Here is a 114,429-nt window from a genome sequence, read left to right on the forward strand (position 1 = left end):
GATCTCGGCGGGCGCATGCTCGAACTGCGGGCATGGAAGGCTGCGCACACCGACAACGACCTGACCGTCTTCGACCCCGAGACCAGCACTCTCTTTGCCGGCGATCTCGTGTTCATGGGCTCCTTGCCGACGCTCGACGGATCGCTGCTTGGCTGGCTCCGCCAGATGGATGCGCTCGCCGCGATCAGCGCCGCGCGCGTCGTTCCGGGTCATGGTCCGGTACCGGCCGACTGGCCGCAGGCGTTGGCAGGAGAACGGCGCTATTTCGAGATTCTGGCGCGCGATATCCGCAAGGCGATCGCCGACGGGACGCCGCTCCGAGAGGCCGTCAAAACCGCCGCCGGAAGCGAACGGGGCAAATGGCACCTGTTCGACGACTACAATGAGCGCAACGCAACGGCTGCTTTTGCTGAACTCGAATGGGAATAGACCACACCGACATGCGCCAGAGATCATGAAGTGGGGCGATTTGCCAACGCGTCGTCAAAGGCATATTCTAAACGCCAGCCTGGGCACCATCTCTGTTGCATTGGTGGAGGCATCGAAATGCAAAATCACGCTTACGCGAGCAGGCAGTTCGCCTTGTCGCTTGCATCATTCTTGGCCGCAATCATCTTGACCATCGGTACGCTGTTCGGCGTCTCCTCAGCCGCCAACGCACAGCAAACAACGGCTTCTTCGGAGAAGATCTGGGAAGACTTGAAAGGCGACGTGTTCGGCGACCGAGCTATTCTGGTCGATACCGGCGTGGTCAGGATCGAAGCGCCAAAGCGGGCGCAAGATGCCGCCATCGTGCCTGTCGACATCTATGTCGACCCAGCCAAGGCGCCGGACGGCATCAAATCCGTGACCTTGATCATCGACGCCAATCCTGCGCCGGTGGCGGCAACGTTCCAGATCGGCAAGGACGCCGGGGTGACACATCTGTCGACACGCGTGCGCGTCAACGATTATTCCTATTTGCGTGCCATAGCGGAGACTCAAGGCGGCCAACTCCACATGGCTCAGACCTTCGTCAAGGCGTCAGGCGGCTGCTCCGCCCCTGCGGTCAAGAACCAGGACGAGGCCATGGCGACGATGGGGCAGATGAAGTTGCGCCAGTTCCCACCCCAAGAGACGATGAGCAAGGCAGAGGAGTTGCAGTTGATGATCCGCCACCCGAACAATTCGGGCCTGCAGCGGGATCCACTGACCCAGTATTTCATTCCCGCGCATTTTGTTCAGAAGCTGTCGATCTCGCAGGCCGGCCGGCCGATCCTCTCGATGGAAGGTGGAATATCGATTTCGGAAGACCCCAATTTCCGATTCGATTTCACGGCGCACGGCAATGGTGAAATCCAGGTCGAAGCGATCGACACGGATGGCAAGGTATTCCGTAATCAGTGGCCGCTGGAGAAAACGGGGCTCTGAAGTCTCGAAATACGGTATGCCGCACTGCCACCGCGATGGGCACGCTTGATCTTTAGAAGCAACGCACGTCGGCTTCAGACTGCGCACGCTTCAGCTCTGTACGGGCTGCCTTCGCCGGTGCGCTTTCGCGAAACAGCCCCGCGTTTTCCCCCGTCGTCAAAGACATGCTCTTGAAGGTCTCAGCCGTCTCATAGTGGTCGTAGGGAAGGATCGAGGCGATGACGTCGATCGAGCAGGAACAGCTTTCCAGCGCCTGACGCGTCTGGCCGTTCGTTCGCATGCAGCCGAGCACGTAGTCGACAACCGTTACCGTGGGATAATCTCCCGTAGCACCCGCCGGGTTTGCGATGGCCAGCGTCGCGGTGAAGAGCAGCGGCAAGGTCGAAAATCCAACATATCTGATCATGAGGAACCTCCGGTTGGTCCGGGTTCGATGCGCCCGGACGGGATCGGCGTGCCAGTTGGCAACGCGCCGTAAAGCCAGTCAAGCACCCATGAGTTCCGTATACGACCAAAGGAGGAAAGGGCTGTCCACGAGCGATAGCTGCGGATGATGACTTGATCACCGGCTCCGCGCCCAGGCTCCCGCGACCGCTTCGTATCTCGCTCAATATCGGAGAACGACGAGACTTTTTACATGCCATCCAAGATGGGCAGCGATAAACATTAGCAAATAACCTCGGTGTATATTAAAATCAAAAGACCGACAGTAAGACTATTTTAGTACGGTTCTCGGTCACCGCGGGAGCGTAAAACACTTCATATTAATCTTGTAGTTCTGTTCATTTCTGTATATTGCAGTGCACCATTTAGAATATTGCGGTGCAACAATGCACTAGGCCTTTTTTGCTTGCCTAGCCTTTTGGGATGACATAGCCTTTCCCTGTTTCCGGCTTCAAGGGCGTCACCGTCATTAGGGAGCGGCGACAGTCTTTCGTAGGCCAAAGTGAGGTGGGCAGTAACGGTGCCCTCTGCACATCTGGCTTAGGTCGTGACACGCTGCCGGAAATATTTCCCCCCCGTGAATCGCTTGGGCGAGCCCTTGTGGGCCTGACAGTCGATTCATCACTGTGAACCCCGGGAGGAATTCGGATGCGTGTACTTACGAAAGCTACGTATATTCTAACCACTGCGGCGTTTCTGTCGCTCGGCGCGGCCTATACGGCGTCGGCCAACGAGGATCTTGCAAAGCTCGCTTCGGATGCGAAGAACTGGGCGATGCAGACGGGTGACTACGCCAACACCCGCTATTCCAAACTCAACCAGATTACTGCGGATAATGTGAAGAACCTGCAGGTCAAATGGACCTTTTCCACCGGCGTGCTGCGCGGGCATGAGGGTGGACCGCTGATCATCGGCGATGTGATGTATGTCCATACGCCCTTCCCAAACAATGTCTTTGCGCTCGACCTCAAGAATGACGGGAAGATCCTCTGGAAATACGAGCCCAAGCAGGATCCGAATGTCATTCCGATCATGTGTTGCGATACGGTCAATCGCGGTGTTGCCTATGGTGACGGCAAGATCATTCTCAATCAGGCCGACACCACGGTCGTCGCCCTCGATGCAAAGACCGGCAAGGTCGTCTGGTCGGTCAAGAATGGCGACATGACCGACGGCGGCAAAGGCGAATCCGGCACGGCTGCCCCCGTCGTGGTCAAGGATAAGGTACTCATCGGCGTGTCCGGCGCCGAATTCGGCGTTCGCGGCTGGCTGGCCGCCTACAATCTGAAAGACGGCAAACTTGCCTGGAAAGCCTATTCGGAAGGTCCAGACGCCGACACCCTGATCGATCCCGAGAAAACCACCCAGCTGGGCAAGCCGGTAGGCAAGGATTCCGGCACCAACACCTGGGAAGGCGAGCAATGGAAGACAGGCGGTGGCACGACATGGGGATGGTATTCCTATGATCCCAAGCTGAACCTGGTCTACTACGGCACCGGCAATCCCTCGACATGGAACCCGGTCCAACGGCCTGGCGACAACCGCTGGTCAATGACGATCATGGCCCGCGATGCCGATACCGGTGTTGCCAAATGGCTCTACCAGATGACCCCGCATGACGAATGGGACTATGACGGCATCAACGAGATGATCCTCGTCGACGGCATGGAGGTCAATGGCGCCAAACACGACGTGCTGGTGCATTTCGATCGTAATGGTTTCGCCTACACCATGGATCGCGCCACCGGCGAGCTTCTCGTCGCCAAGAAATACGATCCAGCGGTGAACTGGGCGACGGAAGTCGTCATGGACCCAAAGAGCGAACAGTATGGTCGCCCGCAGGTCGTGGCGAAATATTCGACCCAGCAGAACGGCGAAGACACCAACTCGACGGGTATTTGCCCGGCGGCGCTTGGAACGAAGGATCAACAGCCGGCTGCCTATTCGCCGAAAACCGGCCTGTTCTATGTTCCGACCAACCATGTCTGCATGGACTATGAGCCGTACAAGGTAAGCTACACCGCCGGTCAGCCTTATGTTGGCGCCACAGTGTCGATGTACCCGGCACCTGGCGGCGACGGCAGCATGGGCAACTTCATTGCCTGGGATGCGGCCAAGGGCGAGATCGTCTGGTCGAAGCCTGAGAAGTTCTCCGTGTGGTCGGGCGCGTTGGCGACAGATGGCGACGTCGTCTTCTACGGCACGCTCGAAGGCTACATCAAGGCGGTCGATAAGGACGGCAAGGAACTTTACAAGTTCAAGACCCCGTCCGGCATCATCGGCAACATCACCACGTACGAGCATGACGGCAAGCAGTACATCGCCGTTCTGTCCGGAGTCGGTGGGTGGGCAGGTATCGGTCTGGCAGGCGGTCTGCTTTCGCCTGACAACGCTGCTGCCTGGCATGGCGCCGTCGATCAGGGCCGTGCGCAAGGCGATCAGTCCGCGGTCGTTGGTACCGCTGGCCTGGGTGCCGTCGGCGGCTACGCGGCACTTGCGGACTATACGACGCTGGGCGGTCAGCTCACCGTCTTCGGTCTCCCGGACTGACGGGCGGGGAACCTTAAGCACGCCTCAGGTCTTGTTGGACCGGAGGTTTGAAACACGAGAGCCCGGATCATCCGAAACCATGGCCGGGCTCTCGATGCGGTTGCACCCCCGACACACCGATCAATGCCGGCCACGGCAGCAAAACCGTGTCCACGGCAAATGAAGGAAGCGTTTGAATGTCCGTTCGCATTGTAATTTCGGCTTTCGTCCTGGCTCTGCTGCCTCTGGCAAGCTCAGGCGTGGCGTGGGCCGAGGACAGCATGGAAAAAGCCAAGGCGGTGAAGCAAGAAGGCGGCAAGTATTTGGATGCGGATGGAAATCCGACCTACAAGATCGAGAACGGAACCGTCGACTGGTACACGTTCAGCGGCTACCGCCGGTATCACTCCGATTGCCATGTCTGTCACGGACAGGATGCGACAGGTTCGAGCTACGCGCCGGCCCTGGTCAACAGCTTGAAAACCATGGACTACGCCACGTTCCTCTCGATCGTCGCCGAGGGCCGCAAGAATGTCGGCGGCGGCAAGGAAAACGTCATGCCTGCCTTTGGCGACAACAAGAACGTCTATTGCTACCTGGACGATCTCTATGTCTACCTGCGCGCGCGCGCCGATGGTGCGGCGCCACGCGGCAGGCCGCCCAAGCACGAAGACAAGCCGCAGGCGGCGAAGGATGCCGAAGCATCCTGCATGGGCGGATGACATGAACGGCTGCGGTGCATTGAAGCTGCGCGTCGTTCTGCCGATTCTCGGCGCACTGGCCTTGTTGCCATCGAACGCGCAGGCGCAAGGCGCCGGCCTCGGCGCGGCGGGAGAACTGGTCGATCCCGACATTCTGCGCGTCTGCGCCGATCCTTCGAATATGCCCTTCACCGACAAGAGCGGCGAAGGCTTCGAAAACAAACTCGCCGAACTGGTAGCCGCGAAAACCGGACGGAAGTCCGTCGCCTATACCTGGTTTCCACTTGTCACCGGCTTCGTTCGCAACACGCTGGGAGCGAACCGATGCGACATCATCATGGGCTATGCCCAAGGCGATGAACTGGTGCAGAACACCAACGCCTATTATCGCTCCACATATGTGCTGGTCTACCCGAAGGGCAACGATATGGAGGGCGTCGAAACGATCGAGGATCCCAAACTCACGGGCAAGACGATCGGGGTTGTCGAGCGCACGCCGCCAACCGCCAACATGGCCGCCAACAAGCTTCTGCGGACCGCCAAGATCTATCCGCTTGCGGTGGATACGCGTGTCACCCCCTCCATGGGGGAGGTCATGATCAAGGACATGCTGGCCCACAAGATCGACGCGGCGGTCCTGTGGGGACCGATGGCAGGCTACTATGCCAAGCAACTTGGAGCCGATGTGGCGATTGTTCCGCTGGTAAAGGAAAAAACCGGCTCGCGCATGTCCTACCGCATCACCATGGGCGTACGTCCGTCCGACCAGGAATGGAAGCGGACGCTCAACCGGGTGATCAGGGAAAACCAGGCGGAGATCAACAGGCTCCTGCTGAGTTACAACGTGCCGCTGATCGACGAACACGACAATCCGATCACCCAATGAAGGGAAAGGAGGCTGTTTTTTTGCTGGTCGCTGCGAGCCTTATGGGTCTGGCCGAACCGACGCGGGCTGGCGAGATCGCCGAACCCAGGGGGTACCGGATGGACGACTATCGGGCGCCGGTGCCGCCGACGCTGCAAGGCGCCAGGGTGGTGACGACGGCGGAAGCTGAAGCGCTGTGGCGAGCGAAGAAAGCAGTCTTCTTCGACGTGATGCCGAACACGCCCAAGCCGACCAATTTGCCGGCAGGAACGATATGGAGAGACAAGGTTAGAAAGGACATTCCAGGCAGTACATGGCTGGCCAACGTGGGATACGGCGCTATTTCGCAAGAGACCACCAGCTATTTTCGCCAAGGCCTCGAAGCCAAGGCCGGCACGGACAAATCGCGAGCGATTCTGTTCTATTGCATGACGAATTGCTGGATGTCCTGGAATGCCGCCAAACGGGCGATCGAGTGGGGCTACAGTTCGGTAATCTGGTATCCACTCGGGGCCGATGGGTGGGAAGGTGCAAATCTTCCGCTGGAGGTGAAAAGACCATATGAAACGAACAATTGAAGGAAGGTTGTGCAATTATTCCCGGTAGTTTTGCTTTTCGATTTTTCAAAACCTACTTTTTCGTTTGTCCATTTTGAGACGTGATGGACGAGCCATTGCTTCGGTGCCCTGCAATGGTTGGCTAACAACAGGGATCGGTCCCTTCGGACTGGTATAAGAGGAGAAATGTCATGAAGAAGAACTGGAAAAAACCGACCATGTGCCAGGTTGCTGCGGGCATGGAAATTTCTCGGTATCTGCCTGCCGAAATTACTCCCAAGAGGTAGGCCGCAGAGGTGCGTGTCCCTGGCAACAGGGGCACGCATCCCCGCAAGGGTTTTGGCGAAAGGTTTTGACGCGTGTAGGGCGCGCGCGGCACTTTTCAGGGCTGCAAATTGCCTGCTGGTCAGAGAAGCCGCGGGGCGGGCATTTTCATGCATTTGAGGATCATCGGATCGGCGGCAGGCGGCGGCTTTCCGCAATGGAATTGCAATTATCGTCTCAGTCGTGCGGCCCGCTCCGGGATGGCTGGCGTGCATTCACGAACCCAATCAAGTGTCATCGCTTCGACGGATGGCGTCGGCTGGGTTCTTTTCAATGCCTCACCCGACATTCGCCAGCAGATCGCGGCAACGCCAGAGTTGCAACCTGCGCGCGACGCGCCGCTGCGTTCGACGCCTATCCGCGCGGTGGTGCTGACCAATGCCGATGTCGATCATATCGCCGGACTGCTCAGCCTGCGCGAGCGGCAGCCTTTCGCCATCTATGCAACGGCGCAGGTTCTGGCGACGCTGGAGGCGAATTCGATTTTCAACGTTCTCGATCCGGCGGTCGTGCCGCGGCGCATCCTGCCGACAGCGAAAGAATTGGTCATCTGCGATGCCGAAGGCAGCGAGACCGGCGTGATGATCGAGAGCTTTCCGGTGCCTGGAAAGATAGCACTCTATCTGGAGGACAAAGACCATCCGGATGCCAATTTCAGCTCCGACGCCGGTGACACGATTGGAGTCCGAATTGCGGGTATCGGCAGCCGCGATTCTGTCTTCTACATCCCAGGCTGCGCGCGCATCGATGCGACGCTGCGCGCGCGTCTTTGCGATGCAGCCTGTCTTCTGTTCGACGGCACTGTCTACACCGACGACGAGATGATCGTCGCCGGCGTCGGTCAGAAAACCGGCGCGCGCATGGGGCATCTGGCGATTTCGGGAGACGCGGGTTCGATCGCCAGCCTGGCCGATGTGAGGCTGGGCCGCCGCGTCTTCGTCCATATCAACAACACCAATCCGATCCTTGACGAGAATTCGGCCGAACACGCGGCCGTCAAGGCGGCAGGATGGGAAGTCGCAGGCGACGGCATGGAGATGGAATTTTGAACGATTTCCGCGATGCGGCCAAAGGCGGCCTGTCCACGAGCGATCTCGAAGCCGTGCTGAGGCAGGTCGGCGCCGAGCGCTACCACAATCATCATCCCTTCCATCACAGGATGACCAGCGGCGCGCTGTCGAAGGCCGAGATGAAGGCCTGGGCGCTGAACCGTTATTGCTACCAGGCTGTCATCCCGCGCAAGGATGCCATGATCCTCGCACATGCCGAGGATCCGGCGTTTCGCGCCGCCTGGCGCAAACGTATCGAAGACCATGATGGCGAGGACGGCTGGAGCGGCGGTATCGCGCGCTGGCTGCATCTGGCAACCTCGCTCGGCTTGAACGCCGAGGCCGTGAAAAGCGAAAGGCTGGCACTGCCGGCGACACGGTTCGCCGTGGGGGCCTATCTCTCCTTTTGCTCCAACCGGACGCTGTTGGAGGCGGTCGCGTCGTCGCTGACCGAGATGTTCTCACCGCTCATCATCGGCGAGCGCGTACCGGCGATGCTGGCCAAATACGATTATATCACCGAGGATACGCTGGCCTATTTCAAGCAACGGCCCGAACAAGCCTCGCGCGACGCCGACTTCGCCCTCACCTACGTGCTCAGCCATGCTGATACGGCGGAACGCCAGCAGCAGGCAATAGATGCGCTGGTGTTCAAATGCGATATACTCTGGGCCATGCTTGATGCGCTTCAACACGCCTATGGCGAGCCGGGAAACATACCGCCCGGCGCCTTCCGCCCCGAGGCAGCCCCATGATGCTGCGCGAAAGAGCCTTGGTGTCGCTGCGATCGATACCCTTCCTGCCGAAGCACGTGCGCATACAGTACGATTCCGTGCGGCAGGCGTTCGCCGTGCTTTCACCGGAGAGAATATTCTGGCCGAACGATATCAGCCTCGATATATTGCGGCGCTGCGACGGACGGTCCACGGTCGGCGAAATCATCGCCGGCCTTGCCACGGATTATGAGGCCGAGGAGGAGGCCGTGGCGGCCGACGTCATCGCCTTCCTGCAAGAGTGGTCGGACAAGCTGCTGGTGAAGCTATGAACACGCCCCTCCTCCCTCCTATCGGCATGCTGGCGGAACTGACACATCGCTGCCCGCTGCAATGTCCTTATTGCTCCAACCCGCTCGAATTGCAGAAGGCCAATCGCGAACTCGACACACAGACCTGGCTCAGCCTGTTCTCGGAGGCCGCCGATCTCGGTGTTCTGCAGGTGCATCTGTCAGGCGGTGAGCCGACGCTGCGCCGCGACCTCGAGCAATTGATCGCCGGACTTTCAGCGCGCGGCGTCTATACAAATCTGATTACCGCGGGCGTCGGCATCGCCGAAGGCCGCATCGAAGCATTTGCCGAAGCCGGGCTCGACCATCTGCAATTGAGCTTTCAGGGCGCACGGCCTGAGACCACCGAACGCATCGGCAACCACAAAGGCAGCCACGACAAGAAGCTGGAGACGGCACGCCGCGCGCGAGCTGCCGGCTTGCCTCTCACCATCAACGCGCCGATCCATCGCCGTAACATCGAGGAGGTACCGGAGTTCATCGATCTTGCCCTTTCGCTGGACGCGGAGAGGCTCGAGATCGCCAACGTCCAGTACGCTGGCTGGGCTTTGATCAATCGCGATCAGCTGATGCCCGAGCGTGCAGCAGTCGACCGGCAGGCGGAAATCGTTGCGGAAGCACGCGAGCGGCTGGCCGGCATTATCAACATCGATTTCGTGACACCAGACTATTTCGCCATCTACCCCAAATCGTGCATGGGTGGCTGGGCGCGTGACGCGTTCATGGTGGCGCCTGACGGCACCGTGCTGCCGTGCCATGCCGCGCAGACGATCCCGTCGCTCAGCTTCGAGCGTTTCAAACCACACACCCTCTCCTCGATCTGGGCCGATTCGCCGGCGTTCAATGCCTTCCGCGGCACGGACTGGATGCAGGAACCCTGTCGCGGCTGTGAACGACGCGAGATCGACTGGGGCGGTTGCCGCTGCCAGGCGATGGTGATCGCCGGCGATGCCGCCGCAACGGATCCGGCTTGCGCGAAGTCGCCGATCCACGCGCGCATGGCGATGCTGATCGACGAAGCCAAGCGTACCGCGACAGTTCCTTCGGAGGACGAACCATTCACCTACCGGCGTATCGGCGTCGTGACCGAGCCCGCCTGACAGGTTCTTTCATTCCGCCGTATTCTCGCGCTCGCGCACTGCGTCGGCGAAAGCCAGGGCATCGCGATTGATCCCGACATTGTGCACACGAAAAATCGAAGCACCCTTCAACCGCAGGATGACGCTGGTTGCAGCTGTGCCAACGTCCCGCCCTTCGTCGCTGTCGCCGACCAGGTGATGGGCAAGCCGCTTGCGCGAGGTGCCGACGAGCCATGGAAAACCAAGAGCGCGCAGTTCGCCGAAGCGAGCCATGAGTTCAAGGTTCTCCTCTCCGCTCTTGGCGAAAGCGAAGCCTGGGTCCAGCACGATGCAGTCGTCCGGAATGCCGGCGTTGCGAGCGATCTCCAGCGATCTGTTCAGGAACAGGAACTGGTCGGCGATTACATCGGCCAATTTTTCCCGGTCGCGCCCGGTGTGCATGATGACGAGGCCAGCGCCGGCTTCCGCTGCGACGTGCGCAATGTCGGGTTCGCGCTGCAGGCCGTGTACGTCGTTGACGATATGTGCACCCGCCGCGACCGCGAGACGCGCCGTCTCGGCCCGATACGTGTCAACCGAAACGATGCAGTCGCCGTCCGACGACAGCGCCTCGATGATCGGGAGGATACGCGATTGTTCCTCAAGCGCCGAAACGCTGCCGGCGCCGGGCCTGGTGGACTCGCCCCCGACATCAATGATCGCCGCGCCCTCGCCGATCATATGCCGTGCCCGTTCGAGTGCCCGCTCCGGCCTATCGCATTCTCCACCGTCGGAAAAGCTGTCCGGCGTAACGTTCAAGATCCCCATCAGTAACGATCTCGCACCAAGATCGAGATACCGTCCATGAGCAAGTTGCCAACGGTTCATCGGGCGAGCGCGGCGAGCATCGACGCCATGCCTCCCTGGTGATCGCTCGGACATAGTCTGCCGGGTGCATTCTCGCGAGGGATGCGGACCTCCGTGCCACGCAATACCGCAGTTGGTGTCGTGGTCATCGTCATTGTGGAATTCGCGTCGTATTCGATCTTTCGGTCGCCCAGGCTATCATAACCCCACAGTGCGAGAAGCGAATGTTCGGGCGCCGCAGGGTGTGCGAAAGTCGCCGAGGCAGGAACCCACGGAGACGGCAATGGCAATTTCGATTTTCGGCTGGTGTCGTCAGTTCGGGCCAGAGATTAACGGAGCCATCGCCGCATAGGCGTCTGCCTCAATGAGTATGGACGGATTCACTCATGCGCAATATGTATGAGGATTAAGCCTGCCGTGGCGCTCACATTTTTGCCCGCATCGCTAAGGCAAGTAATGCTCGTTCAATGACGCTGCTAACGCCGCCCGCCTAAGTGTCGATATCAGGGGATCTGGTCAATGACCGACAACAAGTCAGACGTTACCAAGGATTGGCAAGCGACGCAGGGCCAGAAGTCCTCCGCCACGCGTCTTCGTCTTTTCGCCGCACTCTCGTGGATCGTCGCCATTGGCGGCGAAATCTACGGGATTATGCTGCTTCGCCAGAACAAATTCGATCAGGCACACCTGCCGCTGATCATCGGCCTTCTGGTCGGCATCGCGATTTTCGCAATCGCCGGCAACTTGCTGTGGAAGGCGGCGAACAGGCATGATCCGGCCCGTGCATCCGACACGGCCAGGTTCTTCTTCCAAAACCAGCTCGGCGCAATCATCACGCTGATTGCCTTTCTCCCGCTGGTTTTCCTCATCCTCACCGACAAAAACATGGACCCGCGGACCAAGAAGGTTGCCGGCGGCGTCGGCGCCGCGCTGGCCGTGCTCGCGACGGTCATGGGAATCAGCTTCAAACCCCCGTCGGTCGAACAATACACCCAGGATATGAACGCATGCGCAGCCCAGATCAAGTCGGGGCAGCCCACCACTGCCTGTTCGCCCGACGTCGCCGCTCAGGCGCAGGCGATCGCCACGGACACCGCCGCGGTGGCGGCGGCGACGCGAGACGCGAGCCATCCCGCAGGTCAGGACGTCGTCTACTGGATCGCGCCCGAAAACGGAGCCGCGAAGTCCACCGAGCCGCATGTTTTCCACCTCTGCGCAGGCGTGAGTCCGCTAAAGGACAAGACCGTGAATAGTGGCTCCGTGACGGAAGCCTACGCACAGAACGCCGTCCGCATCACGAAGCAGATCGATATGGAACAGAAGCAGTGCGGGTTCACAGCCACAACCAGCACCAACTGAACCTGGCTGCGCTCGATCGCGTCCAGCCGTCGGTCTTGTCGAGAGAATGGCGCGCAAGCGCAGATTCAGTATCGACTCGCCGGAGCAACGCTATTGGGCATGGCTCAGAGCCCTAGCAGTCCGGCATCGCGTTGCTTGCCAACAGTGACGGCCCGATGTCTCGGTCGAGCGTAAAGCGCTCGCAACGCTCGCCGTCGGACTCATCGATGAAGCTCTCGACAGGTTTGAATCCAAGCTTCGCAAATATCCGCACCGAGGCAAAATTGCGCGCCGCCGCTTCGCCCGTCACTCGTTCAAGCGCCAGAGTTTCGAAAGCGTAGCGGAGAACTTCGCGCGCCGCCTCGCTGCCCAGTCCGTGCCCCCAATGCGCACGCGCGAGCACAAATCCCAATGCGGCTGCCTTGGCGTCGGTTGCGCCGAAGGACAGGGTTATTGTCCCGATCGCTTCCGAAACTCCTACTTGATCTATGGACCACTGGATCGCCGTACCGTCAGCGAAACGCTGACGCGAACGGGCGAACCATCGCTCGCCCGCGCTTATGTCGTCGGGAACAGGATCGCCGGCAAGAGAGGCGGATTCGACATCCGTCGCGCGCGCAAACCATGCCGGGATATCCCGTTTTCTCGGCGCCCGAAGCACGAGCCTTGGTGTCGTGAGCTTGGGAAATCGGACAGTTTCCATCGAAGCATTTTCCACCTGAGGCGGCGCCAATGATAGCCGGAAAGCGGCAATCATAAGCAGCCGGCAAGCCCCCCGGAAAGCCGTCGGCAAGGCAGGCCGTCAACCCGCCAGGCGTCGGTCGCGCGATATGGACAGTCCCGCGAGAAGCGGAGCGTACGCGGCGAGCCTGCGGGATACGAATTCCGTGAAGAGCCGCACGCGCTTCGTCTTGCGTGTCTCCCCCTGCGTGAGAAGCCAGAGCGTTCCGTACATGTGCAGGTCGGTACCCGGCACCCTCACCAGCAGGGGGTCGGCATCTCCGACGAAGCACGGCAGTGTCGTGATCCCGAGCCCTTGCCGTACCGCAACGATCTGTGCCTCGGCGTCCGTGGTCCTGAATGGAACCCCCGTGGTGCGAACCTCGCCCTCGCGAGCCCAGCCCGGAATTCCATGAATGCTTATGACGATCCACCGGACGGGATCGGGCGCGCCCGCATGCCAGGCGGCGAGTCGATCGCGGGACATATAGACGCCGCCGAACAACTCCGGCCCCTTCAGGCCGTGAAGATTGAGCGGCAGGGTTTTGCGGTCATAGACGACGCGGATCGCCACGTCGGCCTCTCGGTTGGTCAGATTTGCCAGCTCGCCGGACGACAAGACGTCCATCTCGATGTCCGGATGCAGACGCGCGAACTCGGCGAAATCAGGCATGAGCAGGTGTGTCGCAAGGGTCGGAGCCAATGTCACCCGCAGAAGCCCGCGCACGCTCTGGTCGCGCCCGAAGACGCGTGTCTCCAACTGGTGCGACGACGCTTCCATCTGGTTCGCGAGCTCGAGCACCTCCTCGCCCGCAGCCGTCAGGCGGTAGCCCGAAGGCAGCTTTTCGAACATCTGCGCCCCAAGGCGTTCCTCGAGCTGTCCAACGCGTCGCAGCACGGTCGAGTGGTTCACACCGAGGCGCTCGCCGGCGGCCCGCACCGAGCCTCCGCGCGCCACGGCCAGAAAATAGCGAACATCATCCCAGTCGATCATGGCGCGATCCCGCACCGCGCGGTGCGCTTTCCAAAGCCCGTATCCAACGCAGTCGTACAGCAGTGTGGGCAGTTATCATAGCTTATGTCGACGAGCGCGGCCCAATTCCGAACGACGGACACCAATTCGTCGCGGCTGGCGGCAGTCGTCCGACCGGATCGATTTTGCACCACCGATGTGCGCACTTCCGCACTCAAAGCCTGACCCCTGCAGACTTATTTCCAGGCTCTCGGGGTTCTTCCCGAACGATCAAAGGCAGAGCCTGGAAGGAAAAGTCATGGGAAAGCTAAACGGGAAGGTTGCAGTCATCACCGGCGGCGCTACCGGCATCGGCCGCGCCGCGGCAAAGCGCTTCATCGAGGAGGGCGCCTTCGTCTTCATCTTCGGCCGCCGGCAGGAAACGCTCGACGCGGCTCTGGCCGAGCTCGGGCCCAATGCCCGCGCGGTGACGGGCTCGGTCTCGGATGAGGCCGACCTCGACCGACTCTACGCGACGGTGAAGGCCGAGCGCGGAACCCTCGACATTGTCTTCGCCAATGCCGGGGCGGGAAGCCAGCTTGCGCTCGGCGAGATCACCGCCGAGCACATCGACGAAACCTTCGACACCAATGTGAAGGGTACGATCTTCACTGTCCAGAAGGCGCTGCCGCTGATGGGCCAAGGCGGTTCGATAATCCTGACCGGATCGAGCGCCGGCACCACGGGCGCCCCGGCAATGAGCGCCTACAGCGCGAGCAAGGCGGCAGTGCGCAACCTCGCGCGGACCTGGGCGGAGGACCTGAAAGGCACCGGCATCCGGGTCAACGTGCTGTCGCCCGGGGCGACCGCCACCGAACTCGCGAAAGAAGCGCTGGGCGAGGAGGGCCAGAAGGTCTTCGCCGCGATGACACCGCTCCAGCGAATGGCTGATCCGGCGGAGATCGGGGCCGTCGCCGCCTTTCTCGCGTCGTCGGACAGCAGCTTCATGACCGCCAGCGAGGTCGCCGTCGACGGCGGCCTTGCGCAACTCTGAGGCGCCACGCCCGGCCGGCACTCCATTCAATTAACCAGCGCCGTTGAGGGCCGGGAATCGACATCAACACGGATCGGAGAAGTATTATGAGCTATGCGATTGTAGGATTCGGTAAAATAGGCCAGGCCCTCGCGCAGGCCTTCGCCCGTAAGAACATCAAGGTGGCCGTCGCAAGTCGCCGGCCGCCCGAGGCATTGGCGCCGCAGGCTCGGGCAATTGGACCCACGGTCATCGCCAAGTCGCTGCGGGATGCGCTCGAGGCCGACACAATCATCTTGGCGGTCCCGTTCTGGGAGCATCGCGAGGTCGCGAAAGCCCTGCCGAACTGGGAAGGCAAGACGGTCATCGACGCGATGAACACTTTTGGAGTTCTCCCCGAAGAGCTGGACGGTCTGCCGTCCTCGGCCTTCGTCGCGAAGGCGTTCATCGGCGCCAAGCTCGTCAAAGGGTTCAATCACCTGGCTGCGGCCACCCTGGCTGCCGATCCGATCGTCGAGGGCGGCCACCGCGTGGTTTTCCTGTCGAGCGACGACGAGGACACGACCGCTCCCGTGGCGGCCTTGGCCAAACAACTCGGGTTCGCACCCGTCAAGCTGGGAAAACTCGACGAGGGTGGCGCGCTTGTGCACGCACGCGGCCGCACTTGGGGCCATCTCATCTTCCAGGATTTGTTCAAGAAGGAGCAGTAATCGATCTACGACCGCGTGATCGACGCTGGTCGCGCGCTAACTTCTTCGAGCAGCGCGCGACCGAATATTTGAAGACCACAAGGTCGCGAAGGCTGGCGTGGGATTGACGGCGTATGGGCGCCGTTCGAAGAGCGGGGAGCGGCCAAGCGTGCGCCATGCGGCGGCCGCAATTGGTCGTAGAGCTTTGGGCTGCGGACTGACCGATTGCGCCGGCAGCAATGCCATGCGGCGGCGCAAAAAGGCACTTGGTCAGTCTAATGATCCCTGACCAGCTGCATGAAAGCCTCTATCGGACGTAGCGTTTGGCGAACCTTCAGGCACGCCGCGAAAGATTGCGTGAACGGCTTGTGATCCGAGATCGAAAGCGCCGTCAAACGATCGTCCGGAAGGTACTCGGTCCTGGAAACAATACCGGCGCCAAGGCCGGCGATGGCACGGTCGACGGGCGGGCCCATCGGCGCTTCACGGTTCGGCCACAGCACGATGCCATCATATTGCTTGGCGATCACGTATCGATCACCTGGCCCATCTTGTTGTCGTCGAACTCGGCGTCGATGACCTCCAGTTCGATATTCGGATGGCGCTTGGCTTCCCAGGCGGCGGTGTCGGCGAGGCTGATCAGCCAGGGATGGTTGAAGCCATGGAAGACGAGGCCGATGCGATATTTCTTGCTGGCGTCGAGCACCGGACCTTCAGGCAACGGCAGATAATCCGTGAAAGGCGCCTTGATCTGCAGCTTGCTGTAAGGGCCGACGAAGCTGGCGCCCATGCCCGGCTTCCAGACGAATCCGCCGGCGGGGTCCCCGACCGGATAGACGTCGAGATAGTCCCGGAAACCGTCCTTTTCGAACAGCGCACTGACGTCGGCATTCGATATGCCCGCCTTGGCTCCGTCGGAGTATTTCTTGATCAGGCCATTGAGAACGGCGTGGACGGAGTCTTCGGCGAAGGCCGGAACTGTCGTCAGCGGTGCAGCAGCGAGGACGGAAAGCGCCGCGGCTGTCTTCAGCAGATGGCGGCGTGATAATTTCAGCATTTTAGGTCTCCTCCCATATTTTGGTTTCAGCCTGGGATATGTCCCGACAAGTTCAAGTCACTCTCCTTCCACCAGGATGTGGACGTAGCCGTCCGACACCTTGGTTTCGTAGGTCTTCAGCCGCTCGGTGACGGGCGGTGAAAGCGGTGTGCCGGTGGGAATGTGGAACAGTCCCTGATGCAAAGGACACTCCACCGTCTGGCCGTCGATATAGCCTTCCGAAAGGAAGGCGTGGGCGTGCGTGCAAATGCCTGAAGTGGCGTAGAACTTGCCGGCAAGATTGAAGATGGCGATACATACCCCCTGGTGCTCGATGCGCGTCGCATCGTCGACAGGAAGACTGTCGGCACGGACCGCCTGGATCCACTGCCTGCTTTCTGGATTAGTCTGCGCGTCCATGCGCCTCCCCATGTCCGTTTGTTTCGTTTATTTTCGTTCTCTTTCCTTCGCTCGCAAATTCATTGTGGGAATAGAGATATCGATGAACCCCATGCCGAGTGATCGACCACAGGCAAGCAATCGCCGAAAATACGGCTGCATGGCAGCCGGACGCGGCGATATGTCAGGCACGGAGATCTATCGGAGGGTTCGAACCGGTCGTGCCCGAGACAATGCGCGAAGCGCCAATCTGGTGATCAGAAACAATGCCCTCACGTCCATCGCGATGCGAACGGCCGGAGGGGCCTGCAATTCGTGCACGGAACGCTCCAAAGGAGCCGGAAACGCGAACTTGGAAGCGGGCTGCCAAGGCAGCATCAAGCCGGCAATTGGCGACGATAGTGACTTGCTAGCTCGCTTCGAGGATGGAAAAATCGTCTGGGGCAGATGTACCAAAACACTGATCCCGTATGCCGAAGATCGTGGACCGTGAATGGCTCTAGCGGTAACCTTCCTTCTTCGCCCGAACGCTTCCTCGGAGATGGAGTCAGCGGGAAGCGTCATCAGAAACGTCCGTAGTCGATCACGCTGCTCTGGCTGCGCGAGCTTGCGATCGAGATATTCCACCCGCTGTTCTTCGAGCTTGGCCAGCCGCGCCTGCTCGGCACGCCGCTGGCGGGCAATCTCCACGAGCCGTGCCCGCTCGTGGGTGAAGCGGAACACGCTTGTTCGTTCAGATCGCGGCGAGCGCGATCTTTCGCAAATCGTCGGCGTAGAGTTCCGGCGTTTCCCAGGCCGGAAAATGCCCGCCACGCGGAAAGACGGTGTAACTCTGCACATTGTAGAGCCGCTCGGCCCGCTCGCGCGGCGCGAGCGCCAGATCATGTGGCCACATCGCGACGGCGGTGGGGACATGCACGAAGTCATCTGCCCGCAGCGGCGGCCGCAGCCGGGCGGCATCGTAATAGTAGCGGACAGACGACCCGATCGTGTTGGTCATCCAGTAGATCATCAGGGTGTCAATCAAGGCTTCGAGGGGCCAGACAGAGAAGACGTCGCCATCGCAGTCCGTCCAGGCCCGGAATTTCTCGACAATCCACGAGGCTAGGCCAACAGGACTGTCGGCAAGCCCAAAGGCGAGAGTTTGTGGCCTCGAGCTCTGGATCGCCTGATAGCCCCCTTCCTCCCGGCTCCACAGTTGGAGGCGCTCGTCATAGTCGATCTCGGCCTTCGACAGGGGCGATGCATCTTCTGGAATCGGCTTCGGCGCGACCGCCGAGACATGGAGAGCCAGCAAACGCGCCGGATGCCGAAGCGCCATTCGCGTGGCAAGGCCGGAGCCGATGTCAGTCCCAGCCACGACGAACCGCCCATAGCCCAGCATCGTCATTAGCTTCGGATAAAGGTCGCTGGGCTCCGCCTCGTAGGGCCGGGTTGGCCTGTCCGAGTAGCCGAAGCCGGGCATGGTGGGGATCACGACATCGAATGCCGGCGTTCCCTGGGTAAGCAGCGGTGCTATACGCTGAAACTCCACGAAGCTTGACGGCCAGCCGTTCATCAGCAGTAGCGGGATCGATCCCCTTTGGCCGCTGCGAAAATGCAGAAAGTGTATGCCATGGCCGTCGACCGTCGTCCGGAAATGGGGAAGCTGGTTAAGCCGGTCTCGTCGCTGCGCCCAGTCATAGCCGTCACGCCAGAAATCGATGAACTGGTTGAGGACGCCGCGCTCGGTTCCCATGGTCCAGTCGTCAGTTACCGCGTCGGCCCAACGCGTCCGTGCGAGGCGGCTACGAAGGTCAGCGGCCTGGTCCGCATCATAGGGAATCTGGAAGGGAGTGATCATGATCGATTCCTTGGCTGTAGTGCAGCGGAGGGCTGATGTCGGTGGTTCAGCCGATATCGACGTTCATGGCGAAGTCCCAGGTGCCGGCGCCGTTTTTGGCGAGGCCAATCATCATCAAACCGAGCGCCTCCAGCGTCTGGGCCATGTGCAAGCCGCCCACGTCGAGCGGACGCAGCCCGAGACTTTCGAGAAACGTCGAGACGCGCGCTTTCGCCTCCGCATCGTCGGCTGCGATGAACGCGTCGAGGCGTCCGCCCTTCGCAAGCACGTGACCAAAGATCGTGTTGAATGCCTTCACAACATGCGCGCCGGCGGGGAGGCCCTTTGCGGTCTCCTGCGCGCCGGAACTGCCGTGGGGCGTGACGAGGCCCGAGAGGTCGGGGGCAACCGGGTTGGCGATGTCGACGATCACCTTGCCATCGAGCGCTTTCCCAAAGTCGGCTACCGCCGCCGCGGCACCGCTGTACGGCACGGCGAGGATGACGATGTCGCCCGCGGGGGCGGCGCCGTATGTCCCGGTGGTCGCTCCGACTCCAAGTTGGTCGACGAGCACCCGCGCCTTGGCGGGGTCGCGGCTGACAACCTCGACGGTATGTCCGGCCTTGGCGGCACGGCCCGCGATCGCGGCGGCCATGGCTCCTGAGCCGATGATGCTGATAGTGCTCATGTGTTGTCTCCTTGTGAGTTGGGTGGACGGATCACGGGATCGCGATACGATCCGCCGGGAAGTAATGGCCGTTGTCGAGGTCCTCGAGCAGGCCCGGCTGAGCTGGCTCCCAGCCGAGCGTCTGGCGGGTGATGGCGTTGGACGCCGGAAGGTCCAGCGTGACCAAGTTCGCGAGAAAGCCGAAGAAGCCCGGCAACATCAGTACGTCCGCAGGGATGGGCACAGCAGGCATGCCCATACGGCTGCCAATGGCCTCAGCGATCTCGCGGAACCGGATGCCCTCGCCCTCAATCCCGTGCCAATATTTGCCAGCCGGCCCCTTCTCCAGCGCCAGGCGGAACAGGGAGGCCAGGTCGCGGGCATGCACAGCCGGCCAGAGGTTCGCGCCGTCTCCGGGGTAACCGATTACGCCCTTCTCCTTCGCGAGACCGATCAGCAGCTGGAGGAAGCCGGCATCGGTCGTGCTGTGCGCGATGGGAGGAATTCGGACGACCGAAGACCGCACGCCCCGTCCCGCTAAGCCGATCACGGCGAGTTCCACGGCGTTGCGAACCCGCAGGGTGCCCTTGTATGCTTCGCCGCCGGGAAGAGCCGGATCTTCCTCGGTGGCTGGCCGGCCCAGGCCTTCCCACCCCGGCGAGCCGATGCTCCCTGAGACGACGAGCGGCTTTCCGGTCCCCGCCAGCGCCTCGCCGTAGGCGAGCATGATCTGGAGCTCCGCGGCTGCCACGGCGTCGATCCCGCCGGAGGGCAGCAGGTCTTGCCGGTGCGCGACGTGGATGACGCCGTCGGACTCCGCCGCCGCGACCTTGAGCCCATCGAGGTCGGTGATATCCCCGCGACGTACCTTGGCGCCGAGTGCCGATACCGCAGTCGCGGACGTGTCCGACCGGGCCAGGCCAATGACCTCATGTCCGGCCGCGATGAGCTCGGGGATGACATACGAACCGATATGGCCGGTCCCGCCAGTAACGAAAACGCGCATGCTGCTGCTCCTTGGGTAATGTGATGCGAGACGTGGTGCCGCGGGCTCAGCCGAGGAGGCTGACGCGGATTGAGAAGTTGGTGTGTTTGACGGAGTGGGTCATGAGGCCCAGCCACAGCATGCAGGCGTGCTCCAGCGTTCGGGCCATAATCAGCCGCCCGGTATCCATCGGACGTAGTCCGAGGCTGTCGATGAACGCCGAGACGCGCGCCTTCGCTTGAGAGTCGTCCCCGGCGATGAACACGTCCAATGGATGGCCCCCGATTGGACCGGCAGCCAAGACCCGGGCGTTCTGGGTGTTGAACGCCTTGACGATAGTGGCATTGGCAGGAGCAACCTTGGCGATCTCCTGCGCGCCGAAACTGTCTTCAGGAGTCAAGAAACCCGTGAAGTCGGATTTGATGGGGTTGGTGATGTCGACAATGAGCTTGCCTGCCAGCTTTTCGCCGTACTGCTTCACCACGTCGAGAACGGCCGAATAGGGAACCGCCAGGATGACAATGTCCCCGACCGGAGCGGCGCCAAACGTTCCGGTCGTCGCGCCGGCTCCGACCTGCTCGGCCAGCGCCCGCGACTTGGCACTGTCGCGGCTCATCACCTCGACGGTGTGTCCGGCCTTGGCGGCAAGGTCGCCGATCGCTGCGGTCATACCGCCTGACCCGATGATGCTGATAGTGCTCATGTTCATTTTCCTTGCGGGGCGGGCAGCGCCTTTGTTGCCATTTGTGCAGACGCACTCTATTTAGTGGTTCACCGATCCGCTTAGTAACTGGATCATCGATCCACATATGCGGATCACTGATCCGCTTATCAAGGCATCTCATGCGAGCCGACGCAAAAAAAAATTACAGCCATATCCTCGCGGTCGCGCGTGACGTCGTCGCCGAGCACGGTATCAATGCGTCCATGCGCGATATCGCCCGTCGGGCCGAGGTCGGGTTAGCCACGCTGCTTCGTCATTTCCCGACGCGAGAAGCCCTGTTCGAGGCGCTGCTGTGTACGAATCTGGACGCACTGACTCAGAGGGCAGATGAACTCGAAACCTCGGATTCGCCTGACGAAGCGCTCATCTCCTGGTTCCAGGAGTGGTTGGCGTTCGCCCAAAGCTATAGGGGCGTCGTCGCCATGATGGCCGCCGCCCACACGAATCCGAACTCCGCTCTTTACGCTTCATGCGCAGCGGTGCACTCGGCGAGCGCGCGACTGCTGCTCCGCGCACAGGCCGAAGGCGCGGCGCGGCCCGACATGAATGGGGATGACCTGTTCGCCCTGATGACGGCGCTCGGCTGGGCGGTCGACCAACCCTCATTCGCGCCGCGGGCCGATCATCTCTTTCGCATCATTACGGGCGCCATCCTGGCGAACCCGTCGACCGGATCGGCTTCTGCTGCGCTCGACCGTCAAAACTAAGTATTCATCATACTGCTGACGAGAGGCGGAGCACTTCATCGTTTGCTTCCAAGCATCACCTCGGCCGCACGCATCGGATAGTGCTCGATCCGATGCGTGCATCGTGTCCCTGCCGGTGGGGACGTCATGTTCATCAGTCAAACTTGACCAGGTCCTTGAAGACCAGCCGGCCCCAGTTGTTCCTGCGCGCCTGCACGAGCAGTCGCCTTCGGAAAGCCCGCCTAGCTTTATCGGCGCAAAGCCGAGATTTTCCGCGAGCGTACCAATCTGCGCCGCGGCGTCTTCATCATCGCTCGCCAGGAATATGACTCTCCTGCCGCCCTTTACGGCCGGATCCTGGTCAAGGATGGCAGCGATCAAATGATTGAAACCCTTGACCAGTTTGCACCTGAGAAGGCCTGCTCAATGAACTTGGAAGACGGCTGTCAGAGTTGGGCTAGGCCGCCGTCGACCGCTACCTCGCTGTCATGAAGCTGCTGTCCGATGAGGCGAGGAAGGGTGCCGCCGCCCCGAGCTCTGCCGGATCGCCCATGCGCTGAAACGCAGTCATTGAGCCGTAAGCCTTCAAGCCGTCCTCTCCGAGCGCTTCGGTCGCGAGTTCGGTCGCGATGCAAGCGGGAATAGCTGCAAAGTCCAAGCTGAAACGTGAGTGTACCGCTTCTCAGGCCGCATACGGAACGGCCGGTTTCGGAATCGCCGTGCACACTCCTGACCGACGACAATGGGGCTGCCGGCTTGCGAGTTGAGCCGCCTCTCCTTAGGGCCGCCATCTGTCAGGTTACGATCACCAGAAGGCGCAAGCGAACAGAGTGATTGAAAAGGAACTCGATTTGCTGTCGCGAACGAACTCGGTCGCCTCGCGCGCCAATTTGCTGTCCGGGATCTTGATCCTGGAAATCACGTTACCATTCATTATTCTGCTCCATCAATTCTCGAGAACGGCCTGGGGCGTATTCCGAAAGCTGATGGCCATTCGGTTGTAGCTGTTCATCAGGCTGATCGCGATCGTCAGGTCGACGAGCTGCTTTTCATCGAAGACGGCACGCACGGCTTCATAGGCGGCGTCCGGAACCCCGGTCTGTGCAACATTGGTCACGCTCTCGGCCCAGCGAAGCGCGGCGCGCTCTCTCTCGCTGAACAGGCTGCCGCCTTCCTGCCAGGCTTGCACCAGCGCGATCTTCTCGATCTTCACGCCCTTCTTGACGAGGTCACGCGTGTGCATGTCAAGGCAATAGGCGCAGTTGTTGATCTGGGAGACCCGCAGATAGACGAGCTCGACCAGTTCGGCAGGCAAGCCGCTCTGGAGAACATAGCCGTAGACGGTGCCGAGCGCCTTGGCGCCGCTCGGGGCGATCTGGTTGTAGTCGAGCCTCTTGGCCATCGTTCCGATCCGTTCAATTGAGGGGAGTAGTGAGGGCCTTGTCGTCGGAATCGACGACGAAGACCGCAAGCAGCTTCGCTGGCCTGGTCTTGCTGGCGTTGCGGCTGACCGAATGGGTTGCGTTGGGCAGCTCCGACCAACTCTCGCCCGCTTTGTAGATGCGGGTCTCGCCATCGTTCACCTTGGACTCGATCTCGCCCGAGACGACATAGGCGAAGATAAAGGCGGACCTGGCATGCCGGTGCGGCTGCGAAGCGGCGCCCGGCGCATAATCGACCTCGACGACGACCATCGATTTGCCGGGGATGTTGGGGATCACCTGCTCGAACTTCGGCGTGACCGTCTCCGATTGGTCGTCGCGCGCCCAGGCCGGCCCGACGATGGCAATCGCGGCGCAGGCGGCGGTGAAAATGGCACGAATTCGCATTGGCATCTCCTTGCCCGTCTAGATGCCGGCGAATCGGGCCAGGAAAAAGCACCAAGAACGCAAAAAAATCGTGTACTGAGGCTTCATGAGCAAGCCGCTGGACCTGGATTTGGATCGCGCCGCCAAGACTTCCCTTGCGGAGCAAATTCGCAAGGGCGTGGCCGTCGCAATCGAGGAAGGCGCGCTGGAACCAGGCGCACGGTTGCCCTCATGGCAGGACCTGGCAGCACAGCTGGGCGTCGCGCGCGGCACCGTCCGGACCGCCTATGAGAAGCTCGCGGCCGCCCAGTTGATCGAGGCAACGCCAGCTGAGGGAACGCGCGTCGCACAGCGCCCCCGCACCGTCGCGAAATCCGAGCCGGTGCCGGATGAAGGCTCCTTCATGCGGATTTATCAGGAGATGACACAGGGTCCCCGGATCTTCCAGATGGGCATCCCCGCAAGCGATATCTTCCCCGCCACCTTGTTCGCGCGGATACGCGCGCACGCCATCCGCGCCGAAGCCGCTGCCGCCGCCCTCTACCCCGATCCTCGCGGCGAACTCGAGTTGAGGCGGGAAATCGCTGGCTACCTCGCCGTAGCACGGGGCATCATCTGTCTGCCGTCGCAGGTCATTATCACTGGAGGTTTCGGTGCGGGGCTCGGCCTGGCGCTATCCGTTCTGAAGCTGGCGGGGGAGACCGCCTGGATCGAGGAGCCCAGTTTCCCATGGACCCGAAAGGGGCTCGAACTCGCCGGTTTGTCTCTCGCTCCGGTCCCGGTCGATTGCAACGGCATCGATCTCGATGACGCACTGTGCCAGCATCCGACCGCGAAGCTTGCCCTGGTCACACCGGGTCAACATGCGCCGCTCGGCTCGACCTTGTCGCTCGAGCGGCGCCTGCGCCTGCTCGAATGGGCAGCTTCGACCCAGGCCTGGGTGATCGAAGACGATTATCTGAGCGAGCTTCAGCTGACCGGCAGGGCCGCGCCGGCGCTCGCGTCGCTCGACCGCGACGGGCGCGTCATTCACATCGGGTCCTTCAGCAAGACAATCAGCCCGACCCTTCGGCTGGGTTTCGCAATCGTGCCGGCCAGCCTCGTATGCGCTTTCGCTGAAGTCGCGGCGTGCTTAGCGCCCGCCCCGGGGCCGGCAGTGCAGCTCGCGACCGCCGAATTCATGCGGGAGGGCCACTATATTCGCCATCTCCGCCGCACGAAGCGGGCCTATGTCGCAAGGCGCGCGACGTTGCTCGAGCAGCTTTGGGCGAATGTGAATGCTGACCAGATTGCAACGCCGGGCCTGGCCGTGCTGCTGAAGCTGCCGAGGGAAATATCGGACATTGCCGTGGCGCGCGAGGTTTCGGCCTTCGGGATGTCGCCCGCACCGCTCTCCGCGTGGTATGCGTCGCCCGCAACTGCCGAATCCGGCCTCTTGCTCGGGGTCGCCACCACGCCGGGCAAGAACCTGGCAAAATCCTGTGATCGGCTCTTCGAGGCGATTAGGCGGATCGACGGCGGACAGCCGATTTGAGACTGCTCCAAGTAAGACGTTGCTAGGCAGCGACACTCGTTGAAACAAGCGACCACTGAACGAGGCCGTCTATGGTAACGCGAATCTTCGCCGGCAGCGCCTTTGTCTGCGGCCACAGGACGCTGATCGGCAGTTCGCCGCCTGACAGGCCCTCCAGGACAATCTGAAGGGCCCCGTCTTGAAGATCGCCTTCCACCATCCATGACGGAAGTTGCGTCAGACCGTGTCCTGCCTTAGCGGCCATTAGCACCGTCTCGAAATCCTGCAGTTCATGCTTGACGGGGACGGCCTGCCGCGCTGTCGAGCCGTCGGGTTGCTTCATCAGCCAGGCGATGCGGTTGCCTTGCCGTCGTCCGACGATGCAATCGTGTCCGGCAAGATCGCTCCAGGATCGCGGAACGCCCCGCCGTGCGAGATAGCCAGGTGCTCCGACTATCACCGTCTGCTGGACCCCAATCTGTCGCGCGACGAGGTCGGTCGAATCCTCAAGATTGCCGATACGCACGGCGAGGTCGATGTTTTCGCCGATCAGGTCGACCCGCCGGTCGGTGAAGCTGACATTGAGGTTCAGCGCTGGATAGCGTTTCGCAACCCCTAACAGTACGGGCATGACGTGCAGTCGACCGAACGCCGTCGGGAGATCGATGCGGACTTCGCCGCCAGGCGTGTCCCGCGCGAGCGCGAGGGCGCTCTCGCCACGCTCAAGTTCGTCGAGTGCCGCGACGCAGTGCTCCAGCCAGGCCTCTCCGGCAGGCGTCAAGGTCAGGCGGCGGGTCGTCCGGTGGAGCAGCTTGGAGCCCAAGCGCGCCTCCAGACGCGACACCGCCCGGCCGATCGCGGACTTGGCCATGCCCATTTCCGCCGCAACCGCGGTGAAACTACCGAGCCGAATAACGGCTACGAATTCGGCGATGCCATCGAAACGCGAGTTCATCCGCCTATTGTAGCTTCAGACGCAATAGTGAGTCCACCAGGCCGGCACTAATCTGCTGAGGAGTATCCCTTTATATCTTCTGGAGCTTTAATTCTCCACAGGAGCCGCCCCATGCCCTCTCTATTCGATTCCTTCGATCTAGGTCCCGTCCACCTCACGAGCCGCATCGTCATGCCGCCGATGACGCGCACCCGCACCTCCGAGGGTGCTCTTCCGACAGATGGCGACCTCCCGAACGAACTGACCGTCAAATATTACGGTCAGCGAGCTAGCGCCGGCCTGATCATCTCCGAAGTCAACGACGTGGATCAGTCCAGCCACGGCTACGCGCGGATTCCCGGGATTCACTCCGAAGCCCAGAAGCAGGCCTGGCGCCCGGTGACCGAAGAGGTTCATCGTCAGGGCGGCACCATCTTCATGCAGCTGTGGCATGTCGGCCGACTGGCGCATTCCTCGCTTCTGCCGAACGGCCAGGCGCCAGTGGGCGTGACCGCGGAACAGGCCGTCGGCTCAGAGGTGTTCGCCCATGGCCCGGACGGCCGGTTGCGCTTCATGGCGGCAGAGACGCCGAGGCCGCTCAGCACCGAGGAAGTGACGGCCATGGTGGGAACCTTCGCCAAAGCCGCCGCCAATGCGCGGGAGGTCGGGTTTGACGGCATCGAGATCCATGCCGCCAACGGCTATCTGATCGAGCAGTTCATGAACTCGGTGCTCAACACCCGTACCGACCGCTACGGCGGCGGCAGCATGGAAGATCGTGCGCGCTTCCTGATGGAAGTCGTCGACGCGGTCGTGGCGGAATTCGGCGCGGGACGCGTGGGGGTTCGCCTCTCACCGTTCGGCAAATATGGTTCAATGCCCGCTGATCCGCTCGTCGAGGAGACGTTCCTGTACATCGTCGAGCAGCTCGGGCGCCGTGGCGTGGCCTATGTCCATCTGCTCTACGAACTGCTGCCCGACGGCAACATGGAATCGGCCACATTCGAGGCGCGCCATCTCGACCACGACATGCTCGCCAAGGCGCGAGCGTCGTTCCCCGGCGCGTTCATCTGGTGCGGCGGCTTCAATGACGTCGAGCGCGCCCAGGCAGCGCTCGATACCGGGCTGGTGGACCTGATTGCCTTCGGCAGGCCGTATATCGCGAACCCGGATCTCGTCGAGCGTCTTCGGAGCGGCTGGCCATTGGCCGTAGCGGACCGGTCCGTCTATTACACCCGCAATGGCGAGGTGGGGTACACGGACTTCCCCACCTATTCGAAGAATGGCGCCGCAAGCAGGGCCGCCTGACACGACGATAGGCCGAGCAGGAGTCCGGCGCAGCGCCACGCACTCCTGCCGGTCGAGACGACCTCCATAGGTTCCGGCGGAGTCGCCCTGTGCCCGCGCAGATCCTGGATCTGGGTGCGCCTGACCGCCCTTCTTTCACGACAGGTAGAGACATCATGACAAAGCGAACATTTCTCGTCACCGGCGCCAGCAAGGGCATCGGCCGCGCGCTCTCGGCGCGGCTCGCCGCCGACGGTCATCACGTTGTCGGCATCGCTCGTGGCGATGATCCAGCGGACGAGCTTGGCGTGAAGGCCATCGCGAAATGGAAGAGCAGCCCGCCTCGAGGCCATTGGCAGGAGGCGGGCGTGAGGATTAAATATTCGCTTGTGCTAATATAAAAATGACGTAACGTAATGTCCGGCATCTTGAGGATGCGCAACCGTGGGGGAGTACGATGAGAGTTGCTATATTTTGCGCGGCTATCATGATCGCTGCGACTGGTGGCACCATTGCCAAGGAAAAGAAAGTGGTGGTCGGTGATGCTGCGGCCCTGTGCTCTACGAAGCATTCGACCAAGAAGCAGGTGAGAGATCTGGACTGCGGCTTGACTGGCACAGCCAAAATGCCGGATGGAGCAACCCCGGAAAAGCCGCGCCTCGGATACGACACCGATCCGTGGATGGTCATTGGCTTTTAAAGCTGGCTGCAGATAGCCGCCAACTTGCGGCGTGGCCGATGGTCGCCAGGTACTTGGAATGACACTCGTATCAAATTCCAGTACAACCAAACGAATTACCGCAATCCACCAGCAATCCCCAATTGCCGTGAGCCCATCGGGCGCTTGGCGAATTGGGACGATGGTTTCGCACGACTACCTGCCGACAAAGTAGCTATCTGCGTGCCGATTGTTGCTGATTATCTATGGAATGTTTTACTTTTGTTTTCAGCACGTTACGTCGCGGGTTTCGGCGACGTTTGAGTGGGGGTCAGTAATGATCCGGTGGTGGGCCGAACTCGACGATCCTGCCACGATGCATGACAGGGAACCGCTCGCCAAAATGGGCGACGACGGCAACATGGCATGGTGCACCGGCTTGCATACGATCTGAGGCATCACGTTTGCACTCACAAAAGCTTGATCTCGGCCCTGCGATATTCATGGATGAGGCGTAGGTGTAATAGTTGTGGTAAGGGAATGACGCTTTCTTTTCATGGAGATTGCGATGAGGGAGAGAACAATTGAAAGCGGCCTCAGCCCGCAAATGCAGGAGGCCATTCCGATAATTCGACGCGTTTTCAGACAACATGCGCCGAGGCGGCTTGAGCTTGAGCTTACTGCTGGAAAAGAGTGGTATAATCATTCCCGCTGGTCCCTGCATCATTCCGGCAATGCGGTTGATATTAGGACGAAAAAGCTGGCGGATCGCGGGACCGGTATGTTGTCAATCCTTTTAGGATACTTTTTGCAGCAGGAGCTTAACTCTGAACTTGGCAAGGCCAAGTATTTAGTCCTGGTGAACGATCAAGGGCCTATGTTTCCGCATATTCACGTTCAGTATAATCCAGGGGCCAGAATGAGCACACCCGGGGACTATGACGGCAAGCGACGGCGAGCGGTCTAGCAGCCCAAAGGAAACTCCTTTGCGTGCTTGGTTGCCTTTTGCACGCAAGCGCGGACAAAAGCCTCGCCGCGCTCTTTGCGCCATGCCGTGGAAGACATCCTTCAATCCACCGCGCGGATGCAAAGCCGTTTGATGCGCCGGTACCATCCGCCCAAATTACTCGAAGAAATAAGTAAAGCCCCCGTCGGAGGCTCCGACGGTCACCTTCGTCATCTTTTCACCGTCAAGCGACCGGTTGAGCACGCCGCGGCTTAATTCCGGCAGAAGCGTGTTGGTTAAGATGGCATCGATCATCCGCCCGCCGGATTCGATTTCCGTGCAGCGTGCCCTGACCAGATCGATGACGCCGTCGCCGATCACCAGTTCCGCGCCACTGGTTGCACGCAGCCGGCGAGCGATCCTGGCGAACTGATGACGGGTGATCGCCTCGATCATCGAATCCGACAGCGGGTAGTAAGGAATGGTTACCACCCGTCCAAGAAACGCCGCCGGAAAAACCTTCAGCAACGGCCGGCGCAAGGCCGTATCCAGATCTTCGAGGCCGGTCCGAACCGTGCCGTTCCTCGTCCGGTCCATGATGACTTCAGAGCCGACGTTCGAGGTGAGCAGGATCAATGTGTTCTTGAAATCGATGCGCCGCCCTTCGCTGTCGTCCATCATGCCCTTGTCGAAAACCTGGAAGAAGATTTCGTGGACGTCCGGATGCGCCTTCTCGACCTCGTCGAGCAGGATCACCGAATAGGGTTTGCGCCGAACCGCCTCTGTCAGGATGCCACCCTTGCCGTAGCCGACATAGCCGGGGGGCGCTCCCTTTAAAGTCGAGACAGTATGCGCCTCCTGAAACTCCGACATGTTGATCGAGATCAGGTTCTGTTCGCCACCATAAAGCGTCTCCGCCAAGGCCAGCGCGGTTTCGGTCTTGCCGACGCCGGAGGGGCCACAAAGCAGGAACACCCCCACCGGCTTTTCCGGCGCGCCGAGCCCGGCGCGGCTGGTCTGCACACGCTTGGCGATCATCTCCATGGCATGCTCTTGGCCAACCACGCGCTCGCACAGAGTGGCCGCGAGCCGGAGGGCTTTTTCGGTCTGGCTCGACAGCATGCGCCCCGTGGGGATGCCGGTCCAGTCCTGGACCACCGCGGCCACGGCATTTCGATCAACCGAGGGCAGGATCAGCGGCGCCTCGCCTTGCGCCTCGGCCAGTTCAGCCATGCGTTCGCGCAACCGGGTAAGATCGGCGACCGGATCAGGTGGAAGTCCATCGGCAACAGCCGTTTTCACTTTGGGATCGGATGCCTTGTCCTTGGGCGTTTGGATCTCAGGCAACTCAGACTCAGAGGCGTTGGCATCCGCTGGCGTTTCCATCGCATCGAGCGGCATACCGTCGCCGCGCAGTCGGGCACGCAATTCGAGTATCTCGGCAACTAAAACTCTTTCGCGGTCCCAACGTTGTTGCGCGGCAGCCAGCGCGACCCCTGTTTCGGCAAGTCCGGTGTCGACCCGTGCCTGCCGTTCGGTCACCTCGATCCCGATCGCCGCCTCACGATCGATGATGCCGTGCTCGACCTCCAGCGCCTGGCGCCGCCGTATGATATCCTCGAGCTCGGCCGGCGTGGCATGCTGCGAGATTGCGACCCGGGCGCAAGCGGTGTCGAGAAGGCTTACCGCCTTGTCGGGTAGTTGCCGCGCCGGGATATAGCGGTGTGACAGGCCCACTGCCGCCTCGATCGCCTCATCCAGTATCTGCACCCGGTGGTACTGCTCGAGAACTCCGGCCACCCCGCGCAACATGAGAACGGCCACAGCTTCGGAAGGCTCGTCGATCTTTACCACCTGAAACCGACGGGTCAGCGCCGGGTCTTTTTCTATGTGCTGCTTGTATTCAGCCCAGGTCGTTGCCGCGACGGTACGCAGTTCACCGCGTGCCAGCGCCGGCTTCAGGAGATTGGCCGCGTCGCCGGTTCCAGCAGGGCCGCCTGCGCCGATCAAGGTGTGAGCTTCATCGATAAAAAGGATAACCGGTGTTTCGGACGACTGCACCTCGTCGATTACAGCCTTAAGCCGTTTTTCGAACTCGCCCTTTACGCTTGCCCCGGCCTGCATCAAACCGACATCGAGCATGCGCACGCTGACGCCCTGTAGCATCGGCGGTACATCGCCCTGGGCAATACGCAAGGCGAAGCCCTCGACGACCGCGGTCTTGCCTACCCCGGCTTCGCCCGTCAGGATCGGGTTGTTCTGCCGCCGCCGCATCAGCACATCAACGATCTGCCTGATCTCGGGGTCGCGGCCGACGACGGGATCGATCTTGCCGTCGCGGGCGCGCTGGGTCAGGTCGGTGGCGTATTTCGCCAGCGCCGAATCCCCACCCGGAGCCCGCCGTGGCATCTCCGTTGCGGAGACCGTGGTCGAGGTGCCAGCTTCGAGTGAGCCCTCCATGACATCGGCGAACCGCGCGATCACCGCGTCGGCGTCGATCTCGTCGAATGCGCCGCTGATCTTCGACAGCAGGCCTTCTAGGACCGGGGTCTTCAGGCAAGCGAGCAGAATATGCGCGCTGCGGACTTCCTCGACGCTGAACTCAAGCGTCGCCAAGTTCCAGGCCTCCTGGATGGCATGAAAGATGTGGTCGGAAAATTCCTCGATCGATGTGGCGCCGTATGGCAGCTTGTCCACGGCGCGGGTCATATCGGCCGTGAGCCGGCTGGCATCCACTCCCGCATCGGCGATGATCATTTGCACGTCCGAGCGATCGGAAAGCACCAGTTGCTCGATGAAGTGGACGAGTTCGACGTAAGGGTTGCCGCGCAGCTTGGCGGTGTCCGCGGCTGCCTTGAAGGCGCGCACGCCGACAGGATTGAGCTTGCCGACCAGTTCCTTACGCTTGAAGCTCTGTGACGACCGGCGCTGTTCCATCGAACCTGCTCCTGCAATCTGCCAGTCGACAACCTGCCACATAAGCCGTCGCTTGACAAAGCGCCCGATGGACGGCGTCGCCAAGGCCGTTCGCGGGGCCGTCAGCCTTTGGAAGCCCGAACCACTGGCGGCAGAAGAATTCGCGCATCCGTGTGGTGTATTTTGCCGATTGGGTTCGGCAGTCTCGCCAAGCCATCCCATAGCGAACACGCGGTGGTCAGCTTTCGTTAGCTTTTAAGCAGCGGCTTTAATTGGCGTACGGCACATCAGTGTGGTAACCTTGGGTCAGGTGCCGTTGAGGGCCGGTCGCTGGGGGTCTGTGTGATTGATGTCGCACTTTGGCTTACTCCGCTCGACGGTGAAAATCCGTCAGGGGAGGATTTGCGCAACGACCCGGCCTTTCATGAGCTGGAGCGACTGACGGAACAGCAGAAGAAAGTCGAGTTCCAAGGCAGCAAAAACACTGAAGTCGACGTTCCGATAGACTGGCCTACCGTGCTTACCAGGGCTGAAGAGCTGCGGTCTCACGGCCGTGACCTGCGCCTTCTCGTCATTGTTACGCGTGGACTGGCCAACGAGCATCGGTTGGCCGGCCTGGCTGCCGGCCTGACCCTCATCGCGCAAACTGTCGATCAGCATTGGACGACCATGCATCCGGCCCTGCGGTCCGGTGCCACGCCGCGCGAAGCAGCCTTGCGCCGCATCAATGCGCTTACCGACCTTCAGAACGGCCAGGACGGTCTACTCAAAGATTTGCGGAAAATGACATTCTTTGCGCCGCGCGCCATTGGGCCGATCCTGGGCGCGGATCTGGAGAAGGGTTCGCTTGACGAGCGGGTCATGCTGCAGGAGGCTGCTTCGGGACTGAATGCGGCCGAGAAGGCGAAGCTGGCAAGCGAGCACAGCCAACTGGTGAACCGGGTGCGCAGCGCATGCGCGGCGCTGATTGATCAGGCCGGGCCAGAAATGACGTTGCTCATAGCCGACGCCCGCGCCGCGATCGCCGCTCTCGAGAGCGTCGAAGCCGCCTTTAACTCCCGCCTCGAAGGCGCTGGCGCCACGCTTCCCGAGTTAAAGCGGTTTCTGCAGCGTCTGCTGACGACCCTCGAACGAAACGCGACCGGTGCCACTGCCGCGAACGGCCTCGCAAAGCCGGTCGCGACGCCAGCAGAACCGGCAGCACGTGTTCGCAACGGCGATGGAGCCGATACGATGGCAAGCGTGGCAAGCTACGCAGAATCCGGCGACAGCGGCCTGCCCGACCGGATCTCCTCGCGCGACGATGTCGTCAAATGCCTCGATCTCGTCGTCGCCTTCTATGACAGCACCGAACCGTCCAGCCCGATCCCGCACCTGGCACGGCGCGTGCGCCGAATGGTGCATATGGATTTCGTTGAACTGATGGAAGATCTCGCCCCGTCGGGACTGAAGGAATTTCGGCTTCTTGCCGGCGTTCCCGATGTCAAGAAGACGGCACAGAAAGATGAAAGGTAAGACACATGCCAGCCGAAAGCAAAGCCAAGGTCATCGAACGAAATCGCGCGCCACGGGTGCAGATCGCCTATGACGTGGAAACCTACGGCAGCCCGACGACGATCGAACTGCCGTTTGTCATGGGCGTGATGGCCGACCTTTCCGGTGCTTCGCAAACCAAGGAAGCGTCAAAGTCGGTTCTGGACCGCTCCTTTGTCGAGACCGACGCGAACCGCTTCCCCAAGTTCATGGAGGCGCTCGGACCCCGCGTCAAAGCGCGGGTGAAGAACACGCTGCCGCAGGCCGAAGGCCAAGAGCGCGACGAGGAACTGGCACTCGATCTCACCTTCACCAAAATGGGCGATTTTGCCCCCGACAAGATCGCCGAGCAGGTTCCGCAACTGGCCGAGATCCTCAAGATGCGTCGTCAACTCGAGGAATTGCTGGGCTTCATGGATGGCCGCGTAGACGCCGAAAAACGTATCGCGCAGTTGCTGAACAACGAGCCACTTCTTGGCAAGATCGCCAGCCAGGCGCTGACTGACGACGACAAGACGGGAGAATAAACCATGGCCGAACAGCAAAAGACCGCCACCCTCGCCGCCGAGGCCGAAGCCATAGACCTTGGAGAATTCAGTGGGCTCCTCGAGAAGGATTTCAAGGTCAAGAAAGACGACAGCGAGAAGCTGCAGCAACTCGTGCGCAATCTCGCGCTCGCAGCGCAGTCCCGTTCCGACACCACAACCATCTCGTCCAATGCCATCAAGTCGATCAAGTCGCTGATCGCCGGCATCGACAAGATGCTGACGGCTCAGGTCAACGAGATCCTGCACGCGCCGGAAGTGCGCGAAATGGAAGGCACATGGCGCGGCCTGTGGTACCTCGTCAACAACACCGAGACCGACCAGAAGCTTAAAATCCGGGTGATGAACATCTCCAAGGAGCAGCTGGCCGACACGCTCGAAGACTACGAAGGCCAGATGTGGGATCAGAGTCCGATCTTCAAGAAAGTCTACACAGACGAATATTCGATGCTTGGCGGCGAGCCGATCGGCTGCGTGATTGGCGCCTACGAATTTTCCAACCACCCGCGCGACGTCGGTCTGCTACGCAACATCTCCGGCATCTGCGCTTCTGCGCATACGCCTTTTATCGCGGCCGCCTCGCCTCGACTGTTTCGTATGGATAGCTGGCAGGAATTGCCGAACCCTCAGGATCTACAGCAGATCGTTTCCAACCCGGCCTATGCCTCCTGGCAGTCGCTGCGCGAAAGCGAGGATGCTCGCTACATTGGGCTGACCATGCCTCGCGTCCTGGCCCGGCTGCCATATGGCACGGACACCGTTCCGGTGAAGGGCTTCACCTTCGAGGAAGAGGTGCAGGGCGATCACAACAAGTATGTCTGGATGAACGCCGCCTTCCCGATGGGCGTCAACATCAACCGCAGCCACAAGCTGTTTGGCTGGGGTACCCAGATCCGCGGCGTCGAGAACGGCGGAACGGTGCTTAATTTGCCGGTGCACAGCTTCCCGACCGATGATGGGTCGATAGCGATGAAATGCCCCACGGAAGTCGCCATTGATGACCGGCGTGAGGCGGAACTCGCCAAGCTTGGCCTGATGCCGATCCTGCACCGGAAGAACACGGATCTTGCGGCTTTCATCGGTGCCCATTCGTTACAGGACGACGAAACGCGCGCCGGCCGGCTGGTGGACCCCGATGCGCAGTCTAATGAGCGGCTGAGCGCCAACTTGCCCTACTTGTTCCCGGTTTCGCGCTTTGCGCACTATCTCAAAGCCATAGCGCGAGACAAGGTCGGGTCGTTTAAGGAACGCTCCGACATGCAGATCTGGTTGACCGAGTGGATCAACCGCTACGTGCTGGCCAACCCGGCCTTTGCCGACGACAAGGCGCGCGCCAAGCGCCCGCTCGCCGCCGCCGAGGTCCAAGTGGACAGCGTGGAGGGGCGGCCGGGCTACTACAACGCCCGCTTCTATCTGCGCCCGCATTACCAGCTGGAGGGCATCAATGCCTCGCTTCGACTGGTGTCGGAACTGCCGTCCGTTAAGACTTGATTGCAGCAACAACAATCTTTTTTTTGACAATGGTGGAGAGAGACAATGCCAGTAAAGATTGATGGTTTTCTGAAGGTTCCCGATATCAAGGGCCCCAGCACCCGCGACGGCCACGATGATGAGATCGAAATCCATGGCGTCGACTACAAGATGGTCGCACCCTATGATCCGAATTCGCTCTCACGTCGGGGCCGCGTGTCCATGGGCATGATCAAGTTCATCAAACACTACGACAAATCTTCGCCCTATCTCAAGAAAGCCTTGTTCGAGAACAAGGCCCTCGATGAAGTGGTGTTCTCGGCACGTCGGACGATCGATGGCGAGACTAAGGATTATCTGGTCGTCACCCTCACCGACGCCTCGATCATGGAATACGACATGTCGCAGGCCGAGGATGAGGAAGACCTGATCCAGGAAGAGGTCAGCTTCGCCTACAAGAAGATCAAGTTCGTCTATGACGGCAATGATGAAGCCGAAATGGATGTCTATGTCGGCAAGTGAGGGTCGGCGACCCGACGCCGGCAAGCAGCACAGTACCGGCAGCTTGCGGGCAAAAAGCGAGGCCGTCCAGCCGTCGCTTTGGGATCGCCTCGTCAATGACCTGCCTGGTCTGACCTCGGAGATAGACGGGCTGCGCCATGTCTTGCTCGACGAGCTTGGCGCCGACCGTGTCGACGCCCTCGTTGGCGCCAGCGCGCGGGCCATCGACGCTGATGCCGAACTCACAGCCGAGCAAAAACGGCGTCTGCATCGATTGGCCCTTCAGACCCAGCATCGGGTCGAGATCGAAAGTCGCGGCGTTGTGGTGTCAGCCCGCGTCCTCAGAGAAGCAGTGCGGCGTGACGTCGAGGCGCTCTTCAACACCGAGCGCTTCGAGGCCACGCCGCTCCTGTCCGATCTGGAAAATGAACAGGTATCGGACAACCCACCATCGCTCGCAGATTTCCCGGAGGTGCGCCGGAGCGTGGTCAATTACGGCGTCCCCTCCTTCTCGGGCAGGTCATCGCGCGACTTTGATCGCGATGTGCTGGCGCGTGAGATCCGTGCGGTGCTCGCCACCTTCGAGCCCCGCCTCAAGGAAAGCGCAACAAAGGTCACAGTGACGCTTGGCGACAAGACCGCGGGCCTCAAGATCGAGATTGACGGTGTGCTGATCTTAACCCCGACACCGGAACGCATGCGCCTGCGCACTACGATCAATCTCGATAACGGCGCGGCGCGGACCGAAATCAGGGACGCCTGAGATGGATCGGGTCTTCGTCGAATATTACGAGGAGGAGTTGACCCACATCCGCGGCCTTGCGGCCGAATTTGCCGATATGCATCCAGCGGTCGCGCGCAACCTCTCCCTCGATACGGTCCCCTGTCCGGACCCCTATGTTGAGCGGCTGCTGGATGGCGTGGCTTTCCTCGCGGCGCGCACCCGGCTAAAGGTCGACGCCGAGCGTTCGCGATTTTCGCGCAGTGTGCTCGACGTTCTTTATCCCGATCTGGTCACCCCGGCGCCGGCAACGGCGATGGTGGTGCTCAAACCAGGCCAGCAGGTCCAGACCATGCTCGACGGCCACGTCGTCAGGCGCAACACCCGGCTGGTTTCCAGCCTGCGGCCTGGCCTTTCGACGCGCTGCACTTTCTCGACCGCGCAAGAGACGACCCTGTGGCCGATAGCAATCACTTCGGTCAGCTATTTTCAGGACCGCAGCGCGTTGGCGGCGGCCGGGATGGCCACGGTCGGCGGTGTGCGCGGCGAGGCGGCGCTCCGCATCACGCTGGCCCCGACCGGAAAAGGCAAGCTCCACGAATTGACGCTCGACCGGCTCGATTTTTATTTTGCCGGGCGAACCAAGGCGCCGCTGCTATTCGACGCGATCTTCGGCACTTGCTCAACCGTTGGCGCACGCGCTGAGGGCAAGACCAACCCGTTGTCGCCCTTGCCAGCGCCCGAAATGGTTGGCATCAGCGACGACGAAGCCTTGATGCCGCGTACCCGCCCGACATTCGAAGGATATCGCCTCCTGCGAGAATACTTCATAATGCCCGAGCGCTTCCACTATGTGCGGGTTTCGGGGCTACAGCCTGTCGTGCGTCGATGCGACGGAGGGCTTGAGATCGTCTTCCAATTCAGGCGTCCGGTGCCAGAGTTGGCCGATCTGACATCGGCCGACTTCGAACTTTTCGCAACGCCGATCATCAATCTTTTCGAACGTGAGTGCAACGTCGTCGAGATCGATGCGCGTAAGACACGCCAGGTTTTGCATGCAGACCGCACGCGGGCGCGCGACTTTGAAATCTATCGGATCATTCGTGTTGAGGACGCCGACACCGAAGGCAACGACGCCGAAATTCCGGAACTGTTCAGCCTGGGGCAGAACAGCGGCAGTGGGTGGGTCTACTCAACCGAGCGGCGCCCTCGGCGCGCGACCGAAGACGAACGGCGCGACGGTCTAACGCGCACGTCATACACCGGCGACGACGTTTTCCTGGCCGTATCGCGACCGCTCGCTAGCCCGGCGTACCGACCTCTGAAGCGTCTCGACGTCGTAGCACTGTGCACCAATCGTGACCTGCCGATCCTCGATGACAATCCCACATTGACGCTTGAGGCCGGCGACCCGGTCGAAATCGTCAGGCTCCTTGGAGCCCTGCGTCCACCGCATCCGGCGATCCCCGCAGCACTGCCCACAGGGGCCGAGGGTGAATCGCGCGCCGACGATCTCGCCTGGCGGCTGGTGGCACAGCTCATGCTTAACTTCCTCAGCCTTGCCAAGGAGGGCCGCGGCGTCGACCCGTTGCATGCGCTTCTCGATATCTATGCCGACCGAGGCGATCCCAGCCTGGCTCGCAATGTACATTCGATCGCCCGCATCGACTCGCGGCCGGTCGTGGAGCGGCTTCAGATCGAGGGGCCGATGTGCTTCGGACGCGGCACCGAGGTTACGTTGCATGTCGATGAATCCATCCTGGCTGGCCAAAGCACTTTGCTGCTTTCGGCTTTGCTGGCGCGGCTGTTCGCCCGATATGCCGGAATAAACGGTTTCGTGCGGACCCGCACGCGGCTGCTGCAGAAGCAGGAGGATGTGCCATGGCCGATGACGCCCGGCAATCGCTCCCTGATCTAGACAAGCCCAGCCCAAACCCCGCTGAAGGTCTGTCCGAAGGGTTCGACTTTTTCGAATTGCTGCGCCGTCTCGAACAGCAAAATGCCGTGTTCGGCCATTCCGGCCGTCCCGACCGTGAGCCGGCAAGGCTTGGCCAGCATGTGCGCCTCGCCTTCTCGGCCAGGGACCTGGTCTATTTCCGCGAAGCCGACAACGGCAAGCCGGCCCGGGTCACGATTGCAAATCTGGGTCTCTTGGGCCCCGAGGGTCCAATGCCGCTGCATCTGACGCGCTGGGTGCTCGACCGGCTGTCGCAGCGGTGGTTCGCCGGGGCCAACGCACAGCTGACCAGCGACACTACTTTCGTCGATTTCGTCAACATTCTGCAGCACCGCATGATCGCCCTTTACTATCGGGCGTGGGCGGATGCGAATCCGGCCGTTCAGGTTGAACGCGCGGTCGGTGGCCGGGTTCGCGCCATGCTTGCGGCCATGGCCGGTATCGGACTTCCCGGCACCCGAAACATCGATCTCGACATGGTGAAGCTTCGCCAGGCGGCTTCGCTCGCCAGCCAGGTCGAGGGCCCGGAACGACTGACACTGTTCCTGGCGGAAGCCTTCAAGGTGCCGGTAAAGATCAAGGAATTCGTCGCCGCCTGGACAATCATACCAGCAGGCCTCCAGACCCGCCTCGCAAAATCCTTTGCTGTGCTCGGTCGGGGGGCGACGATCGGCCCACGCGTTTTCACCCGCCAAAGCAGGATCGAACTGCGGGTCGGCCCTTTGAAGTATGATGATTTCAAGACATTCCTGCCGGGCAGCCAGCGGCTCAAACTGTTCCAGCACGCGGTTCGCGACGTGGTCGGAGAATCTCTCGATGTCGATCTGCGTATCGTGCTTGCGCGTGAAGCAGTGCCGCCGCCCCGTATTGGAGCGGTGCAGCTCGGCCGAACCGCCTGGCTTGCGCGACCCGCTGAAAGGGGAGATGCTGATGATATGCGGCTGCGCACAATCGTCGGATGGCGGCCGGAAATGGCGGGGGGCGCGGCATGAGTCTGCTGCTAACGCTAGAGCAAGGGCCACGCACCCAGGCGGTGCGGCAAACTCGCCTGGACGAAGGTGAGCTGGTGATCGGCCGCAGCGCCGATGCAGGCTGGCAGATCGATGATCCCGACATGTTCGTTTCACGCGCTCACTGCAAAATCTCTGGCGGGCGAGATGGATATTTCGTCACCGACACATCGAGCAGCGGTTTGTTCATAAACGATTCCGATAGCCCGCTTGGTCCAGGCAAGTCCGCACGCCTTCAAAGCGGCATGCGGCTCAGGCTGGGCGATTACGTCGTCTGTGTCGACCTGCAGATCGCGGCCGCTCAATCGCCCGCAGTCATCCAGCCGGTCCCAGAACGTCTGCCAGCGGCATCGCGGGCGCCGGTAAGCATCGGCCGCGATGACTTCTTTTCCGCCAAGGTCGAAGAAGCGCCGCAACGGCCTCGACCTGCTGATCTGCCGAACCCATTCGAGCAGCCGATCCCAGGGGCGTTCGAGCGCGCGTCCTCCGGCCAGCGCAACTCGCCTGCTTTCGACGACCCGTTCAGCCTCGATCCGGTTTCAACGCCGGTGTCGAAAAACGCCGCCGTTTATGTCGAGCAGGGCGGGGTGGGCAGCCGGGCGGATCCATTCAGCCTCGACCGGCCCCCCCCTCCCAGCCACGGAGCTGAATCCGCAGCGGGAAAGCTGTCCGACTTCAACGATGATTTTGGTTTCGGACCGGTCTCCTCGCCCAGTTCGACAAATAACTCGGCCTCGACCGGCCAGCGCGAGCGCATTGCCCAACGGCCACCATCCGCCAATCCCTGGGATATTCCCGCGCAACCGGCCGATGTCCTGCCTCCAGCGCGCATGGGTGCTGCTTCCAAACCTGCCCGCCCGCCGGCAAGCGCGCAGCCCGCCGAGATGGCGCTCCGCGCCGCCTTCTTGCGCGGCATGGGCGTCGAGGAAGCCGATTTCCCCGGGCGCGACAGCATCGTGGAAATGGAGAAGTTCGGCCGCGAATACCGGCTGATGATGGAAGGGCTGATGCAGCTTCTGCGCAAGCGGGCCGAGGAGAAAGGAAATGCTCGCGTCGCCCAGACAATGGTCGGTGCTTCCGAAGTCAATCCGCTCAAATTTCTGCCGACGGTCGACGACGCCATCGTGACGCTGGTCGCTGAGCGCAGCCCCGGATTTCTCGCCGGGGAGGCGGCAATCGCCGATGCAGTTCGCGATCTCGCGCAACATCACGTGCGCGCTTGGCGAGGCATACAGGCCGCTTTGCGACGGATGATCGATCGTTTCGATCCCGCAGCGATCGAGGACGAGCTGAAATCGAATTCGGCGATCGGCACCCTGCTTTCGGGCGGGCGCGGCGCCAAGCTGTGGGAGCTCTATCAAAAACGCCATCGCGAAATCGCCGAAAGCGCGGAAAAAAGCTTCCTTGGCGAAATCGGCACTGATTTTCGAGATGCATATGAGGAGGAGTAAGCCATGATCGACCGACGTGAATTGATGATTGCCCTGGGCGCGACCGGGCTGGTTGCAGCGTGCCAGAGCGGTCCGCCAAAGCCGTCGGTGATCACCGTCAACGTGACCGGCGGGGCCGGCATGAATCCGGGGCCAGGTGGCGGCGACCGGCCGGTGACGGTTCTCGTGATGCGGTTAAAAAGCACCGGCAAATTCAATTCCGCCGACTATTTTGCGCTGCAGGGGGATGCCGGCAGCGCACTCGCAGGAGATCTTATCGGTTCCGACCAGATCGCCGTCGGGCCCGGAAAATCCGCATCCAAGACCATCACTGTCGAGCCGGACGCGACGGCTCTGGGCTTCGTTGCACTGATCCGCGAACCTGGCGGCAGGAACTGGCGGACAACCAAGTCGGTGTCGCCGGGATCAAAGTTCACCATCAATGTCACGTTGGGCAGCGGCGGCATCTCCGCCTAGCAGCCAAGGTAAGGGAGCTCAATGCAGAGAGTAGCGGCATGAGCGATGCAAACAGGGTGCTATGGTCCGAAGGACTTTTCCTGCGAACCCAGCATTTCCAGCAGCAGGATCGTTTCTTCGAGGCGACGGTGCGCGGCGCGTTGCAGGCCGGACAACTGCATACGTTCGGCTTTCGACAGCTGACGCTGGACCAGGCATTGCTGGAATCCGGCCAGGTCGCGATCCTGTCGGCCCGGGGCATCTTCCCGGATGGGACACCTTTTTCCATTCCGGATTGGATGGACGCGCCGCGACCGCTGCCGGTCACCCCCGAGACGGGCGCAGGGCCGGTGCTGGTCGCCTTGCCGCTGGAGCCTCCCGGTGGTGTCGGCTTCGATCCGGCACACGCCGCCGCCTCTGGAGCGCGATATCACGGGCGGATCGTTTCGGTGCGCGACGCTGTCCAGGGCGGTTCGGATCCTGAAGAAATAGAAATCGCCCGTCCGCAGGCGCTGCTGCTTGCACCTGGCAAGTCGGTTGGTGGCTACACCGCCTTGCCGATAGCCGACCTCAACGGAGTTCGAGCCGATGGCGGCGTCTCTCTGGACGAGAGCTTCCTGCCACCGGCACTGGTTACCGGCGCGGTGGCCTGGTATCGGCAATTGCTTCTGGAAGTTGTCACCGGCCTCGACCAGATCGCCGAGGCGCATGGCAAGATGGTCATGGGCGGGCCTGGGCGCAGCGTCGAAGACCTGTTGATGCTCAACCTCGCCAATGCGGCGCGTCCGCGACTGGCTCACATGCTGGCGCAGGATGTCTTCCATCCGGCCGAGCTTTACCTGGAACTCGCCGGGCTCGCTGGTTCGATGGCAACTTACGGATCGAGCGCGCGGCGGCTGGGCGAGTTGCCCGCTTACGATCACATGGCGCCCGGCCCTGCCTATTCGGCGCTGGCGGATGCGCTGCGCTCGCTCATTCTCAGCCTTCGCTACATCGAGCCGAAATCGCGTGCGCTGCCCGTCATGCGGCACTCGACCAATGTCTGGAAAATTCGCATCGACAACCCAAAGCTGTTGGTGGCCAGCCGCATCGTCATCCGGGTCGGCTCGGAGCTGTCGGAGGATGCCTTGCGCAAGATCTTCGTCAATCAGGCGACCGTCGGCTCGGCCGACGAGTTCGAGGGCCTGTGGAAATCGCGCTTGCCGGGCATTCCGCTAAAGCCGCTTCATTCCCAGCCACGCGAAATCCCCTACGACGGCGATCGACTGTGCCTCGAATTGGATCAGAAAAGCGAACACTGGGCCTCGCTGCTCGACGCACCAGGCTTCGTCATCGGTGTTTCGGGCGTGTTGCCAAGCGAGCCGCAGGTGGACTGCTATTCGGTGAACAGGTGAGATCATGAGCCGCGATGATCCTTTCGGACTGTCGGAGGATCGCGAACGCACTCGCATACGATTGAGCGGCGCGCCGATGCCAAGGCCCATGGCGCCACTTTCGCCGGGCGCACTGGTAAAACGCTCTCGCACCCACCCGAACGCGCTTGTCAACGCCTTTGCGCCCTTGCTCGAGTTCGCTCCCGAGCTCGAAAGCGCAATGCCGCCAGACAATCCGGAAGTCTTGCGCACCCGTTTGCTCGAAGAACTGGTTCGGGCACGCGACACGGCTATGTCGACGGGGTCCTCGATGGAGCGAGCCGACCAGGCAGCTTGGGTGGTGGCTGCGTTGCTCGACGATCTGGCCCTGAACACGCCTTGGGGCGGGGCCAGTGCCTGGCCGCGGCAGCCGCTCGTCGTCATGCTGCGCGGCGATGTCGATGCCGGCACGCAATTCTTCACGCGACTCGACGAACTGGAACGACATCCTAACCGGGACCGAGAATTGCTCGAACTGCAGTACCATTGCCTGGCGCTCGGCTTCCGTGGCAAATATCGCGTGCCCGGCCGCTCAGGCGACCGCTCGCTCAATGCGGTTCGCGTGGCGGCGGCCCGCTTCCTGCGCAATGCCGACGCCGAAGGCGCGCCTTTAGCGCCAAACTGGAAAGGTGTCATCGCCTCCGACCAGCCGCAGCGCTTCATCGTGCCGATCTGGGTCATGGCGCTCGGTGCTGCGGTTGCAGCCGCGGCGATCCATATCGGGCTGTCGATGGGACTGAGCAGCCAGGCGGTCGAGCTTTCCGCACTTGTTCGTGCCCTGCCACCGCCTGCCCGCGGCGACATCACCCGTGCGTCGCCCAAAGTCGACGCCCCGCCACCGGAAAAAGTGGATTTTGCGCTGTTGCCGGAATTCCAGGCGGGGGCGCCGGCCGAGCTCAAATCTGCTCTCAGCGGCACGGAGAGCGTTTCACTGGCCAAGCTGATCATCCAGGCCTCCAACCCCGAACTATTCCAGTCATCGCGGCCACAATTGACCGATGGTTTCGAACCCTTGATCGGTTCGATCGCCAAGGTGATCCTCGCCAATCAGGAGCTGATCGGAAACATCACGGTGGTCGGCCATACTGACAGCGTTCCTTTGCAAAAGACCAACCCGCTGTCGACCAACCAGCGACTATCCGAGGCTCGCGCCCGGACGATTGCCGACATGCTGGTTCAAAACGGAGTGCCGCAGGATCGCGTCCATTCGGAGGGCCGGGCTGCCACCGATCCTGTGGCCAGCGACAGCACGCGCGAGGGGCGAGCCTTGAATCGCCGCGTCGAGGTGCTCGTCGAAAAGAGGCTGTGAGATGTTCATCCTGCGCTTCCTCTGGGCGGTCCTGACATCGCGCTGGCTGTGGACGCTGATCGGCCTGACGCTGCTATCCCTGGTTATCTGGATCTTCGGTCCGATCGTCAGGGTCGGTCCCTACGAGCCCTTCGCCTCCGAAAATGTGCGCATCGTCATCATCGCGCTGCTGGTCATCTTCTGGCTGGTCTGGCTGATCGTTGCCCAGCGTCGGGCGATCCGCGCCAACCGCATGTTCGTCGCCGAGATTGCCGCGCCAGCGGTGGAAAAGCCGCTCAGCCCAGGCGAAGAGAACGTCGCCGCCGTGGGCGCCAAGTTCGCCGAGGTGATGACCGAACTGAGGCGGCGCAAGCTGGGCGGGCGCAAGTTCCTGCGCGAGATGCCTTGGTATGTGATCGTCGGACCGCCGGCCACCGGCAAGACCACCGCCTTGCGGCAGTCCGGACTGAATTTTCCGATCGACCTCACAGACGACTTGCAGGGGGTCGGTGGCACGCGCAACTGCGACTGGTTCTTTTCCGAAAACGCGGTTCTGATCGACACCGCCGGCCGCTATGTCCAGCAGGAGAGCCAGCCGGATGTCGACGCGGTCGAATGGCTCGGTTTCCTCGACCTCTTGAAGAAACATCGCGGCCGCCGTGCGCTGAACGGCGTGATCGTCGCGCTTTCGATCGACGTCCTTTCCGAGGGCGACGAGGCCATCAAGGCGCACGGGCGCAAGATCCGCCGCCGGTTGGCCGAGCTCAACGACCGGCTTGAAATCCGCCTGCCGGTCTATCTGATGCTGACCAAGGCCGACCTGATCAAGGGCTTCGAGCCCTTCTTCGGCGGCCTGTCGACCGCCTCGCGCGAACAGGTGTGGGGGACGACGTTCGCGCTGGATGCGCGCGTGGATGGCAAGACCATCGAACGAGAAATCGCGACGCTGGCGACCGAACTCGAGCGGCGCCTGGTGACGCGCCTGGAGGACGAGGACAAACTCGCCGCCCGTGCCGAAATCTTCAGGTTTCCCGCCCAACTGACAAGCTTGTCCGAACCGATTCAGGTGCTGGTCGAAGCCATGTTCGGCGAAAGCCGGTATGAGGAGGCTGCCTGGCTGCGCGGCCTCTACCTGACATCGGCGACGCAGGAAGGGGCGCCTATCGACCGGCTGACCGCCGCGCTGTCTTCCTCCTTCGGTCTTCCACCGCGGCGCGCCCTGCCCGCATCTCGGGTCGAGAAACGCAGCTTCTTCCTGAAGAACCTCCTCACTGAAGTCATCTTCAAGGAAGCAGGCCTCGGTACATTTGACCCACTGGCGCAACGCCGCCGAGCCTGGATCTGGCGCGGCGCCGCTGCCGCATGCGCTGCGGCGGCGTTGCTGGCAGGCGGCCTGTTCACCTGGTCCTATTTTGACAACCGCCATGCGATCTCGGCGCAGGCAGGCCAGTTCGAAGCGCTGCAAACGCCGCTGACCTCCGCTGCCGCAACCCCGGCATCGGTGGAGCGGCCTGCCATGGACGGCGCGCTCGAGGCGATGGACGCGGTCGCAAATGCCCGGACAGCACCGCCGGGCGCTGCCCACGATCTGCTTGGCCCATCGGCCTCGGCGGAACTGGTCAGGGCACAGGCCGACACTTATGACCACGCCCTCCGCAACGTGCTCGAGCCCCGGATGGTGGCCCTGCTCGAGGCGACGATGTGGCGCCAGATCCGCGATCCCGACTTCATGCTCGGTGCGCTCAAGACCTATCGCATGATGACGGGCCTGTCGCAGATGGATCCAGACTACGCCCAGAACTGGTGGGTGAACAGTCTGCCCGAATTCGCGGCCGTGGCGCCATTTCCGACAGCCGACGCCGAAGAGCATCAGCTTGCCGCGATCCGCCGGATGACGGTCGACGAAAGCTATGTCGCGCCGGACCAGGCCCTGGTTGCCGAAGCTCTGAAAACGGTCTGCACGATTTCGTTGCCGGCGCGTGGCTACAAGCAGTTGTTGGCCGATCCGGCAGTGGCCGGGCTGAAGGAGTGGATACCGGCCAATTTCGCCGGCCCAAACGGCGGCAAGGTGTTTGCACGGCGTTCGGGCAAGACATTACGCGTCGGCATTTCGGGCGCTTTCACCTATTCCGGCTTTCACGACGTCATTCTCGACCGCATCGACGATGTCGCCGCCCAGGCGGCGCTCGATCGTGCGGTTTTCGCCGGCGGTTGCTCGGAAAATGCCGAGACATCCGTCTCGGCGCTGTCCGAGGATATTCTGAAGCTCTACTACGACGACTACATCGCGCAATGGGATAGCTTCCTGCGCGACATGAGGCTTGCACCATTGACCGATCTCAATGTCGCCGGCGAAAACCTGAAAGACCTCTCAAGTGCGGATTCAGCGCTGAAGCGGCTGCTTACGGCGGTCGTTCAGGAGACAGAACTGACCCGTTCCGACGAAGCGCCTGCCGACGACAAGGCGGCAGCCAAGGGCGCTTCGAAACTGCTCGGCAAGCTGGGCAAGCTGGGCAAACTGGCGACATCGGGTGCGAAACTACTTCCCCGCGCCGGATCCGCCAGTGAGGTGGACCTGACCGGCAATCTGGTGGCCGAACATTTCAAACCGCTGAAGAGCACCATCGCAGAGGTCGACGGCCAGCCACCGGCGCTGGATGCTGCCGTTGTCGCACTGACCGCGCTTTCGAACGTCCTGCAAACGGTCACCGCGAACCCCAATCCACAGGACGCCATCAAGAAACAGGGGGGCCTTGCCGAACTGACGGGCGCGGTGGCAAGGCAGGCCCAGATCCTGCCCGATCCCATCAACAGCTGGTTGGGCGGGATAGCCGGCGACACCAGCAATTTGACTCAAAAGGCGGTCACTTCGGAACTCAACGCCATCTGGCGGGCCGACATACTGCCTTTCTGCCAAGCGGCGCTGAACAATCGCTATCCCTTCAGCGAAGCCAGTGCGGTCGACGTCAACGTGCACGATTTCGCCCGCCTGTTCGGGCCGGCCGGGCTGATCGACGGTTTCATCAACGACCACCTGATCAATTATGTCGACACGACCGGCGAGCCTTGGAAGTGGCGCGCCGATTTCGGCCTCGACCCTTCGGCGCTGGCGGCGTTCGAGCAGGCCAGGCACATCCGCGACGATCTTTTCCCCGGGGGTGCCGGACCGGTGATGAGCTTCACGCTCGAACCGAAGGATCTGTCTCCCAACCTCACGCGCGTCACGCTCAATCTCGATGGCCAGAGCCTCGTCTACTATAACAACGCAACGCGGCCGCAACCGATGACCTGGCCCGGCAAGGACGGCACCGGGGTCATTTCGCTCGCCTTCCAGCCGATCGACGGATCGCCCGAAATCATGCTCAACGAGACCGGCAGCTGGGCATGGCTGAGGATGTTGCGCAGCGGCCGATTCACCGGAACCTCGCTTTCGGATGTCTACAGTCTGCGCCTGGGCACGAAAGGCATGTACGCCGATTTCGAGCTCAAGGCCGCCAGCGTCGAAAACCCCTACAACCTCGAAATGTTCAAGAAGTTCACATGTCCCGCGCAGATATGAACGCGCCCGGCTTCTACGGCAAGATCCCGGCGACGGGGGATTTCGTCGCTTGGAACCTGCCGCGGACTTTTATCGACCGCTGGGACCGCTGGATGTCGATGGAATTGCGCGCGCGGCCGGATGAAGGTGAGTTGGACTCGCGTGTCTGGCGCTTTACCATGCAGCCCGGTATTTTTGGTGACCTGCCCTGCGCCGGCGCATGGCGCATGAGCGAGGACCGTGTCGGGCGCCGATACCCCTTTGCCATTGTGCGGCTTGGACCGCCACCGGAGCCTACCGCCAGATGGTTTGACGAAATCGCCGCCTGCCTTAACGGCGCTGTGGAAGGAAACTGGTCAACCACCAAGCTAGCAGAGACGCTGGCCTTGCTGAGAGAGACGAGCACGGGCGACGCTTCCGCCATAACGTTCTGGTGCGATGACTTCGACGTCATCGAGTTTTGCTTCGCTGATATCCACGACCTCGCCGACAACGCCTTGCCGAAGCTGCGCGCCACCAAGCCCGCAATCGAGGATGTCTGACGATGGGCTTTACTGCCTTCGCTGAGAGCATGGGCTTCTTTCATAGGGGAAGTGGTGGCAAGGGCATTGCGCCAGGCGACGTGACATCTGTCTCAGCCCTCTTCCGCCAACGGCGGCGCTCACGCCCCTTCCGGCCTCAACGCCGGCGCATTCCCGCGACCACGGCTGCCGTCCTCAGGCCTGTTTCGGACGCTATCTCGAGCATCGCTGCAGACCCCGGCGCATAGTTTTGTCGCATGCCGTCCGCCGCCAGCATCAACGCCAGCGCACCTGCCGCAGCACCAACCTCGCCGACGGTCATCGCCGGATACGCCGTCGGGGTCAATTCTCGCAGCGTGCGATAGAAGCGCGGGTGCACAACCAGTTGCTCGAGTGCGCGATGACGCTCGCCGTTGGAATTGCTGACGACAAAGGAAATGTCGGATTCCTTCGGCCCGTTGCTCGCAACCGCCGCGCGCAACGCGCTCAGCATGGCACGGCCCTGACTGAAACGGTCGGAGAGGACACTGTCTTCCTCGCGCGCGACGCCGATATTGACGACAGCGGGAGCAACTGCGCCATTACCCTCCGGCGCGCTAGTCAGCCTGACGAAGGCCGCCGCTTCGCCGGGGACCAGACCCTGAGCGCCGTCCGACGACTTCAGGCGCCCGCTTTGCCGCAGTCGGTCCAGGTCGACGTCGTTGAGGAAACTGTCGACCCCGCCCAGGATGATCTGTTCGACACCCGGCCTGCTGAACAAGTCTGACGCGCGTTCAAGCAGGCTGACACTGGCCGCCGCGCCGCCATCCACCGCGATCGACGCCGGATGGAAGCTGCCGCCGCAACCTAGCATCACGGCAGGCAGAAAATCGACAAACGGTACGGTCGCAAAAGCCGGATGGCTGCGAAAGCTCTCAGGCGGCGAAATGACGAGCGCCGTCGCCGCCGCCGCGAACGGCCCCGAACGGAGTGCTTCCATGATGGCCCGAACGGCCATGTTCACCAGCCACTCACCATCGGTTTTGCGCAGTTTCCAGGTCGTCGGTACGCGTGCGGCGATCTGGGTAGCGGGGAATGGCTCGACCACGATTTCATTGAATGCCGACAGGCCAGCGCGAATGGCCGCCAGTGTCTGGCGCGCGTTCAACCCGGCGGCCGTGACCGCGCCCGCGCCCGCGAGGTAGACCGGCGCCTTCACGGTTGCCATAACGGCCGGTCACGCAATGTCCCGTTGCCGCCATAGTGGCTGAAATACTGCTTGCGCTTGCGCTTCGCCGCGAGCAGCGCGGGCGTGACTTGGCCGAAAACGATTGCACGCAGCGCGGGCGCGTTGCGGCGGGTGAGGAGCGCGATGCGCGATTTCAGGGTGATGCGCCAGAGGTCCGGCTCGATGATGGCCGTGTCGGCCACAAACTCGCGCTCCTCGACCCGGTCGGCGAAGAGCAGGCGGATCGGCGCGATGACACGCGGCATCCGGAAATCCCAGCAGCCGGACGGCGTCAGACCGATGAGCCGCACGTCTTCGCCGCCGACGATGCGCGGCAGGTGCTGGTCGGGGGGCGTGCTCATGTGGTGCCGCAGATCGAAATCCTTGGGCGGTAAGGGCCACTGGTTGTCGATCCAGGCCTGGTCGTAGGTGCCCGCATATTGGAGGCGCTGCCGCCAATTCCTGCCAATCGGCCCGAAGCCTGCGGCCCTCGGCCGATCCTGCGGGCCGCGGAACATCTGGTCCGGATAGGTGATGTTGGGCGCATGTGTCCTGACGGACGGGTCGGCCGAGACAGCATGGCGAAAGCCGATGCCGACTGGGTTTTCGGCATCGGCTGCGGCGGTAGTCATGCCGCCAAAGGCGCGTTCATAAATGACCGGCATGGTTCGGAAAGGGTGCGGCTCACTGTAAGCGCCCGCGTCGTAGATGCGGTCCCCGATCACATGTAGCACCTTCTGCAGGCCGTTGACGCGAAAGCCGACCTGCATCTCATGCGCCGGCTTGCCCTTCGGCGAATAGGCGGTGCCGTTGACGACGATCTCGGAAGCCGGCTTTCGCGGGGCGATGTCGGCGTCATAACGGTTTGACGATAGGCCCGGCACGCCACGCGGCACATCTCCGAGGATCACGGGCAACTGAGCCGCCGCAATGTCCAGCCTGGCGTCCCGTTCTGGCGCCTCGAAGCTCGCCGAAAACATTGCGACGAGCACCTCCTGGCCGTCCGCGTCATGCTGGACATGGGTCATGGCGCTGAATGGTGTTCGGTTCTCGACCTCGACATCGAACGACATGGGTCACGTCCAGTTGCCGTTCTCGTCAAGACCGATCGGCCAGTACGGCATACACGTTATCAATTGCACATAATCCTCGTGCTTTTCCTCGACCAGCCATTGCAGCATCGCGACCTGCGGGGGTACGCGATCGGCCGCGGGCAACGAGCGGTTGACCTCGTCGAATTCGAGCCAGTAGTTGCGAAAGAACCAGACGACTTCGGGCGCCGATGCTGGACCGGCCAGACGCTTGTCGAATGCCAGGTCAACCGCCTCGTCGTGGTCATAACCCTCCTCAACCAAAGCCTGTACGTTGCCCTGCCACCAGTTGTCCGCAACCTTGTACGCAACCTCGAAGTTGGCGATGTACTCTGCGTACATTTCCCTGTGCTGCTCGGTCGCTTCGGCAATCGGCTTGGCTTTGCCCTGGTCCGGCACCTGGCCCGCGAGATCGTTGGGCGCGTTCAAAAGCTGCCTTACGCCTTTTTCGATGTTGTGGACGACCTTGAACGCCATGTCAGCAATACTCCCCGCCTGGAGACAGGCCGACCGGAACGAAGACGAGAAAGCTCATGATCTCAAAGAGATCAGGAGCCGCGGTCTTGAGGTCGTTGACCAGCAAATCGACCGGGAGCGCAAAGTCGACGTCATCTGAGTCGTCATCGGACCCCCAATCGCCCTCCTCCGGCGCAGCGTCCGGCTGCTTGTTTGTTTCGTTCTCGCGGTTCAGTTCGAGGATGCGCAGGTAATAGATCCGGACGACCTCAAGCACTCTGGGATGAGCAACGGGACCCATCGGCCATCGTTGTTCGAACGCGTTGAGGGATTTTGCGTCCTGCATTTTTTCAGGACCGCGCCCAGCGCGTTCCCTCCACCAGGTCATCACGGGCGGCACAATCTTGCGGAGATCGGCGACATATTCAGCCTGGAGATCGTCGTATCGCGCGTTCATCGATTGTGCCTCTCATCTCCTGCTCCTGGCTACCTTCGCCTTAACCTTCGAGCCCTGGCTCATGTAGTGCTCTTCACAATGCGGTCGGGCGAACTTCGCCTTGCGCATCATCTCCTTGAATTTTTCCACTCCGAGATGGCAGCCGCCCTTGTCCCATGCCTCGTTCAGCGGGGGCTGGTGGTCGTGGGTGCGATACTCCTTCTTTTCCCATGAGCCGTCCTCATTCTTGGTCCATTGCTTCTTGCTCTTCCTCCTCCCCCTCTTTTCCCGATGGAATGGGGCGGTGCCGGTTGCCCTCTTGCCCTTGCATTCCCAGCAAGGCTTGCCATTGACCGCGTCGCGCTGCTCGGCCGAGCGGCCCGGCCGGCAGGCCTGACTATAGGGTTTGTTCTTCGGGCAAGGCGTGTTGTACAGGTCACCCAACTCGGCCCTGAGCGTCGTTAATGCGCCAAGGGTCGTGCAATTCGGCGGAGTGCACATGGTGTTCTGCAGCACAGGATCGCCGTGCCGGCAAACGCCCTTGCCTTCTACCTTCACCGTGAACGACCACAATGTGAAACTGGCCTTGCCCTTGATCTTGTGCGTCACCACGCCCGCGCCGAGACCTGGCGTCGCCGGTTCATTGCCGGTGGACATCGAGCACTCGGAAACGTTTTCCAGTGCCGTCGGATTGCCGCCATCCGCTTTGACGCTCTTGCTTCCCTTGATCAGGTCCTTGGCGAACGCCATGTTGACATAAGGCACCGGAACCGGCCCCGCGGGTGGCGGGGGCGGCGTCAAGCAGACGTCACCCGGCGCGATCGCCTGGCCGTTGCTGCCCTTGTGGAACCACCCCATGTTTTCCGCGAACACCGTGCAGGGCATGCCTTAGGCCTCGGCTGGCGTGGACGCCTGACGCATGGCAATCAGACCATTGTCGGCGAGGTCGTAGATGTCGGCAAAAGCCAGTTCCCTCACTTCCCAGTCGTCCGTCCAGAAGGCTGTGCGTTCCGGCGACGCGCCATAGCCCGGCGGCGGCAGTTCGACGATGCGCTGCTGTAGCCGCGACGGCGGCCAGAAATCGTCGACGCATCCCGCGATCAGCCGCGCCATTTCATCAAACCATCGGTCGGTAGCCTCCGGCGGTGGGCCGAGTCGAACGATCGCAAACGGATAGCGCCGGCCGGCCCTGTCTTCGCTCATGCGCCAGACGCCCGCATTTGGCTGGTCGCCAAAGATGCCCGCACGGACCGAGAAGCGCCATATGCGCGGATTGAGCTCGCCCGTATCGGGCCTGTCACGCAGTTCAATCGACATCCAGCGGTCCCAGCGGTCGGTGAGGACGCGCGGCAAATTCCAGGTGATAAAGTCACCTGTCGAGGGGATCTTGCCGAAAAAACCTGTCGTCATATCTGCGCCGGACAGGAGAACTTCTTGAACATTTGCAAATTGTAGGGGTAGTCGATACTTGACGCCTTGAGCGTCAAGTCCCCGTAATAGCCTACTGCCCCTACCCGCAGGCTGTAGACATCCGCGAGTGATGTCGCGGTGAACCGCGCCGTCCGCAGCATTCGCAGCCACGCCCAACTGCCCGTGTCGCTCACCATCATAACCGGCGAGCCGTCGACGGCCTTGTTGTCGCAAGCGGGCGCTGGTTCGTCATTGCAGCGCATCAGTTCGGTTTTGCACACGATTGCCGTCACCAACCACGTGAGGGCGGAGTCTGCGCTCAACAGATCCTTGAGGTTTTCCCTATGAGCCGAAAGGGCGGTCAACCGGGCCAGCTTGACGTCGGGCAGGAAACTGTCCCACTGCGCGTAATAGAGCTTCGGTATATCTTTCGACAATGCGGCGGCCGAGGTCTTGGCGTTGTCGAAACAGCCGCCGGCAAAGACCGCGTGATCCAGCGCCGCCAAATCCTCGGCTTCCGCAGCGCGCACCAATGGAAAAGAGTCGGTCATGTCCCCCAACACCGCCCAGAGGGCCTATATCATAACAATAATAACAAATTTTTGGCGCGAAAGGTGAATTATTGTTCCAGGAGGTGCCATCACTTGCTCCCCTGCATACCCGAGGAGGACCATCCTCTATGCGCCTGAACGAACAGCTATATTTTTGATCCCAGGCTTTGATGGTGCATCCTTAGTCAAAGGAAGCGCTATGGGCCACATTCTGCCTGGGAGCGCCTCGACGACAGAGGCGGCCTGTCGAGCGATACAGCACGGTCAAGAGAGGCTGAGGGCGCTGCCAAGCGCCACGGGATCAAGCAGAAGACCACCGGCAACGGCGCTACCGAAGGGGCGATGGCGCTGATGGTGGCGGCTGACGTTTTGTGAACGACTATGCCCTGGGGCCGACCGCTGAACTCGCGCGTTGTTCGTTCACATCCAGGCCGGGAACCGGCGCGTCCGGCGCCAATCGATTAGGGGTGTATCCGGATTGGCGAGTGCGGCGCGTATTGCGTCCAGCCGAAGCCTGCGCATCGAATGGAAGGTCTCGTGATTGCTCCCGCCGCGTCCCCCGTCCCACCACGCGGACACGCGATCGGCGACCGGAAGCGGGCTGGCGGTCAGGGATTCAAATTCCTTGCCGAGCGCGGCCGCGTCTGTCGTGAACAGGTCGGTATCATTGAGATCTACCTCGAACAGATCGCGCAACGCCAGCCCGGCGGCGAAGACAAGCTCTGGCTCACGCATCTTGGCGATCAGCCACGGCATGACCGACCGGTCGCCAAAGAGGCCGATTGCCGCTGTCGCAGTGGCGCGCAAGGCAGGCTGCTTCAGACGGTCCTGCAGCCAGCCCTTGCCGGCCTTCAGGGGCGTCGTCAAAAGGCGCATCTCGATCGCTGCAGGCGCGAGGGCCGGCTCTGCCAGTACGATCTGGTCAAGCACCGGGTGAGCCAAGCGCGCTTGACCAAGAAGGCAAGCCGCAAGTGCGGCGATCAGGCGTTCCTTCGACGTGTGGCCGTCGAGTCCGTCCAGCACCGTCAGAAGGACGTCGCGCCGCTTGAGCCCGCCGGCAAGCCGAAATGCACGCCTGCGAATATTCGAGTCCGGATCGCCCAGCAAATCGCCAAGGCGGGTACCGGGATCGACGCGATGATGCCAGAGTGCCGCGAGGCCGAGGCCGCGCAGCCGCGCATCGCGCGCGTCCAGCCATTCCGCCACGAACGAACTCAGATTTTCGCGCGGCGTACGCGCTATCGCGCCGGACAGGCCCGACGCGCCATCCTCGCCCAGCGTTCCCGCGGCGTCGACCACCGAGGTAACTGTTTCGGCCTCGCCCCAATGCAACGCCAGCACGCAGAGCACGAAAAGCTCGCCGGGCTCGGCGTAGTCGGCGAAATGCGCCTGAGCCGCCTCCCAGCCGGCCTTTCCGGAAGCCATTAGCCCTTCGAGATTTGCATTCAGGCGCTGGTCGATACGGCCGATATCGGTTTCGCCCAGGATCGGACCATCGATTTCACGTCGTCGACGGGACCAGAGGAAAGCCGCGTCGCTGGCGTGCTGGTCCACCATGGCAGCGATAGACGCGATCCGCTGCATCGTGAACGCCTCAGTTGAGATGGATGGCTCCGCCACGGATGCGGTTGGTGCCGCTTGCGTGGCTCGTCAGTTGGTTGCCGCGAATTGTGATGCGCCCATCCTTCTCTAGGATAATCGATGCCAGGCCGCAGCGCAGTTCTATCCGTTCTTCTCCGCTGATGACGACACGGTCGCCTTCGCGGACAACTGACAGTTTCCTCTCCTTGTGAGCTGGATCGACGATACGTCCGACGACCAGCGGCCGCATCGGGTCGCCACCTTCAAAAAGCAACGCCAGTTCCGACCCGATCGACGAAGTGTCCAGCTCGGTCAGACTGCGCGCCGCAATTGCTGTCTCGCGTGGATTGCCAACGAAGACAACTAGCGGCGCCCCGTCTGCGAAACCAATCAGCAGGCCGATCACGACGCCGTCGATACGATCCAGCACTTGCATGATGATGCCCTCAATTGTTGTGGATGTTGCTTCCTTTGACGACCACGTCGCCACCGGCCTTAATGTTGATCTTGCCACTGCCCTTGATCGTAATGTCCTTGCCGTCGGCAACAATAGTACCGTCCTTTTTCATGGTGATCGACGCATCGCCGCATTTGAGCGTGATCGAGTCGCCAGCTTCGATCATCAGGTTCTTGCCGACATTGATCGAACTATCCTCTTTGATCTGAATGCCGCTGCCTTTACCGACGTGGAGCGCATGCGCGCCACCCACGTCGGTGGCGTCATCCGCGCCGATCTTGGCTGTTCGTGCCTTGCCGATCTCGGACGACTGTGCCCCGCCGACGGCGAAACTCTGATCCGCGCCGACGTTGACGCTCTGCGCCGCCGCTATATTCCAACTGTCGTCCGCGCCGATATCGTGGCTCTGCTCGGCGCCAACGGTGACAGACCTTGACGCGCCGATGGTGTTCGTCTGGACGGCGCCAACGCTGCGGGTCTCGGCTGCGCCGACAGTGTCAATACGCGCCGCCTTCACCGTAATCGTCTGTACAATCCCCACCGTCTGAGAATGATTGGCGTCGATGTTCTCCGTCGAGTTCGACACGACATGAATGGTCTCGTTGGCCATGACTGTCAGCGAGCGGTTGGCGCCCACTGTCTCGGTGTCGTTCGAGCCGATGTTGGTGGTCTGGTCGACGCCGATCTTGACCGTCTTGTTGTTGCCGACGTCCTCGTCGAGGTTGTGGCCGACGGAGTGTTTGGCGTCGTGGTCAATGCGGTCGGACTGATCGTGCTGGACCAGCTTTGTGCGGTCATGCTTGATCAGAAGGTTGTGATCCTTCTGCGCCTGGAAATTGACCAGTTCGGAGCCGGCCTTATCCTCGAACATCAGTTCGTTGTAGCCGCTACCGCCTTTGGAAGAATCCGACTTCCAGCCCGATTGTGTGGCGTTGCCAGGCAGGCCGTAGGGCGGCATCTGCGAGGCATTGTAGACCCGGCCGGTGATAATCGGCAGGTCCGGGTCGCCTTCGATGAAGTCGACGATGACCTCCTGGCCGATGCGCGGTATCTGGATGAACCCCCAGCCACTGCCGGCCCAACTCTGCGACACCCGTACGAAACAGGAACTGTTCTGGTCCTTCTTGCCGACGCGGTCCCAATGAAACTGGACCTTCACCCGCGCATATTTATCGGTGAATATCTCCTCGCCGGATGGACCGACCACCGTCGCCGTCTGCGGGCCGCGCATGATCGGTCGTGGCGTGGTCCGCGGCGGGCGATAGGGCAAGGCTGTCGGCGCCACACCGAGGACCACTTTGAAACTCTCGCTTTCGACGTCGGCCTGGGCTCTATAGCCGGGGTCAAACAGCCTGTATTCGGCGCTGACCACCAGATATTCCTGGTTCTGGTCTTCGCGCGGAAAACCGTCCAGCTTGAACGTGCAGCCGGAATACAAGCCCCGCACGGTGCCGGCCGCGGCGATGCGCTGGTGCAAGGCCTGGATCTCCTCGCGCCGGATCGAAGCCAGGCTGTCGCCCCGGCTTACTTCGAGATGCGCGCCCGGCTGGCGGTAGTTCTCACCCGCGGACAATTTGTGACTGAACGGCTGGGCCGACTTGGCCATAAGGTCGGCGCCCGGCTTCTTGAAATCATAATCGGTGTGGGCATAGGCGCCTGGGCGCACCGAGCTGCCCGGTATCCATTCGGTGATGTATTCGACGTCGCGCCGGGAGCCCTGACCTTCAAAGTTATAGAGCACTTTCTCGTAGCCCGGCGCAGGCTTCAGCTTGCTCATCGCGTCAGCCAGGACAAGCGTATGCTTGCCGTCATCGTGCTCGAAGAAATAGAAGATACCTTCGTGCTCCAGCAGCCGCTGCACAAAGTCCAGATCGGTCTCGTCGTATTGCACGCAATATTCACGCGCCGGATAGGACCCTTGCAGGCGTAGATCGAATTCGGAGATGCCGTATTTCTTGAAGACATCCTTGACGATGTCAACGACGCTCTTGTTCTGGAAAATATAGCAATCTGTGGTGTTGCCGAGAAACCAGAGCCACGGCCTCATGACGGCCTCGTAGTAGGCTAGCCGGTCCTCCATGCGGGTGAGCCGAAACTCCGACACGATTCCACTGAGCCAGCGCTTTGGATCGGATTCACCTTCGATCGAGACAGGCCCGCCCAGCATCTTCAACGGGTCGATATCGGAGTCTGTGCTCACGAACCCGACCGTGTAGGCAAAGCAACGGCTGATCTCATCGCGTCCGACAAGATGCGTGAAGGTCAGCAAGTCGGAGCCAACCGGTGTGCGGACAACGGTGGCACGTTCATTCGGCATGGGTCGAGCCCCCTCCTGGACGCGGCCGCCAATGTGATGGATTTGAAGTTCCCGCTATATCAACGGTGTCATTAGCGGTGTTACGTTCAGGAACTTTCCAAATCCGCCACGCCAGGCCATGCTTAGCCTACCACATGTTTTCCCGCTGACCAAAGAGGACGGGCGGGCGACAGAATCTTACCCCTCGACTCGTCGGCTTGAAACGCCGCTGTCCTGTTTTGCCTGCAAGCTGCTAGAATGTTGGAGTATCGATCAACGATCGACGGCGATCTTGGATGTACATCAGTCTGCGGATCAACAATGTCGACGCCCTGCTCGCTGGCACCTCGACCAGCTACGTGGCGCGTGATAGCGGCTTCGAAATCGGGCGCGATGCTTGTGACTGGACCTTGCCCGACCCCGACAAATTCATCTCGGGTCGGCACTGCGAGGTTCGATACGAGGCGGGCGCGTTCTGGCTGTACGACATCTCGCGCAACGGGACCTTCATCAATGGATCGAGCCAGCGCATGAGTGGCCCGCATCGGCTGGTCGATGGCGACCGGATGCTGATCGGCCGCTATGTCGTCTTGGTATCGGTCGAAGAAGAGCGCGCCACGGCAGACCACCCCAGCCGCGATTCGACACAGCGGGAAACGCCGGTCGCGACAGGCCGGCCGCTGGAGTTCGGAGATGGGCCTTTCTTCGAGCCCGCGCAGCAACGGTCGGCACAGCGCATTTCCGCGCCGACATTCCCGTCGCCCGCCCTGCCCTCAACCAGGGACGAGGTGCTGCGGGAGATCGCGATCGCAGCCGGCATTTCGCCGGAATTGCTTCAATCGCGCGACCCCCATGAAGTTGCCGCCGAAATCGGCGCGGTCTTGCGGGACGTGGTCGAGGAGCTGACCCTTCTGCTGAAAGCACGCGCGGCCGCGAAAATGTTGGCCAAAAGCACACAGCGAACGATGATCAGCGCCGCCGACAACAATCCGATGAAGTTCGTTCCAGGAACCGACGACATCCTGGAAATCATGTTCGCCCGGCGCAGGACCGGCTATCTTGATGCCAGGCGCAGCATCGAAGATGCGTTCCGCGATCTCAAGACTCACGAGTTTGCCACTTATGCCGCGATGCAAACCGCGCTCTCCCGGCTGCTTGACGACCTGTCGCCCGAGGCGATCGGCAGGAAACTCCCGCCTACCTCGTTTACGAGGAAGAAGAGCCAAGCCTGGGACGTCTATGTCGCGACATGGCGGACCATGGAGGAGGCACATGAAAACGGCATGCTTGATATATTCCTGGCCTATTTCAGCGAGGCCTACGCCAAGGCCGGCAAGCAGAAATAGGAGACCCCAGGAAGGCACGGCCCCGGGAAACGTATGGCACATGGCCAAAAATGCATGGCACGGCAGTCGGCGAAGAAAAGTCTCGCTGACGCCGGCGGCCGGTTCCAATCGACGATTTCTGAGATTACGATCGCATAAGACAGTTCGCCAAGCGGGTAAGACTCATTAAGCTGGGGGTCTGCGGCAAATGTCATGCCACGGCGGGATAGCATCTTCTAGCCACTGCCACGGCCGGCAGCGGCTGTTTTTCCTTTACCCGACTGGAAACCGTTCTGCGCCCATCTCACCCCATCGCCGGCGCCCCGCCTGCACGGACGATCTGCGATGAGTTCGGAGGACGACCCCTTCGGCCCGGCGGGCAAGACGGTCATTCGCGCAAATCCGCGGAGCAAGCAAAAATCGACGCTAATTCCCGAGCTGCCCGTCGCGGACCGAGGCCAGTCCTCTCCAATCAAGGATTCGACGGTGTTCGATCCAGGCGGCGGGCGGTCGCCAGGCTGGGCATCCGGAACCGTGATTTATCAAGGTGGCCCCGGCGATGTTGGGGCGCCGGCAGGCTCTGCTGGAACTGCGCCGGCGACAGGGATCGAGCAGGAAAGCCTATTCAACGCCGGGAGCGGCATCAAATACGCCGCGGCAAACCCCATTCTCGCCGCGGCGGCACCTTTGCTGATGCTGCTCGGACAGTTCAGGCTCTTGCCCGTTGAAAGACAGGCGGCGCCATTGGCGCAACATGTCACCGAGGCGATTGAGAAATTCGACCGGATAGTTGAGAAGTCAGGGGTTGCCGAAGAGGATGCCCGGATCGCGAAATTCGCCCTCTGCGAAACCGCCGACGATCTCATCGGTAACCTGCCCTGGCCCAGGAATGACGCCTGGGCGCCACACGGGATGCTGCGGCAATTCTTTCACCTCGAGCCCACCGGCACCGGCTTCTACGAAGCGCTGAACAAGATCCTGGCCAGTCCCGAAAAACACTACGATCTGCTCGAACTGATGCATGCCTGCCTGTCGCTGGGTTTCGAAGGCCAGTATCGAGGCGTGACGCGACAAGACAACAATCTCGAACGCGTTCGTCGCGACGTCTACGAGACGCTTCGCTATTTCAGGCCGCGTTCCAGTGGAGACATCTCGCCGCATTGGCAGGGCGTAGCGGCGACGATGGCGCAGTCCTCCGCCCGCCTGCCGCTTTGGGTCGTCGCGGCAGCGGCGACCGCGTTGCTGACAGCGGCGTTCTTCGCATTGCGGGTCTTCATAACCAATGAAGGCGAGGCGGTCGCGGGTGAATTGCTGGCGCTCGACCCATCAACACCAGTCGTCATAGAACGCGCCAGCGTGGCGCCGTTGGCTGAGCCGGCGAAAGTCACCCCACCAGCGGCCACCGCGCAGATTGATCGTATTCGTGCGGCATTGGCCAAGGATCTCGAAGGCGGCGGGCTGACCATCGGCACCAAGGGCGACTTCATCGTCGTGGAGATCAACAATCTCCTGCTGTTCCAGTCCGGCAGGGCCGAGGCGAGGCCGGAATTCCAGCCCATTGCCACCGACATCGCCGCGGCTCTGGAACACGAGCCTGGACCAATCCGGATCGTCGGCCACACGGACAATGTGAAGCCACGAAAGTCGAGCGCGTTCAAATCCAATTTCGACCTTTCCGTCGCCCGGGCGAAGGCAGTCGAAGTGTTGATGGCAGTGAAATTCAGCGATCCCTCGCGACTGACGGTCGAGGGTAAAGGCGAGGACGAGCCAATCGCCGACAATGCGACACTGGATGGCCGCGCCAAGAACCGCCGTGTCGATGTGATGATCCCCCGGGAGGAAACACTGTGAGCACGGCCCGCTGGAACCACCCATGACGCGTTGGCTGTTGCGGATATTCAGCGTGATCGCGCTGGTCGGCTTCGCCGCGGCAGTGTGGTTTGCGGGGCCATTGATCCGCTTCACCGAGATCCGGCCGCTCGGACCTGGGTGGCTGCGCGCGACGATCATTGGTGTGATCCTCGCGCTGCTGGCGCTTTTTTACGCGCTGCGTTTCTGGAAAGCGAGGAAGGCGCAAAAAGCGCTCGAAGCCGTCGTTGCGCACAATGACGACCGCGATGACGATTCTCGGGTGCTCGAAGCGCGGATGAACGAGGCCGTGGCGGCGCTCAAACGGTCGAGCGGCAAGCGCAACTTTCTCTATGAGATCCCCTGGTACGTTGTCATGGGCCCGCCGGGTGCCGGCAAGACAACGGCTCTGGTCAATTCAGGCCTGAATTTTCCGCTTGCCGGTTCGGGGGACGCCCAACCGGTGGCCGGTGTTGGCGGAACACGTGCCTGCGACTGGTGGTTTACCGATCAGGCCGTGCTGATCGACACCGCAGGTCGTTATACGACGCAGGACTCCAATCCCGAGATTGACAAGAAGAGCTGGCTCGCATTCCTGTCACTGCTCAAGAGGTACCGCACCAGACAACCGATAAACGGCGTCATCCTGGCCATCAGCCTTGCCGATGTGATGAGCTTCGATGATCAGCAGCTTGATGCCCACATCGTCGAGATACGCAGCCGCCTGAGAGAAATTCACGAGACGCTGAAGATCCAGTTTCCCGTCTATCTGCTTTTCACCAAGGCCGATCTGGTTTCAGGGTTCACGGATTATTTCGGCGGTTTCGACGAGGCGCGCAGACGCAAGGTATGGGGCACGACATTCCAGACGGCGGAGCGCGATAGGAACATGGCCGCCGCGGCTCCTGCCGAACTCGATGGGCTGGCGGAACGACTGGCGGACGAGATGGCCGACCGCCTCCAGGAAGAGGCTGATCCGGTCACGCGCATCTCCATCTTCGGCTTTCCGGCTCAGTTCGGCGCGCTGAGGGGGCGCATAACCAGTTTTGTCGCCGGTCTATTCGACCCGTCCCGCAGCCAGGTGAACGCCAGCCTGCGTGGACTCTATTTTTCGTCAGGCACGCAAGAGGGAACGCCCATCGATCAGGTGCTGGGCGCAATCGGCCGCAATTTCGGGGGCAATTCCCGCCCGCATCTTTCCGGAGCCGGCAAAAGCTTCTTTTTGCATGATCTGCTGACGGACGTCATTTTTGCCGAATCCGGATGGGTTTCGTATGACAAATCAGCTGCGAGGCGGGCGGCGGTGGCCAGATTTGGCGGCCTCGGTACGATAGCGCTGATCGCTGCTGCCGCACTCGGTACGCTCGCTCTGAGCTTCGCGGCCAACCGCTCGCTGATCGCGTCCGCAACGGTTGCCATGGGCCAGTATCGCGCGACGGCGGAAACGCTGCTCAAGGCAGCCACGGTTACCGATGTCGACCTTGAAAACGTCATCGGCCCGCTCGACCAGTTGCGCGACCTGCCGGCCGGATTCGAAGCCGCTGAGCTAGCGACACCGATCGGGGAGACGTTCGGCCTCAGTCAGCGGGAAAGACTTCTTTCCGCGTCCCGGACCGCTTATCGGAAAGGCCTGGAACGCATGTTGCGCTCGCGCCTGCTGATCCAGGCCGAGCGAACGATCCAAGCCAAGATGGGCGATCCCGCCGCACTCTACGTGCCGTTGAAAATCTACCTGATGCTTGGTGGCAAGGCGCCGAAGGTCGATGACGCGCTGATCGTTTCCTGGATGAAGCAAGATTGGGAAAAGAACCGATACCCGGGCGAAAACAACCGCGAGGGACGAGCGCACCTCGAAAAGCACCTGCGCGCCATGCTCGCCTTGGACGACGCCTATGACCCCGTTTTCGAACTGAACCAGCCACTTGTTGAAGCCGCACAACGCTCTCTCGAACGCATGAGCCTTGCCGATCGAGCGACCGCTTTGATCAAGTCGGCGATCTACGCGGCGGCGCTGGAGGACTTTTCCATTTCCAAGCAAGGTGGTCCCGAAGCGCAACTGCTGTTCGAACGTATCGATGGCAGCGATCTGGCGGACCTTCGTGTTCCCGGTCTCTACACCAATGCCGGCTTCAACAGGTTCTACCTTGCCCAACTCTCGCGCGTTGCGCAGATGCTCGTTGACGAGCAGTGGGTTCTCGGTGGTGGCGGAGAGCAAGGCGACATCGATCAGCAATTGCTCAGGCTCGGCCCGGAACTTCTCGATCGCTACGGCAAGGCGTTCGCCGCGGCGTGGAACAGCGTTCTCGACCAGTTGAAATTCAAGGCGATGCTGACAGACAAGCCGCACTATACCGCGCTTTCAGCCGCTGCCTCCCCCAATTCGCCGATAAAGCGGCTGTTTTCGGCGATCGCCAACGAGACGGCGCTGACACGGGACCCAGGTGACGGTTCTGGCGCCGAGACAGAATCCGCGGCTCAAAACCAGCGACGCAGCGCCGCAGAATTAGCCAAGGGCTTAGCCCGTATCGGCATACACATAGCCAACGGCAAATCGCAAATCCGCGCCGGCGCACAGCCCGCTGACGTACAGAACTTGAATCCGGGCGCGAACATTGAAGCGCGATTCAAATCATTCCAGGTCCTGGTGAACGGGCCCACCGGACATCGCCCGATCGACGCACTAACCCAGAACTTCAGCGACATCTATCAAAGCCTGCGACTGGCCACCGAAGTTCCTTCGCAGGTGGAGCGGCTCAACGGTAATCTGCAGCTACAGATTGCCACCCTTCGCGCCAATGTCTCGCGTCTGCCCAAGCAACTCGGCCGGATGGTCAACACGACGGCAGATGAGTTCGAAGGTAACGTCGCCGAAACCTCGGTGACAAACTTGAACCAGATACTCGACCAGACGGTCACAGCCCCCTGCGAGGCAGCGATCAACGGCCGTTACCCCTTCGACGGGAGCAGCACCGAGGACGTCGCCATGGCCGATTTCGCGAAGCTGTTCGCCCCAGGCGGACTGATGGACCGGTTCTTTGCACAAAATCTGGCCTCGCTGATCGACATGACCGGCCAGGACTGGCGTTGGAAACAGGATACGCGCTTTGGACGCAACTTGTCGAAATCGACCTTGAAGGACTTCCAGTTGGCTGCGGAAATCCGCATTGCCTTTTTTCCATCGGGCGCTTCAGTACCCTCCGTCAGCGTCACCTTTACACCCTTCTCGCTGCATGGCGATGCCGACATGGCCGTACTTGATGTCGATGGCCAGACCGTTCAGAGCAACCAGACCGGAAATGGGCCGAGCACGGTGACTTGGCCGACCGGTACGGCTACCCCATCCGCGAGCCTCAGCCTGACGCCAGAAATGCCAGGGCGCCAGTCCGCCATCACGTTCGAAGGGCCGTGGGCCTTGACGCGGCTTCTGAGCAAGGCGGCTATCACGGGCAACGAGGGCAGCATGCAGGCCCGCTTCGTGATCGGCGGGCGCGACGTCACCTACACGATCCAGACAGGGTCCGGCACCAACCCCTTCCTGCTCCCTGCCCTTTCCGGGTTCACCTGTCCCAAGGCGTTCTGAGATTGAGATGATCCTGGGCAGTAAGCCGCAGAAGCGCAAAACCAGGCACACACATATTTTAGTTTTCGATACTCTAATGTTTGAGCCTGTGGCAAAGTGGCACGAACGCGCCCGAAGGTGCGCCGCGGAGGACGCTGGGTGAAGCGTTTGGTGGCAAATTGAACAATGTCGCCCTTCCCATTGAAAGCTTCGGCGTGAGCCACAGAGGCTGTGTGCGGGAGCTCAATGAAGACAACTACCTGGTCGAGCCCCAGGCTGGCCTGTGGTTGGTCGCCGACGGGATGGGTGGTCACGACGCCGGAGAAGTCGCTTCAGCCAGTATCGTCAATCATCTGGCAACGATCGGGATTGCCAGCTCCGCACCGGATCTTCGGGCGCGCTTCGAAGACAGGCTGAGCAGGGCTAATGCCGAGATCCGCCGCATATCCCAGTCTCGCGGGATAACAATCGGCTCAACTTTTGCCGCCCTGCTTGCCATAGACGGGCGGTTCGCCTGCCTCTGGGCTGGTGACAGCCGCGTGTATCTGATCCGCGAGGCCTCGATCTCGCAAATATCGAAGGACCATACTGAGGTTCAGGAACTCATCGATAAAGGCATGCTCACCGAAGCCGAAGCGCTCACCTGGCCGCGCCGCAATGTCATTACGCAGGCAGTCGGCGTCAGCGACGAGATTGTCATCGATTTCCAGCAAGGTGAAATCCTGCCGGGGGACATCTTTGTGCTGAGCACCGATGGCCTGACGGCGCATGTCACCGATGCCGAGATCAAGGCTGCGACAGTGTCCGCGACACCTCAGTCGGCGTGTGAAAACCTGCTGGAAACGGTTCTGGCGCGTGGCGGAACAGACAATGTGACCATCGTGCTTGTCAGGGTCGCGGGCGGATACGATAGCCAGTCGCCCCGTCCAGCTCTGTACAAAGCGCGGGGGCGGGGCTGATGAGCGCCGACGACAAGACGCGGATATCGCCAGGCGCGGCCAACACTGCCGTGGGCACGCAACTGAGCGGTATCTACGAACTTGACGAGCGGATCGCATTCGGGGGCATGGGCGAAGTCTACCGGGGCCATAACATCCAGACCGGCGACCATGTCGCGATCAAGATCGTTTTGCCGGAATTCGCGCGCGACCAAACGATCTTGTCCCTGTTTCGCAAAGAGGCAACTATCCTGAACCACCTGTCGCATGACGCGGTGGTGCGTTATCACGTCTTCACGATCGATCCGGGGATCGGTCGTCCCTACCTCGCCATGGAATTCGTCGACGGAGCGTCGTTGTTCGACATCATGCGACGTGGGGCGATGCCGACGGGAGAGGTACGAAAGCTGTGCCATCGCCTCGCTTCCGGTCTAAGCGCCGTGCACCAGGCCGGAGCAATACACCGCGACCTCTCGCCGGATAACATTATTCTGCCGGGGGACCGGGTTGACCGTGCGAAGATCATCGATTTCGGCATCGCACGCTCGGCGACGGTGGGCGGAGAGACCCTGATAGGCGGAAGGTTCGCGGGAAAGTACAACTATGTTTCGCCCGAACAACTCGGGCTCTACAGCGGCGACGTCAGAGAGCAGTCCGACATCTACAGCCTTGGGCTGGTATTGGTTGCCGCCTTGCGCGGCAAGCCGGTCGATATGAGCGGCTCGCAGTTCGAAGTCATCGAAAAGCGCCGGACCGTGCCTAATCTCTCCGATATCGATGACGATTTTCGCGGCATTGTCGAAGCCATGCTTCAACCGGATCCGCGAGACCGGCCCGTCAGCATGGCCGAAATCGCCAGGATGACACGTGACGACAACGAGGAGACAATCCCGCCGACTTCCCTCACACCCCGCGTTAGGCCGGGTTTGCCGCCGATAGGGCAAGCCGCGGCTCCAGCCAGCAAGAATGAGGTCGAGCGGCACGACGAGGCAGCCGCGACGGGTTCAGGTGGGCCGCGCTTCGTCCAGCATGTGCGGCCCGCGCATTTGTCTGGACCGCCGCGTCCGGGCCCCGTCGGCGCTGCACGTACCGCCACAGCCGAGGCGCCTGGCAAATCCACAACGACCCGAACGATCGCGCTCTGTGCCTTGGCGGCGCTAGCCGTGGCCTCTGGAGGCGGCCTTTATCTGGGCGGCGTCATGACGCCTGCGACGCCGACTGTCGGCAAGACGTCGCTTTCCGCGGCAGAGCCAGCAAAGCCCGCGCCCCAAACGTCACAGCCCGCCGCTACGCAGGATGTAGCGAACGCGCCCGAGCCGCCAAAGGTTGTTCCGCCGGCGCAGCCGGAAACGCAGGCCGGCACACCGCCCGCCGAGGATAAGCCACATGCTGTGGCAGCTCAAAGACTGCCGTCGGCCAAGCCCGTCGACATACCTCTACGAACCGAGGCGCCGCCGAAGCCAATCGCGACGAACGCGCCGCCGCCCGAAAGGGCATCGCCGGCAATCCAGCCCGACACGACGGCCAGCGATAGGCAAAAGCCGACTTCGCCCGCTACGACCGCTCCAACCCCGCCAGAAGCCGAAACGGTCCAAACTCCGCCGCCGGCTGAGACGGAGGTTGTCGAGACCAAAAAGCCCGAACCACGGGCCAGCCCGCCGGCCGCCCCAATCCCGGAACTGAAATCGAATGCAGGTCCAGCGGTGGATGCCAACGGCAACAGCCAGATTTCTGCATTGCCGACAGGCAAGCAGCCGAACCAACGCGTTGTAGCGTTGAACGTGCCCAAACCAGCGATCCCCCCGGCGGTCGACGATATCGCTCAACGCGTCGCCTGGGTTCGCGCCTTCGGCGGCGGCGACTGTTTCTATGCCGCCGTCACATCTGCTACCGACAAGGCCGCCGCAATCGAAGGATTTGGCACGGCCGTCCAGCCATTCGAACGCATGCTCGGCGATTTCCAGGCAAAATTCCATGTCGAGCCAGACATCAGCGTCCGCCTCATTGAGCCAAGCCAATGCGAGGTAACCAATTTTCTGCGCTTTCTGGGACAGACCGCGGCCGACCAGCCGCAGCTTGTTCTCGACCGAACATCCGTGCCGAACGGTACGCCGATTAGCGGTACATTGGTAACGCGCAGAGGACTCATCTCCAGCGTTCTGCTGATCGACCACAAAGGCATGGTGTTCAATCTCGACGACCGCATCGTCACCGGGTCGGACAAGGCGACCTTCAGGATCCCGATTGGTCTCGGCGCGGCCGATAAGGCTGCTGGAAAGTCCGTGCCGCAGATAATACTGGTGATCACGGGCCCTCGCGACATTCAGTCGGCTGCCTTCTCCGATCCCACGCCAGCTTCGGCGCTGTTGCCCAAAATCATCGAGGAAGTCGAGACCGACGGATCTCGGTTCTCAGCCACTGCCAAGTATTTCCGGCTCGGCGGATAGCGTGGGCCTAGCATGGAACGCCGCCGCTGGTGTTTGACCACTTGGTCTGCCCTGCCCGAAAAGCAGCAGTTCCGGTTCCAGCCCTATCTGCCCCGAGGGCGCGCATGAAACTCGCGATCATTTTGGGCGCTCCCCTCGCCCTGCTGTTGTCCAGCCAAGCGCGAGCCGAGTTCACGGTCTGCAATCAGACACTCGATGTCGTCAATCTCGCCGTCGGCCAGAAGGTCGACAATGCGGACCAGACCGATGGATGGTGGACCATCGGCGCAAACCAATGCGTGAACGTTATCCGGGAGGAACTGACCAACCGCTACGTCTACATCTATGCAACTGACGTGTTTGGTCATGCCATCCTCGCCGGATTGACCGAAATGTGCATCGAACGGCGACGTTTCTCGATCCGCGGCAGTGACGAATGCTGGCAGCGCGGCCACATCACCGCCCGGTTTCTGGAAGTCGACACCCTCGAACAGGTGCGGTGGACCTTCTTCCTGACCGCAAGCAATCCGTGACACACCATATCGACACGAGCTTCAGACAGAAGAAGCAGGCGCGCGCCGCCCTTCGCAGGCGCACGCTATGGCGTAGATTGATGGTGGGTTTGACCTCGGCTGTGCTGCTTTGCGTGGCCGCCGGTTTTTACCTGACCGCGGACTATTGGTCATTCGGCGACGAAGACGAGGAGTTGCATGCGGTCGAGGGGGCGGACGATGTGCCGGCCGACGCATCCGTCTACGTGCCAGCGCTGATCGATCTGGCGGGGGACCCGATGTGGATCACCCTTGCGCCAGATGCCGGCGCCGCAACCAAAGGCCGAGTGGTCCCGCGTCCGGCAGAACTCGATCAGGCCGACGTTTCTCCCCAGCTCGAAGTCCTGTCAGACGTCATGCTGAGCGCCAGCGAAAAATTCATGACGACGATACCGTCGACGCAGGAGGATTTCGCATTCTTCCAAGCGCAACGAAAAACCGCTGCCGCGCCATCGGGCGATCTGGAGAACGATCTTCAACCCTCGCCTCCCGCCAGGGAACTTGAAGCGGCTTCCGGTCAGAAAGCCGACAGCGACGATCCCGAAGCCGGATGGGGTGAGACGATCGATGCAGGCGATGCAGCCCTGCCGGCATTCCAGAAGACCGAGATCGAGAACAACACGAGCGTCGTAGCCGTCACCAATGAGTACCAGCGATTCGCGGCGACCGAAGACACGTTCGTAAAGGTTCTCAATGATCGCAGTCTGGACAGCGTAGCGTTGGATGCGCACTTCTCCGCGCAGGATGCCAAGCTGGCAGGCGAGGCCCTGAGCGAGCTTTTCCACCGGGACGGCCTGGCAGCGGGTTACGTCGTTGCGATGCGAGGGTTCAGGCCGACGCGCGACACGAGCGCAATGTCCCTGATGCAGGTTTCGATCTACGCCAAGAACCTGTTCGTCGGCACGCTGACGCGCAACGGCGCGGGCGCCTTCGTGTCGGGTGTTGATCCCTGGGTTCGCGAAGATCTGTTCAACTATTCGGGCGCACAGGAAGAAGGTACGCATAAACGACAGTATCGTCTGCTCGACGCCATCTATTCGACGGCAGCCCGCAACAATGTTCCAACCGGCGTGATCGGCGAGGCGATCATGTATCTTTCGAGAGGACAGGATCTGGACGCCTTTGCAAGCGAGGACCAGCGTCTGGTGATGATCTATTCACAGACGCCCAGGGGCAAGGACGAGGGCGCGGGACGGGTTCTGTATGTGGGCGTGCAGGGGAGCGAGAAAAGCCTCGACTGTTTTGTCTTCCAGCAAAGCGACGGCCAGTTTGCGTGTGTTACAGGTGACGATCAGGTACGCTCGCTGACAGTCACCAACGGCATGGTCACGCCGGTGAATGGCGTCATGACCTCCACCTTCGGACCACGAAAGCACCCCATTCTGGGGACCGTGCGCATCCATAAGGGCGTCGATTGGGCGGCACCCGTCGGCACGCCGATCGCAGCCGCCTTCGATGGCGAGATCACCTTCCAGGGCGATGGGGGAAGCTACGGCAATCTGGTCAAGATCTTGCACAAAAACGGCCGCGAGACGCGTTATGCGCACATGCAGAAATTTGCAATCGAAGCCGGCGTCGGCACCAAGGTCAAGGCAGGCGACGTCATCGGCTATATCGGCACCACCGGATTATCGACCGGCCCTCACCTGCATTTCGAGCTTTACCAAAACGGCGAGGCGATCGACCCCTTGGGCACGGTTACCGCGGTCGCATCGAACGATTCCGCGGTCGAAACGCTCACCGAGCGCATCGTTCACGTCGAAAGTGGCGGTAGTGCTCGCGCCAAGAATCCTAATTCTTCCGCGACGGGCGCCGGCCAGTTCATAACCAAGACCTGGATCAGGATGATGAATACCTACCGCCCGGAGCTTGCACGCACGCTGTCGACCGAGGACCTACTCGCCCTGCGCTACGACGCCACGATCTCGCGAGAGATGGTGCGCAACCTGGCGCGCGAAGGCGAGGCCTACCTGCGCCAGCGCGGCCACCAAATCACGGCCGGCCGGCTCTATCTCTGTCATTTCCTTGGAATGGAAGGCGCGCATCAGGTTCTGTCGGCATCAGGTTCGGCGCAGCTGAGCGCTGTCCTGGGGTCGGCCGTCATCCAGGCCAACCCGTTCCTCACCGGCAAGACAGCCAGCTACGTGGTGGACTGGGCCGAAAGAAAAATGGGCCAGAAGCTGACTCATCTGGCAACCGACGCCGGGTCACAGACAACGACCACCGAAATCCGTCAGACGTCGCCGGAGTTCGAAAAATACAAACAGGCCATCACTGCTCTCATGGGCTCGATCCCAAATACGCTCTGAGCGTCAGGTCTGGCATGAGTTTCTTGCGCAGAAGGGTTCCCCCTCGGTTTGCCGCGCAGTTTCGACGGTTATTGCGTTTTTATCCGCATTTCCACGCGGCGGTTGGCAGGATCGTACGGGTTGGCGTTGCGAGGGTTCTTCTCGCCCATGCCGACGGCGTTGATGCGCGCGGCCTCGACACCGCTGGCCGTCAGGAAAGCTGCCACCGATTTCGCTCTTCGTTGTGACAGACCTTCGTTGTAGCGCAGCGTGCCCGTCGCATCGGTGTAGCCTTCGACGACGAAGTTGAACGTGCTCAGCCGGTTGTCTTTCAAAGCCTTGGCGAACTCTTCGAGCTCAGCGCGCGCGGTTGCGTCGAGTTGGGCCGAATCCAGCCCGAAATTGATCAGCATGTCGAGGTTGGATCTGCCTTCCTGCTGCCCATTGGTGTTGCTCTTGTTGCACTCCTCTTCGGAACCGACACAAATTCCTCGAGATTTGCCAAGATCGGCTGCGCCGGCAAAAAACTTCACGATGTCTTCTGATTTCCGAGCCGGATCGGCGGAAGCATGGTTCGAGAAAAACACGACCGCCAACACAAAGGCTGAACGACTCCACTGCATAGCGCTCCTCCTGTTTGAGTATCCGATTTTGATCGACCGCGAACATATCAAATTCCAGCGCAATTGTCTGTGGCCAAACGTTGGAGGTGCGATCATCGCGACTGTTTTGGCCGTGGCACGGCTTGAGACTTGACCCGCGCCGTGCCTGAGGCTTGAGTGGCCAAAGTTCCTCGATGAAAGCGCGGCGTTCATGGCCCATGGGCTCCGATTCAAAACGGCACGGGATCTTTTCGCAGCTTGTCCCGCTATCACCAGGGACATGCGCACTCCTCCGACCGAACAGCACTCGATCGCGTTTTGCCGCGACCTCCTCGCCGGGCGCATTCCTGAGGAAGCGATTACATTTTGCGCCTACCTGCTTCCCGAGCGGGCCGCAGTCTGGTGGGCCCACGAATGCCTAAGCCATCTGAGCGACCTCTTCGATGAGACCGATCACCGGTTGCTCGGTCTTGTCCGCGACTGGGTGAGCGAACCCGACAGCCCCCGCCATCGAACAGACGTCAGAGCCGCCGCGGCAAAATCGCCAACAACCCCGGTCGGCTGGATTATCCTAGCTGCGGGATCGCGTGAAGATCGGTCAGCCGTGGCCGCGATGCCGGCACTGGATTTGCAGCATTCTCCTGCTGCCTATGCAATCAATGCCGGAATTCTGGCCGGTCTGGCACGCGTGGCGCTCGTGGACCGTTTCTCGGTGCTGTCGGCGTTCGTCGAAATCGGTATCCAGATGGCCGAGATCGAGGCCCTCCACCAGTCAACGGATGCATCTTAGGGGCACTCGCCCACACGACCGGCACCCACAGAACTGGAGGACGCCCTCCGTCCCGCCTACTTGCAACCCCCTTGAGCCCATTTGGCGAGCGCCACCTTGAAGCGTGTCCCAAGCGGATGCTGCAAGCGCAGAACGGAGACATCGTTGGCGGCGAAATTCTTCGCCTGATCACACAGTCGGGTCTCGTTCCACTCATGGCAGCCGTCGCAGTGCTTGCCCTGCCATACCGAATTGTCGAGGCCCTCCACCGGACTGAAGCGTGGCTCGCCTTTTATGAGCTCCGCAATACTCTTCCCATCGATTTCGGGGTCGCCGAAATCGATCGGGACGTCGAAAAAGATCGGGTCGTCAGAGGCGAGTTTTGGGATTTTCTGACGGAGCACATTGAGTGCGAGTTGGGCGTCATTGGCGGAGCTCGACGGATTAGCAGTGGCATTGCGCGTATCCGAGTCGCCTTGCGGTCCGGGAACGCCCGCCTCACCGACGATCAGCGGTGCGTTGAGATCAACCTTGTGCAGGACGACCTCGGTGGTCAGCGAGACGTTGCTCCAGGGGCGCTGCTTGCTAGCGGTTGCCTTGAACACATCGGCGGTAACACGGTTCATCGCCTCAGTGATGGACACATTTGTCTCGCCAATGTGCGCAAGCAACGCCGAGGTGAACGGCGAATGTTTGCCGGATCCGTCGTAGGCGACCTGATTTGGACTGGTGGCGAACGCGACAAGCGTACCGGCACCGCCATTCTCGATCGAGATTTCCGCAAGGCCGCTTTTTGCTCCCCTGACGCCGGCGGTCTTTGCCAGCACCTCGGCTAGAGGATTGTCGCGACAGGCGTCGAGGAAAATAAGCCTTATGCTGGTCTCGCGAGACATCTGTCGCAGAACGAAATCGACAGGCACCGCCTCGAAGTCGAGCGAAGTCTCGTCCTCCAGGGCGGCATCGATCGGAAGAAGATAGTTGCTGCCTGAAACCTGCAAGCCATGGCCCGCATAGAAGAAAAGCGCGATGTCCGCCCCGCGCACCTGCTTTGCGAACTGCGCTATTGTCGTCTGGGTCTGCAACTTGGTCAGATCGAAGCCGGAAACGACTTCAAAACCAAGATCTTTCAGGCTTTCGGCGATGGCTTTGGCGTCGCGCACCGGATTGGCGAGTGCCGGGGCGTGCAGATATTGGGAGTTGCCAAGTACCAGCGCTGTACGGCGCTCGGCATCGGCTGCCGTCAAAGTGAAAAGCAGCGCAACTGCCGCGAGCCCGATTGCGCGCAGAAGGCTACTGCGACGGGCGATCAGATCGAAACCCACCGGGACAACAGATCCTTCCTCAGTTGACGAGCTTGGTGGCGGAAAACTCGATCCGCCGATTGAGCGCCTTGTTCTTCGGCGTGTCGTTGCCGGCGACTGGGCGTTCCTCGCCGTAGCCGGTCGCCGTAATCTGCGTGCGCGGAATGCCCGCTCCAACAATGGCGTCGGCCACTGCCTGGGCCCTGCGCTCCGATAAGCGCTTGTTCTCTGCAACCGGTCCATCGGCATCGGTGTGTCCGGAAACTTCGACCTTTAGGCCTGGGCATTTGCTGACGACACCGACGACCTCAGCGAGGAGCGGGCGGCTTTGGGCATCGAGCCGCGCGCTCGCGGCGCGAAAATAGATCGCCCCGGTACGGGACAGCACCGCAAACCTGTTGAGGCATTCCTCATCGTTGAAGTTGGTCTTCGTCGCATCGGTGGCGACGGGCCCGACCTCGGTGCTTGCCGCAACGGTCTGGGCGGGGGGCGGCTTGCTTCCGTCGGCCGTGAACACGAAATCGAACGACACCGATGCGGTAGGAACAATGTTGGTCACACTGGCCGCCTGTTGGAGTTTGTCGACATTGGGCAATAGACCGAAGTCTTCCACATGCACCGCGACAGGGGCCTCCGAGGCGACCGACACCATGGTGTCGCTGACCATGGTCACCACGACATTGGCCTCAAGATCTTTGTCGACCCCATGCAGGTTGAGACGGAATGGAAGAACCGCCTTCATACGTCGCTTGGTGGCGAGGTCGGCAAATGCCGCCGGATCCACTTTCGCTGTCAGTTCGGCGGTTGGAAACTTGTAGGTCTCAAAGAAGAGGAACCGCATCCGGACATTGCGCAGGTCGACCCCGGTATCGACTGAGTTGAGGTCAAAGGAGACCTTGGCGTCGCCGGTCGAAGTGAGGCTGCCGGAAATATTCCTGATCTTGTTGGTTTCGACGATCGTGTTCTTCTTGACCGACTGATAGGTGAGGACCGAAGCGGTCGGATCGAGCGTCCAGTTTGTCTGCGCGTTCGCCGTTCCCAGTCCGGGCAAAAACAACACGAACAACGAAACGATCAAGCCAAGCGTCTTCGCGGCGACTCTGCTTCTTGACCGTGCTTTGCGCCAGACTCCGAGAACTTCGAACATGGCTCCCCCTGCCTACGACAACAGAACCCCGTATCGACATCACGACCATGCGGTGTCTCCAGAGAGCATAGAGCACTTGCTGCCAATTGGCGAGCATCCCGGTTGGTGTGTTTGGCCAGCCCGCGATCCCGGCATCACGATACCGCACCTTGCCTGAGTGCGGGGGATTCGAAGGTCCTGCTATTCCCATCCCAAAGACGTCAGGAACTCAGCGCGGGCGCGGATGATCCGCGGATCGAGGAACCGCTAGAAAGCTATCTTAAGTCCGAGCTTGGCGCCAATAGTGGAGCTATCCGAGGAGGCCTTACCACGGACTTCGCCGTTGACGGTCGTCAACTCCGAAACTTTCAGGTTGAACCCCGTCGATAGCGCCACGGAAAAATCCGCATCGTCGAAGGCGATCGTCCTGGTACCGATCTCGGTCGTGTTCTTGTAACCGAAACGCTGCTGCAATTCGCCACGCGCATAGGGGCTGAACACCATACCGTTGCTCAGCGTGTAATCGCCATAAATGCCAGGCTCGAACTTGATGGCGCCAAATGAAAGCCGGCTCTTGCCGAACTGATTGCCACCGCTGTCAGTGTAGGGATCGCCGCGGAATGAAACACCAAGCAGGCCGCCACGCAGATCGAAACGGGTGCGTTCGCCCAGCGCGAAGATGTGGCCGACAGATCCCGTGACCGCGTAGCCCTCGGTGTCATAGCTGCCGGTGGTGTCAAGCACCCCGTTCATCACGTCGCTTCGGCCGAAGAAACCGGAGGCCGAGACCAGCGCGTAATTGTAGTCCTTGCGCAACAGTGCGTAGCCGCCGAACAGTCCGGCCTTGTTGTTACCTTCCCCTATGGCATCAAATCCCTGGAAGGCTCCGAGATTGACGTCAGTCGAGGCGTAGCCGGCGAATACACCGATGTTCAGGCCATACTCATTGTCGAACTGGAAATGCTTGGCGGCATTGAAGTCCAGGCTGATGGCGGCCGAAAAATCATTGGCATCGAAGCTCGGGCCCGGGCCATTCAGGCCGCCGCCACTGATGTTATAGCCGTCATGCTCGGTATGAGCGAACTGGCCGGAAGCAAAGACCCCGAAGCTCGAAGAAACCGGTACCATTCCAGATCCGGATGCAGGCGAAAGGTGGAGGTCAGCATCGATCGCGTCGCGGTTTATGCCGTAGAGAGCGTCGAGTGCCACCTCGACCGCGCCCGCGTTGGTCGCGCTGGTCGGCGCCGCCGCAATGCCGAAACTGGCCGGCGTGGCACGCAGGAACAAGCCGCCATTCGGGCCGTTCACGATCTCATAGCTGAAAAGCGAACCCGGCGTGCCGGAAATACTTCCGAGACGGAAGGTGCCGGCAACCGGTCCGCTGGCCGAGACGATGATCGGGATATTGGTCACTTGGGCGAATTGGGGGGTGCCCAGCAGATTGACAATAATGGTGCTGGTGCCGGCAGCCGAAAACGCATTGGCAACGAGTTGATCCGACCGTAGCGTCTGTTGGTTGATGTCGAGGCTGATGGTGGCGCTGTTGAGGGCGAGGCCGCCGAGCATCAACACGTCGTCGGCGACACCGTCCATCATGTTGATCAGGGAATTTGTCGCGATGATCGAACCCGGCATAGTGACGTTGCCGTTGATGAACAGCGTTGAACCGTTACCGAGGTTGAGTTGGTTTATGCCCTGCGTGCCACCGCTGAAGCGAAGGGTCGAATGGTCGGCCGAAAAATTGTCGAAGCCGGCAAAGTTCTGGCTCTTGCCGCCGGCGGCAAGGTCGGTGTCGACGACTGTGCCGTTGGCGCCTGTACCGCTGAATAGCACCCCGTCGCTAAGGATGAGTGGCTCGACGGCGCCGATATGATCGATGGTTAGCGTGTTGGGTCCAAGGCCGGTAATGTCACCCTCGATCGTGCCACCCGACAAATGGACATGTTCGGCGTCGATGCCGCCCTTTATGTCGCCGCCGACGACCGAGACGCTGTCGAAGCCTAGGCCGCCGGTGATGTTGCCACCTGTCGTGGCGCCTATGGTTCCGCCGTTTATGTTGACGGTGTCGTCGCCGTCATTGCCGAATATGCTGCCGCCAATGGTGGCGTTGCCAGCGACCATTATCGTGTCGTTTCCGCCCGCTCCGTCGAGGTCGAGGTCGACCGCGGCACTGCCGCTGACGCTGACCCGGTCATTGCCAGCCCCGGCATCCAGGGCATCAACTGTGCCTCCCGCAATGATGATGGTGTCATTGCCATCGCCCCCGGAGAGAACGCCGGCGGTCGGCGCGCTGAAAAAAATTCCCTCCTCGGTAGTGAGCATGCCGATCGATAACAGGTCGTCACCTCTGCCGCCGGTCACATTGCCAACCTGTGTACCGTCGCCGAATATCACGGCGCTGTCGGCACCATCTCCAAGGTCAATGTCCTGAATACTGCCGGCCTGGATGACGACCAGGTCATCCCCGGCCCCGGTATTGAGATTGGCCGCGACGGTTGGGGCGTACGGAACCCCCAAGAAATCCCCATAGAACATCTCAAACCGGTCGTTGCCGCCGAGGAGTTCGATTGTACCGTCCGCCGGCTGCAAGGAGGTCGACCCTCCCGCAGGCAGGCCGCCTACACCGGGTGTTGTCGCCGCTTTATCGGTCAGGAGGCCGCCAAAAATTCTCACGACGTCGTCGCCATTGCCGTCGTAGTCGTTGACGATGACTTCCGACGAGTTCTCGAACCCGCTAAATCGGGTGGTGAATACGCCATCGACGTCCTGAAAATCCCCGGTCGTCGTGCAGTTCACGGTAACCGATGTCGCCTGGAAGGGAGTGCCGCCGCCGTTTGCAGTAGCGGAGCAGGCCGCCGCGCCAGAGACTTGGAACGTGGACGCCGCCGCTAAGGCGAGCAACGAGACTCCCGTCCATTGATAGGCCTCGCGCGACACTCTCATTCGACCCCACCTTACGAGAAATCGATACCGTCACAAATCAAGGCAATTAAATAGATCAACGATCCATCTCATGGGATCGTTGACTGCTTAACCGGCACTGTACGCGTCGCGTTGCTGGGCGGCAATGGTTTGGCGTTCGTTCTCAGGAGACTATAAGGCTATCTGTGGCGACAAGGACACTATCGTAAACTTAAATGAGCCTGTCAAAAGCAGTGGCCAAACTTCAAAGGCATCTTTAAAGATCAGAATAGGCCGCCGAAACAGTCAGATCTCCCGCATGTGCAATCTTGCGATGGTAGCTTGCCCATATTTCGCCACCACACTGCTCAACCCAGCGGTAACAGAACGAGAAGTCGGTAGGGAGGTCCAGTTCCGGCGTCACAATCTTCGCAAACGGCGTGAGGAAGTTCTCGAACTGAGCGGTGTACTTGCTCTTTCTGTAACGAGACCGGTCCACCGTCTCGGGTAACTTCTCGATTATGGCCGTCACGCAGTCGCGGGAGACCAGAAAGATGCCCGTGCCGCATGACGTTACCCGGACAAAGCCTTCTTGCTCTTGCCGAGGTTCGACGACGGTTCCGATGAACTCCAGGCTTTGCGCAAAGGCTTTGTCGAAGGGCAGTGTCGAGAGGGAGTGGAGTTTGCGCAGATCGATCCGGCGCCGCGGATACAGGGTGCCGACGACTTGCTTGTCCAGCGCCAGCATCGCCGCGATAAGATCAGGTGAAAAGCCCATGTCACTGTCGATCATCAGAATGTGACTGCAATCCGGTTTATTGTAGTAGAAATTCGTGAGCAGATAGTTCCGCGAAAATGGAATATCCGTGTACTCGATTTCCGACAGCGTGAAGGCGTAGTTGGACAGGCTCTTATGAGTTAAGGCCGCGAACAAGCTGCGAACGAACACGCTTTTGTAGGCTGCTCCATAAACCGGCAGCGCAAGATTGATCTTGGTCGGCATCTTGTCCTCCACAGTCCAATGACTGATCGCATACAAATCCCTTTTCCCTATCTTTGACAGGATTCTTGGTATAAATTTTGGTGACCTTCGCCGGTATGGGGCAGGCGCTCAGGCTGATTGCGGTTGCGTCGTGGTGCGTTGGGAAGTTGCTGGACCAAGATTGAGGCAGGCCGGAGCGAGCGTGCTGACATGACCCACTGCAACGGACTTCTGTTTCGTGTCCCACTGTTTCTCATTTTCCTGCTTCTTGGCTCAGCTGGTGCTCGCGCCGCGGTGGAGCCGACCGCGGCGCCGCAGCCACGCAACCGGCTAGCGATCGTCATCGGGAATTCGAACTATCAAAGCAGCCGACTTGAGCATCTCCCCAATGCCGCAAATGATGCCGCAAAGCTCTCAGAGAGCTTGAAGCGGCTAAATTTTGAGGTCCTGACGGGCACCGATCTTTCGACCCAAGATTTTTCCAGAATCTTTCGAGAAGCTGATGCAAGGCTGCCTACCGTCAGCGCAGTTTTGATTATCTACGCCGGTCATGGCGTGCAGTTGAACGGCGAAAACTACCTGCTCCCGGTCGATACGCCCGATCCTGAAAGCCTGGAAAAACTCACCGCCACGGCCATCAAGCTGAATGATGTGATCGCGCGGTTCGCGCGCCGCGACCGCCAGACGTTCATATTCCTGGACGCGTGCCGCAACAATCCGCTCGGTGCCGGTGCCGGCAATGGTCTGGCGCAAGTTGAAGTCGGTGAAAACACGTTCGTTGCCTTTGCCACCCAGCCAGGCAATGTCACGGCCGATGGCGGCGGCGAAAACAGCCCGTTCACCATTGCGCTGCTGAAGAATCTCGAGATCCCCGGGCTCAGCATTTCGGATATGATGATCCGCGTCCGCAACGAAACCGAAGCGTTGACGGTTGGCCGTCAAGTGCCGTGGGATCAATCGAACCTGCGTGAGCAGTTCTATTTCACGGAGCAACAGGTACTCGATCCGGGACAGTTGAGCGCAAGCCTTTCACGCATCCTTGCGGACCCTGCGGCAAAGAAGAGATTGCAAGTCGAACTTGCCTCCAATGACCTGCAGACCGCCGTGCTAATCGTCGGACAGACGTTGCGGTCGGTCGAGATTCCGGCACCGTCCGCCAGTTCACCGGAGCCGGTTGGCACACAGGTCGCCAATCTGTCTCCGACCGAAAGGGTTGAGGACGCTCGCCAAAGCGTCGTCTCCGGTCTCGAAACGCTCATTGTCGGCGCATCCATGGGCGAGGCGGACAAAGACAAGACAGCCGATCTTGCGCGCAGCGTTCAGACCGAACTTCGTCGCTTGGGTTGCTACCGGATGCAGATTGATGGAGATTGGGGCACGGGTTCAATCCGTGCTCTCACCGACTACTACAAGAATACCAAGCAAGTCGCGGCGACGACGGAGCCGAGCGTCGGACTGCTGGGCGATCTCTTTTTGCGCTCAGGCAGAATCTGCAAGCAGCCGGTCATCGTGAAGGCCAAGCCGGCTAAGATAGCGTCGGACGCCGCCCCTTCACGAAACGGCTCCGTACGGACGACTGCGAAACGCTCGCAGGCCGCCCCGAGACGTCCCGCGCCTCCCCCACCGGACATCAGTGGCGGCATAGGCATTGGTGGTGTGTTTTAGCGAGCCGGTCAGCAATGGGCTGCGCTCGAGTTCCAGATCAGGTGCTGCAGCCCAACAAGATGATCAAGCGTCACGGTAACGAGCGCCACGCTGGAATTCGAGGCGAAAAGCTGCGCGGATGATGAAACTGTCCGACCCCGGCCCCTGAGACGGGCGATCATATGCTGGCGTAATTATTCATTCATATTCGGTGGCTCAGTACAAGGTAGATAGCGGGGACTAACATCAACCAGCCCCCCATTCCCAACACTACCAAAATCGCCACGCGCTCGGTTCGCCTGACAAGGTCGGCAATGTTTTCCTCGTTCGTCAAAGAAACAGCGTCCAGTAGCGCAGGCGCATGATCATCGTTGTCATTTGCCCGTTGGTTTGCGTTGCCACTCTCATTGGTTCTCTGGATCGATGTCATTGTCTTTTGCTCACCAAACATACTGGAAATAGAGGGCCCGCCAGCCACCGAAGCGGCTTGCGGGCCCTATCAGCACAGGAAGGGACGTAGCTGTGCCGATCCACGACATGTCAGCCAAGGAATATGCCGATCACCAAAAATGTGACGGCTGCGGCGAAAGTTGGCGCGAGCAACCAACGCGCTTGGCCAATGCTTTTATCCATCTGCTTTCTCCTGATTTGGAGAAGCAACTAGCCTAGCCCTAAGCCGTTCCGCCTAGTCTCAAGAGATAAGACCATTGCGTTTTGTGATCGGCCTTTGGTCTGGTCAGGATTCCGACTGAAGCCTGATCGAGGAACGTTCGGCCTGCCGACGTGTTCAGTTGCCTGGCGCACAGAAGACTTGTGCTGTCGCCGGAACAACAGGAGAAAAACCATGAGGATCCCCCTTACCAGCACCGCTGCCGCGCTATTGCTTTTGGCCGGCGTCGGCGCAGTTGCGGCACAGGATGTTGTCATCACACCGGAACAGGACACCGTCGTGCGCAAATACGTGAAGAAGCAACCGCTGGCTTCCGTGAACCTTCTCGGACTTGAGCTGAATGTCGGCACGGCTCTGCCGGACACGGTCGAGCTCCATGAGGTCCCCAATGTCAAATACCGGTATGTGGTGATCGACAACCGCACGGTTTTGGTGGACCCGGGCACCCGCAAGATCGTCAAAGTCTACGACTGAGACCTAGAACGAACCCGACCTCCGCCATAGCTGGCGGCGGGTTGGGTATGTCAAATCGCCATTCGGACAGTTGAGATAAACTCCTGAAGTCGAGACGTCGCAACCCCTCGTGGCGCGCCTGGTGGATCTCTAGAACACGCGCTCAACTCGACTTGGCACAAGGTACTTACTTCCTAGTGATCCAATCCAGCAAGCCAACTTCGACCTGATCGCACCCGGCGTATTCGAGTACCAGGGTCTTAGCCAGATCGCGCCATCGACATTTGGGCGCGTATGTTCCCAACACCAAATCTTTGAACACTGCCCGGAGAACATCGGCATCGAACGCTGAGATAGCGAAGGGAACCGGGTCTGCATCCTCCCAAGCTCGGGAGGTGTCATCGCCATGGCTTTGGCGCAGGCGTTTCAGAAGCTCGCGTGATGTCGCGAGCACGCGTCGGGAGTGATCAATATCGCGCGGAAATGCGGCGCGACGTGGCAGGAAGGTGGCTTCAATAGCCGCCCGCGCAATGTCTGTATGGGTATCGAGCATCGCTGCCTCCCTTAAGCAGTTATCGGGGCTGCACCTTCTTAGGTGCTGAGCTGCGAATCTCAGTCATCAGCCCTTGCTCTCGGAGCCGAGCTGTCTTCGCATCCCGTGCCGCCCGCTCGACCTCGATCGACTCGCGCGCAACATCCGAGGTGCGCTCTTTTCTCTCGTGCCTTTTTTGTCGGTGAACCGTTGCCTTCTCCGCATCGTCGCCCCGATCTGACGGTCCCGCGGTGTTGTCGCACAGAACGATTGTGGCCAGATGCGGGCGACCTGGGAGGTGTTTCACCTGCCGAGCCAGCAGCCGCTGCCGCTCGGGCTGCGACTGTTTTGCGAACCGTCTAAAAGGTTGGACATCATGGCCAAGCCAATCATCCACTTTGAAATAATAGGGCGTGATCCTGCGAACCTGCGCCGCTTTACGCGGAACTCTTCGGATGGGAATTCGAGATCGGCGGATCGGTCTCGCCGCTTGTTCCCGACGCAACTATGGCTTCCTTGCCCCGCCTCCGGGGCTCAATCGGTAGCAGGGGCGTTGGAGGCGGGAGAAATTTTGATCCGGATGTAGTCCCGCTTCTCGGACGTGGTGCGCTTTTCAGAGCCCCCTTTAGAAACTCAATTTCCAAGGCTTGCCGGCCTACCAGCCGCTCCAGCGCTGCGATCCGCGCCTCATAGGTCTGCATCGTGTCGGCCGCCGCCACGTCTTCGTCGAAGGAGCCGGCCTCGTATTTCTGAACCCAGATGCGGATCAGGTTACGCGGCAGTTCGTGCCGCTTGGCGAGACCATGCAGCGTCTCGCCGGACAGGAACTCCTGCACTACCTGACGTTTGAACTCGATGCTGTGCGTGCGATAAGCCACCATGGGCTTCCATCCTTCGAAAGCCCGGCTTCCAAGTCAATTCTGCTTGTTCATCCTGTCCGGTCCGAGGGGCGCACTCCACACATGGGTCTCATTTAGCCGGTATTTGCATCGTCATGACGCAGAGAAGCTCGAACAGGAGGGTGGCACCGGTTAGCGCGGTGACGCCCGAAGGATCGAGCGGCGGCGAGACTTCGACCAGATCGGCGCCGATGATGTCGACGCCGGCCAGCGCTCGGATCATCTTCTGGGCCTCGCGCGTCGTTATGCCGCCGATCTCCGGGGTGCCGGTGCCGGGGGCAAAAGACGGATCGAGCGCGTCGATGTCGAACGAGACGTAGGTCGGCGCGTCGCCGACGATCGAGCGCGCCTCGGCCATCACCGTGCCCACGCCGCGCTCCATGAATTCCTCGATGAAGATGATCCGGATGCCGGCCTCGCGGGCGAAATCGTAGTTTTCCACATCGGAGATCGCTCCTCGGATGCCGATCTGGACCATGCGCTTGGGATCGAGCAGGCCTTCCTCGACGGCACGGCGGAACGGGGTGCCGTGATTATAGCGGTTGCCGAAGAACTCGTCATAGGTATCGGAATGGGCATCGAAGTGAATGAGGCCGGCCGGTTCCTTGGCGATGCCGCGCAGGATGGGCAGCGTGATCAGATGATCGCCGCCGACGACCAGAGACCGGGCGCCGGAGTGGTGGACGTTTTCGAAGAAGGCGCTGATCGTGTCCAGCGAGCCGGGCAGGTCGAGCGGGTTTACAATCACGTCGCCGCAGTCGCCGGCACGCACCTGTTCGAAAGGCGAGACGCCCGTCACATGGTGGACGCGCCGCACCAGGCTGGATTGGTTGCGGATTTCGCGCGGTCCATGGCGCGCGCCCGGCCGGTTGGTGGTGCCGCCGTCGAAGGGGACGCCGATCAGCGCGATGTCGACCTGCTCGGGGGTAGCCATGGGCAGGCGCATGAAGGTTGAAGGGCCGGCAAAACGCGGAACGCTGCCGGAATCGAGTGGCTGGAAATTTGTAATGCTCATGGTCTTGTGTCCTGTTGGCGCATCGGGTCGCTTGACCGCGAGGCGCACTCCGAAGGTGGTGCTATTTCTGTTGGAAGTCGGACCTGTGGGCGTCGCGCCAGGCGTTCTGCTTGCCGGCGCGCTTGGCCGCGAGGCAGAACAGGGCCTCGGCCAGCAGCCGGCCGGCCAGGATGCTGGTGGTGCCGCTGGAAGCATCGAAATCCGGCGATACCTCCACGAGGTCGAACCCAGCAAAGCCGTCGCGGGCCACTATCCTTACGCCGCGAATGATCTCGCGCGAGGTAAGGCCGCCTGGTTCGGGGCTGTTGGTTGCCGGGGCAAAGGCTGGATCGACGCCGTCGATGTCGAGGCTGATATAGAGGCGCGCGCCGTCGGCACTGGCGATGGCGCGTGCGCGTTCGGCAACCGTTTCGATGCCGAGGCGCTCGACTTCCTCCATGGAAAACACAGTGATGCCGAGCTTGCGGTAAAGCGGGGTCCATTCGAGCAGGTTGCGGGGGCCGCGCGCGCCGATGACAACGATGCGGCGAGGGGCCACCTTGTCGAGTTCGGCAATGCGCAGCAGGGGCGAGGCGCGGGTGAGGCGGTCGCCGCCGAAGGATTCGCTGAGATCGAGATGGGTGTCAAAAACGATGAGCCCGACCGGGGTGTCGCCGGCATCGGAGACCGCGCGTACCGCCGGATAGCTGATGCCGTGATCGCCGCCGATGGTCAGCGGCACCGCCCCGTTGACCAACACCGCGGCAAGCCGCGCTTCGAGGCGGGCGTAGCTGGCGGCATTGTCGCCCGGCACTACATCGATGTCGCCGGCATCGGCGACGGTGATATGGGCCAGCATGTCGAGGTCCCAGTCGAAGCTGTAGCTGCCATAAAGAAGCGAGTATTTGCGGATTTCCTGCGGGGCGCGGCGGGTCGCGCCGCCGCGAAAGGTGGCGATGCCGTCATAGGGCATGCCCACCACCACAGCGTCGGCGGAAAGACCTGCCAGATCGCGCACATAGGGAAATGCCATGAAGGGTGGCACGTCGCCATACATGCGGGGAACACCTGCCGGGCTCAAACCTTCGCTCATGGTACGGTCCTCCGTCTTGTCGTGTCGATTGTGCCGCTGCCCTACTGGCCGGCGGTGGGCTCGCTCTGGAACAGCATGTTGCGCTGTCTCCAAGTGTCGAGGAATTCACGCAAGCGCGGGCTTTGCGGATCGTTGAAGAGTTTGGCGGGCGGGCCCTGCTCGATCACCTTGCCGCGGTCCATGAAGACGACACGGTCGGCGACCTGGGCGGCAAAGCCCATCTCGTGCGTCACCACCACCATGGTAATGCCCTCGACGGCCAGTTGCTTCATGGTGTCGAGAACCTCGCCAACGAGCTGGGGATCGAGCGCCGAGGTCGGTTCGTCGAACAGGATCACATGCGGCTCCATCGCGACCGCCCGGGCGATGCCGACGCGCTGCTGCTGGCCGCCGGAAAGCTGCGAGGGGTAGCGCTCGGCGAAATCCGCGAGGCCGACCTTGGCCAGCGCACGGCGCCCGCTTTCCTTCGCCTTGGCGGCGGGAGCGCGCTTGGAAAGACGCAATCCCAGCGTCACGTTATCCAGCACTGTCATATGCGGCCATAGGTTGAAGTGCTGGAACACCATGCCGACGTTGCGGCGCACGGAATCGATGTTCTGGTCGCTTTCTCGTACCAGTCCTTCGGCACCGCGCTTGTAGCCGAGCAACCGGCCCTCGATCTCGATCTCGCCGCTCGTATATTCCTCGAGGAAGCTCGCGCAACGCAGCAACGTGCTCTTGCCCGACCCCGAGGGTCCGATGATGCAGACGACCTCGGAGAGGTTGATGTCGAGCGAGATCCCGGACAGGGCCGCGAATGTGCCGAAATCCTTGGTCAGATTCCGGATTTTGATGACGGGTTCGGTGGTTTCAGTGGCCATCGTTTATTCCCAAATTGGTGGTTGAGCGGCCTAGAACCGCACCCGGCGCTCAACATATTTGCCGAGCTGCGCGACTGCCTCGACCAGCAGCCAGTACAGTAGGGCGGCGGCGAGATAAGGTTCGATGACCGCGTAGGTCTCGTTGACGAATTGCGTCGTGTTCTTGGTCAGCTCGGCAACGGTGATGATGGACAGCACCGCGGATTCCTTGATGAGGATGATGATCTGGTTGACCATCGGTGGCGTGATCATGACCAGCATCTGCGGCAGCTTGATATGGCGGATGATCTGCGTGCCTGAGAGCCCGGCCATGCGCGCCGCCTCGATCTGGCCTTTGGAGATCGACTGGAAACCGGAGCGGAAGATTTCGGCGAAATAGGCGGCACCATAGAAGCCGAGGCCGAAAACACCCACCGCTTCGGCACTCAGCCGGAGGCCTATGCTCGGGCCGCCATAATAGAGCACGAACAGCAGGATCAGGATCGGCAGGCCGCGCATGATCTCGATATAGGCACGAACGGCCCAGCGCAGTGGCGTGAACGGCGTGCTCTCGAGGCAGGCGAGCAACAGGCCGATCGCCAGTCCAAGGGCTGTGGCAAGTGCGCAGATCCAGGCCGTCGTCGCCAGGCCGGCCAGCATCAGCGGCCCGTATTGCACCCATAGGTCGAAGAATTGCGCCATGGCTCAGGCCCTCCGCGCCAGCCGTTGCTCGGCCATGCGGCCGATCAGCGACAGAAGGAAATTGATGACGATATAGATGACGGCGGCGGTGATGTAGATTTCGAACGGGCGATAGGTGGTCGCGACGATCTGCTGGCTTACCCGCATCAGTTCCGTCACCGCGATAACGGAGACCAGCGATGAGTTTTTCAGGATGCTGATGGTCTCATTGACCAGCGACGGGATGACGAGGCGCAATATCTGGGGCACGAGTATATGCTGGCGCCCCGCCCATTTGCGTATGCCTACCATGCGCGCCGCCTCCAGTTGCCCTGGTGGGATGGCCAAAAGTCCGCCGCGAAATATCTCGGCCTGGAAGGCGATCGTGTTCAGGGTCAGCGCGAGGATGGCCGCGAGGATGGGCGCTACATTGATGCCGATGAGCGGCAGCAGATAATAGATAATCAGCAACTGCACGAGGATGGGCGTGCCGCGCCACACGCTTTGATAGATGCGCGAAAAGTAGCGCAGCCACGTCTTCTTCGAGGTGACGCCGAAGCACAGGACGAGGCCGAGCGGCATGCCGAGGATGATGGCGACGCCCGACACCAGGATGGTCATGCCCGCGCCCCAGAGCATGATGGGCAGGTTGTTCTGGATGAGGGCGAACATTGCCAAGTCGTCAGACCTTATGGACTTGAGGCCAGGCTTGCAGCCTGTGCGTTGTTAGGCAGGCGAGGCTGGAAAGCCTCACCTTTATCCGGGCGTTGGATGCCGACTCGTCAGCTCTTGGGTTCGGGCAGAGCGTCCGTCGGCAGTTTCATGGTGAAGCCGAACCACTTTTCCTGAAGTTTGGCCATGGTTCCATCGGCGGCGAGCTTGCGGAACTGGTCATCGATGAAGTCGGCAAGCGCCTTGCTGTCGTCGTCCTTGCGGAAGGCCCAGCTGAAATAGGTCGGGTCCCCGAACGTTGTGCGGATGGTTTCGAAGACGTCGCCGCGCTGCGTCTGCAGGTAGAGCAGATTGGGCAGGGAATTCACGACGGCATCCGTGCGCCCGGCAGCGAGATCGGCATAGGCTTCATTGAAGTCGACATAGGTCTGGATGTTGGCGATCGGCGCTAGGCCTTTTGCCTTTAAATCCTCGGAAAAGGCCTCGGTGCCCTTGAGCTGTGCCGAGCCGGCCTGCGTGCCGACATTTTTGCCGCTCAGGTCTTCGGGCGTGTTCAAGGCGGTGTCGCCTTTGCGCTTGACGTAGGAGAACGACGCGTCGGCGATTGGCAGAGACAGCCTGTAGGTATCATAGCGCTGTTTGTTAACGGTGACGGACGTTATGATGGCATCGAACTTCTCCGTCTGCAAACCGGGCAGCAAGCCCTGGAACGGCAGGTCGAGCCGGTTCACCTTCACGTCCGGCAGCGCCTTCATGACTTCTTCGAAGAGGTCAACTCCGTAGCCTACGATCTTGCCGTTTTCGACATATTCGAACGGCGGGTAGCGGGCCTCGGACGCGATGGTGATTTCCCCCTTTGCCTTGATCCGATCCAGAAGATCGGAGGCGGTGGCAAAGCTCGCCACGGCGAGCGAGAGCGACGCGGCCAACAGCGTCGAAGTGCACAGTTTCAAAGCGGATCGCATAACTTCCTCCAGTTTCGTATGTTCCCGTTTATTATGGATTATTTGGAGTCCGAGGCTTCTGTACGCGCTCAGGAATCTCGCATGCGTGACGAGCCTTAAACCTCCAGGTCGTCAGCCGGCTGCAATGCCGGCCCGATTGTTTGCTTCCCCAGTGGCATGACGGCACGGCACCATCTGGTAGGGCAGCATGGCAGGATTGAATCTTTGATAAACATGGAAGGAATAGACTATACATCGAAGTTGGCGATGTAAGGCTGATACCCGACACCGTCTGAGAGGCTCAGGGAGGAGTGTCAGAATGCGTCTGTCGGTTGCCGACATTCGTGCGCTCAGGGTTTTCCGCTCGGTGGTCGAGCATGGCGGATTTACCGGAGCACAGCTTGCTTTGGCGATGAGCCAATCGACGATCAGTTTCCAAATCAACGCGTTGGAGGAACGGCTGGGGTTTTCGCTATGCCAACGCGGCAGGCGCGGCTTCGAACTAACCGATAGGGGCACCGCGGTCTATGAATATTCCCATTCGCTGACTTCAGCGCTGTCGGCGTTCGAGATGCAACTGGGCGAACTGCGCTCCAAGGCGACGGGTGTGCTGCGCGTCGGGATCGTCGATGCCACCGTTACCGATTCAGCCCTGGGCCTCGATGACGTCATTCATCAGTTCATCAAGAAAGCCAGCGAAGTCGATCTGCGCATCACCATCGGCTCGCCTGAACAGCTTATCGCGGAAACCGCCAAGGGCGGGATCGACTTCGCGATCTCCCCCCGCATCAAATTGCTGCCCGGCTATTCGCAGACCGAGTTCCATTATGAAATCAACTCGCTCTACTGCAGCGAGCGCCACCCGCTGTTTTCCCGCAAGCTGGTGACAAAGGCTGATGTGGAAGCATCGCAGATGGTGGTGCGCCCTTATGCCAACAAGTCGGAATTGCAGCATTTCCCCAACGCGCATGTCGGCGCCTATGCTTCGAATATCGAGGCGCAGGCAATGTATATCCTGAGCGGCCACTTCGTCGGCTATCTGCCGGATCACATGACCGTCACGTTTAGACAGAACAACCGGCTTAAGGCGCTGCTTATTCCCGAGGCGCAGATCCGCTCGCCCTTCGTCATCATCGCGCCAAAGCACAAGAAAGCGTCGCTGTCGCAGAGGATTTTTTTTCAGGAACTGCGCAAAAGGGTGGGGAGTGCCGAAAAATCGGCCGGAAAAGGGCAAGCCGCCGACGCAAAAAACAAGATGCCCAAGGTACGCGGCATGTAAAAACTCCTTTATGCATTGATCCCGAAAAGCGGGAGCCGCTTTTTCGGGATCAATGGTCTGGATGCAGGGCTGCGCTTTAAAGGCGCGGCGCCTTGGCGTCGATCCGATAATGCGCTTCGGTTGGAACGCAGCCTTGACCGTTTACCGGAATGAGGTCCTGCGGGCAGGCTGAGAACGCGACGATCAAATCCATTTCCGCGCACATCGACACATAGGAGCCCGGTCCCGCCACCGGTGCCTCGAAGGTGACCGAACCGTCTTCGCCGACGGGAATGTTCATGAACAGGTTGAGCGGCGAAGGGGTTTCGGGTGGCGTCAGCCCGACCGCGCCGAGGGCCGTCGCCAGATTGTCGGTGCAGTTGTCATGGTGCCCGACATGGCCCAACTGCTGGTAGCGATAGCGGTCGCAGGCGGCGATCAGCGTATCGTGCACGCCACCCGACGTGTCCTGTATCAGGGTCAGCATCGGACGCCGCCTGTTGCTGCACAGCGTGTCGCCGTTCTTCGGGTTCACCTTGAGCATGGCTCCACGACTGTGCTCCATCGACATGAATTCCGCGATATCGTCGGCGCAGAAGGCCCAGGTGTCCACCACCTGGGTGCCGTGGGTGTTGATGACGGTGATCACCTGGCCTTGGGCAACGCGCGTCGCCACGCCCTTGCGGGCAGGAATGACGTGAACCTGACCGTTACTTGCGTTCGTTGGCATCGTTGAATTCCTTTCGTTCAGCGTCCGCGCGCTCCGTGTTCGACAAAGATATAGCCGAGAAAGTTCAGGAGTACCTGTGCTGCTAGAAAGCCGGTGATGCCCGAAGGGTCGTAAGCCGGGGCCACCTCGACGAGGTCGATGCCGACGACGTCGCCGCGCTTCACAAGGCCCCGGAGCATTTCCATTACTTCATAATACAGGAAGCCGCCATGGCTAGGCGTGCCAGTGCCCGGCGCAATCGACGGATCGAAACCGTCGATGTCGATCGTCACATAGTAACGTACGCCTTCCGGAATGGTCGCCAGAACACCTTCGACGCCGAGCTTGCGCGCCTGGCGGACGGAAAGGATCGTCGAGCCGCGTTGGCGCGCATCCTCGTAACCGTCGCGGGCGGTCGAGGAGACGTTGCGGATGCCGATCTGGCTGAGGCCGCTAACATGCGACTGTTCGGCCGCGCGGCGCATCGGATTGCCGTGTCCTTCGCGCACGCCATGACGCACGTCGACAAAGTCGAGATGCGCATCGATCTGCACGATGTGAATGGGGCCATGTTCGCTGAACGCCCTGACGCAGGGAATGTTGATGGCATGGTCGCCGCCCAGAACGACGGGCAGCGCTCCGCGTTCAAGAATCTTGCGGACCGCCATTTCCGTATTCGCGTGGCTGGCCACGGTATCGGTATGCACGATATCCGCGTCGCCTATATCAACCATCCGTACCTTGTCGAGCGGCAGATAGATTTGGTCGTCCTCATGGTCGTAAGCGCCGGCATGACCGAAGGAAAACAGCGTCGAGGCCTCGCGGATGGCGCGGGGGCCGAAACGTGCACCGGAGCGGTACTGGGTCCCCATGTCGAAGGGCACACCCAGCACGGCGACATCCGCGTCGATCTTGTCCCAATCAAGGCAGATCGGCCGTTTACCGAAGGTGCTAAGCCCAACGAAGGGGAGATCGAGCCGCCCACCCTCATACCCGTGTCCAGACATCGAGACTCTCCCTTTCGGATAACCCTCACGCCATCTGGCAGCGACCTTCGATATGAGCCGAAGCGCTTAAGCTGGAGTGAAGCACGACAGGCCTGCGGTCTGTCTGCCTCGTGGCTAGCATGGTCCTGCCACTCCTATCCATCACGAGTATCGGGCGTTCATATCGATTTATCCGGAAATTGGCCGTATTAGGGTTAGAACAAGAGCAGCCCGAAACCGATGGAAGGAAGACTCCCGCTCCGCCGGTGAGCGCTGTCGTTCGAGCTTGCTGTGCCCGAGCAGCACCTGGATGACGCTGATGTCGACATCCTGCTCAAGCAGGTGAGTGGCGAAGCTGTGCCGGAGAGTATGCGGGCTGAGAACGTTCTCACCGCTCCCAAAGCAATATCTCTTGTCAGCCGAGATTTGACGGCCGCGTCTCGCTATTGACGCACAGCTGAAGCAGGCCTACTGGTACATATACCGGACCACTAGACCTCTTCGGATGTAAGGACGGATGGACCTACGAGCGATTCTGACCGACGACGGGAGTGCGCTTGGCGGCGTGCCGAAGCATTCGATGAAGGACTTCGTCGTCCAGAAGATCGCGACATTCATTGCGACCGGCATTCTTGACGTGGGGGACCCGTTGCCAAGCGAGCGTGAACTTGCGGGCGCTTTGTCGGTAAGCCGCGAGACGGTGCGCGGTGCGATCCTAATCCTTTCCACAAAGGGCATCCTTTCCGTCGCCCAAGGCACGCGGACAGTGGTGGCCTCGACGGAAGTCGGGGAACTCGCGGTCCAATCGGCCCGCTATCGCGACATTTCCAGATACAGTCTTGACGACGTGCATGAGGCGCGGTTGCTGATCGAAGATCAGGTGGCGCGGGCCGCGGCTGTCCGGGTTGAAGCCGCGACGCTCGAGACCCTGCAAAAATCGATCGAGGCGCAGGAAGCGGCGATCGACGATCCCGTTCGCTTCCTCATTTGCGATCGCGAATTTCACACGGCCATCTATCGGGCGGGCGGCAATGCCGCGCTGGCGGATATCGCCGCCGATCTCTATTCCTACCTTCTCGACCATCGGCGGCGAGCAGTCGCCCAGCCTTCAAGCATCGCAACGAGCATCGCCGATCACCGTGCCATTCTTGCGGGACTTGAGGCGCGCGATTCCGAGGCGGCCGCAAGGGCCTTCGCGGTCCACGAAACACGCATCTACACCACGACCAAGCAGCTTTTAACGCAATCCGCTCGAAAGGGATAAGAATAGGGGCGGATTGCCGGGCAACCATGCAGCACAACAGGAGGAGTTCCCATGCTGACAAGACGCCTTTTTGCCACCGCAGCCCTCGCGGGCGTTGTCGCGCTGACCGGCATTGCCGGGACGGCGACCGCCGCTCTCGCCGAATCCAAGGAGTTGGTCTATCTGACTCCAGGCCTTGATCTTGCCTTCTGGCGATACCTCTCCAAGGGCATCGAGAATGTCGCAACCAAGGGAGGCTACACCTATCAGGCGCTGGATTCGGGCAACAATGCCCAGACCCAGCTTAAAAATGCCAAGGACGCGATCGCCCGCGGCGTCGCCGGGATCATCATCTCTCCGACAGACAGTTCAACCGCGCCGGCCGTGCTCGATCTCGCCAAGCAGGCAAACATTCCCGTGGTCATCGCCGACATCGGCACGGACAGCGGCGACTATGTGTCCTTCATCATCTCTGACAATTATCAGGGCGCGAACGGCGTCGGCAAAGCGCTGGCCGAGGCAATGAAGGCCGCCGGCAAGCAGGACGGCAGCGTGGGCATTGTCGGCATCAGCCAGGCCCGCCTCAACGGCCAGGCCCGCACCAAGGGCTTCAAGGACGCGATGACAGAGGCTGGCATCACCAAGGAAGCCGGGCTGCAGCAGATGCAGACCTACACCGCGGACGAAACCTTCAAGTTCACGCAGGATATGACGACCGCGAATCCGGACATGAAGGGCCTCTTCGTCCAGACCGACGGCCCGACGCTGGGCGCCTTGCAGGCAATCAAGGCGGCCCGCCTCACCGGCGACGTGCTGGTCGCCGGTTTCGACGGCGTGCCGGAATTCGTGCCGTTGCTGCAGTCGGGCGAACTGGTCGTTTCGGGCATGCAGCAGCCGTATCTGATGGGCCAGGAATCGGGACGCGCGATGGTCGACCATCTCGGCGGCAAGACTCCCGAAAAGAAAATCCTCGTGCCGATCAAGATCGTGACCAGCAAGAACATCGAGCAGGAGCTTCCAACCATCAAGGAAACGGTCTTCGCCAACGAGATGTAATCGGGGCCTGGCCGACATAGGCCGTCCGGGGGCACCCTCCCCCGGACGCTTTATTCGTACCACTTGGAGTGTGTCCTCGGATGGTAGACAGCAGCAAGATTCCCGAGCCGCTTCTCGTGGCTCGTGGCGTCACCCGCCTGTTTGGGAACGCCTACGCGCTCAGCAACGCGTCGATAGCGCTCTGCCGGTACGAGATCTGCGGATTGCTGGGCGCGAACGGCGCGGGAAAATCGACGCTGTCACGGATCGTTTGCGGACACCTGCCGCCTTCGTCGGGCGAGATACTCTTCAAGGGTGCTCCCTTGACCGTCGGATCCGCGCGCGACGCGCTGCGTTCCGGCATTGCCCTCGTGGCACAGGAAACCAGCCTGGCGCCCGACATGAGCGTGCTGGAGAATATCTTCCTGCCCAGCTACGCGATGCCGGGCCGACTGTCTTTCAGCCAGTTGCGAGACAAGGCGCAGACCATCCTGTCGGAACTTGGCCATGACCACGTACTGCCACTCGACATCGAGGTGCGCCGGCTCTCGGCAGCGCAACGCCAACTCGTCGAAATAGCCAAGGCGCTGGCCCTCAACGCCGATCTTGTCATCTTCGACGAGCCGACGGCCTCCCTCTCGCCGATCGAGGTTGACCGGCTGTTCGAGATTATGGGACGGCTGAAAAACAGCGGGAAGGCACTCGCCTTCGTGTCGCATCGGCTTGAGGAGGTCTTCGCAGTCACCGATCGCGTCACAATCCTGCGCGAGGGCAAGACCGTGGCCGAAAGCGTGCCTACGGCGGGGCTCACGCAGGCCGACGTCATCCGCCACATGGTGGGACGCGACATCGGAAATGTGTATCGAAGGGCCGTCTCGCGAGTGACCACTAACGAGCAGCCGGTGGCTCTGGAGGTAATTGGGCTCAAAGCTCCGCCTTTCGTGCGTGACGTCTCGTTCACGGTGCGCAGGGGTGAAATTCTCGGCCTCGGCGGGCTTGTCGGAGCTGGACGCTCGGAGAGCGCCGAAGCGATATTCGGACTGCGCCACCGCAGCCGCGGGCGCGTCCTTGTCGGCGGCAAGGAGATTGCCCCCAACAGCCCTATCGCGGCAATCCGCGCCGGTCTCGGAATGGTCGCCGAGGACCGGCGGGCCCAGAACATCGTGCCCGACATGACGGTCGGCGAAAATCTCTTCCTCGCCCAGATGGGCAAGCACAAGGGTTTCGGGCGGGGCCATTCGGCGCGCCGCAAGCAGGCCAGCGAGCTGATTTCGCGTCTCGACCTTCCGACCGACCGCATGGATGCAAACCTTCTGCACTTCTCCGGCGGCATGCAGCAGAAGATCATTATCGCGCGCTGGCTGCTGATCGAGCCCGAAGTGCTCATCCTCGACGAGCCTACGAAAGGCGTCGACATAGGGACACGCCAGGCAATCTACGAACTGCTGCGCGAGGTGGCCGAAAGGGGGATAGCCGTAGTCGTGATCTCCTCGGATTTCCAGGAATTACTGGGGATCTGCGAGCGGGTCGTCGTGGTGAGTGACGGCTATACCATCGCCGACCTGCCCGCCTCGCGACTGAGCGAAGAGAGCCTGACGCTGCTCGCCGCGCCCCGAAGCTCAGCCGAGCGCAACACGGCATTCCTGCGCGATCTTGTCGCCGGCCATGGCGGCACGGCATTTTGGGGATTGATCGACGACGACCGGTTCGTCTGCCTCGCCCTCGCCGAGGGTACGCCGGGTGCAACGATGGGACTCGCGGCCGGGCATGTCTATCTTGCGCAGGAGACGGCAATCCCCCTCGCGCTTGGAAGGCGTCAACCCGGCATCGTGACCGAGAATGACGGCCGCTCTACCTTGCTTGCACCACTGTCCAATCGCCGAGGGCACGATCTGGGATGGATCGGGCTCAGCCTGCCGGCCGGCTCCAGGCTGCCGGACGCCGGGGCCCTGTCGGCCCGGATCGCCGGCCTGTTCGATACACCTCAAGACGAAAAGATCGACGCATGAACGCGCCCACACGATCCTTTGCGATGCCCAGATTCGCCAGCACGCTTGAGTTCCGGATGCTCTGCCTCGCCATGGTGCTTGCGGTGATCCTGTCGTTCATCTCGCCGCACTTCTTCACCGAGCGGAACATGTTCAACATACTCGACCAATCGGTGGTGCTTGGCATAGTTGCCGTCGGCATGACCCTGGTGATCCTGACTGGCGGCATCGACCTGTCCGTCGGGTCGGTCGCGGGCGTGACCGGCATCATCCTCGCCCTACTCCTGAAGGAATTCCCCATTCCGGTGGCGATCGCGCTCGCCATAGGTTGCGGCGCCCTGATCGGGCTTTTCTCCGGCGTTCTCATCGCAGTGTTCGGCCTGGCGCCCTTCGTGGTGACGCTCGGGGTCATGGCGATGGGGCGCAGTCTCGCCTATATCGTGTCGGGACAGCGCTCGATTTCGGGACTGCCCATGGGGCTGCAGAACATCGTCTACACGAACCTGCTGGGCATCCCCGCCAACGTCATCTTCCTCATCGCGCTCTACCTCGCCACCTGGGCGTGGCTGACATATTCCAAGGGCGGGCGAACCATCTACGCGGTCGGCTCGAACATTGAAGCCGCCCGGGCGGCCGGCCTCAACACCCTCTTCTACTCGATCTTTCCCTACGTGGCGTCCGGTGCCCTTTCGGCGACGGCGATGACCTTTTCGCTGGCGCAGATCATGTCGGCTGACCCGATCGGGGGGAACCAGCTTGAACTCGACGCCATCGCGGCCGTGGTCATCGGTGGCGCGAGCCTCTACGGCGGACGAGGCACGATATTCGGCACGCTGATGGGGGTTCTGATCATGGTGATGATCCGCAATGGCCTCAACCTGCTCGGCGTCTCGCCGTTCTGGCAGGGGACCGCCATCGGCGCCATCATCATCCTCGCCTTGCTGGCCGAGCGCCTCATCACCTGGAAATCGCGCCGCGTTTGAGACCGGGAGAATCCTATGACACAGTCCGATCCTTCCCGAGCCGTCCGCCTCTACGGCACGGAAGAACTACCGGCAGAGGAGTGGCTACTGAGCGCCGGGCCCCTCAGCGTGCTTTTCGACGGCGCGAACCTGCGCGACTTCCGCATGCATGGCGAAAAGGTGATCCGCGCAATCTCGTTCGTGGTCCGCGACAAGGACTGGGCGACGCTCATTCCGAAAATCACCGACCTGGTCGTCGAAAAGGACGACGATCGCTTTCGTGTGGCCTATCGCGCAAGCGTTGCCAGCAAAGGCGAGACCTTCGGCTATGACGTGGCCATCGCTGGTACCGCGGCAGGCGTTCTGACCTATTCGGCTCGCGGAACCACGCCGACCGGGCTTCTCACGAACCGGACCGGCTTTGTCGTCCTGCATCCCATAGAGGGGATAAGCGGCGCGGCCGCCACGATCACGCACACAAGCGGCGAGAAGGCCGAGACACGGTTTCCTGTGGAGATCGATCCGGTGCAGCCGATGATGGATCTGCGTGAAATCTCGCATCGTACTCCCGGCGGGCTGGAGGTCAGCTGCCTTATGGAGGGCGACGCGTTCGAGATGGAGGACCAGCGGAACTGGACCGACGCCTCCTACAAGACCTATGTTCGTCCCCTCGCTCTGTCCTGGCCGTACAGGATCGAGCCCGGCGAGGTCGTCGAACAGAAGATCACCCTGACCGTCAAGGGCTCTCCCAAGGGTCCGTCGCGTCAGGCGGGAGGCATCGCCGCCCTGACGCTCGGCGAGGCGGCGGACGCGATTCCACCTCTCGGCGTCGGATTGCATCCCGATGACGCTTCGGCCGCATTGCGGCATGTCGAGACGCTTGCCCAGCTCGGCGTCGCCCATGTCATCTGCCATTACGATCCGCGGTTCGGCCATGATGCCGAAACGCTGGCGAGGCAGGTCGAGATCGCCGTCGCAATGGGCGCCCAACCCTGGCTCGAAGCAGTGGTCGAGCATGCCGACGATGCTGGCGCCGCGGCGGAAATAGACTCCCTGGGCAAGGTGGCCGCGAGGCTCGATCATCGCTTCACGACGGTTCTGGTGTCGCCCGCACCCGATCTCAAATGCACGCTGCCCGGCAGCATCTGGCCGCCAGCGCCGGATGCGGCGAAGCTCTATGCGGCCGCGCGCGCGGCCTTCCCCGCATCTCGCATCGGCGGAGGCATGTTCAGCTTCTTCACCGAGCTCAACCGCAAACGTCCCCCGGCCGAGGCGATAGACCTCGTGACATTCACGACGGCGGCGATTTTTCATGCTGGTGACGACCGCTCCTTGATGGAGACGCTCGAATGCCTGCCGCATATTGTCAGGACCGTGCCGGCGATCGCCAAGGGCCGCCCATATTCCGTTGGGCCGTCCGCAATCGGGTTGCGCGACAATCCCTATGGCGAAGCGCCGGTCGCCAATCCCGCCAACATCCGGCAGGCGGTCAATTTCAATGATCCGCGCCAGCGGGGCGTCATGGGAGCGGCCTGGAACCTCGGCTACTTCGCCGCCTTCGCGGAAGGCGGCGCGGCGGCCATCGCGCTCGGCGCCGCGGTCGGCCCGTTCGGCGTCCTCTCCGTGCCGACGTCGTTTCCGCAGCCCTGGTTCGAAGGCAAGGGCGAGCTCTATCCTGTCTGGCACATCGTGCGAGGCCTGGCGAAGCTCAAAGGCTGCCCGCTCCGTCCGCTGCGATCGTCGGTCCCTGGCGCAGTGCGAGGAATCGCGGCGGTTACCGAAAAAGGCACCGAGCTGTGGTTATGCAACCCCTCGCCCAACGCGCTGGAGGTGCGCCTCCCCAAAGGCTTCGCGCGCGCTGCAATTCTTGACGCCTCATCTTTCGTCGCGGCATCGCGCCAACCGGATCTGCTCGATCGGCTGACGCATGACGGAACGCAAACCCTGTCGCTCGAAGCCTACGCAGTCGTGCGCGCGCTCAGGCAGGTCTGAAGCGGCATCACAAACCAGTCCCGGAAGAGAACGGAGCATCCATGCATATACTCATCATTGGCGCTGGTGGAATGATCGGCCGCAAACTCGCGGCCGAGCTTTCGCGGACAGCATCGCTTGGAGATCGAAAGATTGACCGGATGACGCTGGCGGACGTGACGAAGCCGCCGGTGCCAACCGGTGACATAGGTTTTGTCGAAGCCATTGCCGCCGATATTTCCGCTCCCGGCGCAGCGCAGGATCTGGCCGCGCGCCGCGCGGATGTGATCTTCCATCTCGCGGCCATCGTGTCCGGCGAAGCGGAACGCGATTTCGAGAAGGGCTATCGCATCAATATGGACGGCACGCGCGCTCTTTTCGAGGCGATCCGGCTGGAAGGAACCCGGCGGAAATATATCCCCAGGCTGGTGTTCACCTCCTCGGTTGCTGTCTATGGCGCGCCTCTGCCCGACCCTATTCCCGACGACTACATCCTTGCCCCGCTGACCAGCTACGGCACCCAGAAGGCGATATCCGAGCTGTTGCTGGCCGACTACTCGCGCCGCGGCTTCCTCGACGGCATCGGGATACGCCTGCCGACGATCGTCATTCGGCCCGGCACTCCCAACGCGGCAGCCTCGGGCTTCTTCTCCGGCATCCTGCGCGAGCCACTCGCCGGGCAGCGCTCCGTGCTGCCGGTGAAGGAGACCGTCAAGCATTGGCTGGCGAGCCCGCGCTCGGCGGTAGCCTTCCTCATCCATGCCGCGATGCTCGATACATCCGCGCTGGGCGCCCGGCGCACGCTGAACATGCCGGGTGTCGCGGCCACGGTCTCCGACCAGATTGCCGCGCTCCGCCGCGTGGCAGGGGCCGAAGCCGAGGCGTTGATAGACCGCAAGCCGGACGAGGCGATCGAGGCCATTATTGCCGGGTGGCCGAAATCCTTCACGCCCAGGCTGGCCACCAGTCTGGGCTTTGTGGCCGAAAGCACGGTCGATGAACTGATCGCGGTTTACCTGGCGGACGACGCCCCGAAGACCATCCCTTAACCGTTAGGGCATGGTCGCCAAAGTTCCGTGAAAGTTGAAACTGGGAAATTCCGATGCTTCTGGGCTGCATAGGCGATGATTTCACCGGGTCTTCCGACCTGGCCAACACGCTTGCCAAGGGGGGCATGCGCACGGTCCAGTACAACGGCGTTCCCAACACCGCCTCCGACCGCTCGGTTGACGCGGGCGTCGTTGCCCTGAAGACCAGAACGATATCCGCCTCGGAGGCGGTGAAGCAGTCGCTCGCGGCGTTGGAGTGGCTTCGACGCCAAGGCTGCCGCCAATATCTGTTCAAGTACTGCTCGACATTCGACTCGACGCCCGAAGGCAATATCGGTCCCGTGCTGGACGCTCTTGGCGACGCGTTGGGAGCGGCACGCGCGATCGTCTGTCCGGCGTTTCCCGCAACCGGCCGGTCGATCTACCAGGGGCATCTTTTCGTCAACGATCGGCTATTGAGCGAATCCGGCATGGAGAAGCATCCGCTTACGCCGATGACGGATCCCGATCTGCGGCGTTGGCTTTCGCGACAGACCGCGCGCGGGATCGGCCATGTCCCCTACGATGTCGTAGCGGGAGGCCCCCTCCCGATCAGGGATGCTCTGGAGGCGGCATCTGCCAGCGGCTCTCGCTACGTCGTGGTCGATGCCATTCTGGACAAGGATCTTATCGCCATTGGCGAGGCTGCCGAAGCCGATGTCCTGCTCAGCGGCGGTTCGGGAATAGCGCTTGGACTTCCGGCCAACTTTCGTCGGGCCGGGTTGATCGGCACGGCGGCCACGCATTGGAAGGGAATACAGGGGCCAGGGGCCGCGCTTTGCGGTTCGTGCTCGACCATGAGCCGGCGCCAGATTGCCGAGCACCGGAAAAGCCATCCGACGCGCGTTGTGGAGGTGGATGCGGTCGTGGACGGCACGGCCAATCCTGTTGAATATGCCGAGTGGGCGATCGGCCACCAGCACCACGGCTTGCCATTGGTGTTCTCGTCGGCCGAGCCCGAAGCCGTCGCCGCCGCACAGAACCGCTACGGGAAGGAGCGCGTCGCGACGGCAGTTGAAGGTTTTTTCGGCGAACTGGCGCGTCAGCTTTCGGCGCGTGGCGTGCGCCGGCTGGTTACGGCGGGCGGCGAGACATCGGGGGCTGTCGTATCGGCGCTCGACATTTCGTCGTTCGAGATCGGACCGGAGATCGACCCCGGTGTTCCGGCGTTGAAGGCGGGTGACCCGGATATGGTGCTCGCCCTTAAATCGGGCAATTTCGGTTCGGCCGGGTTCTTCGAAAAGGCAGCCGACGTCCTTACGGGAGGCGTTCTACAATGAGCGATGAAACAAGACTCAGGGATCAGATCTGCAGCATCGCTGCGTCCATGTTCGCGCGCGGCCTCACTGCGGGAAGCTCGGGGAACATCTCCGCCCGCCTCGGCGATGGTCGGCTGCTCGTCACGCCGACAGGATCGTCCTTTGGCGCGCTCGACCCCGCCCGCCTGTCGCTCTTCGACGCTGAGGGACGGTTCCTGGACGGCGACAAGCCGACAAAGGAGATGCCGCTGCATCAGGCGTTCTACGAGACACGCGGCGCGCGCACCGGAGCGGTCGTCCATCTTCATTCGACCCATTCTGTCGCGGTTTCGCTTCTGCCCGACGTCGATCCCGACAGCGTCTTCAAGCCGCTGACGGCCTATTCGATCATGCGGCTGGGAAAGGTGAAACTGCTGCCCTACATCCGGCCCGGCGATCCGGCGATGGGAGACGCCGTGCGCGGACTCGCCGGGAAACGGTCGGCCGTATTGCTGGCCCACCACGGACCCGTCGTCGCCGGCAAGGATCTCGAAGCCGCCGCCTATGCGATGGAGGAACTTGAGGAAACGGCCAAGCTCACGCTTCTCACCCAGGGCTTGCGGCCCAAGATCCTCGCGGCTCCGCAAATTCGCGAGTTGGTGGAACACTTTGACGTGGAGTGGGACGACTGATGCAACTTTCGGCCAATCTGGGATTTCTCTTTCGTGACCTAGCGCTTCCGGATGCGATCCGCGCGGCCAAGCGGCGCGGTTTCGCGGCGGTCGAGATGCATTGGCCGTACGATACCGACGCATCGGTGGTCGCGGCGCTGCTCGCCGAAACCGGTCTTCCGCTGCTTGGCATCAACACGGCCCGGGGGGATGTTGGGGCGGGCGATTTCGGCCTCTCCGCGCTGCCGGGCCGTGAAACGGAAGCGCGCGCGGCGATCGACCAGGCGGTTCAATGGGCAGCCGTAACAGGCTGTCGCAACATCCATGTGATGGCAGGAAAGGCAATCGGCGACGAAGCCTTCGCGACGTTCACCGGCAATTTGCGGTACGCTTCGAAGGCGGCGGCACGGCACAACATCGGCATATTGATCGAGCCCCTGAACCCGCGCGATGCGCCGGGCTATTTCCTCTCCGACCTTTCCACCGCATTGCGTGTGATCGATGCGACAGACGGTGCGGTAAAGGTAATGTTCGACTGCTATCACATGCAGATCATTCAAGGCGATTTGCTTAACTCGGTAAGGCAATTTTCCGACAAGATCGGCCATATCCAATTCGCCGCCGTACCGGATCGTAGCGAGCCCGATCACGGCGAGGTGGACTATGGCTGGCTCCTGCGCGCAATCGCGGACGCCGGCTATGATGGCGCATTCGGCGCCGAATATCGCCCCACTACCGATTCCTTTGCTTGGATGAAGCGTTTCGACCACTAGAGGCCTGAGTGCGCGTGCTTGGCGCGGCACGCTTTCGGCCCCGGTGGAGCCGATATCCACGCCAGACAGGAGGCGTGAGAACACCCGGTCGATAGCGGATCTGCCGCGTTCGGGATGGCCTTAGGCTAGAAAGCCGACCTTGCGTTCGAGGGGCCAATGCAACTGCCAGGGTCATATGCTGCTATGCTGCGATCAGGGACAAATGTCCCCTTTCAGAAGTTTGCAGAGCAAGTCTGTTCGACTGATATACGGCGCAAAGACGTCGTTCGCGTCATCAGCCGGGGTTGGCGATCTTCTCTGCGCACCGATTGTGGCTGATTGTCCCAGATAGGATTTATATTTGTTATCAGACAGTTACGCCGCGGATTGGCGTATTTTCGGCGGCGTTTGAGTGGGCCTGAATCACTCCCACTCAATTGTTCCCGGCGGCTTCGACGTCACATCATAGACCACGCGGTTGATGCCGCGGACCTCGTTGATGATGCGGGTGGCGGCGGCGCCCAGGAAGGCCATGTCGTAGTGATAGAAATCTGCCGTCATGCCGTCGACCGAGGTGACGGCGCGCAGCGCGCAGACGAATTCGTAGGTGCGGCCGTCGCCCATGACGCCGACCGTCTGCACCGGCAAGAGCACGGCGAAGGCCTGCCAGATGGCGTCATAGAGGCCGGCCTTGCGGATCTCGTCGAGATAGATGGCGTCGGCTTCGCGCAGGATCTCCAGCTTCTCGCGCGTGATGCCGCCGGGGCAGCGTATGGCGAGACCCGGGCCCGGGAACGGGTGGCGGCCGATGAAACTCTCGGGCAGGCCGAGTTCCTTGCCAAGTGCGCGGACCTCGTCCTTGAACAGTTCGCGCAGCGGCTCGACCAGCTTCATGTTCATGCGCTCGGGCAGGCCGCCGACATTGTGGTGCGACTTGATCGTCACCGACGGGCCACCGGTGAAGGAGACGCTTTCGATGACGTCGGGATAGAGCGTGCCTTGCGCCAGGAAATCGGCGCCACCGAGTTTCTTGGCCTCTTCCTCGAACACCTCGATGAAGAGCCGGCCAATGGTCTTGCGTTTCTTCTCGGGATCCGCCTCGCCTTCGAGCGCACCGATGAAGCGATCCGACGCGTTCACCAGAATGAGCGGCAAATTGTAATGTTCACGGAACATCGAAACGACGCCGGCGGCCTCGTCTTTACGCATCAGGCCATGGTCGACGAGGATGCAAGTGAGTTGGTCACCGACGGCCTCGTGGATGAGCAGCGCGGCGACCGAGGAGTCGACCCCGCCCGAGAGCGCGCAGATGACCTTGCCCTTGCCGACCTGCTTGCGGATCGCCTCGACCGCGTGCTCGCGGTAGGCGCGCATCGTCCAGTCGCCCTCGATGCCGGCGATGTTGTGGACGAAATTCCTGAGCAGCCGGGCGCCGTCGGGCGTATGCACCACTTCCGGATGGAACATGATGCCATACATCTTGCGCTCGACATTGCCGAAGATGGCGAAGGGCGAGCCTTCCGACTTGCCGAACACCTCGAACCCCTTGGGCAAGGAGATGACGCGGTCGCCATGGCTCATCCACACCTGGTGACGCTGGCCGATTGCCCAGAGGCCCTCGAACAGCGGACTTTCCTTCTCGATCTCGACGAAGGCGCGGCCGAATTCGCGATGATTGGAGCTTTCGGCAACGCCGCCCATCTGCACGCACATGGCCATCTGGCCATAGCAGATGCCGAGCACCGGCACGCCGGCCTCGAAGACGATCTGCGGCGCCCGCGGACTGCCGATATCCGTGGTCGAGGCCGGACCGCCGGACAGGATCACGGCTTTTGGATTGATGCGCTTGAATGCCGCCTCGGCCGACTGGAACGGCACGATCTCGGAAAACACGCCGGCCTCGCGGATGCGGCGGGCAATGAGCTGGGTGAACTGGCTGCCGAAATCGACAATCAGGACGGTGTCGGGTTGATTGGCTGTTTTCATGGCGAGCGTTTAGAGAAAGAAACGAGTCGACGCAATGGGTTGCGAACCTGACTTTCAGACCGGTCCCGTCACGTCACCGGGAGATGCCGTCCGAAGCAAGCCCGAGCCGATCGCCTGTTCGAGGCGCATGACGGCATCCGCCAGCTTTTCGTCGATGACGTGCAGATATTCGGTCCAGTCGCCGACATGCCTGAGATCAGCCGCGCCGTCGGAAATGCCGCGCAGCCCAATCAGGGGCACGTCGAACAACTGGCAGGCGCGCAGGCAGGCGAAGGTCTCCATGTCGACCATGTCTGCCGCAATTGCATCAAAGGCCGCGCCGGTGATGATTGCGCCGCCGGTCGACAGCGTCGCCTCCTTTATGCCCGGGATGCGCAACGGCAGCGGCACCGTAACCGGCAAATCGAGAAATGGCGTCGCGCCCTTCTCGAAGCCGAGCGGCGAGGCGTCGATGTCGCGATAGCTGACCGAGACCGCCTGATAGATTTCCGTCTGCTCCAAGGTCCGGCTGCCGGCCGAGCCGAGCGACACGACGAGGTCCGGCAGCGCCTTTTGCGACTTCAGCCAGGACAATTCGGCGCCAAGCCGGACGGCTGCCTCGACCGGGCCGACACCGGTCATCAGCGGGGTGAACAGCCGCTGTAGATGCGGCCCGTATTCGGCCTGTGCAGCCATGACGAAAAGGACATCCTTGCCGGACAGGCGCGACACTTTGTCGGTCATGATGATTTACTCCTCCCTGTCCTGCAGTCTTCACCGCCTGCTCGCCGGGACCCGCTGCCTGCGGCAGCTCCCGGCGTTCGTGGCCTTTCATCGTGCCACTGGCACGATGAATTCGCCTGCGGCGAACCTGCGACTCACCCAGCAATCCCGTCGCGGCCCACCATCGTCATCATGGTGCCGGTCATGGTGGCGATCAACTTGGCTTCGCCGTCGGCGGCGAAGGCATAGGCCTGGCCGTCGGCGACGATGATGGTGCGGCCGGGCTTGGTGACCGAGCCGCGGAACAGGAAGCGCTCACCCCTGCCCGGCGCCAGCAGATTGACCTTGAATTCGATGGTCAGCACCCCGGAATTCTCCGGCATCAGCGAGAAGGCCGCATAGCCGCAGGCCGAGTCCAGCGCGGTCGAGATGACGCCGGCATGCAGGAAACCGTGCTGCTGGGTGAGTGCGGCCGAATAGGGCATCTCGATTTCGATGATGCCGGGCGTCACCAGCGTCAATTCGGCGCCGATGGTCGCCATCGCCTGCTGGCGCGCGAAGGACGCCCTGACGCGGTCCTCATAGTCCGGAGCGGGTACGATCTTTGCTGCCATGGCCGTCGCTGCTTTCACTTTTGCCGGAAAAGCTTATTGCAGAGGCGTGAGCGGCAAGCAATCATCCAATGCTGCACTGCAGCAATTTGGTCTCGAGGGCGCGCAGGACGGCTTCGCTTTCCGCTCCATTCAGGAAGCCCTACGCAGCGCGCAGATGTAGAAACCGTCGGTGCCGCTCAGCGCCGGCGACAGGCAGATACCGCCCAGCGCGCCGAGCCGCATCGCCGTTTCATGGCCGGGAAAACGGCTGTCCCAGAGCCGGCGATGGTCGACCGGGGCAAAACCGCCATTGCGCTGGCAAAACGCTGCGACCTGGTCGCCATTCTCCTCGTCGAACACCGAACAGGTGACGTAGACTAGCAGGCCACCCGGCTTGACGAAGCTGCTTGCGGCATCGAGGATCGCCATCTGCTCGCCCTTGCGGGCGTCGAGCTGCCTTTGCGTCAGCCGCCATTTGGCATCCGGGCGCCGCCGCCAGGTGCCGCTGCCGGTGCAAGGCGCGTCGACCAGGACGAGGTCCATATGGCCAGTGAGCGGCGACAATTCCGCCGGCTTGGTGACGATCTGCACGTTGCGGTTTTCCGAGCGGCGGATGCGGTCGAAGATCGGCGCCAGCCGCGCCTTCTCGGCATCATGGGCGAAGACATGACCCGTATTGCCCATCGCCGCCGACAGCGCCAGCGTCTTGCCGCCGGCGCCGGCGCAGAAATCGAGCACCTGCATTCCAGGCTCGGCGCCGGCAAGAGCGGCGGCGATTTGCGATCCCTCGTCCTGGACTTCGAACCAGCCCTTCTGGAAAGCCGGCTCGGCCTGCACGTTGGGATGCCGGCCGTCGCCGTCGATCGGCGGTATGCGAATGCCTTGGGGCGCGATTTGGGCTGGCTTGGCGCCGGTTTCGGCAAGTTCCGCCAGCACTTTGGCCCGATCGGCCTGCAAAGTGTTGACGCGGATGTCGAGCGGCGGGCGGGTGGCGAGCGCCGCGCCCTCCTCGACCCAGGCCTCACCGAACGCGCGTTGCAAAAGCGGCTCGCACCAATCCGGTATGTCGGCGCGCACCGCGGGCGAGGCGTCGGCAAGCCGCCGCTCGTCGGTTGCCTGGAGTTCGGTAGCCGTCAGCAGCGGCGGCGCGAACTTGTCGCCGTCGAGCGCTTCGTTGAGCGAGCGCGCAGTCTGGTCCCATTCGAGCAGCAGGGCGCCGAAGCCGATGGCGCGCGGCGTGTCCTCGCCCAGCAGCCAGCCTGCCGAGCGCTTGCGGCGCAGCGCATCGTAGACGATGTTGCCGATCGCCGCGCGATCGCCGCCGCCGGCGAAGCGGTGCGACAGGCCCCAGTCCTTCAGCGCATCGGCCACCGGCCGGTGACGCCGGCCAATGTCTTCCAGCACTTCGATGGCCGCAGCCAGCCGTCCGCCTAGTCGCATTCTTCAGTCCACCAAATCGAGCGCATCATCTCGGTCTGCTCTTAGAGCCTTTCACGGTGAGATTGAACCCCGCCCCCTCTCGCGACGGCAGGCCGCCTGTTGAGATCGGCGAAAACCGCTCGATCAATAAATCTTCCGGTGCGGTCAACAGCAGATCGTCAATAAATGCAAGCTCTCTAATGTTATTAACTGGCGGCTGCAAGCACGGTAGGGATGCGACAACTCAGCTTTCCAAGTTTTTCGGTTGGGAATACTCTTGCCGCCATGATTCGCGGCGCGGAAAGCGTGGACCGGCGGATCGTCACGAGGAGAGGGCAATGAAGACTTATCTGGCGGAAGTTCTAGGCACATTCCTGTTGGTGTTCATCGGCACCGGGTCGGTGGTGACGGGCGGCTTCGGCGGCGCGCTGCCGCTGGGACAAGAAGGCATCGGGCTGGCCTTCGGCATCGGCCTTATCGCGGCCGCTTACGCGATCGGCCCCATTTCGGGCGCGCATCTCAACCCGGCTGTAACACTCGGCGTGTTCCTTGCCGGCCGGTTGCCGGCCAAGGACGTCATCCCCTACTGGATCGCACAGATCATTGGCGCCATCCTGGCATCGCTGGCGCTGTGGATCATCGTCTCCGGCCAGGCCGGGGGACACACTGGCGGCTTCGGCGCCAATGGCTGGGACGAGACGAAATGGGGCGTCTCTTCCGCGTTCCTGTGGGAGTTGATCGGCACCTTCACCTTCGTCACCGTGATCCTCGGCGTTACCGCGGAAAGGCATGCGACGGCCTTCGCTGGACTGGTCATCGGCCTGACGCTGGCGGGTATCCACTTCGCCATGATCCCGGTGACCGGCACATCGGTCAATCCGGCCCGTTCCATTGGCCCGGCGCTGTTCTCGGGCGGCGCCGCGATCAGCCAGCTCTGGCTGTTCATCGTCGCGCCGCTGATCGGCGGCGCCGTTGCCGGCGTCGTCGCCAAGGCGCGCGTCTTCGAAAAGGACTGACTTCGGAAGCCTGGACAAGAAAAAGGCGCGGGGCCAAGCCCCGCGCCTTTTTCTTGGGTCGAGAAGTCCTTGCTCGGATCAGGCAGCGATGTCGAACCGGTCGGCGTTCATCACCTTGGTCCACGCCGCGACGAAATCCCTGGCGAATTTCTGCCCGGCATCCGCGGACCCGTACACCTCAGACAGCGCACGCAGCTGCGCATGCGAGCCGAAGATAAGGTCGGCGCGGGTGCCGGTCCACCTGACCGCCTTGGTCTTGCGGTCGCGCGCTTCGTAGATCTCATCCGAACCGGCGGCCGGATCCCAGACCGTGTTCATGCTGAGCAGGTTGACGAAGAAGTCGTTCGTCAGCGTGCCCGGCCTGTCGGTGAACACGCCGTGCCTGGACTTGCCGGTATTGGCGCCGAGCACCCGCAGGCCGCCGACCAGCACCGTCATCTCCGGCGCGGTCAGCGTCAGCAACTGTGCCCGGTCGACCAGCATCGCCTCGATCGACATCGGCTGCGGCCCCCGGACATAGTTGCGGAAGCCGTCGACTTTCGGCTCAAGCGCGGCAAAGGAGGCGACGTCGGTCTGTTCCTGCGAGGCATCCATGCGGCCCGGCGTGAACGGCACCTTCACCTCGTTGCCGCCATCCTTTGCCGCCTTCTCGACCGCGGCGACGCCGCCGAGCACGATCAGATCGGCCAGCGAGATCTTTTTCCCGCCGGTCTGTGCCGCGTTGAACGCCTTCTGGATGGATTCGAGCGTGGCAAGCACCTTGGCCAATTCAGCAGGCTGGTTGACGTCCCAGTCCTTCTGCGGCGCCAGCCGGATACGGGCGCCATTGGCGCCGCCGCGCTTGTCGGAACCCCTGAACGTCGAGGCCGAAGCCCAGGCGGTCGAGACCAGTTCGGAAACTGACAGGCCCGAGGCCAGGATCTTGGCCTTCAGCGATGCGATATCCTGTTCGCTGACCAGTTCATGGTCGACGGCCGGGATCGGATCCTGCCAGATCAGCTCCTCCTTCGGCACGAGCGGGCCAAGGTAGCGAACGACCGGGCCCATATCGCGATGGGTGAGCTTGAACCAGGCGCGGGCGAAGGCATCGGCGAACTGATCCGGATTCTGGTGGAACCGCCGCGAGATCTTCTCGTAAGCCGGGTCGACCCGCAGCGCGAGATCGGTGGTCAGCATGGCCGGCGCGCGGCGCTTGGAGGGATCATGCGCGTCCGGCACCGTGCCGGCACCTGCGCCGCCCTTAGGCGTCCACTGATGGGCGCCGGCCGGGCTTTTCGTCAATTCCCATTCGTAATTGAACAGGTTGTCGAAGAAGTTGTTGCTCCATTTGGTCGGCGTCGTGGTCCAGGTGACCTCGAGCCCCGAAGTGATGGCATCGCCGGCAATGCCCGACGCGTGCTTGCTCGACCAGCCGAGGCCCTGCGCCTCGATGCCGGCGCCTTCCGGCTCGGCGCCAACCAGCGAGGCATCGCCGGCGCCGTGGGTTTTGCCGAAGGTGTGGCCGCCGGCGATCAGCGCCACTGTCTCCTCGTCATTCATCGCCATGCGGCCGAAGGTTTCCCTGATGTCGCGTGCCGAGGCAAGCGGATCAGGCTTGCCGTTCGGGCCTTCCGGATTGACGTAGATCAGGCCCATCTGCACGGCCCCGAGATGGCCGCGAAGCTCGCGGTCGCCGGAGTAGCGCTCGTCGTCGAGCCATTTGGTTTCCGATCCCCAATCGACGTCCTGCTCGGGTTCCCAGACGTCGGCGCGGCCGCCGGCGAAGCCGAAGGTCTTGAAGCCCATCGATTCCAGGGCGACATTGCCGGTGAGGATCAGCAGGTCGGCCCAGGAAATCTTGCGGCCATATTTCTGCTTGACCGGCCACAGCAGGCGGCGCGCCTTGTCGAGATTGGCGTTGTCAGGCCAGCTGTTGAGCGGTGCGAAACGCTGCTGGCCGGCGCCGGCGCCGCCGCGGCCGTCACCGATGCGGTAGGTGCCGGCGCTGTGCCAGGCCATGCGGATGAACAGCGGCCCGTAATGGCCGAAGTCGGCCGGCCACCAATCCTGCGAATCCGTCATGACATGGTGCAGGTCCTTGATCACCGCGTCGAGATCGAGGCTCGCGAACTCCTTGGCATAGTCGAAGTCCTCGCCCATCGGGTCGGAGAGGTTCGACTGCTGGTGGAGAACGCCGAGGTCCAGCTGGTTGGGCCACCAGTCACGGTTGGTCCTGGCACCGGGTCCATGCGCGACAGGGCATTTGCCCGCGCTGTTGTCGTCGGTTTTCGCGTCCATCTTGCACTCCAATTTTGCCGAGGGTTCCGGGCAGCCAGCGCCGCCATCCTGGAATGATTCCAGACTAGGCCAGCCTGCCGATAAAAACAAATTGCCTTTCCTGTTCCTTTCAATAGGATTTTCTTATGATAGGCCTAACCGTCCGCCAGATGCATTATTTCGACGCACTTGCGCAGACGCTGCATTTCGGGCGTGCGGCGAAACTTGCAGGCGTGAGCCAGCCGGCGCTGTCCTCGCAGATCGCGGAAATGGAGCAGCGGCTGAACTGCCGGCTGTTCGAACGCGGCGGCAAATCGGTGCGCATGACCGACGAGGCGGCAGCCCTTTTGCCGCGCATCGAACGCATCCTTTCCGACATACGCGAGGTCGAGACCATCGCCCGGCGTGGCCGCCCTGCCATGGGAGGGCGCTTCCGGCTGGGCATCATTCCGACCGTCGCGCCCTATCTTTTGCCGCGTGCGCTGCCCGAGCTGAAAATGCATTTCCCGGACTTGATGCTCGAACTGCGCGAGGCGGTGACCGCCTCGCTCGTCGAGGACATCGCGTCGCAAAAGCTCGATGCTTTCATCGCCGCGCTTCCGCTCGACCATCCCGGCCTGGTGACGGAGGCTTTGTTCCCCGACCGGTTCTTCCTGGCCGTGCCGTCAGGCGATCCGGCTTTCGCCTCGCCGCCGGTGCCGCCCGAAAGCCCGGCGCTGGAAAGGCTGATGCTGCTAGAGGAGGGTCATTGCCTGCGCGAACAGGCGCTGGCTGTCTGCGGCAATGTGCGGCCGGTGGCGATGGCAAGCTACGGCGCCACCAGCCTGACCACGCTCTTGCAGATGGTGGCGCACGGGCTCGGCGTGACGCTGATCCCGGAAATGGCCACGGGACCTGCCGGCACTATCCCCGATCTCAAGATCGTGCCGTTCCAGGAACCCATGCCGCAGCGCACGATCTGCTTCGCCTGGCGGCGCAACAGCACCTTGCGCAATGAGTGCATGGAGCTGGCGAAGATCATTCGAGGGTTGGGAGCGGCGGTGCAGGCGGCGTGAAGGACGAGGAGCCCAAGCTTACTATCGGCCCAGGCAAACCTCGAATGTGCGCTTGTTGAACGGCTTGAGTGGATAGCTCGTCTTCATAAAAGCAAGTGGGTCAAGTGCCACGGAACGTGTTGGGCAGAATTACGGACCAGGCTCATCGTTGGGTCCACAATGGCATACAGGAAGAATGCGACACGCCTGCGAACCGGCCTGTTGCGCAAGCCGGCGGGCGTCGCGACTTCAGGCGGCGGTGCTGGCGCGGCTTGGCTCAAGAATAGACTTGACCTTGTCGGCGACCGCGCGGCCGAGATCGGCGTTGTTGCCAGCGGTGAAATGGATGCCGTCGACACCGTCCGTGGTGACGAAATCGCCGGCATTCAGGAAGTCGATCTTCATGAAATCCGCCATCGCCTTGTACTGCCTGGCCAGCTCCCTGGACTTTTCGTGGCCGCCGCCGAACATACCCTCGAACCAGGGATCCGGCATCGGGGTCAGCGGCGGCGGCGCGATGACCAGCGCTTTCGGAGCCGGATAGGGCGTGCCGATGCCGCCGGCGCTTGTCAGGATCTGCCCGACCAGTTTCGCCATTCCGTTGGCGATCTCGTAGGGTGTCCGGCGAAAATAGGACTTCGTGTCATTGGTGCCGAGCATGACGATGACCAGATCCAGCGGCAGATGGCTCGCGATGGCCGAGGGCAGATAATTGGCGCCATTGAGGCGCGGATCGTTGGGATCGTCGAGACAGGTCGTGCGCGCGCTCAACCCTTCTTCGATGATATGGTAGCCCGCTCCCAGCGCCGCCGCCATCACGCCCGTCCAGCGCTGGTCATAGGGGTAGCGGTAGGTCGGCGAACCTTCCTTGACCGGAACCCAGCCCCAGGTCAGCGAGTCGCCGTAGCACATGATGTTTTTTGGCGGTGACATCCATGTTTCTCCATCTGTTTGCAGTTGTCTGAACGTGCAGATTTATCGATCCAGGCGAACGCCGGTGCCGGCTTGCCTTGTTTCGATTCAGGAGGTTCGCACGCGCACTCCGTAGAAGATCGCCGCACCGAGGATGATGACGCCCTGGGCGATGAGCTTGCCGGGTTCGTCGATGCCGAGCACCGTCATCACGACGAACAAAAGCGCGAAGCACAGCGAGCCGAAGAAAGGTCCCCAGACGCCGCCGTCGCCGCGACCGAAGGCGACGCCGCCAAGGATTGTCGCCGCGACTGCCAGGATGGGCAGGTCGAGACCGACGCGCACGCTGCCGACGGCGATTGAACCTGTCTGTACCAGGGCCGCGATCGCCGCGATCAGGCCGGCGAGCGTATGCGCCAGGATGACCGTGCGCTGGACCGGCACGCCGGAAAAATGGGCGGCTTCGGCATTCTCGCCGACAGAGGCCACGTAACGACCAAACACTGTCTGCGACAGAAGCAGCCACACCGCGGCGGTCAGCATGATCCAGAACAGCACCGGCGTCGGAACCGACAGGAACTTCGTGTTGTAGAGGTCGTTGAACAGTTTCGGCACATCGCCGGGTGGATTGCCGCTCGACAGGAACTGCACCAGTCCGACCAGGATGATGCTGACGGCCAGCGTGACTATGACGGCCGACACCCGCCGGATGCCGATCATGAAGCCGTTGAACAGGCCAATGACGAGGCCCGTGGCGAGCGCCAGTACGACGAAGAAGGGCAGCGACGCGCCCGGGAAACTGCCCGACGAGATGAAATAGTTGATCAGCAGGATGATGCCGCCGCCGGAGAGGTCGATCGACTTCACGCGCATGACGACGAGCTGCCCCAGCACGAGAATGCCGAGCGGAACGATCTGCCTGACGAAGATGCCCATGATGTTGAGGTTGAGCATGTTCGGCCGTGCGATCCACAGCGTGCCCAGAAGCACGAGGAAGACAAAGTAGGACGGCGGTATGCGAAGCAGACGCCGGGCGATCGGGTTTGCGAGAACGGCAGTCATCGCTCAGAGCCCCATCTTCTTGCGGGATTGCAGCCCGACCACGGCCAAGAGGATGCCGCCCTTGATCGCCGTCTGGACAAAGGGCGAGACGTTGGCGAGGTTCATGCCATTGGCCAGCAGTGCCATCACAAGCGCGCCGATCACCGTGCCGTGCAGGCTGCCGATTCCGCCTGAAAGCTGGGTGCCTCCAAGTGCCACGGCGGTGACCGTGTCGAGTTCGAAAAGCAACCCGACATTTGGATCACCCGACACGATGCGCCCGGCCAGGAAGACACCGGCAACGGCCGCGAAACAGGAGCAGACCACATAGGCGAGGATGATGTTGCGGCGATCGGAGACGCCGAAATTGCGGGCAGCGCTTTCGGCCCCCGACGCGATGCCGCCGCCGATCGCAAACAGATGCAGGCCGTATCGCGATCCGTAGAGCAGCTTCCAGGCCAACAGCATCACGACGATTCCCCAAAAGACCGGATAAGGAATACCGAGGAAACTGCCTGAGACGGCAGCAATGACGATCTCCGGAACGGTGCCGCCGGAGACGGGACGCAAGATGCGCGTGATGCCAAGGACAATGTACTGCGTCGATAGCGTGGCGATGATTGGATGGACGTTGAAACGGGTGATCGCCAGGCCGTTGATCAGCCCGATGAATGCGGCCAGCACGAAGACCGCCGGGATCAGCACGATCGCCGGCTGGTCGAGCGCCAGCACCGCCGTCGTGAAACTGATGACCGAGCCGACCGATAGATCGAGCCCGCCGACGAGCACGACAACGAGTTGTCCGGCCGCCGCGATGACCAGCGGCATCGCCTGCGCAACCAGGTTGAAAAGGTTTTCGGCCGTTGCGAACTGCGTCGTCTGAACCGACAGCCACAGCGAAATGAGCAAGGCAACCAACAATGGCAGACCCCATTGGCCCTGCCGTGTGTTCCGGCCACTCACGATGTTGGACAGGCTACGATACATGGAAGGCCCCTAGTGCCGGCGCGCCGAGCCGCCCGTCAGGGCCGCGTCGAGGATCTTGTGCTCCGTCGCCTGTGCTGCCGGCATTTCGGCCACGACTGTGTCGTGGTGGACGACATAGATGCGGTCGCACAGCCCGATCAGCTCGATCGTCTCGCGCGACAGCACCAGCACCGCGCCACCCTTGCGGGTGAAGTCGCGCAGCAGATGGTAGATCTCGGACTTGGCGCCGATGTCGACGCCACGGGTCGGCTCTTCCACCAGGAGAAGATCGAGATCCGCGGCGAGGTAGCGGCCGAGCAGTACTTTTTGCTGATTGCCGCCCGACAGCGAACCGACCGGAGCGGACGGCCCTGTCGCCTTTATGTTCATGACATCCATCATGCGGGCGATGACGCTTCGATAGGGCCGCGCCGGCGCAAGTTCGCGTCGCCTCGAATGCAATCCGATGGCGATGTTGTGGGCGATCGGCAAAGCGAGAAAGAGCCCTTCCTCCTTGCGGTCCTCGGGGACGAAACCGACCTTCAGCTGCTGCAAATGGCGAACGCCTGATGATGTCGAGAGCGGCATGTCGAGCGTTTTGCCGTTGATGGAAATCGTCCCGGCAAAAGGATGGTAGCGGCCGATGAGGGAGCGCAAGAAGCGCTGCTGGCCCTGTCCCTCAAGCCCGGCGAGGGCGACGATCTCGCCCTTGTGCAACG

Annotated in this window: 102 protein-coding genes and 7 pseudogenes (2 of these 109 cut by a window edge); 56 read left to right on the top strand and 53 right to left on the bottom strand. The window is 61.6% G+C overall.

Annotated features, from left to right (window positions below; translation table 11 throughout):
- Positions 1–429: the end of a quinoprotein relay system zinc metallohydrolase 2 gene (locus FJ953_RS08135; protein WP_246674748.1), read on the top strand. It extends 447 nt beyond the left edge of the window; the window shows 429 of its 876 coding nt (coding positions 448–876); the start codon falls outside the window, past its left edge; its stop codon occupies positions 427–429.
- A 117-nt stretch (positions 430–546) separates the two neighbouring features.
- Positions 547–1,410: a quinoprotein dehydrogenase-associated SoxYZ-like carrier gene (locus tag FJ953_RS08140; protein ID WP_140498239.1), complete on the top strand. Its 864-nt coding sequence runs from the start codon at positions 547–549 to the stop codon at positions 1,408–1,410.
- A gap of 52 nt (positions 1,411–1,462) precedes the next feature.
- Here FJ953_RS08140 and FJ953_RS08145 read toward each other — a convergent pair whose 3' ends face one another.
- On the bottom strand, positions 1,463–1,816 hold the full coding sequence (locus FJ953_RS08145; protein ID WP_140623866.1) for a hypothetical protein: 354 nt from the start codon (positions 1,814–1,816) through the stop codon (positions 1,463–1,465).
- Positions 1,817–2,502: 686 nt separating this feature from the next.
- Here FJ953_RS08145 and FJ953_RS08150 point away from each other — a divergent pair.
- The 8 genes from FJ953_RS08150 to pqqE all read left to right on the top strand — a co-directional run bounded on the left by FJ953_RS08150 (position 2,503) and on the right by pqqE (position 10,042).
- Positions 2,503–4,404, top strand: coding sequence for a methanol/ethanol family PQQ-dependent dehydrogenase (locus tag FJ953_RS08150; RefSeq protein WP_140498243.1), 1,902 nt, complete (start codon positions 2,503–2,505; stop codon positions 4,402–4,404).
- A gap of 176 nt (positions 4,405–4,580) precedes the next feature.
- On the top strand, positions 4,581–5,105 hold the full coding sequence (locus tag FJ953_RS08155; RefSeq protein ID WP_140515133.1) for a c-type cytochrome, methanol metabolism-related: 525 nt from the start codon (positions 4,581–4,583) through the stop codon (positions 5,103–5,105).
- Positions 5,077–5,970 (top strand): substrate-binding domain-containing protein, encoded by an 894-nt coding sequence (locus tag FJ953_RS08160; RefSeq protein WP_140524717.1) that lies wholly within the window; start codon positions 5,077–5,079, stop codon positions 5,968–5,970. Before FJ953_RS08155 ends, FJ953_RS08160 begins: the two co-directional genes overlap by 29 nt.
- On the top strand, positions 5,967–6,527 hold the full coding sequence (locus FJ953_RS08165) for a PQQ-dependent catabolism-associated CXXCW motif protein (RefSeq protein ID WP_140623869.1): 561 nt from the start codon (positions 5,967–5,969) through the stop codon (positions 6,525–6,527). The genes FJ953_RS08160 and FJ953_RS08165 overlap by 4 nt, the downstream gene beginning before the upstream one ends.
- Positions 6,528–6,940: 413 nt before the next feature.
- Entirely contained in the window at positions 6,941–7,879 is a 939-nt protein-coding gene (pqqB, locus tag FJ953_RS08175) for a pyrroloquinoline quinone biosynthesis protein PqqB (RefSeq protein ID WP_140498251.1), read from the top strand.
- Complete coding sequence (pqqC, locus tag FJ953_RS08180) at positions 7,876–8,634, top strand: pyrroloquinoline-quinone synthase PqqC (RefSeq protein WP_140623871.1); 759 nt, start codon at positions 7,876–7,878, stop codon at positions 8,632–8,634. The genes pqqB and pqqC overlap by 4 nt, the downstream gene beginning before the upstream one ends.
- Positions 8,631–8,924: a pyrroloquinoline quinone biosynthesis peptide chaperone PqqD gene (gene pqqD, locus FJ953_RS08185; RefSeq protein ID WP_140498256.1), complete on the top strand. Its 294-nt coding sequence runs from the start codon at positions 8,631–8,633 to the stop codon at positions 8,922–8,924. The genes pqqC and pqqD overlap by 4 nt, the downstream gene beginning before the upstream one ends.
- Positions 8,921–10,042 (top strand): pyrroloquinoline quinone biosynthesis protein PqqE, encoded by a 1,122-nt coding sequence (pqqE, locus tag FJ953_RS08190; protein WP_140623873.1) that lies wholly within the window; start codon positions 8,921–8,923, stop codon positions 10,040–10,042. Before pqqD ends, pqqE begins: the two co-directional genes overlap by 4 nt.
- A 9-nt stretch (positions 10,043–10,051) precedes the next feature.
- Here the strand turns inward: pqqE and folP are convergent, their stop codons facing one another.
- A complete protein-coding gene (folP, locus tag FJ953_RS08195) occupies positions 10,052–10,828 on the bottom strand; it encodes a dihydropteroate synthase (protein WP_348641806.1) in 777 nt (258 codons plus the stop codon).
- Between the two features lie 558 nt (positions 10,829–11,386).
- On the opposite strand from folP, the gene FJ953_RS08200 reads away from it, so the two are divergent.
- A complete protein-coding gene (locus FJ953_RS08200; RefSeq protein WP_140515124.1) occupies positions 11,387–12,226 on the top strand; it encodes a hypothetical protein in 840 nt (279 codons plus the stop codon).
- Between the two features lie 112 nt (positions 12,227–12,338).
- Here FJ953_RS08200 and FJ953_RS08205 read toward each other — a convergent pair whose 3' ends face one another.
- Positions 12,339–12,908, bottom strand: coding sequence for a GNAT family N-acetyltransferase (locus FJ953_RS08205; protein WP_140498264.1), 570 nt, complete (start codon positions 12,906–12,908; stop codon positions 12,339–12,341).
- A gap of 99 nt (positions 12,909–13,007) precedes the next feature.
- Entirely contained in the window at positions 13,008–13,919 is a 912-nt protein-coding gene (locus tag FJ953_RS08210; protein WP_140515123.1) for a LysR family transcriptional regulator, read from the bottom strand.
- 277 nt (positions 13,920–14,196) lie between these two features.
- Between FJ953_RS08210 and FJ953_RS08215 the strand changes: the two genes are divergently transcribed.
- Both FJ953_RS08215 and FJ953_RS08220 read left to right on the top strand, forming a co-directional pair.
- A complete protein-coding gene (locus FJ953_RS08215) occupies positions 14,197–14,931 on the top strand; it encodes an SDR family oxidoreductase (RefSeq protein WP_140498268.1) in 735 nt (244 codons plus the stop codon).
- A gap of 86 nt (positions 14,932–15,017) precedes the next feature.
- Positions 15,018–15,620: an NAD(P)-binding domain-containing protein gene (locus FJ953_RS08220; protein WP_140498270.1), complete on the top strand. Its 603-nt coding sequence runs from the start codon at positions 15,018–15,020 to the stop codon at positions 15,618–15,620.
- 254 nt (positions 15,621–15,874) lie between these two features.
- Here the strand turns inward: FJ953_RS08220 and FJ953_RS08225 are convergent, their stop codons facing one another.
- The 8 genes from FJ953_RS08225 to FJ953_RS08260 form a co-directional block, all read right to left on the bottom strand.
- Positions 15,875–16,129 carry a hypothetical protein gene (locus FJ953_RS08225; RefSeq protein ID WP_140524723.1) on the bottom strand — a complete coding sequence of 85 codons (255 nt, stop codon included), beginning with the start codon at positions 16,127–16,129 and terminating at the stop codon, positions 15,875–15,877.
- Positions 16,126–16,656, bottom strand: coding sequence for a hypothetical protein (locus FJ953_RS08230; RefSeq protein WP_140623877.1), 531 nt, complete (start codon positions 16,654–16,656; stop codon positions 16,126–16,128). The genes FJ953_RS08225 and FJ953_RS08230 overlap by 4 nt, the downstream gene beginning before the upstream one ends.
- A 57-nt stretch (positions 16,657–16,713) precedes the next feature.
- Positions 16,714–17,055 (bottom strand): non-heme iron oxygenase ferredoxin subunit, encoded by a 342-nt coding sequence (locus tag FJ953_RS08235; protein ID WP_181175011.1) that lies wholly within the window; start codon positions 17,053–17,055, stop codon positions 16,714–16,716.
- A 177-nt stretch (positions 17,056–17,232) separates the two neighbouring features.
- Positions 17,233–17,757 carry a hypothetical protein gene (locus tag FJ953_RS08240; protein WP_140515119.1) on the bottom strand — a complete coding sequence of 175 codons (525 nt, stop codon included), beginning with the start codon at positions 17,755–17,757 and terminating at the stop codon, positions 17,233–17,235.
- Between the two features lie 10 nt (positions 17,758–17,767).
- Positions 17,768–18,877 (bottom strand): epoxide hydrolase family protein, encoded by a 1,110-nt coding sequence (locus FJ953_RS08245; protein WP_140623881.1) that lies wholly within the window; start codon positions 18,875–18,877, stop codon positions 17,768–17,770.
- 46 nt (positions 18,878–18,923) lie between these two features.
- Complete coding sequence (locus tag FJ953_RS08250) at positions 18,924–19,544, bottom strand: NAD(P)-binding domain-containing protein (RefSeq protein ID WP_140557388.1); 621 nt, start codon at positions 19,542–19,544, stop codon at positions 18,924–18,926.
- Positions 19,545–19,575: 31 nt separating this feature from the next.
- Positions 19,576–20,529, bottom strand: coding sequence for an SDR family oxidoreductase (locus FJ953_RS08255; RefSeq protein WP_140623883.1), 954 nt, complete (start codon positions 20,527–20,529; stop codon positions 19,576–19,578).
- Positions 20,530–20,575: 46 nt separating this feature from the next.
- A complete protein-coding gene (locus FJ953_RS08260) occupies positions 20,576–21,217 on the bottom strand; it encodes an NADPH-dependent F420 reductase (RefSeq protein WP_140623885.1) in 642 nt (213 codons plus the stop codon).
- 134 nt (positions 21,218–21,351) lie between these two features.
- Here FJ953_RS08260 and FJ953_RS08265 point away from each other — a divergent pair, with 134 nt between their 5' ends.
- A complete protein-coding gene (locus FJ953_RS08265; protein WP_140498277.1) occupies positions 21,352–21,939 on the top strand; it encodes a TetR/AcrR family transcriptional regulator in 588 nt (195 codons plus the stop codon).
- A 133-nt stretch (positions 21,940–22,072) separates the two neighbouring features.
- Here FJ953_RS08265 and FJ953_RS30790 read toward each other — a convergent pair.
- The 4 genes and pseudogenes from FJ953_RS30790 to FJ953_RS08285 form a co-directional block, all read right to left on the bottom strand.
- Positions 22,073–22,364 (bottom strand): annotated as a pseudogene (locus FJ953_RS30790) (NADP oxidoreductase coenzyme); the annotation flags it as partial.
- Positions 22,365–22,546 (bottom strand): annotated as a pseudogene (locus FJ953_RS08275) (SDR family oxidoreductase); the annotation flags it as partial. It abuts the pseudogene before it with no gap.
- Between the two features lie 318 nt (positions 22,547–22,864).
- A complete protein-coding gene (locus FJ953_RS08280) occupies positions 22,865–23,320 on the bottom strand; it encodes a carboxymuconolactone decarboxylase family protein (protein ID WP_140498278.1) in 456 nt (151 codons plus the stop codon).
- 13 nt (positions 23,321–23,333) lie between these two features.
- Positions 23,334–23,747, bottom strand: a complete 414-nt coding sequence (locus FJ953_RS08285; protein WP_140557381.1) for a cupin domain-containing protein — start codon at positions 23,745–23,747, stop codon at positions 23,334–23,336.
- Between the two features lie 85 nt (positions 23,748–23,832).
- On the opposite strand from FJ953_RS08285, the gene FJ953_RS08290 reads away from it, so the two are divergent.
- A complete protein-coding gene (locus FJ953_RS08290) occupies positions 23,833–25,260 on the top strand; it encodes a PLP-dependent aminotransferase family protein (protein WP_140498280.1) in 1,428 nt (475 codons plus the stop codon).
- Positions 25,261–25,282: 22 nt separating this feature from the next.
- Here the strand turns inward: FJ953_RS08290 and FJ953_RS08295 are convergent, their stop codons facing one another.
- Positions 25,283–26,194 (bottom strand): LysR family transcriptional regulator, encoded by a 912-nt coding sequence (locus FJ953_RS08295; RefSeq protein WP_140498281.1) that lies wholly within the window; start codon positions 26,192–26,194, stop codon positions 25,283–25,285.
- A gap of 111 nt (positions 26,195–26,305) precedes the next feature.
- Between FJ953_RS08295 and FJ953_RS08300 the strand changes: the two genes are divergently transcribed.
- From FJ953_RS08300 to FJ953_RS08315, 4 genes and pseudogenes are all read left to right on the top strand, one after another.
- Entirely contained in the window at positions 26,306–27,481 is a 1,176-nt protein-coding gene (locus FJ953_RS08300; protein WP_140498282.1) for an alkene reductase, read from the top strand.
- Between the two features lie 155 nt (positions 27,482–27,636).
- Positions 27,637–27,753 (top strand): annotated as a pseudogene (locus tag FJ953_RS08305) (SDR family NAD(P)-dependent oxidoreductase); the annotation flags it as partial.
- Between the two features lie 194 nt (positions 27,754–27,947).
- A complete protein-coding gene (locus tag FJ953_RS08310; RefSeq protein ID WP_181168590.1) occupies positions 27,948–28,160 on the top strand; it encodes a hypothetical protein in 213 nt (70 codons plus the stop codon).
- 526 nt (positions 28,161–28,686) lie between these two features.
- Entirely contained in the window at positions 28,687–29,085 is a 399-nt protein-coding gene (locus tag FJ953_RS08315) for a hypothetical protein (protein WP_140498284.1), read from the top strand.
- A gap of 156 nt (positions 29,086–29,241) precedes the next feature.
- Here FJ953_RS08315 and tssH read toward each other — a convergent pair whose 3' ends face one another.
- Positions 29,242–32,001 carry a type VI secretion system ATPase TssH gene (gene tssH, locus FJ953_RS08320; RefSeq protein WP_140623887.1) on the bottom strand — a complete coding sequence of 920 codons (2,760 nt, stop codon included), beginning with the start codon at positions 31,999–32,001 and terminating at the stop codon, positions 29,242–29,244.
- A gap of 321 nt (positions 32,002–32,322) precedes the next feature.
- On the opposite strand from tssH, the gene tssA reads away from it, so the two are divergent.
- From tssA to tagF (FJ953_RS08385), 13 genes are read left to right on the top strand one after another with little or no spacing between them, the layout of a single operon-like run.
- Positions 32,323–33,495 (top strand): type VI secretion system protein TssA, encoded by a 1,173-nt coding sequence (tssA, locus tag FJ953_RS08325; RefSeq protein WP_140557377.1) that lies wholly within the window; start codon positions 32,323–32,325, stop codon positions 33,493–33,495.
- Between the two features lie 5 nt (positions 33,496–33,500).
- A complete protein-coding gene (gene tssB, locus FJ953_RS08330) occupies positions 33,501–34,040 on the top strand; it encodes a type VI secretion system contractile sheath small subunit (RefSeq protein ID WP_140515109.1) in 540 nt (179 codons plus the stop codon).
- Between the two features lie 3 nt (positions 34,041–34,043).
- Positions 34,044–35,549 carry a type VI secretion system contractile sheath large subunit gene (tssC, locus tag FJ953_RS08335; protein ID WP_140498288.1) on the top strand — a complete coding sequence of 502 codons (1,506 nt, stop codon included), beginning with the start codon at positions 34,044–34,046 and terminating at the stop codon, positions 35,547–35,549.
- A 45-nt stretch (positions 35,550–35,594) separates the two neighbouring features.
- Positions 35,595–36,050, top strand: coding sequence for an Hcp family type VI secretion system effector (locus tag FJ953_RS08340; RefSeq protein ID WP_115143971.1), 456 nt, complete (start codon positions 35,595–35,597; stop codon positions 36,048–36,050).
- The gene (gene tssE / locus FJ953_RS08345) at positions 36,037–36,792 is read left to right on the top strand and encodes a type VI secretion system baseplate subunit TssE (RefSeq protein WP_140624040.1); all 756 of its coding nucleotides are present in this window, start codon (positions 36,037–36,039) and stop codon (positions 36,790–36,792) included. Before FJ953_RS08340 ends, tssE begins: the two co-directional genes overlap by 14 nt.
- A 1-nt stretch (position 36,793) precedes the next feature.
- The gene (tssF, locus tag FJ953_RS08350; RefSeq protein WP_140623889.1) at positions 36,794–38,668 is read left to right on the top strand and encodes a type VI secretion system baseplate subunit TssF; all 1,875 of its coding nucleotides are present in this window, start codon (positions 36,794–36,796) and stop codon (positions 38,666–38,668) included.
- Complete coding sequence (tssG, locus tag FJ953_RS08355) at positions 38,632–39,699, top strand: type VI secretion system baseplate subunit TssG (protein WP_140623890.1); 1,068 nt, start codon at positions 38,632–38,634, stop codon at positions 39,697–39,699. The genes tssF and tssG overlap by 37 nt, the downstream gene beginning before the upstream one ends.
- Positions 39,696–41,168: a type VI secretion system-associated FHA domain protein TagH gene (tagH, locus tag FJ953_RS08360; RefSeq protein ID WP_140624042.1), complete on the top strand. Its 1,473-nt coding sequence runs from the start codon at positions 39,696–39,698 to the stop codon at positions 41,166–41,168. Before tssG ends, tagH (FJ953_RS08360) begins: the two co-directional genes overlap by 4 nt.
- Positions 41,169–41,171: 3 nt before the next feature.
- Complete coding sequence (gene tssJ, locus FJ953_RS08365) at positions 41,172–41,624, top strand: type VI secretion system lipoprotein TssJ (RefSeq protein WP_140498291.1); 453 nt, start codon at positions 41,172–41,174, stop codon at positions 41,622–41,624.
- A 38-nt stretch (positions 41,625–41,662) separates the two neighbouring features.
- The gene (tssK, locus tag FJ953_RS08370; RefSeq protein WP_140515105.1) at positions 41,663–42,997 is read left to right on the top strand and encodes a type VI secretion system baseplate subunit TssK; all 1,335 of its coding nucleotides are present in this window, start codon (positions 41,663–41,665) and stop codon (positions 42,995–42,997) included.
- Between the two features lie 4 nt (positions 42,998–43,001).
- Entirely contained in the window at positions 43,002–44,324 is a 1,323-nt protein-coding gene (icmH, locus tag FJ953_RS08375; RefSeq protein WP_140623892.1) for a type IVB secretion system protein IcmH/DotU, read from the top strand.
- Position 44,325: 1 nt separating this feature from the next.
- The gene (tssM, locus tag FJ953_RS08380) at positions 44,326–47,862 is read left to right on the top strand and encodes a type VI secretion system membrane subunit TssM (protein WP_140623894.1); all 3,537 of its coding nucleotides are present in this window, start codon (positions 44,326–44,328) and stop codon (positions 47,860–47,862) included.
- On the top strand, positions 47,859–48,383 hold the full coding sequence (tagF, locus tag FJ953_RS08385) for a type VI secretion system-associated protein TagF (RefSeq protein WP_181171616.1): 525 nt from the start codon (positions 47,859–47,861) through the stop codon (positions 48,381–48,383). Before tssM (FJ953_RS08380) ends, tagF (FJ953_RS08385) begins: the two co-directional genes overlap by 4 nt.
- Positions 48,384–48,519: 136 nt before the next feature.
- Here tagF (FJ953_RS08385) and FJ953_RS08390 read toward each other — a convergent pair whose 3' ends face one another.
- The 7 genes and pseudogenes from FJ953_RS08390 to FJ953_RS08420 form a co-directional block, all read right to left on the bottom strand.
- Positions 48,520–49,569, bottom strand: coding sequence for a hypothetical protein (locus FJ953_RS08390; protein ID WP_140623898.1), 1,050 nt, complete (start codon positions 49,567–49,569; stop codon positions 48,520–48,522).
- Entirely contained in the window at positions 49,557–50,642 is a 1,086-nt protein-coding gene (locus FJ953_RS08395) for a DUF2169 domain-containing protein (protein WP_140557364.1), read from the bottom strand. The genes FJ953_RS08390 and FJ953_RS08395 overlap by 13 nt, the downstream gene beginning before the upstream one ends.
- 3 nt (positions 50,643–50,645) lie before the next feature.
- Complete coding sequence (locus FJ953_RS08400) at positions 50,646–51,137, bottom strand: hypothetical protein (protein ID WP_140557363.1); 492 nt, start codon at positions 51,135–51,137, stop codon at positions 50,646–50,648.
- 1 nt (position 51,138) lies between these two features.
- The gene (locus tag FJ953_RS08405) at positions 51,139–51,573 is read right to left on the bottom strand and encodes a hypothetical protein (RefSeq protein ID WP_140557361.1); all 435 of its coding nucleotides are present in this window, start codon (positions 51,571–51,573) and stop codon (positions 51,139–51,141) included.
- Positions 51,574–51,585: 12 nt separating this feature from the next.
- Positions 51,586–52,425: a DUF4150 domain-containing protein gene (locus FJ953_RS08410; RefSeq protein WP_210241328.1), complete on the bottom strand. Its 840-nt coding sequence runs from the start codon at positions 52,423–52,425 to the stop codon at positions 51,586–51,588.
- A gap of 15 nt (positions 52,426–52,440) precedes the next feature.
- Positions 52,441–52,962 carry a type VI secretion system-associated protein TagF gene (tagF, locus tag FJ953_RS08415; protein ID WP_140623900.1) on the bottom strand — a complete coding sequence of 174 codons (522 nt, stop codon included), beginning with the start codon at positions 52,960–52,962 and terminating at the stop codon, positions 52,441–52,443.
- A pseudogene (locus tag FJ953_RS08420) lies at positions 52,959–53,465 on the bottom strand (hypothetical protein); the annotation flags it as partial. The gene tagF (FJ953_RS08415) and the pseudogene FJ953_RS08420, both read right to left, overlap by 4 nt.
- A gap of 247 nt (positions 53,466–53,712) precedes the next feature.
- Between FJ953_RS08420 and FJ953_RS30795 the strand changes: the two are divergent.
- Positions 53,713–53,828 (top strand): annotated as a pseudogene (locus FJ953_RS30795) (IS481 family transposase); the annotation flags it as partial.
- Between the two features lie 105 nt (positions 53,829–53,933).
- Here the strand turns inward: FJ953_RS30795 and FJ953_RS08430 are convergent.
- From FJ953_RS08430 to tssI, 3 genes are read right to left on the bottom strand one after another with little or no spacing between them, the layout of a single operon-like run.
- On the bottom strand, positions 53,934–55,097 hold the full coding sequence (locus FJ953_RS08430; RefSeq protein WP_140623904.1) for a hypothetical protein: 1,164 nt from the start codon (positions 55,095–55,097) through the stop codon (positions 53,934–53,936).
- 10 nt (positions 55,098–55,107) lie between these two features.
- Entirely contained in the window at positions 55,108–55,533 is a 426-nt protein-coding gene (locus FJ953_RS08435; RefSeq protein ID WP_140557457.1) for a DUF6484 domain-containing protein, read from the bottom strand.
- Positions 55,534–55,540: 7 nt separating this feature from the next.
- A complete protein-coding gene (gene tssI, locus FJ953_RS08440) occupies positions 55,541–57,868 on the bottom strand; it encodes a type VI secretion system tip protein TssI/VgrG (protein ID WP_140623906.1) in 2,328 nt (775 codons plus the stop codon).
- 275 nt (positions 57,869–58,143) lie between these two features.
- Here tssI and FJ953_RS31160 point away from each other — a divergent pair.
- The 8 genes and pseudogenes from FJ953_RS31160 to FJ953_RS08475 form a co-directional block, all read left to right on the top strand.
- Positions 58,144–58,413 (top strand): annotated as a pseudogene (locus FJ953_RS31160) (FHA domain-containing protein); the annotation flags it as partial.
- The gene (gene tagH, locus FJ953_RS08445) at positions 58,414–59,193 is read left to right on the top strand and encodes a type VI secretion system-associated FHA domain protein TagH (RefSeq protein ID WP_318013162.1); all 780 of its coding nucleotides are present in this window, start codon (positions 58,414–58,416) and stop codon (positions 59,191–59,193) included.
- A gap of 513 nt (positions 59,194–59,706) precedes the next feature.
- Positions 59,707–61,023: a type VI secretion system protein TssL, long form gene (gene tssL, locus FJ953_RS08450; protein WP_318013161.1), complete on the top strand. Its 1,317-nt coding sequence runs from the start codon at positions 59,707–59,709 to the stop codon at positions 61,021–61,023.
- A 22-nt stretch (positions 61,024–61,045) separates the two neighbouring features.
- Positions 61,046–64,600, top strand: coding sequence for a type VI secretion system membrane subunit TssM (tssM, locus tag FJ953_RS08455; protein ID WP_140623908.1), 3,555 nt, complete (start codon positions 61,046–61,048; stop codon positions 64,598–64,600).
- A gap of 158 nt (positions 64,601–64,758) precedes the next feature.
- Positions 64,759–65,538, top strand: a complete 780-nt coding sequence (locus tag FJ953_RS08460; protein WP_140581123.1) for a protein phosphatase 2C domain-containing protein — start codon at positions 64,759–64,761, stop codon at positions 65,536–65,538.
- Positions 65,538–67,964, top strand: a complete 2,427-nt coding sequence (locus FJ953_RS08465) for a serine/threonine-protein kinase (protein ID WP_140623910.1) — start codon at positions 65,538–65,540, stop codon at positions 67,962–67,964. The genes FJ953_RS08460 and FJ953_RS08465 overlap by 1 nt, the downstream gene beginning before the upstream one ends.
- Positions 67,965–68,068: 104 nt before the next feature.
- On the top strand, positions 68,069–68,476 hold the full coding sequence (locus tag FJ953_RS08470; RefSeq protein WP_181165311.1) for a DUF1036 domain-containing protein: 408 nt from the start codon (positions 68,069–68,071) through the stop codon (positions 68,474–68,476).
- The gene (locus FJ953_RS08475) at positions 68,473–70,803 is read left to right on the top strand and encodes a M23 family metallopeptidase (protein WP_140624044.1); all 2,331 of its coding nucleotides are present in this window, start codon (positions 68,473–68,475) and stop codon (positions 70,801–70,803) included. Before FJ953_RS08470 ends, FJ953_RS08475 begins: the two co-directional genes overlap by 4 nt.
- A 68-nt stretch (positions 70,804–70,871) precedes the next feature.
- Here FJ953_RS08475 and FJ953_RS08480 read toward each other — a convergent pair whose 3' ends face one another.
- Entirely contained in the window at positions 70,872–71,405 is a 534-nt protein-coding gene (locus FJ953_RS08480; RefSeq protein ID WP_140498307.1) for an OmpA family protein, read from the bottom strand.
- 259 nt (positions 71,406–71,664) lie between these two features.
- On the opposite strand from FJ953_RS08480, the gene FJ953_RS08485 reads away from it, so the two are divergent.
- Positions 71,665–72,174, top strand: coding sequence for a hypothetical protein (locus FJ953_RS08485; protein ID WP_224519101.1), 510 nt, complete (start codon positions 71,665–71,667; stop codon positions 72,172–72,174).
- A gap of 56 nt (positions 72,175–72,230) precedes the next feature.
- Here FJ953_RS08485 and FJ953_RS08490 read toward each other — a convergent pair whose 3' ends face one another.
- From FJ953_RS08490 to FJ953_RS08505, 4 genes are all read right to left on the bottom strand, one after another.
- Positions 72,231–73,475, bottom strand: coding sequence for a caspase domain-containing protein (locus FJ953_RS08490; protein ID WP_140515089.1), 1,245 nt, complete (start codon positions 73,473–73,475; stop codon positions 72,231–72,233).
- Positions 73,476–73,494: 19 nt separating this feature from the next.
- A complete protein-coding gene (locus tag FJ953_RS08495) occupies positions 73,495–74,601 on the bottom strand; it encodes an OmpA family protein (protein WP_140623912.1) in 1,107 nt (368 codons plus the stop codon).
- A 246-nt stretch (positions 74,602–74,847) separates the two neighbouring features.
- A complete protein-coding gene (locus FJ953_RS08500) occupies positions 74,848–77,523 on the bottom strand; it encodes an autotransporter (RefSeq protein WP_140623914.1) in 2,676 nt (891 codons plus the stop codon).
- A gap of 235 nt (positions 77,524–77,758) precedes the next feature.
- Positions 77,759–78,484 (bottom strand): hypothetical protein, encoded by a 726-nt coding sequence (locus FJ953_RS08505; protein ID WP_140623916.1) that lies wholly within the window; start codon positions 78,482–78,484, stop codon positions 77,759–77,761.
- A 189-nt stretch (positions 78,485–78,673) separates the two neighbouring features.
- Here FJ953_RS08505 and FJ953_RS08510 point away from each other — a divergent pair, with 189 nt between their 5' ends.
- Together FJ953_RS08510 and FJ953_RS08520 are read left to right on the top strand one after the other, a co-directional pair.
- Positions 78,674–80,128: a caspase family protein gene (locus FJ953_RS08510; RefSeq protein ID WP_140623918.1), complete on the top strand. Its 1,455-nt coding sequence runs from the start codon at positions 78,674–78,676 to the stop codon at positions 80,126–80,128.
- An 823-nt stretch (positions 80,129–80,951) separates the two neighbouring features.
- Positions 80,952–81,251, top strand: coding sequence for a DUF1236 domain-containing protein (locus FJ953_RS08520; RefSeq protein ID WP_140515085.1), 300 nt, complete (start codon positions 80,952–80,954; stop codon positions 81,249–81,251).
- Between the two features lie 166 nt (positions 81,252–81,417).
- On the opposite strand, the gene FJ953_RS08525 is transcribed toward FJ953_RS08520, so the two are convergent.
- The 8 genes from FJ953_RS08525 to FJ953_RS08560 all read right to left on the bottom strand — a co-directional run bounded on the left by FJ953_RS08525 (position 81,418) and on the right by FJ953_RS08560 (position 87,905).
- Positions 81,418–81,783, bottom strand: a complete 366-nt coding sequence (locus FJ953_RS08525) for a hypothetical protein (RefSeq protein ID WP_140524764.1) — start codon at positions 81,781–81,783, stop codon at positions 81,418–81,420.
- 416 nt (positions 81,784–82,199) lie between these two features.
- A complete protein-coding gene (locus FJ953_RS08530) occupies positions 82,200–82,643 on the bottom strand; it encodes a transposase (RefSeq protein ID WP_224681797.1) in 444 nt (147 codons plus the stop codon).
- Between the two features lie 88 nt (positions 82,644–82,731).
- The gene (speB, locus tag FJ953_RS08535) at positions 82,732–83,676 is read right to left on the bottom strand and encodes an agmatinase (RefSeq protein WP_140524765.1); all 945 of its coding nucleotides are present in this window, start codon (positions 83,674–83,676) and stop codon (positions 82,732–82,734) included.
- Between the two features lie 61 nt (positions 83,677–83,737).
- Positions 83,738–84,748, bottom strand: a complete 1,011-nt coding sequence (locus FJ953_RS08540) for an agmatinase family protein (RefSeq protein ID WP_140498318.1) — start codon at positions 84,746–84,748, stop codon at positions 83,738–83,740.
- Positions 84,749–84,789: 41 nt separating this feature from the next.
- Positions 84,790–85,608 (bottom strand): amino acid ABC transporter ATP-binding protein, encoded by an 819-nt coding sequence (locus FJ953_RS08545; protein ID WP_140498319.1) that lies wholly within the window; start codon positions 85,606–85,608, stop codon positions 84,790–84,792.
- 30 nt (positions 85,609–85,638) lie between these two features.
- On the bottom strand, positions 85,639–86,289 hold the full coding sequence (locus FJ953_RS08550) for an amino acid ABC transporter permease (protein WP_140498320.1): 651 nt from the start codon (positions 86,287–86,289) through the stop codon (positions 85,639–85,641).
- A 3-nt stretch (positions 86,290–86,292) separates the two neighbouring features.
- On the bottom strand, positions 86,293–86,940 hold the full coding sequence (locus FJ953_RS08555; RefSeq protein ID WP_140557324.1) for an amino acid ABC transporter permease: 648 nt from the start codon (positions 86,938–86,940) through the stop codon (positions 86,293–86,295).
- A 110-nt stretch (positions 86,941–87,050) separates the two neighbouring features.
- Positions 87,051–87,905 (bottom strand): transporter substrate-binding domain-containing protein, encoded by an 855-nt coding sequence (locus tag FJ953_RS08560; protein WP_140581142.1) that lies wholly within the window; start codon positions 87,903–87,905, stop codon positions 87,051–87,053.
- Positions 87,906–88,203: 298 nt separating this feature from the next.
- Here FJ953_RS08560 and FJ953_RS08565 point away from each other — a divergent pair, with 298 nt between their 5' ends.
- Complete coding sequence (locus tag FJ953_RS08565) at positions 88,204–89,163, top strand: LysR family transcriptional regulator (protein ID WP_140498323.1); 960 nt, start codon at positions 88,204–88,206, stop codon at positions 89,161–89,163.
- Between the two features lie 76 nt (positions 89,164–89,239).
- Here FJ953_RS08565 and FJ953_RS08570 read toward each other — a convergent pair whose 3' ends face one another.
- The 3 genes and pseudogenes from FJ953_RS08570 to FJ953_RS30800 form a co-directional block, all read right to left on the bottom strand.
- The gene (locus tag FJ953_RS08570; RefSeq protein ID WP_140498324.1) at positions 89,240–89,872 is read right to left on the bottom strand and encodes an urea carboxylase-associated family protein; all 633 of its coding nucleotides are present in this window, start codon (positions 89,870–89,872) and stop codon (positions 89,240–89,242) included.
- A 17-nt stretch (positions 89,873–89,889) separates the two neighbouring features.
- The gene (gene speB, locus FJ953_RS08575) at positions 89,890–90,858 is read right to left on the bottom strand and encodes an agmatinase (protein ID WP_140623922.1); all 969 of its coding nucleotides are present in this window, start codon (positions 90,856–90,858) and stop codon (positions 89,890–89,892) included.
- Positions 90,859–91,119: 261 nt separating this feature from the next.
- Positions 91,120–91,257, bottom strand: a pseudogene (locus tag FJ953_RS30800) (tyrosine-type recombinase/integrase); the annotation flags it as partial.
- Positions 91,258–91,354: 97 nt separating this feature from the next.
- On the opposite strand from FJ953_RS30800, the gene FJ953_RS08585 reads away from it, so the two are divergent.
- The 9 genes from FJ953_RS08585 (at position 91,355) to FJ953_RS08625 (ending at position 101,806) form a co-directional block, all read left to right on the top strand.
- Positions 91,355–92,101: an FCD domain-containing protein gene (locus FJ953_RS08585; protein ID WP_140498326.1), complete on the top strand. Its 747-nt coding sequence runs from the start codon at positions 91,355–91,357 to the stop codon at positions 92,099–92,101.
- A gap of 51 nt (positions 92,102–92,152) precedes the next feature.
- A complete protein-coding gene (locus FJ953_RS08590; RefSeq protein ID WP_140498327.1) occupies positions 92,153–93,136 on the top strand; it encodes a substrate-binding domain-containing protein in 984 nt (327 codons plus the stop codon).
- A gap of 80 nt (positions 93,137–93,216) precedes the next feature.
- Entirely contained in the window at positions 93,217–95,124 is a 1,908-nt protein-coding gene (locus FJ953_RS08595) for a sugar ABC transporter ATP-binding protein (RefSeq protein WP_140623924.1), read from the top strand.
- Between the two features lie 23 nt (positions 95,125–95,147).
- Complete coding sequence (locus FJ953_RS08600) at positions 95,148–96,086, top strand: ABC transporter permease (protein WP_224619126.1); 939 nt, start codon at positions 95,148–95,150, stop codon at positions 96,084–96,086.
- 15 nt (positions 96,087–96,101) lie between these two features.
- Positions 96,102–98,057: a hypothetical protein gene (locus FJ953_RS08605; RefSeq protein ID WP_140623926.1), complete on the top strand. Its 1,956-nt coding sequence runs from the start codon at positions 96,102–96,104 to the stop codon at positions 98,055–98,057.
- Positions 98,058–98,098: 41 nt separating this feature from the next.
- Complete coding sequence (gene denD, locus FJ953_RS08610) at positions 98,099–99,085, top strand: D-erythronate dehydrogenase (protein WP_140623928.1); 987 nt, start codon at positions 98,099–98,101, stop codon at positions 99,083–99,085.
- Positions 99,086–99,138: 53 nt separating this feature from the next.
- The gene (otnK, locus tag FJ953_RS08615) at positions 99,139–100,404 is read left to right on the top strand and encodes a 3-oxo-tetronate kinase (protein ID WP_140623930.1); all 1,266 of its coding nucleotides are present in this window, start codon (positions 99,139–99,141) and stop codon (positions 100,402–100,404) included.
- A complete protein-coding gene (otnC, locus tag FJ953_RS08620; RefSeq protein WP_140623932.1) occupies positions 100,401–101,054 on the top strand; it encodes a 3-oxo-tetronate 4-phosphate decarboxylase in 654 nt (217 codons plus the stop codon). The genes otnK and otnC overlap by 4 nt, the downstream gene beginning before the upstream one ends.
- Positions 101,054–101,806 carry a TIM barrel protein gene (locus FJ953_RS08625; protein WP_140623934.1) on the top strand — a complete coding sequence of 251 codons (753 nt, stop codon included), beginning with the start codon at positions 101,054–101,056 and terminating at the stop codon, positions 101,804–101,806. Before otnC ends, FJ953_RS08625 begins: the two co-directional genes overlap by 1 nt.
- 402 nt (positions 101,807–102,208) lie before the next feature.
- Here FJ953_RS08625 and guaA read toward each other — a convergent pair whose 3' ends face one another.
- From guaA to FJ953_RS08645, 4 genes are all read right to left on the bottom strand, one after another.
- Positions 102,209–103,771, bottom strand: a complete 1,563-nt coding sequence (gene guaA, locus FJ953_RS08630; protein ID WP_140498335.1) for a glutamine-hydrolyzing GMP synthase — start codon at positions 103,769–103,771, stop codon at positions 102,209–102,211.
- A gap of 54 nt (positions 103,772–103,825) precedes the next feature.
- On the bottom strand, positions 103,826–104,494 hold the full coding sequence (locus FJ953_RS08635; RefSeq protein WP_140623936.1) for a 5'-methylthioadenosine/S-adenosylhomocysteine nucleosidase: 669 nt from the start codon (positions 104,492–104,494) through the stop codon (positions 103,826–103,828).
- Positions 104,495–104,628: 134 nt separating this feature from the next.
- Positions 104,629–105,087, bottom strand: a complete 459-nt coding sequence (locus FJ953_RS08640; protein ID WP_027146613.1) for a PaaI family thioesterase — start codon at positions 105,085–105,087, stop codon at positions 104,629–104,631.
- 129 nt (positions 105,088–105,216) lie between these two features.
- The gene (locus tag FJ953_RS08645; protein WP_140623938.1) at positions 105,217–106,506 is read right to left on the bottom strand and encodes an RsmB/NOP family class I SAM-dependent RNA methyltransferase; all 1,290 of its coding nucleotides are present in this window, start codon (positions 106,504–106,506) and stop codon (positions 105,217–105,219) included.
- Positions 106,507–106,823: 317 nt separating this feature from the next.
- On the opposite strand from FJ953_RS08645, the gene FJ953_RS08650 reads away from it, so the two are divergent.
- A complete protein-coding gene (locus FJ953_RS08650; RefSeq protein ID WP_140623940.1) occupies positions 106,824–107,501 on the top strand; it encodes an MIP family channel protein in 678 nt (225 codons plus the stop codon).
- 78 nt (positions 107,502–107,579) lie between these two features.
- On the opposite strand, the gene katG is transcribed toward FJ953_RS08650, so the two are convergent.
- On the bottom strand, positions 107,580–109,778 hold the full coding sequence (gene katG / locus FJ953_RS08655) for a catalase/peroxidase HPI (protein ID WP_140581174.1): 2,199 nt from the start codon (positions 109,776–109,778) through the stop codon (positions 107,580–107,582).
- A gap of 125 nt (positions 109,779–109,903) precedes the next feature.
- Here katG and FJ953_RS08660 point away from each other — a divergent pair, with 125 nt between their 5' ends.
- Complete coding sequence (locus tag FJ953_RS08660; RefSeq protein ID WP_140623942.1) at positions 109,904–110,812, top strand: hydrogen peroxide-inducible genes activator; 909 nt, start codon at positions 109,904–109,906, stop codon at positions 110,810–110,812.
- Between the two features lie 228 nt (positions 110,813–111,040).
- Here the strand turns inward: FJ953_RS08660 and FJ953_RS08665 are convergent, their stop codons facing one another.
- The 4 genes from FJ953_RS08665 to FJ953_RS08680 all read right to left on the bottom strand — a co-directional run.
- The gene (locus tag FJ953_RS08665; protein ID WP_140623944.1) at positions 111,041–111,724 is read right to left on the bottom strand and encodes an SGNH/GDSL hydrolase family protein; all 684 of its coding nucleotides are present in this window, start codon (positions 111,722–111,724) and stop codon (positions 111,041–111,043) included.
- Between the two features lie 87 nt (positions 111,725–111,811).
- On the bottom strand, positions 111,812–112,765 hold the full coding sequence (locus tag FJ953_RS08670; protein ID WP_140623946.1) for an ABC transporter permease: 954 nt from the start codon (positions 112,763–112,765) through the stop codon (positions 111,812–111,814).
- A gap of 3 nt (positions 112,766–112,768) precedes the next feature.
- Entirely contained in the window at positions 112,769–113,731 is a 963-nt protein-coding gene (locus tag FJ953_RS08675; RefSeq protein WP_140515064.1) for an ABC transporter permease, read from the bottom strand.
- Positions 113,732–113,740: 9 nt separating this feature from the next.
- On the bottom strand, positions 113,741–114,429 hold the 3' end of the coding sequence (locus FJ953_RS08680) for a sugar ABC transporter ATP-binding protein (protein WP_140623948.1). It continues 823 nt past the right edge of the window; only the last 689 of its 1,512 coding nucleotides appear in the window; its start codon lies off the right edge, out of view; it ends in the stop codon at positions 113,741–113,743.

It is taken from the genome of Mesorhizobium sp. B2-3-6 (assembly GCF_006442305.1).
In the GTDB taxonomy this organism is placed as follows: domain Bacteria; phylum Pseudomonadota; class Alphaproteobacteria; order Rhizobiales; family Rhizobiaceae; genus Mesorhizobium.

Excerpts from the sequence above, each read along its gene's own strand:
- FJ953_RS08140 (WP_140498239.1), top strand. The coding sequence starts at position 547 with ATGCAAAATCACGCTTACGCGAGCAGGCAGTTCGCCTTGTCGCTTGCA.
- FJ953_RS08145 (WP_140623866.1), bottom strand. The coding sequence starts at position 1,816 with ATGATCAGATATGTTGGATTTTCGACCTTGCCGCTGCTCTTCACCGCG.
- FJ953_RS08150 (WP_140498243.1), top strand. The coding sequence starts at position 2,503 with ATGCGTGTACTTACGAAAGCTACGTATATTCTAACCACTGCGGCGTTT.
- FJ953_RS08155 (WP_140515133.1), top strand. The coding sequence starts at position 4,581 with ATGTCCGTTCGCATTGTAATTTCGGCTTTCGTCCTGGCTCTGCTGCCT.
- FJ953_RS08160 (WP_140524717.1), top strand. The coding sequence starts at position 5,077 with ATGCCGAAGCATCCTGCATGGGCGGATGACATGAACGGCTGCGGTGCA.
- FJ953_RS08165 (WP_140623869.1), top strand. The coding sequence starts at position 5,967 with ATGAAGGGAAAGGAGGCTGTTTTTTTGCTGGTCGCTGCGAGCCTTATG.
- pqqB (WP_140498251.1), top strand. The coding sequence starts at position 6,941 with ATGCATTTGAGGATCATCGGATCGGCGGCAGGCGGCGGCTTTCCGCAA.
- pqqD (WP_140498256.1), top strand. The coding sequence starts at position 8,631 with ATGATGCTGCGCGAAAGAGCCTTGGTGTCGCTGCGATCGATACCCTTC.
- pqqE (WP_140623873.1), top strand. The coding sequence starts at position 8,921 with ATGAACACGCCCCTCCTCCCTCCTATCGGCATGCTGGCGGAACTGACA.
- folP (WP_348641806.1), bottom strand. The coding sequence starts at position 10,828 with ATGGGGATCTTGAACGTTACGCCGGACAGCTTTTCCGACGGTGGAGAA.
- FJ953_RS08200 (WP_140515124.1), top strand. The coding sequence starts at position 11,387 with ATGACCGACAACAAGTCAGACGTTACCAAGGATTGGCAAGCGACGCAG.
- FJ953_RS08205 (WP_140498264.1), bottom strand. The coding sequence starts at position 12,908 with ATGGAAACTGTCCGATTTCCCAAGCTCACGACACCAAGGCTCGTGCTT.
- FJ953_RS08210 (WP_140515123.1), bottom strand. The coding sequence starts at position 13,919 with ATGATCGACTGGGATGATGTTCGCTATTTTCTGGCCGTGGCGCGCGGA.
- FJ953_RS08215 (WP_140498268.1), top strand. The coding sequence starts at position 14,197 with ATGGGAAAGCTAAACGGGAAGGTTGCAGTCATCACCGGCGGCGCTACC.
- FJ953_RS08220 (WP_140498270.1), top strand. The coding sequence starts at position 15,018 with ATGAGCTATGCGATTGTAGGATTCGGTAAAATAGGCCAGGCCCTCGCG.
- FJ953_RS08230 (WP_140623877.1), bottom strand. The coding sequence starts at position 16,656 with ATGCTGAAATTATCACGCCGCCATCTGCTGAAGACAGCCGCGGCGCTT.
- FJ953_RS08235 (WP_181175011.1), bottom strand. The coding sequence starts at position 17,055 with ATGGACGCGCAGACTAATCCAGAAAGCAGGCAGTGGATCCAGGCGGTC.
- FJ953_RS08245 (WP_140623881.1), bottom strand. The coding sequence starts at position 18,877 with ATGATCACTCCCTTCCAGATTCCCTATGATGCGGACCAGGCCGCTGAC.
- FJ953_RS08250 (WP_140557388.1), bottom strand. The coding sequence starts at position 19,544 with ATGAGCACTATCAGCATCATCGGCTCAGGAGCCATGGCCGCCGCGATC.
- FJ953_RS08255 (WP_140623883.1), bottom strand. The coding sequence starts at position 20,529 with ATGCGCGTTTTCGTTACTGGCGGGACCGGCCATATCGGTTCGTATGTC.
- FJ953_RS08260 (WP_140623885.1), bottom strand. The coding sequence starts at position 21,217 with ATGAACATGAGCACTATCAGCATCATCGGGTCAGGCGGTATGACCGCA.
- FJ953_RS08265 (WP_140498277.1), top strand. The coding sequence starts at position 21,352 with ATGCGAGCCGACGCAAAAAAAAATTACAGCCATATCCTCGCGGTCGCG.
- FJ953_RS08280 (WP_140498278.1), bottom strand. The coding sequence starts at position 23,320 with ATGGCCAAGAGGCTCGACTACAACCAGATCGCCCCGAGCGGCGCCAAG.
- FJ953_RS08285 (WP_140557381.1), bottom strand. The coding sequence starts at position 23,747 with ATGCGAATTCGTGCCATTTTCACCGCCGCCTGCGCCGCGATTGCCATC.
- FJ953_RS08290 (WP_140498280.1), top strand. The coding sequence starts at position 23,833 with ATGAGCAAGCCGCTGGACCTGGATTTGGATCGCGCCGCCAAGACTTCC.
- FJ953_RS08295 (WP_140498281.1), bottom strand. The coding sequence starts at position 26,194 with ATGAACTCGCGTTTCGATGGCATCGCCGAATTCGTAGCCGTTATTCGG.
- FJ953_RS08300 (WP_140498282.1), top strand. The coding sequence starts at position 26,306 with ATGCCCTCTCTATTCGATTCCTTCGATCTAGGTCCCGTCCACCTCACG.
- FJ953_RS08310 (WP_181168590.1), top strand. The coding sequence starts at position 27,948 with ATGATCGCTGCGACTGGTGGCACCATTGCCAAGGAAAAGAAAGTGGTG.
- FJ953_RS08315 (WP_140498284.1), top strand. The coding sequence starts at position 28,687 with ATGAGGGAGAGAACAATTGAAAGCGGCCTCAGCCCGCAAATGCAGGAG.
- tssH (WP_140623887.1), bottom strand. The coding sequence starts at position 32,001 with ATGGAACAGCGCCGGTCGTCACAGAGCTTCAAGCGTAAGGAACTGGTC.
- tssB (WP_140515109.1), top strand. The coding sequence starts at position 33,501 with ATGCCAGCCGAAAGCAAAGCCAAGGTCATCGAACGAAATCGCGCGCCA.
- tssC (WP_140498288.1), top strand. The coding sequence starts at position 34,044 with ATGGCCGAACAGCAAAAGACCGCCACCCTCGCCGCCGAGGCCGAAGCC.
- FJ953_RS08340 (WP_115143971.1), top strand. The coding sequence starts at position 35,595 with ATGCCAGTAAAGATTGATGGTTTTCTGAAGGTTCCCGATATCAAGGGC.
- tssE (WP_140624040.1), top strand. The coding sequence starts at position 36,037 with ATGTCGGCAAGTGAGGGTCGGCGACCCGACGCCGGCAAGCAGCACAGT.
- tssF (WP_140623889.1), top strand. The coding sequence starts at position 36,794 with ATGGATCGGGTCTTCGTCGAATATTACGAGGAGGAGTTGACCCACATC.
- tssG (WP_140623890.1), top strand. The coding sequence starts at position 38,632 with ATGGCCGATGACGCCCGGCAATCGCTCCCTGATCTAGACAAGCCCAGC.
- tagH (WP_140624042.1), top strand. The coding sequence starts at position 39,696 with ATGAGTCTGCTGCTAACGCTAGAGCAAGGGCCACGCACCCAGGCGGTG.
- tssJ (WP_140498291.1), top strand. The coding sequence starts at position 41,172 with ATGATCGACCGACGTGAATTGATGATTGCCCTGGGCGCGACCGGGCTG.
- tssK (WP_140515105.1), top strand. The coding sequence starts at position 41,663 with ATGAGCGATGCAAACAGGGTGCTATGGTCCGAAGGACTTTTCCTGCGA.
- icmH (WP_140623892.1), top strand. The coding sequence starts at position 43,002 with ATGAGCCGCGATGATCCTTTCGGACTGTCGGAGGATCGCGAACGCACT.
- tssM (WP_140623894.1), top strand. The coding sequence starts at position 44,326 with ATGTTCATCCTGCGCTTCCTCTGGGCGGTCCTGACATCGCGCTGGCTG.
- tagF (WP_181171616.1), top strand. The coding sequence starts at position 47,859 with ATGAACGCGCCCGGCTTCTACGGCAAGATCCCGGCGACGGGGGATTTC.
- FJ953_RS08390 (WP_140623898.1), bottom strand. The coding sequence starts at position 49,569 with ATGGCAACCGTGAAGGCGCCGGTCTACCTCGCGGGCGCGGGCGCGGTC.
- FJ953_RS08395 (WP_140557364.1), bottom strand. The coding sequence starts at position 50,642 with ATGTCGTTCGATGTCGAGGTCGAGAACCGAACACCATTCAGCGCCATG.
- FJ953_RS08400 (WP_140557363.1), bottom strand. The coding sequence starts at position 51,137 with ATGGCGTTCAAGGTCGTCCACAACATCGAAAAAGGCGTAAGGCAGCTT.
- FJ953_RS08405 (WP_140557361.1), bottom strand. The coding sequence starts at position 51,573 with ATGAACGCGCGATACGACGATCTCCAGGCTGAATATGTCGCCGATCTC.
- tagF (WP_140623900.1), bottom strand. The coding sequence starts at position 52,962 with ATGACGACAGGTTTTTTCGGCAAGATCCCCTCGACAGGTGACTTTATC.
- FJ953_RS08430 (WP_140623904.1), bottom strand. The coding sequence starts at position 55,097 with ATGCAGCGGATCGCGTCTATCGCTGCCATGGTGGACCAGCACGCCAGC.
- tssI (WP_140623906.1), bottom strand. The coding sequence starts at position 57,868 with ATGCCGAATGAACGTGCCACCGTTGTCCGCACACCGGTTGGCTCCGAC.
- tagH (WP_318013162.1), top strand. The coding sequence starts at position 58,414 with ATGCTGATCGGCCGCTATGTCGTCTTGGTATCGGTCGAAGAAGAGCGC.
- tssM (WP_140623908.1), top strand. The coding sequence starts at position 61,046 with ATGACGCGTTGGCTGTTGCGGATATTCAGCGTGATCGCGCTGGTCGGC.
- FJ953_RS08465 (WP_140623910.1), top strand. The coding sequence starts at position 65,538 with ATGAGCGCCGACGACAAGACGCGGATATCGCCAGGCGCGGCCAACACT.
- FJ953_RS08470 (WP_181165311.1), top strand. The coding sequence starts at position 68,069 with ATGAAACTCGCGATCATTTTGGGCGCTCCCCTCGCCCTGCTGTTGTCC.
- FJ953_RS08480 (WP_140498307.1), bottom strand. The coding sequence starts at position 71,405 with ATGCAGTGGAGTCGTTCAGCCTTTGTGTTGGCGGTCGTGTTTTTCTCG.
- FJ953_RS08485 (WP_224519101.1), top strand. The coding sequence starts at position 71,665 with ATGCGCACTCCTCCGACCGAACAGCACTCGATCGCGTTTTGCCGCGAC.
- FJ953_RS08495 (WP_140623912.1), bottom strand. The coding sequence starts at position 74,601 with ATGTTCGAAGTTCTCGGAGTCTGGCGCAAAGCACGGTCAAGAAGCAGA.
- FJ953_RS08500 (WP_140623914.1), bottom strand. The coding sequence starts at position 77,523 with ATGAGAGTGTCGCGCGAGGCCTATCAATGGACGGGAGTCTCGTTGCTC.
- FJ953_RS08505 (WP_140623916.1), bottom strand. The coding sequence starts at position 78,484 with ATGCCGACCAAGATCAATCTTGCGCTGCCGGTTTATGGAGCAGCCTAC.
- FJ953_RS08510 (WP_140623918.1), top strand. The coding sequence starts at position 78,674 with ATGACCCACTGCAACGGACTTCTGTTTCGTGTCCCACTGTTTCTCATT.
- FJ953_RS08520 (WP_140515085.1), top strand. The coding sequence starts at position 80,952 with ATGAGGATCCCCCTTACCAGCACCGCTGCCGCGCTATTGCTTTTGGCC.
- FJ953_RS08525 (WP_140524764.1), bottom strand. The coding sequence starts at position 81,783 with ATGCTCGATACCCATACAGACATTGCGCGGGCGGCTATTGAAGCCACC.
- FJ953_RS08530 (WP_224681797.1), bottom strand. The coding sequence starts at position 82,643 with ATGGTGGCTTATCGCACGCACAGCATCGAGTTCAAACGTCAGGTAGTG.
- speB (WP_140524765.1), bottom strand. The coding sequence starts at position 83,676 with ATGAGCATTACAAATTTCCAGCCACTCGATTCCGGCAGCGTTCCGCGT.
- FJ953_RS08540 (WP_140498318.1), bottom strand. The coding sequence starts at position 84,748 with ATGAGCGAAGGTTTGAGCCCGGCAGGTGTTCCCCGCATGTATGGCGAC.
- FJ953_RS08545 (WP_140498319.1), bottom strand. The coding sequence starts at position 85,608 with ATGGCCACTGAAACCACCGAACCCGTCATCAAAATCCGGAATCTGACC.
- FJ953_RS08550 (WP_140498320.1), bottom strand. The coding sequence starts at position 86,289 with ATGGCGCAATTCTTCGACCTATGGGTGCAATACGGGCCGCTGATGCTG.
- FJ953_RS08555 (WP_140557324.1), bottom strand. The coding sequence starts at position 86,940 with ATGTTCGCCCTCATCCAGAACAACCTGCCCATCATGCTCTGGGGCGCG.
- FJ953_RS08560 (WP_140581142.1), bottom strand. The coding sequence starts at position 87,905 with ATGCGATCCGCTTTGAAACTGTGCACTTCGACGCTGTTGGCCGCGTCG.
- FJ953_RS08565 (WP_140498323.1), top strand. The coding sequence starts at position 88,204 with ATGCGTCTGTCGGTTGCCGACATTCGTGCGCTCAGGGTTTTCCGCTCG.
- FJ953_RS08570 (WP_140498324.1), bottom strand. The coding sequence starts at position 89,872 with ATGCCAACGAACGCAAGTAACGGTCAGGTTCACGTCATTCCTGCCCGC.
- speB (WP_140623922.1), bottom strand. The coding sequence starts at position 90,858 with ATGTCTGGACACGGGTATGAGGGTGGGCGGCTCGATCTCCCCTTCGTT.
- FJ953_RS08585 (WP_140498326.1), top strand. The coding sequence starts at position 91,355 with ATGGACCTACGAGCGATTCTGACCGACGACGGGAGTGCGCTTGGCGGC.
- FJ953_RS08590 (WP_140498327.1), top strand. The coding sequence starts at position 92,153 with ATGCTGACAAGACGCCTTTTTGCCACCGCAGCCCTCGCGGGCGTTGTC.
- FJ953_RS08595 (WP_140623924.1), top strand. The coding sequence starts at position 93,217 with ATGGTAGACAGCAGCAAGATTCCCGAGCCGCTTCTCGTGGCTCGTGGC.
- FJ953_RS08600 (WP_224619126.1), top strand. The coding sequence starts at position 95,148 with ATGCCCAGATTCGCCAGCACGCTTGAGTTCCGGATGCTCTGCCTCGCC.
- FJ953_RS08605 (WP_140623926.1), top strand. The coding sequence starts at position 96,102 with ATGACACAGTCCGATCCTTCCCGAGCCGTCCGCCTCTACGGCACGGAA.
- denD (WP_140623928.1), top strand. The coding sequence starts at position 98,099 with ATGCATATACTCATCATTGGCGCTGGTGGAATGATCGGCCGCAAACTC.
- otnK (WP_140623930.1), top strand. The coding sequence starts at position 99,139 with ATGCTTCTGGGCTGCATAGGCGATGATTTCACCGGGTCTTCCGACCTG.
- otnC (WP_140623932.1), top strand. The coding sequence starts at position 100,401 with ATGAGCGATGAAACAAGACTCAGGGATCAGATCTGCAGCATCGCTGCG.
- FJ953_RS08625 (WP_140623934.1), top strand. The coding sequence starts at position 101,054 with ATGCAACTTTCGGCCAATCTGGGATTTCTCTTTCGTGACCTAGCGCTT.
- guaA (WP_140498335.1), bottom strand. The coding sequence starts at position 103,771 with ATGAAAACAGCCAATCAACCCGACACCGTCCTGATTGTCGATTTCGGC.
- FJ953_RS08635 (WP_140623936.1), bottom strand. The coding sequence starts at position 104,494 with ATGACCGACAAAGTGTCGCGCCTGTCCGGCAAGGATGTCCTTTTCGTC.
- FJ953_RS08640 (WP_027146613.1), bottom strand. The coding sequence starts at position 105,087 with ATGGCAGCAAAGATCGTACCCGCTCCGGACTATGAGGACCGCGTCAGG.
- FJ953_RS08645 (WP_140623938.1), bottom strand. The coding sequence starts at position 106,506 with ATGCGACTAGGCGGACGGCTGGCTGCGGCCATCGAAGTGCTGGAAGAC.
- FJ953_RS08650 (WP_140623940.1), top strand. The coding sequence starts at position 106,824 with ATGAAGACTTATCTGGCGGAAGTTCTAGGCACATTCCTGTTGGTGTTC.
- katG (WP_140581174.1), bottom strand. The coding sequence starts at position 109,778 with ATGGACGCGAAAACCGACGACAACAGCGCGGGCAAATGCCCTGTCGCG.
- FJ953_RS08660 (WP_140623942.1), top strand. The coding sequence starts at position 109,904 with ATGATAGGCCTAACCGTCCGCCAGATGCATTATTTCGACGCACTTGCG.
- FJ953_RS08665 (WP_140623944.1), bottom strand. The coding sequence starts at position 111,724 with ATGTCACCGCCAAAAAACATCATGTGCTACGGCGACTCGCTGACCTGG.
- FJ953_RS08670 (WP_140623946.1), bottom strand. The coding sequence starts at position 112,765 with ATGACTGCCGTTCTCGCAAACCCGATCGCCCGGCGTCTGCTTCGCATA.
- FJ953_RS08675 (WP_140515064.1), bottom strand. The coding sequence starts at position 113,731 with ATGTATCGTAGCCTGTCCAACATCGTGAGTGGCCGGAACACACGGCAG.